General features: G+C 44.0%; 97 protein-coding genes (1 of these 97 only partly in view). 35 read left to right on the top strand and 62 right to left on the bottom strand.

The window, feature by feature from the left end; all coding sequences use genetic code 11:
• Positions 1 to 158: 158 nt before the first annotated feature.
• The 3 genes from mfd to glmU form a co-directional block, all read right to left on the bottom strand.
• Positions 159 to 3,614 carry a transcription-repair coupling factor gene (mfd, locus tag DW015_RS05380; protein ID WP_117904723.1) on the bottom strand — a complete coding sequence of 1,152 codons (3,456 nt, stop codon included), beginning with the start codon at positions 3,612 to 3,614 and terminating at the stop codon, positions 159 to 161.
• A 25-nt stretch (positions 3,615 to 3,639) separates the two neighbouring features.
• Positions 3,640 to 4,263 (bottom strand): aminoacyl-tRNA hydrolase, encoded by a 624-nt coding sequence (gene pth, locus DW015_RS05385; RefSeq protein WP_117865607.1) that lies wholly within the window; start codon positions 4,261 to 4,263, stop codon positions 3,640 to 3,642.
• A gap of 224 nt (positions 4,264 to 4,487) precedes the next feature.
• Positions 4,488 to 5,915 carry a bifunctional UDP-N-acetylglucosamine diphosphorylase/glucosamine-1-phosphate N-acetyltransferase GlmU gene (gene glmU / locus DW015_RS05390; RefSeq protein WP_117904725.1) on the bottom strand — a complete coding sequence of 476 codons (1,428 nt, stop codon included), beginning with the start codon at positions 5,913 to 5,915 and terminating at the stop codon, positions 4,488 to 4,490.
• A gap of 227 nt (positions 5,916 to 6,142) precedes the next feature.
• On the opposite strand from glmU, the gene DW015_RS05395 reads away from it, so the two are divergent.
• Complete coding sequence (locus tag DW015_RS05395; protein ID WP_181979847.1) at positions 6,143 to 6,961, top strand: AraC family transcriptional regulator; 819 nt, start codon at positions 6,143 to 6,145, stop codon at positions 6,959 to 6,961.
• A gap of 12 nt (positions 6,962 to 6,973) precedes the next feature.
• The gene (locus DW015_RS05400) at positions 6,974 to 7,468 is read left to right on the top strand and encodes a hypothetical protein (RefSeq protein ID WP_117904729.1); all 495 of its coding nucleotides are present in this window, start codon (positions 6,974 to 6,976) and stop codon (positions 7,466 to 7,468) included.
• 176 nt (positions 7,469 to 7,644) lie between these two features.
• On the opposite strand, the gene DW015_RS05405 is transcribed toward DW015_RS05400, so the two are convergent.
• Positions 7,645 to 8,643 carry a glycoside hydrolase family 130 protein gene (locus DW015_RS05405; RefSeq protein ID WP_046440570.1) on the bottom strand — a complete coding sequence of 333 codons (999 nt, stop codon included), beginning with the start codon at positions 8,641 to 8,643 and terminating at the stop codon, positions 7,645 to 7,647.
• Between the two features lie 585 nt (positions 8,644 to 9,228).
• Between DW015_RS05405 and DW015_RS05410 the strand changes: the two genes are divergently transcribed.
• On the top strand, positions 9,229 to 10,506 hold the full coding sequence (locus DW015_RS05410; protein ID WP_117877197.1) for an aminotransferase class I/II-fold pyridoxal phosphate-dependent enzyme: 1,278 nt from the start codon (positions 9,229 to 9,231) through the stop codon (positions 10,504 to 10,506).
• 335 nt (positions 10,507 to 10,841) lie between these two features.
• Here DW015_RS05410 and DW015_RS05415 read toward each other — a convergent pair whose 3' ends face one another.
• The 5 genes from DW015_RS05415 to DW015_RS05435 form a co-directional block, all read right to left on the bottom strand.
• Positions 10,842 to 11,705 (bottom strand): carbohydrate ABC transporter permease, encoded by an 864-nt coding sequence (locus tag DW015_RS05415; protein ID WP_117896558.1) that lies wholly within the window; start codon positions 11,703 to 11,705, stop codon positions 10,842 to 10,844.
• On the bottom strand, positions 11,705 to 12,673 hold the full coding sequence (locus tag DW015_RS05420; RefSeq protein ID WP_022288679.1) for a sugar ABC transporter permease: 969 nt from the start codon (positions 12,671 to 12,673) through the stop codon (positions 11,705 to 11,707). Before DW015_RS05420 ends, DW015_RS05415 begins: the two co-directional genes overlap by 1 nt.
• Before the next feature lie 73 nt (positions 12,674 to 12,746).
• Positions 12,747 to 14,114 carry an extracellular solute-binding protein gene (locus DW015_RS05425; RefSeq protein WP_117904731.1) on the bottom strand — a complete coding sequence of 456 codons (1,368 nt, stop codon included), beginning with the start codon at positions 14,112 to 14,114 and terminating at the stop codon, positions 12,747 to 12,749.
• Positions 14,115 to 14,514: 400 nt separating this feature from the next.
• Positions 14,515 to 15,510, bottom strand: a complete 996-nt coding sequence (locus DW015_RS05430; protein WP_117904733.1) for a LacI family DNA-binding transcriptional regulator — start codon at positions 15,508 to 15,510, stop codon at positions 14,515 to 14,517.
• A 138-nt stretch (positions 15,511 to 15,648) separates the two neighbouring features.
• Positions 15,649 to 16,287 (bottom strand): hypothetical protein, encoded by a 639-nt coding sequence (locus DW015_RS05435; RefSeq protein WP_022288682.1) that lies wholly within the window; start codon positions 16,285 to 16,287, stop codon positions 15,649 to 15,651.
• Between the two features lie 250 nt (positions 16,288 to 16,537).
• On the opposite strand from DW015_RS05435, the gene spoIVB reads away from it, so the two are divergent.
• Both spoIVB and spo0A read left to right on the top strand, forming a co-directional pair.
• On the top strand, positions 16,538 to 17,764 hold the full coding sequence (gene spoIVB, locus DW015_RS05440) for a SpoIVB peptidase (RefSeq protein ID WP_117904734.1): 1,227 nt from the start codon (positions 16,538 to 16,540) through the stop codon (positions 17,762 to 17,764).
• A 270-nt stretch (positions 17,765 to 18,034) separates the two neighbouring features.
• The gene (spo0A, locus tag DW015_RS05445) at positions 18,035 to 18,817 is read left to right on the top strand and encodes a sporulation transcription factor Spo0A (protein WP_117892584.1); all 783 of its coding nucleotides are present in this window, start codon (positions 18,035 to 18,037) and stop codon (positions 18,815 to 18,817) included.
• 249 nt (positions 18,818 to 19,066) lie between these two features.
• On the opposite strand, the gene DW015_RS05450 is transcribed toward spo0A, so the two are convergent.
• Positions 19,067 to 20,482, bottom strand: a complete 1,416-nt coding sequence (locus tag DW015_RS05450; RefSeq protein WP_117904857.1) for a sugar transferase — start codon at positions 20,480 to 20,482, stop codon at positions 19,067 to 19,069.
• 282 nt (positions 20,483 to 20,764) lie between these two features.
• Here DW015_RS05450 and metF point away from each other — a divergent pair, with 282 nt between their 5' ends.
• Positions 20,765 to 21,619 (top strand): methylenetetrahydrofolate reductase [NAD(P)H], encoded by an 855-nt coding sequence (metF, locus tag DW015_RS05455; RefSeq protein ID WP_022288686.1) that lies wholly within the window; start codon positions 20,765 to 20,767, stop codon positions 21,617 to 21,619.
• A gap of 271 nt (positions 21,620 to 21,890) precedes the next feature.
• Here the strand turns inward: metF and DW015_RS05460 are convergent, their stop codons facing one another.
• From DW015_RS05460 to DW015_RS05480, 5 genes are all read right to left on the bottom strand, one after another.
• Complete coding sequence (locus DW015_RS05460; RefSeq protein WP_117904736.1) at positions 21,891 to 23,165, bottom strand: ABC transporter permease; 1,275 nt, start codon at positions 23,163 to 23,165, stop codon at positions 21,891 to 21,893.
• 15 nt (positions 23,166 to 23,180) lie between these two features.
• Positions 23,181 to 25,031 (bottom strand): biotin/lipoyl-binding protein, encoded by a 1,851-nt coding sequence (locus tag DW015_RS05465; RefSeq protein WP_117904738.1) that lies wholly within the window; start codon positions 25,029 to 25,031, stop codon positions 23,181 to 23,183.
• Positions 25,028 to 25,714, bottom strand: a complete 687-nt coding sequence (locus DW015_RS05470; RefSeq protein WP_117904740.1) for an ABC transporter ATP-binding protein — start codon at positions 25,712 to 25,714, stop codon at positions 25,028 to 25,030. The genes DW015_RS05465 and DW015_RS05470 overlap by 4 nt, the downstream gene beginning before the upstream one ends.
• A gap of 12 nt (positions 25,715 to 25,726) precedes the next feature.
• Positions 25,727 to 27,166: an efflux RND transporter periplasmic adaptor subunit gene (locus DW015_RS05475; RefSeq protein ID WP_181979849.1), complete on the bottom strand. Its 1,440-nt coding sequence runs from the start codon at positions 27,164 to 27,166 to the stop codon at positions 25,727 to 25,729.
• Between the two features lie 468 nt (positions 27,167 to 27,634).
• Positions 27,635 to 27,910 carry a hypothetical protein gene (locus DW015_RS05480; protein WP_117896567.1) on the bottom strand — a complete coding sequence of 92 codons (276 nt, stop codon included), beginning with the start codon at positions 27,908 to 27,910 and terminating at the stop codon, positions 27,635 to 27,637.
• A 336-nt stretch (positions 27,911 to 28,246) separates the two neighbouring features.
• Here DW015_RS05480 and DW015_RS05485 point away from each other — a divergent pair, with 336 nt between their 5' ends.
• Positions 28,247 to 28,876 (top strand): orotate phosphoribosyltransferase, encoded by a 630-nt coding sequence (locus DW015_RS05485; protein ID WP_181979850.1) that lies wholly within the window; start codon positions 28,247 to 28,249, stop codon positions 28,874 to 28,876.
• A gap of 133 nt (positions 28,877 to 29,009) precedes the next feature.
• Here the strand turns inward: DW015_RS05485 and DW015_RS05490 are convergent, their stop codons facing one another.
• A complete protein-coding gene (locus DW015_RS05490) occupies positions 29,010 to 29,561 on the bottom strand; it encodes a TIGR04002 family protein (protein ID WP_051706220.1) in 552 nt (183 codons plus the stop codon).
• Between the two features lie 370 nt (positions 29,562 to 29,931).
• On the bottom strand, positions 29,932 to 30,366 hold the full coding sequence (locus DW015_RS05495; protein WP_117904743.1) for an Rrf2 family transcriptional regulator: 435 nt from the start codon (positions 30,364 to 30,366) through the stop codon (positions 29,932 to 29,934).
• 204 nt (positions 30,367 to 30,570) lie between these two features.
• On the opposite strand from DW015_RS05495, the gene zapA reads away from it, so the two are divergent.
• The 10 genes from zapA to DW015_RS05545 all read left to right on the top strand — a co-directional run bounded on the left by zapA (position 30,571) and on the right by DW015_RS05545 (position 41,191).
• Entirely contained in the window at positions 30,571 to 31,077 is a 507-nt protein-coding gene (gene zapA / locus DW015_RS05500) for a cell division protein ZapA (RefSeq protein ID WP_117904745.1), read from the top strand.
• A complete protein-coding gene (locus tag DW015_RS05505) occupies positions 31,077 to 33,149 on the top strand; it encodes a U32 family peptidase (protein WP_117904747.1) in 2,073 nt (690 codons plus the stop codon). The genes zapA and DW015_RS05505 overlap by 1 nt, the downstream gene beginning before the upstream one ends.
• Position 33,150: 1 nt before the next feature.
• Positions 33,151 to 33,591, top strand: coding sequence for a dUTP diphosphatase (dut, locus tag DW015_RS05510; protein ID WP_022288698.1), 441 nt, complete (start codon positions 33,151 to 33,153; stop codon positions 33,589 to 33,591).
• Positions 33,592 to 33,609: 18 nt separating this feature from the next.
• Positions 33,610 to 34,758, top strand: a complete 1,149-nt coding sequence (locus tag DW015_RS05515) for an amidohydrolase (RefSeq protein ID WP_117863622.1) — start codon at positions 33,610 to 33,612, stop codon at positions 34,756 to 34,758.
• Between the two features lie 740 nt (positions 34,759 to 35,498).
• Positions 35,499 to 37,562 carry a chemotaxis protein CheA gene (locus DW015_RS05520; RefSeq protein ID WP_117904748.1) on the top strand — a complete coding sequence of 688 codons (2,064 nt, stop codon included), beginning with the start codon at positions 35,499 to 35,501 and terminating at the stop codon, positions 37,560 to 37,562.
• 2 nt (positions 37,563 to 37,564) lie between these two features.
• Positions 37,565 to 38,008 carry a chemotaxis protein CheW gene (locus DW015_RS05525; RefSeq protein WP_117904750.1) on the top strand — a complete coding sequence of 148 codons (444 nt, stop codon included), beginning with the start codon at positions 37,565 to 37,567 and terminating at the stop codon, positions 38,006 to 38,008.
• 25 nt (positions 38,009 to 38,033) lie between these two features.
• Positions 38,034 to 38,870, top strand: a complete 837-nt coding sequence (locus tag DW015_RS05530) for a protein-glutamate O-methyltransferase CheR (RefSeq protein WP_117904751.1) — start codon at positions 38,034 to 38,036, stop codon at positions 38,868 to 38,870.
• The gene (locus DW015_RS05535) at positions 38,867 to 39,856 is read left to right on the top strand and encodes a CheB methylesterase domain-containing protein (RefSeq protein ID WP_117904753.1); all 990 of its coding nucleotides are present in this window, start codon (positions 38,867 to 38,869) and stop codon (positions 39,854 to 39,856) included. The genes DW015_RS05530 and DW015_RS05535 overlap by 4 nt, the downstream gene beginning before the upstream one ends.
• 25 nt (positions 39,857 to 39,881) lie before the next feature.
• The gene (locus DW015_RS05540; RefSeq protein WP_181979851.1) at positions 39,882 to 40,346 is read left to right on the top strand and encodes a chemotaxis protein CheW; all 465 of its coding nucleotides are present in this window, start codon (positions 39,882 to 39,884) and stop codon (positions 40,344 to 40,346) included.
• A gap of 2 nt (positions 40,347 to 40,348) precedes the next feature.
• Entirely contained in the window at positions 40,349 to 41,191 is an 843-nt protein-coding gene (locus DW015_RS05545) for a fumarate hydratase (protein WP_117904756.1), read from the top strand.
• 209 nt (positions 41,192 to 41,400) lie between these two features.
• On the opposite strand, the gene DW015_RS05550 is transcribed toward DW015_RS05545, so the two are convergent.
• Positions 41,401 to 42,693, bottom strand: a complete 1,293-nt coding sequence (locus DW015_RS05550; protein WP_117904758.1) for an amino acid carrier protein — start codon at positions 42,691 to 42,693, stop codon at positions 41,401 to 41,403.
• A gap of 142 nt (positions 42,694 to 42,835) precedes the next feature.
• On the opposite strand from DW015_RS05550, the gene DW015_RS05555 reads away from it, so the two are divergent.
• The 6 genes from DW015_RS05555 (at position 42,836) to DW015_RS05580 (ending at position 50,617) form a co-directional block, all read left to right on the top strand.
• Entirely contained in the window at positions 42,836 to 43,291 is a 456-nt protein-coding gene (locus DW015_RS05555) for a hypothetical protein (protein WP_046440618.1), read from the top strand.
• A gap of 24 nt (positions 43,292 to 43,315) precedes the next feature.
• Entirely contained in the window at positions 43,316 to 44,803 is a 1,488-nt protein-coding gene (locus tag DW015_RS05560) for a PH domain-containing protein (RefSeq protein WP_117904760.1), read from the top strand.
• Positions 44,804 to 45,365: 562 nt separating this feature from the next.
• Complete coding sequence (locus DW015_RS05565) at positions 45,366 to 45,899, top strand: RNA polymerase sigma factor (RefSeq protein ID WP_022288710.1); 534 nt, start codon at positions 45,366 to 45,368, stop codon at positions 45,897 to 45,899.
• Positions 45,899 to 48,364: a hypothetical protein gene (locus DW015_RS05570; RefSeq protein WP_117904761.1), complete on the top strand. Its 2,466-nt coding sequence runs from the start codon at positions 45,899 to 45,901 to the stop codon at positions 48,362 to 48,364. The genes DW015_RS05565 and DW015_RS05570 overlap by 1 nt, the downstream gene beginning before the upstream one ends.
• 217 nt (positions 48,365 to 48,581) lie before the next feature.
• Complete coding sequence (locus DW015_RS05575; protein ID WP_117904763.1) at positions 48,582 to 49,934, top strand: MATE family efflux transporter; 1,353 nt, start codon at positions 48,582 to 48,584, stop codon at positions 49,932 to 49,934.
• A 167-nt stretch (positions 49,935 to 50,101) separates the two neighbouring features.
• Positions 50,102 to 50,617: a hypothetical protein gene (locus DW015_RS05580; RefSeq protein WP_242993221.1), complete on the top strand. Its 516-nt coding sequence runs from the start codon at positions 50,102 to 50,104 to the stop codon at positions 50,615 to 50,617.
• A gap of 300 nt (positions 50,618 to 50,917) precedes the next feature.
• Here DW015_RS05580 and spoVAC read toward each other — a convergent pair whose 3' ends face one another.
• Positions 50,918 to 51,364, bottom strand: a complete 447-nt coding sequence (spoVAC, locus tag DW015_RS05585) for a stage V sporulation protein AC (RefSeq protein WP_022288714.1) — start codon at positions 51,362 to 51,364, stop codon at positions 50,918 to 50,920.
• A 287-nt stretch (positions 51,365 to 51,651) separates the two neighbouring features.
• Here spoVAC and DW015_RS05590 point away from each other — a divergent pair, with 287 nt between their 5' ends.
• Positions 51,652 to 52,470, top strand: a complete 819-nt coding sequence (locus DW015_RS05590) for a dockerin (protein WP_117904765.1) — start codon at positions 51,652 to 51,654, stop codon at positions 52,468 to 52,470.
• Between the two features lie 260 nt (positions 52,471 to 52,730).
• Here DW015_RS05590 and DW015_RS05595 read toward each other — a convergent pair whose 3' ends face one another.
• The 5 genes from DW015_RS05595 to DW015_RS05615 form a co-directional block, all read right to left on the bottom strand.
• A complete protein-coding gene (locus tag DW015_RS05595) occupies positions 52,731 to 54,041 on the bottom strand; it encodes a trypsin-like peptidase domain-containing protein (protein WP_117904767.1) in 1,311 nt (436 codons plus the stop codon).
• Positions 54,042 to 54,050: 9 nt separating this feature from the next.
• A complete protein-coding gene (locus DW015_RS05600; RefSeq protein ID WP_117904769.1) occupies positions 54,051 to 55,472 on the bottom strand; it encodes a HAMP domain-containing sensor histidine kinase in 1,422 nt (473 codons plus the stop codon).
• Positions 55,465 to 56,169 carry a response regulator transcription factor gene (locus DW015_RS05605; protein ID WP_022288718.1) on the bottom strand — a complete coding sequence of 235 codons (705 nt, stop codon included), beginning with the start codon at positions 56,167 to 56,169 and terminating at the stop codon, positions 55,465 to 55,467. Before DW015_RS05605 ends, DW015_RS05600 begins: the two co-directional genes overlap by 8 nt.
• Positions 56,170 to 56,550: 381 nt before the next feature.
• On the bottom strand, positions 56,551 to 58,194 hold the full coding sequence (gene groL / locus DW015_RS05610) for a chaperonin GroEL (RefSeq protein WP_117877148.1): 1,644 nt from the start codon (positions 58,192 to 58,194) through the stop codon (positions 56,551 to 56,553).
• 43 nt (positions 58,195 to 58,237) lie between these two features.
• Positions 58,238 to 58,510: a co-chaperone GroES gene (locus tag DW015_RS05615; RefSeq protein WP_022288719.1), complete on the bottom strand. Its 273-nt coding sequence runs from the start codon at positions 58,508 to 58,510 to the stop codon at positions 58,238 to 58,240.
• An 830-nt stretch (positions 58,511 to 59,340) separates the two neighbouring features.
• On the opposite strand from DW015_RS05615, the gene xylA reads away from it, so the two are divergent.
• Positions 59,341 to 60,666, top strand: a complete 1,326-nt coding sequence (gene xylA, locus DW015_RS05620; protein WP_022287212.1) for a xylose isomerase — start codon at positions 59,341 to 59,343, stop codon at positions 60,664 to 60,666.
• A 384-nt stretch (positions 60,667 to 61,050) separates the two neighbouring features.
• Here the strand turns inward: xylA and DW015_RS05625 are convergent, their stop codons facing one another.
• Positions 61,051 to 62,316, bottom strand: a complete 1,266-nt coding sequence (locus tag DW015_RS05625) for a cation:proton antiporter (protein WP_117904771.1) — start codon at positions 62,314 to 62,316, stop codon at positions 61,051 to 61,053.
• A 220-nt stretch (positions 62,317 to 62,536) separates the two neighbouring features.
• Complete coding sequence (locus tag DW015_RS05630; RefSeq protein WP_181979852.1) at positions 62,537 to 63,745, bottom strand: cellulase (glycosyl hydrolase family 5); 1,209 nt, start codon at positions 63,743 to 63,745, stop codon at positions 62,537 to 62,539.
• A 314-nt stretch (positions 63,746 to 64,059) separates the two neighbouring features.
• Between DW015_RS05630 and DW015_RS05635 the strand changes: the two genes are divergently transcribed.
• Positions 64,060 to 66,774 carry a cellulase family glycosylhydrolase gene (locus DW015_RS05635; protein WP_242993222.1) on the top strand — a complete coding sequence of 905 codons (2,715 nt, stop codon included), beginning with the start codon at positions 64,060 to 64,062 and terminating at the stop codon, positions 66,772 to 66,774.
• A 126-nt stretch (positions 66,775 to 66,900) separates the two neighbouring features.
• Here DW015_RS05635 and DW015_RS05640 read toward each other — a convergent pair whose 3' ends face one another.
• From DW015_RS05640 to DW015_RS05660, 5 genes are all read right to left on the bottom strand, one after another.
• On the bottom strand, positions 66,901 to 68,664 hold the full coding sequence (locus DW015_RS05640; RefSeq protein ID WP_117904774.1) for a glycosyltransferase family 39 protein: 1,764 nt from the start codon (positions 68,662 to 68,664) through the stop codon (positions 66,901 to 66,903).
• A gap of 1 nt (position 68,665) precedes the next feature.
• On the bottom strand, positions 68,666 to 70,228 hold the full coding sequence (locus tag DW015_RS05645; protein ID WP_117904776.1) for an NAD(P)/FAD-dependent oxidoreductase: 1,563 nt from the start codon (positions 70,226 to 70,228) through the stop codon (positions 68,666 to 68,668).
• A 17-nt stretch (positions 70,229 to 70,245) separates the two neighbouring features.
• Positions 70,246 to 70,707: a GtrA family protein gene (locus DW015_RS05650; RefSeq protein WP_117904778.1), complete on the bottom strand. Its 462-nt coding sequence runs from the start codon at positions 70,705 to 70,707 to the stop codon at positions 70,246 to 70,248.
• A 351-nt stretch (positions 70,708 to 71,058) separates the two neighbouring features.
• Entirely contained in the window at positions 71,059 to 72,930 is a 1,872-nt protein-coding gene (locus DW015_RS05655) for a GGDEF domain-containing protein (RefSeq protein ID WP_117904780.1), read from the bottom strand.
• Positions 72,931 to 73,078: 148 nt separating this feature from the next.
• Positions 73,079 to 73,777 (bottom strand): hypothetical protein, encoded by a 699-nt coding sequence (locus DW015_RS05660; protein WP_117904782.1) that lies wholly within the window; start codon positions 73,775 to 73,777, stop codon positions 73,079 to 73,081.
• Between the two features lie 825 nt (positions 73,778 to 74,602).
• Here DW015_RS05660 and DW015_RS05665 point away from each other — a divergent pair.
• Positions 74,603 to 75,913 (top strand): SGNH/GDSL hydrolase family protein, encoded by a 1,311-nt coding sequence (locus DW015_RS05665; protein ID WP_117904784.1) that lies wholly within the window; start codon positions 74,603 to 74,605, stop codon positions 75,911 to 75,913.
• 247 nt (positions 75,914 to 76,160) lie between these two features.
• Here DW015_RS05665 and DW015_RS05670 read toward each other — a convergent pair whose 3' ends face one another.
• A complete protein-coding gene (locus DW015_RS05670) occupies positions 76,161 to 76,685 on the bottom strand; it encodes a hypothetical protein (RefSeq protein WP_117904786.1) in 525 nt (174 codons plus the stop codon).
• Positions 76,686 to 77,021: 336 nt separating this feature from the next.
• Here DW015_RS05670 and DW015_RS05675 point away from each other — a divergent pair, with 336 nt between their 5' ends.
• The 4 genes from DW015_RS05675 to DW015_RS13405 are packed head-to-tail and all read left to right on the top strand — an operon-like array spanning position 77,022 to position 77,940.
• Positions 77,022 to 77,219 carry a hypothetical protein gene (locus DW015_RS05675; protein ID WP_117904788.1) on the top strand — a complete coding sequence of 66 codons (198 nt, stop codon included), beginning with the start codon at positions 77,022 to 77,024 and terminating at the stop codon, positions 77,217 to 77,219.
• 4 nt (positions 77,220 to 77,223) lie between these two features.
• A complete protein-coding gene (locus DW015_RS05680; RefSeq protein WP_117904790.1) occupies positions 77,224 to 77,529 on the top strand; it encodes a hypothetical protein in 306 nt (101 codons plus the stop codon).
• A gap of 12 nt (positions 77,530 to 77,541) precedes the next feature.
• Positions 77,542 to 77,745 carry a hypothetical protein gene (locus DW015_RS05685; RefSeq protein ID WP_117904792.1) on the top strand — a complete coding sequence of 68 codons (204 nt, stop codon included), beginning with the start codon at positions 77,542 to 77,544 and terminating at the stop codon, positions 77,743 to 77,745.
• A 33-nt stretch (positions 77,746 to 77,778) separates the two neighbouring features.
• Complete coding sequence (locus DW015_RS13405; protein WP_181979853.1) at positions 77,779 to 77,940, top strand: hypothetical protein; 162 nt, start codon at positions 77,779 to 77,781, stop codon at positions 77,938 to 77,940.
• 118 nt (positions 77,941 to 78,058) lie between these two features.
• On the opposite strand, the gene DW015_RS05690 is transcribed toward DW015_RS13405, so the two are convergent.
• Positions 78,059 to 80,467, bottom strand: coding sequence for a glycosyl hydrolase family 65 protein (locus tag DW015_RS05690; protein WP_117904793.1), 2,409 nt, complete (start codon positions 80,465 to 80,467; stop codon positions 78,059 to 78,061).
• A gap of 385 nt (positions 80,468 to 80,852) precedes the next feature.
• On the opposite strand from DW015_RS05690, the gene DW015_RS05695 reads away from it, so the two are divergent.
• Both DW015_RS05695 and DW015_RS05700 read left to right on the top strand, forming a co-directional pair.
• Positions 80,853 to 81,266, top strand: a complete 414-nt coding sequence (locus DW015_RS05695; RefSeq protein WP_117904795.1) for a hypothetical protein — start codon at positions 80,853 to 80,855, stop codon at positions 81,264 to 81,266.
• Positions 81,267 to 81,345: 79 nt separating this feature from the next.
• On the top strand, positions 81,346 to 82,185 hold the full coding sequence (locus tag DW015_RS05700) for a hypothetical protein (RefSeq protein WP_147338139.1): 840 nt from the start codon (positions 81,346 to 81,348) through the stop codon (positions 82,183 to 82,185).
• Positions 82,186 to 82,247: 62 nt separating this feature from the next.
• Here the strand turns inward: DW015_RS05700 and DW015_RS05705 are convergent, their stop codons facing one another.
• The 18 genes from DW015_RS05705 to DW015_RS05790 all read right to left on the bottom strand — a co-directional run bounded on the left by DW015_RS05705 (position 82,248) and on the right by DW015_RS05790 (position 99,832).
• Positions 82,248 to 82,529, bottom strand: coding sequence for a hypothetical protein (locus DW015_RS05705; RefSeq protein ID WP_038670225.1), 282 nt, complete (start codon positions 82,527 to 82,529; stop codon positions 82,248 to 82,250).
• Positions 82,530 to 82,762: 233 nt separating this feature from the next.
• Positions 82,763 to 84,268, bottom strand: a complete 1,506-nt coding sequence (locus tag DW015_RS05710) for a DUF4340 domain-containing protein (RefSeq protein ID WP_117904799.1) — start codon at positions 84,266 to 84,268, stop codon at positions 82,763 to 82,765.
• A 19-nt stretch (positions 84,269 to 84,287) separates the two neighbouring features.
• Positions 84,288 to 86,012, bottom strand: coding sequence for a GldG family protein (locus DW015_RS05715; RefSeq protein WP_117904800.1), 1,725 nt, complete (start codon positions 86,010 to 86,012; stop codon positions 84,288 to 84,290).
• Positions 86,013 to 86,027: 15 nt separating this feature from the next.
• Complete coding sequence (locus tag DW015_RS05720) at positions 86,028 to 86,732, bottom strand: ABC transporter permease subunit (protein ID WP_117904802.1); 705 nt, start codon at positions 86,730 to 86,732, stop codon at positions 86,028 to 86,030.
• Complete coding sequence (locus DW015_RS05725; protein ID WP_117904804.1) at positions 86,732 to 87,709, bottom strand: ATP-binding cassette domain-containing protein; 978 nt, start codon at positions 87,707 to 87,709, stop codon at positions 86,732 to 86,734. The genes DW015_RS05720 and DW015_RS05725 overlap by 1 nt, the downstream gene beginning before the upstream one ends.
• A 282-nt stretch (positions 87,710 to 87,991) precedes the next feature.
• A complete protein-coding gene (gene gltX, locus DW015_RS05730; RefSeq protein WP_117904806.1) occupies positions 87,992 to 89,440 on the bottom strand; it encodes a glutamate--tRNA ligase in 1,449 nt (482 codons plus the stop codon).
• Between the two features lie 25 nt (positions 89,441 to 89,465).
• On the bottom strand, positions 89,466 to 90,395 hold the full coding sequence (gene ribF / locus DW015_RS05735; RefSeq protein ID WP_117904808.1) for a riboflavin biosynthesis protein RibF: 930 nt from the start codon (positions 90,393 to 90,395) through the stop codon (positions 89,466 to 89,468).
• 26 nt (positions 90,396 to 90,421) lie between these two features.
• Positions 90,422 to 91,330: a tRNA pseudouridine(55) synthase TruB gene (gene truB / locus DW015_RS05740; protein WP_242993223.1), complete on the bottom strand. Its 909-nt coding sequence runs from the start codon at positions 91,328 to 91,330 to the stop codon at positions 90,422 to 90,424.
• A gap of 5 nt (positions 91,331 to 91,335) precedes the next feature.
• Positions 91,336 to 92,283, bottom strand: coding sequence for a bifunctional oligoribonuclease/PAP phosphatase NrnA (locus DW015_RS05745; RefSeq protein ID WP_117904812.1), 948 nt, complete (start codon positions 92,281 to 92,283; stop codon positions 91,336 to 91,338).
• Between the two features lie 15 nt (positions 92,284 to 92,298).
• Complete coding sequence (gene rbfA, locus DW015_RS05750) at positions 92,299 to 92,688, bottom strand: 30S ribosome-binding factor RbfA (RefSeq protein ID WP_117904813.1); 390 nt, start codon at positions 92,686 to 92,688, stop codon at positions 92,299 to 92,301.
• Between the two features lie 65 nt (positions 92,689 to 92,753).
• The gene (infB, locus tag DW015_RS05755) at positions 92,754 to 95,279 is read right to left on the bottom strand and encodes a translation initiation factor IF-2 (protein ID WP_117904863.1); all 2,526 of its coding nucleotides are present in this window, start codon (positions 95,277 to 95,279) and stop codon (positions 92,754 to 92,756) included.
• A 34-nt stretch (positions 95,280 to 95,313) separates the two neighbouring features.
• Positions 95,314 to 95,646, bottom strand: a complete 333-nt coding sequence (locus tag DW015_RS05760) for a 50S ribosomal protein L7 (protein ID WP_038670206.1) — start codon at positions 95,644 to 95,646, stop codon at positions 95,314 to 95,316.
• A complete protein-coding gene (locus DW015_RS05765) occupies positions 95,639 to 95,908 on the bottom strand; it encodes a YlxR family protein (RefSeq protein ID WP_117904865.1) in 270 nt (89 codons plus the stop codon). Before DW015_RS05765 ends, DW015_RS05760 begins: the two co-directional genes overlap by 8 nt.
• Positions 95,898 to 96,986, bottom strand: a complete 1,089-nt coding sequence (gene nusA, locus DW015_RS05770; RefSeq protein ID WP_022287254.1) for a transcription termination factor NusA — start codon at positions 96,984 to 96,986, stop codon at positions 95,898 to 95,900. Before nusA ends, DW015_RS05765 begins: the two co-directional genes overlap by 11 nt.
• 61 nt (positions 96,987 to 97,047) lie before the next feature.
• Positions 97,048 to 97,542: a ribosome maturation factor RimP gene (rimP, locus tag DW015_RS05775; RefSeq protein ID WP_022287253.1), complete on the bottom strand. Its 495-nt coding sequence runs from the start codon at positions 97,540 to 97,542 to the stop codon at positions 97,048 to 97,050.
• Positions 97,543 to 97,757: 215 nt separating this feature from the next.
• Positions 97,758 to 98,156 (bottom strand): hypothetical protein, encoded by a 399-nt coding sequence (locus DW015_RS05780; protein WP_242993224.1) that lies wholly within the window; start codon positions 98,154 to 98,156, stop codon positions 97,758 to 97,760.
• 39 nt (positions 98,157 to 98,195) lie between these two features.
• Positions 98,196 to 99,113 carry an LCP family protein gene (locus DW015_RS05785; RefSeq protein WP_022287251.1) on the bottom strand — a complete coding sequence of 306 codons (918 nt, stop codon included), beginning with the start codon at positions 99,111 to 99,113 and terminating at the stop codon, positions 98,196 to 98,198.
• A 122-nt stretch (positions 99,114 to 99,235) separates the two neighbouring features.
• On the bottom strand, positions 99,236 to 99,832 hold the full coding sequence (locus DW015_RS05790) for an SLOG family protein (protein WP_242993225.1): 597 nt from the start codon (positions 99,830 to 99,832) through the stop codon (positions 99,236 to 99,238).
• A gap of 140 nt (positions 99,833 to 99,972) precedes the next feature.
• On the opposite strand from DW015_RS05790, the gene alr reads away from it, so the two are divergent.
• The gene (gene alr / locus DW015_RS05795; RefSeq protein WP_117904815.1) at positions 99,973 to 101,136 is read left to right on the top strand and encodes an alanine racemase; all 1,164 of its coding nucleotides are present in this window, start codon (positions 99,973 to 99,975) and stop codon (positions 101,134 to 101,136) included.
• 16 nt (positions 101,137 to 101,152) lie between these two features.
• Positions 101,153 to 102,430, top strand: a complete 1,278-nt coding sequence (locus tag DW015_RS05800; protein ID WP_117904817.1) for an amidohydrolase — start codon at positions 101,153 to 101,155, stop codon at positions 102,428 to 102,430.
• A 99-nt stretch (positions 102,431 to 102,529) separates the two neighbouring features.
• Here the strand turns inward: DW015_RS05800 and DW015_RS05805 are convergent, their stop codons facing one another.
• The 11 genes from DW015_RS05805 to DW015_RS05855 all read right to left on the bottom strand — a co-directional run.
• On the bottom strand, positions 102,530 to 103,312 hold the full coding sequence (locus DW015_RS05805) for a zinc ribbon domain-containing protein (RefSeq protein WP_117904819.1): 783 nt from the start codon (positions 103,310 to 103,312) through the stop codon (positions 102,530 to 102,532).
• 38 nt (positions 103,313 to 103,350) lie between these two features.
• A complete protein-coding gene (locus DW015_RS05810; RefSeq protein WP_117904820.1) occupies positions 103,351 to 103,854 on the bottom strand; it encodes a hypothetical protein in 504 nt (167 codons plus the stop codon).
• Positions 103,855 to 103,921: 67 nt separating this feature from the next.
• Positions 103,922 to 104,683: a zinc ribbon domain-containing protein gene (locus DW015_RS05815; RefSeq protein WP_117904822.1), complete on the bottom strand. Its 762-nt coding sequence runs from the start codon at positions 104,681 to 104,683 to the stop codon at positions 103,922 to 103,924.
• Positions 104,684 to 104,862: 179 nt separating this feature from the next.
• Complete coding sequence (locus DW015_RS05820; RefSeq protein WP_117904824.1) at positions 104,863 to 105,693, bottom strand: purine-nucleoside phosphorylase; 831 nt, start codon at positions 105,691 to 105,693, stop codon at positions 104,863 to 104,865.
• A 14-nt stretch (positions 105,694 to 105,707) separates the two neighbouring features.
• Positions 105,708 to 108,683, bottom strand: a complete 2,976-nt coding sequence (locus DW015_RS05825; RefSeq protein ID WP_117904825.1) for an ABC transporter permease — start codon at positions 108,681 to 108,683, stop codon at positions 105,708 to 105,710.
• A gap of 18 nt (positions 108,684 to 108,701) precedes the next feature.
• Positions 108,702 to 109,754, bottom strand: coding sequence for an efflux RND transporter periplasmic adaptor subunit (locus DW015_RS05830; RefSeq protein ID WP_117904827.1), 1,053 nt, complete (start codon positions 109,752 to 109,754; stop codon positions 108,702 to 108,704).
• A 258-nt stretch (positions 109,755 to 110,012) separates the two neighbouring features.
• The gene (locus tag DW015_RS05835) at positions 110,013 to 111,062 is read right to left on the bottom strand and encodes a carbohydrate ABC transporter permease (protein WP_117863583.1); all 1,050 of its coding nucleotides are present in this window, start codon (positions 111,060 to 111,062) and stop codon (positions 110,013 to 110,015) included.
• A gap of 12 nt (positions 111,063 to 111,074) precedes the next feature.
• A complete protein-coding gene (locus tag DW015_RS05840; RefSeq protein WP_242988937.1) occupies positions 111,075 to 112,157 on the bottom strand; it encodes a sugar ABC transporter permease in 1,083 nt (360 codons plus the stop codon).
• Positions 112,157 to 114,634: a DUF5696 domain-containing protein gene (locus tag DW015_RS05845; protein WP_117904829.1), complete on the bottom strand. Its 2,478-nt coding sequence runs from the start codon at positions 114,632 to 114,634 to the stop codon at positions 112,157 to 112,159. Before DW015_RS05845 ends, DW015_RS05840 begins: the two co-directional genes overlap by 1 nt.
• A gap of 26 nt (positions 114,635 to 114,660) precedes the next feature.
• Positions 114,661 to 115,290, bottom strand: a complete 630-nt coding sequence (locus DW015_RS05850) for a Yip1 family protein (RefSeq protein ID WP_117856916.1) — start codon at positions 115,288 to 115,290, stop codon at positions 114,661 to 114,663.
• 1 nt (position 115,291) lies between these two features.
• On the bottom strand, positions 115,292 to 115,343 hold the end of the coding sequence (locus DW015_RS05855) for a tetratricopeptide repeat protein (protein WP_117856918.1). It continues 1,559 nt past the right edge of the window; the window shows 52 of its 1,611 coding nt (coding positions 1,560-1,611); the start codon falls outside the window, past its right edge — the gene reads right to left on this strand; it ends in the stop codon at positions 115,292 to 115,294.

Consider the following 115,343-nt stretch of genomic DNA (forward strand, 5'->3'; position numbering starts at 1 on the left):
ACTTTATTTCCCTTTTCTTATCTCTTTTTGTCCATTTTGCTTTGCTCCTTTGTTCCCTTGATACAAAAAGTGACAGCTGAGCGTCGCTCAGCTGTCACTTTGCTTGGAGTTTCCTCTATTTTGTGTTAATGATTTACTCGGTATGGCTCCGCCATTCCTCACTCCTCATTCCTCATTAATCTTACCGTTTCCGCCATTAATTCCGCCGCTTTCTGCTTTTTCTCCAACGTCACCGCAAAATACGGCTTATCTCCGTCAAAAAACCTGATCCTATTCTTATATGCTCCATACAACGCTTGTATCTGCTCCACCTCTGCGGTTTTCACAAAGAACAGCACCTTATCCCCTCTTTGTGTTATTTCTTTTATGCCAAGCTTTGAAGCAGTATTTCTCGTAAGTGCAACGTTTACAAGTCCCAGCACCGATTTCGGTGGGTCGCCGTATCTATCTATAAGCTCGTCGATAACGTCCCTGGAATCCTCCTCATTGCCTATGGAAGCTATCTTCCTATAACAATCTATCCTCTGTGACAAATTTTCTATATAATGGTCAGGTATAAATGCGTCTATGGATATATCCACCAAACAATCCTCAGGTGACGGTGGCAGAGCCTCTCCCTTTTGTTCAGCTATAGCCTCATTTAGAAGTCGCAGATACATATCATATCCCACCGCTTCCATATGTCCATGCTGTTTACCGCTGAGTATAGAGCCTGCACCTCTTATTTCAAGGTCACGCAACGCTATCCTGAAGCCTGAGCCGAACTGTGTGAACTCTCTTATTGCATCAAGCCTTTTTGCCGCTACCTCCGTGAGTACCTTGCCACGTCTGAAAGTGAAGTACGCAAAAGCACGGCGGTTTGATCTTCCCACACGTCCACGGAGCTGATAGAGCTGTGAAAGTCCTAATCTGTCAGCGTCCTCTATTATAAGTGTATTTACATTCGGCACGTCAACACCCGTTTCGATTATAGTGGTGCAGACAAGGATATCTATTTCTCTGTCGCAAAGCTGCCGCCATATTTCCGACAGTTCCTCCTCGGGCATTTGTCCGTGTGCGAACGCTATCCTCGCGTCAGGGAGCATTTCCTGAAGCTTATTTGCGGTCATCATGATAGTTTCCACCCTGTTGTGGATATAATACACCTGACCGCCACGTCGCAGCTCCTTGCTTATGGCCTGCGCTATAACGCCCATATTATGCTCTATAACATAGGTCTGAACAGGGTGTCTGTCCATAGGCGGTTCCTCTATGACCGACATATCTCTGATACCGCTCATTGCCATGTTAAGCGTTCTTGGTATCGGGGTAGCCGAAAGTGTAAGCACATCAACGCCCTTGAAAGTTTCCTTGAACTTTTCCTTATGGGCAACACCAAAACGCTGTTCCTCGTCTATGATAACAAGACCCAAATCCTTGAACTTAACGTCTTTCTGCACAAGCCTGTGCGTGCCTATGATAAGGTCGATAGTGCCACGGTTAAGCTCTCTTATTATCTGCTGTTGCTCCTTTGGTTTTCTAAATCTCGACAAAAGCTCCACCTTCACCGGAAAATGCTCAAATCTTTTTATCGCCGTCTGATAATGCTGCCATGCAAGAACAGTTGTTGGCACAAGTATAGCCACCTGCTTGTTATCGAGCATACACTTGAACGCCGCACGGAGTGCCACCTCCGTTTTGCCGAACCCAACATCTCCGCAGAGAAGTCTGTCCATTGGGGACGGCTTTTCCATATCTGACTTTATCTCCTGTATAGATCTTAACTGGTCGTCGGTTTCCTGATAATCAAAACGCTCCTCAAAATCCGCCTGCCAATCGTTGTCAGGGGAAAAAGCAAAACCCTTTGCCATTTGTCTTTGAGCATAAAGCTTTGTAAGCTCCTCCGCCATATCCTTTACGGCAGACTTTACCTTGTTTCGTGTCTTAGTCCACTCCATAGAGTTGAGCTTATTGAGCTTCACTGCCCCGTCATCTCTCGGACCTATATATCTTGACACAAGGTCAAGCTGAGTAACAGGCACATAAAGCACGTCCGTGCCTGCATATTTTATGGTGATATAATCCTTTGTTACGCCGTTCGTTTCTATATTTTTTATTCCTGAAAATCTGCCTATGCCGTACATAGCGTGAACAACAAGATCGCCTGTCTGTATATCCGAAAGGCTTTTTATCTCTTCTCCTGCCTTGTGACGGGATTTTCTCTTCTTTGCACTCATGGCTTTCATCTGAGTGATAGCCGCACAGCCTATATCAGGATAATCAAAGCCACCTGACAGACAGCCCGTGCGCAGGTATACTTTGCCCTTTATTATCTCGCTGTCCTCAGTGAGTATCTCCGCAGAGATGCCAGCATCATTAAGGTCTTTATTTATTATAGGAAGCGTCTTTTCCGAGCCTGCCAGCACAACAGTGCAATACCCCTGAGAGCAGAGATTTTTCAGTTCTTCTTCAAGATTGATGATATTACCGCCCCAAGCCGCCGTTTGTCGGCAGTCGGTATTGATAAGCTTTTTGAACTTCACGCCGTTGTTAGAGCGCATAAAGCTGTCAAGAAACACCGACTTCATTTGTGTTATTTTTAGTTCCGCTTGTGGTATATCAAGATAAAAGCCCTCCAGCTTTCTGAAAAGTATGCCGTCCTCATAAAGAAGCTTCATATCCTCTGAAAGCTGAGCAAGAGCCGCCTTGCCCTTTTCGATACAGTTCGTATACTCCGACACAAGGCAAACACCGCTTTGAAAATAGTCAAAAATAGTTGTGAGCTTGTCATAGCACACAGTATAATATTTATCAAGATTTGTGAGGGTGATACCGCTCTGAGCCGTTTCTATATCCCTTGAAATATTCGTTCTTATCTTGTCGGTGTGGTTTCCACGGACAGACTTTGACAAGGCTTCAAGCTTTGTCACAAGGTCATCAGTGTCAGGGAAAATAATCTCCAAGGCAGGGAAAACCGCTATATCGTCTATTGGGTCAGTACGTCTTTGGCTTTCGGGGTCAAAATATGATATAGAGTCAACCTCGTCGCCCCAAAGCTCTATTCTCACAGGGCGTGACTCCTGCACAGGAAAAATGTCTGCGATAGAGCCTCTCACAGAAAACTGCGCCTGACCCTCCACCTGATCTGTTCTTGTATAACCGCCTGCAAGAAGCTTGCTTGTAAGCTCCTCAAGGCTCAGTTCGCCCCCTGTTTTTATCTCAAAGGAAAACTCTTTCAGCTTATCCTGCGGAATAGTTCCCTGCAAGCAAGCTTCCATACTTGCGGCGATTATCTTGCATTTGCCCTGAGTGATGAGAGAAAGAGCCTCCAGTCTTTTGTGCTCATATTCTCTTGAAACGCCCTCCATGTATGCAAAGTTCAGGTCCTTTGCAGGAAAAACGCAGGCAAGCTGTTCTCCTGCCATTTCGTTTATATCCCCTGTCATTCTAATGGCTGACGCCTCGTCGTCGCATATAACAAGGCAAGGGGAAAGCCTGCTTAGAGCCATTGCGGTCTGAGCCTTGTGTATATTTGAAACGCCCGTGACCGCACAAGGGGTAAACCCTTTGAGCAGGCAGTTTTTCACATCTTTATAAAAGCCAAGACGGCTCGCCATTTCATAAAAAATATTCATCTTGCTGTTCTCCGAAAAAATATGCTTAATTGAACTTGTTCATAGCCTCGTTTATCTTGCCCTGCACCATAAGCTCCACAGCCTCGCAGGTGTTTTTATCCACATCAGAAAGCTTTTTCATTTCCTCGTCAGTGAATCTTGAAAGCACCCAGTCAGCCAAGTTGTAATCAGGGTGAGGCTTTTTGCCCACGCCTATTTTTACCCTTGGAAAGTCCTGACCGCCGCACAGTGCGATAATGCTTTTTATGCCGTTATGACCCCCTGCCGAGCCGTTTCTGCGTATCCTCATTTTGCCCACATCAAGTGAAATATCGTCATAGACCACGACAACATTTTCAAGCGGTATATCATAAAAGTCCATAGCGTCGCTGACAGCCTCACCGCTATTGTTCATGAAAGTTTCAGGCTTCATGACAAGACAGCTTTTTCCGCCTATAACGGCACGTCCCACAAGAGCCTTGAACTTATGGGTATTCACCGAAAAGCCGTATTTCTTTTCCATAGCCGCCACCGCAAGAAATCCTGCATTATGGCGAGTATTCTCATAAGCCACGCCGGGGTTTCCAAGACCCACGATAATATACTCAGGCTTGCCCATAGCCGTTTCCCTCTCGGCAGACAATTTCTTTAATTTCTCGAATATATCCATTGTAAATTCTCCTATCTTTTATAATATGTCAGCCCCGACAGCTTATTCTATCCACGCACAATAACCCCGTCTTTACGCAAGACGGGGTATAAACAAAAGCCGACATTTTACTGTCGGCTTTATTATAGCATATGAGATTTTGTTTGTCAAACGAAAAATGAATAAAATCAGCAGAAAGCAAAAGCATGTGGCTGTTCGTTCACACTCAAAGCTAATATCCGCTCTTACTTCTCCTCAGACTTGCCGTGGATAGCCTCGAACTTTTCTGTTCTCGCCTTGAGCTTCTTCTCAGCGTAGCCCTCTTTGATAGTCTCTCTGCCACGCTCGATAGCAAGTGCGTTGTCAGGGATATCAGTTGTGATAGTAGAGCCTGCCGCTGTGTATGCGCCCTTGCCAACTCTTACAGGTGCAACAAGGTTTGTGTTACAGCCGATGAAAGCATTGTCCTCGATAACAGTTCTGAACTTCTTGTCGCCGTTGTAGTTTACTGTTACAACGCCGCAGCCGAAGTTTACATTTGAGCCGACATCAGAATCGCCGATGTATGTAAGATGTGCCACCGCTGTGTATTCGCCGATAGTTGAGTTCTTTATCTCCACAAAGTCGCCTATCTTCGCACCCTTCTTGATGTGTGAATTAGGTCTGAGCTGTACATAAGGCCCTATCTTAACGTCGTCCTCGATAACAGACTCGTAAGCCTGAACATTGTTGAGGTTTACGCCGTTTCCTACAGTTGTGTTCTCTATTATGCAGTTGTTGCCGATATTGCAGTTCTCACCGATAGTGGTGTTTCCTCTAAGTATAACTCCGCTGTGTATCTTTGTTCCATGACCGATAGTAACATTGTTTCCTATAGAAACACCGTCTGTGCAGCAGAACTCGATACCCTCGTCAAGCCACTTTCCTATTATCTCATATCTTGCAATATCATTGAGTGCAAGCAGACCACGTCTGTCATTTGCACCAAGCGCAACATGAGGATTTGCAGAAATATATGCGTCAGCCTTTTTGCCCTTTGCAATAAGCAGTTCGATGCAGTCTGTAAGATAATACTCGCCCTGAGCGTTCTCAGGCTTGATGTCGAAAAGAACTTCCAACAGATCAGCCGTCTTGAACCAGTAACAGCCTGAGTTTATCTCAGTGATAGCAAGCTGCATAGGTGTGCAGTCCTTGTGCTCAACTATTCCAGAAATGCCATTCTCAGTGCGGATTATTCTGCCGTAGCCTGTAGGATTCTCAACTCTTGATGTAACAACAGTTACGCCGCAGTCCTTTTCCGTATGAAGCTCCAGCGCACCCTTGATAGTTTCTGCGTCAATAAAAGGAGCGTCGCCGCAAAGTATAAGTGTGTTTCCCTCAGCGTGAGCTTTAAGGAAATCAGCCGCCTGCATAACAGCATGACCTGTGCCAAGACGTTCTTCCTGCATAACAGTGCAGATATCAGCCTTTGACTTTCTCTGTGCAAGATAATCCTCTATCTGCTGACCCTCGTAGCCTTTTACAACGCAGATATCGTCAAGCTCTGCATTTTCGCAGGCTGTCAGCACCCACTCCAGCATAGGCTCACCGATAACATTGCACAAAGCTTTTGGCATATTGGTCTTCATTCTCTTGCCCTGTCCGCCGGCAAGAATAATAACATTGTTCTCCATAATACAAATTCCTTTCAGATACGTCCCACAAAATAAGACTTGGCACTTTCGCACCATTTCCTTATTATTATAATACGGTTGGGATAAAAAGTCAACAGTTGGTTCATATTTTATCGCAATTTATTCTTTTGCTTGACAACATATTGCGACACTGCTATAATAAAATGTGTAGTTATCATGTTAATATATTGCAGTTTTTTTCTGCTTCAGATATGGGGGAAAAATATATGCAGAAACAATTCTATCCTGTTATAGGAACTGAAAAAGCTCTGCCATTTTATATCATCGGCATAGGCGTGAGCTGCTGGCAGTTTCCTGTCAGCAGACCGGAGGGCTATGATTATCCTCAGCTTTTCGTCTGCCTTGAGGGCGAGGGTGAGGTAACGGTAGACGGCAAGACCGTAAAAATAATGCCTGACAGCATTTTCTATATACCACCGCACTGTCCCCACGAATATAGAGCCACGACTCATTCATGGTATCTTGACTGGGCGTGCTTTGACGGCAAACAGGCTCTCGAACTGCTGAAAGAATGGGATCTTAACAAATTTCATGTTTTCTTAAACTGCGGCGCAGAGCGTATGCACAAGCTTTTTGACAGCGCATACTACACCATAAAAAGCGACAAGGCATACGGCAACTATTATGCCTCCGCACAGCTTTACGATATGCTTCTTGAATACCGCAAGCTTTCAGACGATAAGTTCCCATACAAGAGCCGTGTAAATTCCGAAGCCATCGCAAAGGTCATGAAATACACCGAGGAGAATTATTCAAAGCCTATAAAGCTCGCCAACATGGCGGCTGTGGCAGGGGTATCAGAACAGCACCTTTGCAGACTTTTCAAGAAAAATTTCAGCATAAGACCAATGGAATATTTAAACACAGTGCGCATAAGCCACGCAAAGGAGCTTCTTACCTACTCCTCAAAGACAGTTGCGGAGATAGCTTCGGAAACAGGCTTCAGCGACAGCTCGTATTTTTATGTTGTATTCAAAAAGCACGAGAATATTTCGCCTGCTGAATACAGGAAGATAAAGGCGTAAGGGGGAACGAACATGGAAAATGATTATATCTATTCTTTTTCACAGATAGAGGACAAGGTCAAAGCGTTGCAGGCTGAGGATATCGAGGCTGCCACAGCTGTGGCATTGTCATGGCTTGGACTGAGCCGTGACGAGCTGAAAATACTCAGGATATTAGATTATAACAGCGCAATGAGAATGCTCCACACCGCAGGCAGAGTTATATACGTCCGTGAGGATACCATTGCGGATATGCTCAAAGGCATCTGCGAAAAAGCCCCTGAATACAGCATGGGATTTTTCATCACAGACGTGAACTCTGCATATGAAGCCGCAGAAAAGCAGGAGCTTTCCCCTATCAGCGTGCTTAAAATGAGATACTTCTACGAAAAGCACAGTGCAAAGCTTTCAGGAGAGCCTGAGGACAGAGTATTTCTCAAAGAGATACTGCGCTCAGTTGACGAAAGCGAAGCTGATATGGAAAAGCAATTCGCCGAATACGAAAAGAACGCACCTGAAAAAATATAGACCATTGCTACCGCACAAATACATCGTCTGTATGTAGTTCATTTGCCTACGCATCTATTTGTTATAATTCACAAGACGGCTTTCAAAGCCGTCTTTTTTATGTCCTAACAATAAAAAAGAGCAAAACCGAAGTTCTGCTCTTTTGTAAACTATTCTGTTAGTCTATCAAATCGAAATTAGATAGAAGAATGGCTCTTTACATAGTCAACAACAGCGTCAACAGTTGTGTAAGCAAGACCTACGCAAGTGTCAGCACAGCCGTAGTAAATAGCAATTCTGCCTGTGTCAGCGTCGCAAAGTGTTGCGCATGGGAATGTTACGTTCTGAACATCGCCTACGCACTCATAGATCTCTCTTGGGTTGATGAGATACTCGCCGCATCTGTACTTAACTTTCCATGGCTGCTCCTTGTCAAGGATGCAAGCTGAGAAGCTGTATACAAAGCCGTTGCAAGACTCAAGAACACCGTGATAGAAGCAGAGCCAGCCCTCGTCTGTCTCTATTGGAATAGGACCTGCACCGATCTTCTTGGACTCCCAGCCCTTGAGAGGTCCCATAACGTGTCTGTGCTCGCCCCAGTACTTCATGTCAGGTGACTGTGAAATGTACATATCACCGAATGGTGTGTGACCTGAGTCAGAAGGTCTTGAGAACATTACATACTTGCCGTCAATCTTTCTTGGGAAGAGTACGCCGTTTCTGTTGAATGGGAGGAATGCGTTCTCGCACTGATAGAATGTCTTGAAATCATATGTATAGCCTACGCCGATAGTTGGCTTCCAGCCGTATGCGTTACACCATGTTACCCAATATCTGTCTTCGATGAAGCATACTCTTGGGTCATAGCCGTAGCCCCACTGATTTACTTCCTCTGTAGACTTTTCAGCCTGCTCGAACATGATCCTTGTAGGGTTGATGTTCCAGTGAATACCGTCTTCAGAGAAACCAGCATGGAGAGCCATGTTTCTTTCCTTATCGTCAACACGGAATACGCCTGCGAACTTGCCCTCGAAAGGAACTACCGCACTGTTGAAGATAGAGTTTGATGTAGGAAGAAGATTTCTAGGAATGATAGGGTTTCTGTTATCTCTCCAGATCACTTCATTGCAGTCAGCCGGCTTATCCTGCCAAGGCATATTTGGGATAGCCTGTCCGTTGATTACTTTAACGCTCATGTTAAAATCCACCTTTCATAATATAAAAATTGATTACTTTTTATTTTTCCCCCGAATATATCTGCGAATAAATCCTCCGCTTATTCAAGGCGATGTCATTCGGCTTACCATTTTGGTAAAACGCCGTTGTTACTATTAAAGCATACTTTAAGAAAAATTTCAAGTCCCTATTTTTGCTGAAAACGTTTAAAATTTATATGTAAACGTATTCTTCTTAAATTTAACATTTTATTAACAGTTTGCATGGTTTCATATTTTTGCATCACAATAAAAAACTGCGACTTTATCCGCCTGCACGTCCGTTCTCCGCCCAGTCCATGATAAAAATGAAATATCAGGCAGTATTTTGAATGTAAATTATAAAAGTTGCCCATAATGGTCATATTAGCATAAGCATATTCGTGCAAGTTTCTGATTTTTTGCAGGAATGATAAAAAGCACTTGCAAAATTGGCAAAAAAGGTATACAATATTAAATAAGGATATCAGATACGTTCGGCAGAGTGCGACAGTGGTCGGGATTTGCCGAATTTGTTCTGTATAGTAGTGTACTATAATTTATAATTTACAAGTGGAGGACATTGATATGAAACTAACAGAAATGTCTGCAGAGGAACTGGCAGCATTCAAGGCGGAAGTCCAGAAAGAATATGACGATTTCAAGGCTCAGGGATTGTCGCTGAACATGGCAAGAGGAAAGCCGTCTGCCGAACAGCTCGACCTGACAGAGGGTCTGCTCACAGCAGTAAAGAGCAGCGAGGATTGTTTCGCTGAGGACGGCACAGATTGCAGAAACTACGGCGGTCTTGACGGTCTGCCTGAAGCAAAGGCGCTTTTCGCACCAATGCTTGGCGTAACGCCTGACGAACTTATCATTTGCGGAAACTCAAGCCTTAACATCATGTATGACACTATCGCAAAGTTCATGCTTTTTGGCACAGGCGACGGTGAAAAGCCTTGGAAGGATACAAAAGTCAAGTGGCTCTGCCCTGTTCCGGGATATGACAGACATTTTCTTATAACAGAAAAAATGGGCTTTGAGCTTGTAAACATTCCAATGGACAAAAACGGTCCTGACATGGATATGGTAGAAAAGCTCGTTGCCGAGGACGATACTATCAAGGGTATATGGTGTGTTCCAATGTATGCTAACCCTACAGGCACAACATACTCTGACGAAGTAGTAAAGCGTCTTGCAGCCATGAAGACAAAGGCTAAGGATTTCAAGATATTCTGGGATAACGCATATTGTATCCACCACCTTTCTGATACGCCTGACACACTTCTCAACATTCTTGACGAGTGCGAAAAGGCAGGCAACCCTGACAGAGTTTATATGCTCGCATCAACATCAAAGGTAACATTCCCTGGTGCAGGCGTTGCAATGATAGCGTCATCTGAAAAGAACATCAAGTACCTCAAATCCATGATGACAGTTCAGACTATCGGCTATGACAAGATAAATCAGCTCCGCCACGTTAAGTTCTTCGGCACATATGAAAACCTTATGGAGCATATGAAGAAGCACAGAGCTATAATCGAGCCTAAGTTCAAGATAGTTCTTGATACTCTCGAAAAGGAGATAGCACCTCTGGGAATCGGAAGCTGGGAGAAGCCAAACGGCGGTTACTTTATAAGCTTCAACGCTCTTAACGGCTGCGCAAAGAGAATTTGTCAGCTTTGCAAAGAGGCAGGCGTAGTCCTCACAGGTGCAGGTGCAACATACCCTTACGGAAAGGACCCTGACGATTCAAACATCAGAATTGCTCCTACATTCCCGCCTGAGAACGAGCTTAAAATTGCAGCCGACGTGTTCGCTACAGCAGTTAAGCTTGCAAGTGCAGAAAAGCTTCTTGCAGAATAATTCAACAAAGTCAAGATAACAATACTCTCTATATAAAAAAGCGATGACCTTGCAAAAGGCTCATCGCTTTTTTGTTTGCCTATAAAGCAAAAGCGGTATCGACCTCCTAAAAGGTCATACCGCCCGCTATGGTAAGGAAATTAAAGGCAACACCGCACAAGGCACGCCTGTCGGCTTTGCACGCAATCTGCTTGCAGATTTTCCGTCATATAGCACAGAAATTTCTTGACATACGTCAGTATGCCTGCAAAATTTCTGCACTATCTGACAAAAAATCTGACTGCGCATCTTACGCACAATCCTTGTGCGGTGCTGCCTTAAAATAGAAATAAAGCTTATTCTTTTACAGCTCCCGAAACAAGTCCGCTGTAAATGTACTTTTGCAGTAAGAGGAATATAATAAGAGTCGGAATGATACAAATTACGATTCCCGCAAAAACTACCTCCCACTGTACAGAAGTGGCATTCATAAGATTGTAAAGCACAGTTGAGATAACAACGTGGTCATCATCAGGCATATAAAGCTTTGGAGTGTAGAAATCGTTGTAGATACCAACGAACTTGATGATAAGCACTGTTGCTATTGCAGGCTTAAGGTTAGGGAGAATTATGCTGAAATATACCCTTGGATAAGAAGCACCGTCCATAATAGCACTTTCGTCCAGGGAATATGATATCTGTCCCAAAAACTGAATGAAAATATAGATAGAAATAATATCTGTACCTATATTCAAAATGATAGGTGCAAGCATAGATCTGTAAAGACCAAGCTTGTAAACTATCTGGAATACCGTTACCTGCATTGTGATATTAGGCAGAAGCGTTGCAATAAGGAACGCTGTCTTTACTACTCTTGAAAAATAGGTGTTGAAGCGCTGAACGACATAAGCCGTCATCGTACCTGTTATTATCGAACCAACGCAGGATACAACAATGATTATAGCCGTGTTTTTGAATGCAAGAAGAATGTTCTGTGTAAAGAACGCTGTCTTGAAGTTCTCCCACTGAGGCACTTCCGGAAGTGTGAACACCGTGGTGTTTGAAAGCTCTTTGTAGGTTTTCAGCGAGCCTATGAGCACAACAAGTATCGGTACTATTACTATAAGACAGCAGAGTATAAGAAAAGCATACTTGAAAATGTTCAGTACCCTTGAGCCGATATAAAGCGGCTTTGAATCTTTGTTTTCATTCTGTGCCATTATTTCACAGCCCCCTTTCTGCTCCTTTTGTTCTCCTTAGGGGTCTTGTCATCCTCACGGAAGAAGTATTTTTGTATAAACGTTACGATTATCGTTATGATAAGCAGCACGATACCCATTGCCGAAGCAAGACCCACTTTTTTCAACGAGAACGCTGTGTTGATAGTCTTGATAACGAATGTGGTAGTGCCCATCATGCCCTTTGTTGTGATATATGGTATCTCGAATACTGAGATAGCACCCTTTACAGCAAGGATAAGCTGCAATGAGATGATAGGCTTTATGCTTGGAAATACGATATATCTGAAATTCTGCCATGGGTTCGCACCGTCAAGGTCAGCCGCCTCGTAAAGGTCAGGGCTGATAGACTGGATAGCACCGATATACATGATGATATCAAAGCCTATGTATTTCCATATGGAAATGAACACCAAGCAGCAGTTTGCAAGAAACGGCCTGTCAACATCGAACCACAGTATCGGGTCAAGACCCAGTGTGGTAAGGATAGTGTTGAGCGTTCCGTCAGGGGTAAGACCCTTTTGACCTTTGAGGAAAAATCTTTGGAATATGATAGATACCGCAACGCCGTTCATAAGATAAGGGAAGAAAAGTATTCCCTTGAAAAGTCCCTTTGCTCTTATCTTTGAGCAGAGGATAGACGCCAGCAGCAAAGCCAGTGCCTGCTGAATGAATGAACCAACAAGATAATAAAGGCTGTTCTTGAAAGTTTCAAGATAGTCCTTGTCGGTGAATATCGTTACATAATTTGAAAAGCCTGCATATGTAGGGTTAGTGCCGTATGGATCTCTGTTCTGAAAACTGAATATGACCATATCCAGAGCAGGGATAAAGGTAAACGTTACAAGCAGGATTATCGGCAGTGCAAGAAACAGTATAGAAGTATAGAACTTTTTACCCGCATAAGTCTTTGACCACTGTGCAATGCCTTTTCTATTGCCGTTTTGCATTTGAGGTCCTCCTGAACACAATTATCAGGCACAGGAACAATGCCTGTACCTGATAAGTGATTTATCTTAAGTCTTAGCCGAGAACTTTATCTCTTGCAGCAGCCCACTTCTTGTTTACATCAGCGATGATCTCGTTGAAACCGTCGTCGCCCTTGCCTGCGAATGCTGCCTCAGCAAGCTTGATCTTGAAGTTGTCCTCGTCGCCCTGCCATACGCCAACGCCTGACTCCTTGTCGATCTCATCGAACTTACCAACGAGGTCGTCCGGAGCAACAGCCTTCTCGAAGAATACAGCGTCCTTGAATCCTGCCAGTGTGCTTGGGAGTTCCTTGTTCTGAACTGTTGAGATCATACCCTCCTGCTCAGAGAAACCTGAATCAGAAATGAACCACTCAACATATGCCTTTGCAAGATCCTGATTCTTGGAGTTTGCACTTACGCCGAGAGTATAGTCAGGGCCTTCCTCTGCGTATACCTTTCCGTCAGCCGCAGTGATAGGAACGGGCATATAACCGATATCGTCAGGGTTCTCAGCCTTTTCCATGAACTGTGAAACTGCCCATGAACCCATTACCATTGTAGCGATCTTGCCCTCACCGAACCATACCTTTGATGACTCCCACTCTGTGTTAGCGTGGTCTTCTTCAAGAAGGTCAGGCTTTGAGAACAGATCATACATCAGCTTGTATACTTCATAATAGCCGTTGCCCTCTACAAAAAGGTCGCTCTTGTTCTGAAGAAGATTATTCTCAGCGTCAGCACCGCCTGCTGCTGAAAGAACAAGGTTCTGCCACTGACCGATAGTCCAGCTTGCGTCCTTGAAGTTTGTGTAGTAAGGGATAGCGTCTGTGTTATCCTTGATGAGCTGAAGATCTGCAAGGAACTCGTCAGGAGTCTTAGGAGTTTCTGTTATACCAGCCTGCTCCCATATCTTCTTGTTGTAAAGAACGCCTGTAGCTGTTCCGCCTACCGCAAGTCCGTAAACATTGCCGTCAGCCGTCATCTTCTTGTCTGACCAGCGATATGTGTCCTTGAACTCGTCATAAGTTCCGAGAGATACGAAATATGTAGGAAGTTCCTCAAGCTTAAGGCTTGAAGGGATACAAAGAACATCGCCGTAATCATCTGTACCCATTCTTGTTGCTACATCTGTATCGTAGTCCTTGTATGCAGTGTATTCAACTGTGCAGTTGTAAGCTTCCTCAAACTTGTCTGTGAGAGCGTCGAGCTTGCCGTCCTCTTTTCTGTCAGTTCTGTTTGTAAGAACTTCCAGTTTTGCACCCTTTGCGTCGAATGCGTCTTTGATATCAGCCTGTGATACTTCAGGTGTAACAGCCTTGCTGCTTGAATCTGTAGAGCTTCCGCAGCCTGTGAACGCACTCATTGTTCCCATTGACAAAACCAGTGCCATTGCACCGGCACATATCTTCTTTGCTTTCATACTTGATAACCTCCGAATTAGCTTAATTTTATTAAGTAAATTAATTTGTCTTTAACGACAATATTAAGTATACAGCTTAAATAAAATTAAGTCAATATCTTTTCAGAAATTAATATCTTTTTAATCTTAATTTTGTGAACAAATATAAACTTAAAGGTCCGAATTTTAGCAATATGCACAAAAAAGTGGCGACAGTCTTAACAAAGACTGTCGCCAAGATCAAACGACCGACACAACCGACGGGGTCATGCCGCAAACAATAGAAAATCATAGATTAGAAAGGTGCACTTAATAAGTACAGTTATATTATAACTTAAAATTACTCATTTGTCAATAGCAAAATAAAAAAAGATCAGCAACCGCCATGCTGATCCTTTTGTTATATTCGCTAATAAAACACCTATATTCTCTTTACAGAGTCCTTTATAACAAGGTCGCCCTCGATAGTTCTTATCCTCGGCTTGCCGTCAGGTTCTTCCATTCTATCCATAAGTGTCATTACCGCAAGGTCTGCCATATAATCTGCATCAACGTTTATAGTCGTGATAGTCGGGTCTGAAACGTCGGAGATCAGATAGTTATCATATCCCACAATGGAAATATCCTCAGGCACGTTATATCCCATGCCACGGAGCTGTCTTATCGCACGGTAAGCCGCCTCGTCGCAGTTGCACACGAAAGCCGTTGGCATATCGTCCTCAGGGAAAGTCATAGTGATAAAATCACGCTTGTCACGATCGTCGATACGCCACTTTTCGTTGACCTCATAGCCATGCTCTATCATAGCCTTTACATAGCCCATATATCTGTCAAAAATACTCGTTGTGGCAAATTTATTTCCTATGTATCCTATCTTCCTGTGACCCATTTTTATAAGATATGAAGTAAGCTTGTAGCCGCCGCTGTAGCCATTTGTCACAACAGCGTCCAAGTCTAAGGACGGCACATAGTAATCAAGCAGTACAAGATCTTTCACATTGTCATTAAGAAGCTTTGCATAATCCTTGGAAAGCTGTCCCAGTGAAATAAGCGCTGAAACCTGCTTGTCCTCGATACAATGCGGGAGCATGAGCCTGTCCTCGTCCTCCTGATCCAGATTTTCCATTATGCAGTACATATTCTCTTTTTTGAGCCTTGTTACAAGAGCGTTATACAATGCCCAATAAAATGACCCGTTAGGATTGATGAATTTTGATGGGATAAGCACACCGATAGTATTGCCTCCCCTGTTCTGAGTGCTTTTCACGCCCACATAACCCATTTCGTCAGCGACCTGCTTTATCTTCTCTCTGAGAGCATCGCTAACTCCGCTTTTTCCTGCAAGGGCTTTTGACACAGTGACATTACTTGTGTCACAGGCTTTGGCTATATCTATAAGTGTAACTGCTTTCTTCAAAATTCTCACCGCTTTTTCTACTTAATGAACTTCTTAAAATAAACTCTGATAACATTCTCATTCAATTATATCATTTTATGACATAAAGTCAATAGAATATTGCAAAATCTCACATTTACACAAAAACGCAGACCAAAATCAGTTGATAATGCTCTCTACAGGAGCGTTATCCCTCTCTCTTTGCAGTCTTTTTCGCTCAATGAGTTTTCTTATTATAGTGCAGATGAGCAGAGCCGCTGATATGACAGCAACACCTATTATAGGATAAAATCTCCACATATATTCCTTATCCATATTCTGCAAAGACTGATCTACAGCCGAATTGCTCAGCTTATCCTGTATCCTTTTTATAAGATATCCGCCCGCTTTAAGAAACGATATCATGCCCCCAAGGCTAAGTATAAAGGAAACGATATATTTTTTGAAAAATGCAAACAATATTCCTGCAAACATAACAACAACGCCTGCCGCCATTGCCCACAGCACCCACTTTGGCGGAACGGGCTCTATATACTTGCCCATGATGCCCACGATAGTTACACCGCCGTAGAAAAACCCCGAATACGCAAACGGCACTATCATAAGAAGCTTCAAAATAAGATAATAAACAGGCTCACCGTTCGGTTTTGTGCGTTTCGCCTTTTTCATCATCTTTTTCGCCGAGCGGCTCTGCCTTTCTCTGGCTTCCTCACGCTCTCTCTGTTCTTCAAGCTCCTCTTCTTTTCTGAGCCTGTCCTGCTTTTCTTTCTGTGCTTTAAGTCTGTCTTTTTTTGACATAATGTACCTCTTTTATGTATTAAAATATTATCGTATCATAGTGTTCTCATCAGATATTTTATTATATCATAGTATGCCACGAAATTCAACACATACAAATGAAATTTTATTCCTTTGCACTGTTAAGAAGGCAGAATAAAATTGAAAAAGGCTTTCCAAGACAAATAATACTTATGCCGACGGCTGAATTAAATTTCTCAGCAGGTCAACAATAAAAGCGAAAAGAAAAACAGAAAGGAACGTGAAAAAAATGTCGTCATTTTTCAAAAAAGCAGCCTGCGTCACAGGGATAATACTGCTGGGGCTGTTTGGTCTTATAGGATTTTATTCCACAACGCTCCCCGATTTCTACCTTGTTTCAAAGGGCAGCGAGCTTAGCGTGAACTCCTTTTTCACCATATCCTCAAAGCCCTGCGAAAGCAAGGTGACAGTGGCGGTGTCAGGCGGTTCGTCAGGAGCGTCACGATACACAAAAAATATGCTCATGCTTTTTGGGGCAGTGCCAGTCAAGGAGGTTGAATCAAAGACAATGGAAAGACCAATGCTTTATCCTTGCGGACAGCCATTCGGCATAAAGCTTCTCACAGAGGGCGTAATGGTAGTCGATCTGCAAAAGGTGGATTCTTCAAGCCCTGCCAAAGATTGCGGTATCAGAGAAGGCGATGTTATAGTATCTATCGACGGAGAAAAAGTCAAAAGCAACGCAGACGTTGCAAAGATAATAAGAAGCTCAAACGGTGAAGCCTGCTCAGTGCGCATAAAGCGTGGAAGCAACGACCTGACCTTCAAACTCTGCCCACGCCTTGAGGACGGAAGCTACAGAGCAGGAATGTGGGTGCGTGACTCCTCCGCAGGCATAGGCACTCTCACATTCTATGACCCTGAAAACGGAACTTTCGGAGGTCTTGGTCACCCCGTATGCGACGCAGACACAAAAGAACCCCTCCCCCTCTCCGCAGGCACAGTTGGCGAAATAAACCTCACAGGCTTCAACAAGTCACGCTCAGGCTGTCCGGGACAGCTTTTAGGCGAGTTTGCAAACTCCGCCTCCACAGGTGATATCCTGAAAAACTGCGAGAGCGGTGTGTTCGGCACACTGAATGCAAACCCTTGCCCAAATGCAAAAGAGTTTCCTCTCGGCTTCCGTCAGGAGATACACCCCGGCAAAGCCAAAATACTCTCCTCTATTGACAATGACGGGCCAAAAGAGTACGAAATTTCTATCGAGCAGATAAATCTCTCAGATTCTGCCGAGCATGACCTTGTTATCAAAATAACTGACAAGACACTTCTTGAAAAAACAGGGGGCATTTTGCAGGGCATGAGTGGCTCGCCTATCATTCAGGACGGAAGACTCGTGGGCGCAGTGACCCATGTTTTTATCGAAGACACCGCCAAAGGCTACGGTATCTTCGCTGACGAAATGTATTCAAAGACCTCAGAGCTTGCCGAAAGCACCATAGAAAACGCAGGTTAGCGACCTTTGCCGACCGCTGTCGATTTATGAAAAGGCTTTGCATAGAGAAAAATATCATCTGCAGTCGAACAATGCTTAATTATCTTGTTTTGGCATATTCATGCACTAATATTTGTACACTTTGCATTAATAAGTCGATAATTTGTTGACGATTTTTCTAAAAAACTATTGCATTTAACAAATAAATGTGTTATCATTTATCTTGTGAAAGGGAGTTAAAACAAACGCTCTCAAACAAAAATGACAGATTATACGACGGAGGAAATGACAATGACAAACAAGATCAAAATTCTTATTGGCGACGATTCGGCACAGTACGGGGTAGCATGTGCTTCCTCACTGAGAGCAATGGGCTTTTTCGTGATAACACGTCCCAAGGACGGACTTACTATCTATGACGCTATCAAAAACGAACAGCCGGACGTTGTTATCGCAGACGCAGTGATGCCGAGCCTTGACGCAATCGAGCTTATCAGAAAGATACAGAACTCGTCCTATCAGAAACCGCTTTTTATAATTACAAGCGCCTATGAGAACTCATTTATAGAAACACAGGTCATGAACGCAGGAGCATCATATTTCATGCTCAAACCATTCGACATAAAGATACTTGGCGAGAGGATAAAGTCCATGCTGGATATCGACACCGATATATCCTCCGACTCAAGCTATATGAAAAACAAGCAAAGCATAAACCTTGAGATAATCGTCACAGACATAATCCATCAGATAGGCGTCCCTGCCCACATCAAGGGCTATCACTATCTCAGGGAAGCTATCATACAGTCCGTGAACGATAAGGAAATGCTTGAAAGCGTTACAAAGCTATTATATCCTGCAGTGGCAAAAAAATTCGCAACTACGCCCTCCAGAGTGGAAAGAGCCATACGCCATGCCATTGAGATAGCATGGGACAGAGGAGATATTGACACCCTCAACAGCTTCTTCGGCTACACAATAAACACAGGCAAGGGCAAGCCCACAAACAGCGAATTTATCGCACTTATCGCAGACAAAATAAGCCTTAAATTCAAGACCACCATGGCGGTCTAGGGGTCATAAGTCATATATGCAAAAAGAGCAGAACGCATTTTCACGTTCTGCTCTTTTGCCGTTTATTAATAAATGTAGGGGCGAACAGTGTTCGTCCGTCTTTGTTCGCCTGCTAAATTTGCAATAAGACAAACTTTTTCGCTTTGGGTGTGACGTTGCATTTCCGAACACAGGCGACCTCAGGTCGCCCCTACACACAAAATACAAAAAAGAGGGCGAAAATGATCCGCCCTCTGCATTTTCATATTATCACAGCTTTATCTCTTCGCTGTTCTTTTCGTCCTTGCTGTTGTCATGCTCTATCCTGTCACGGTGAGTTTCAAGAGGAGCCGAATCCTTTACGCCCTCAGTGGCTTCCGGTATAAAGCAGGTCTTTACCGTCATAAAGAATATTTTAAGATCAAGCATAAGCGACTGATGCTCTATGTACATAAGGTCAAGCTTCAGCTTGTCATAAGGTGTCGTGTTATACTTTCCCATTACCTGCGCATAGCCCGTAAGTCCAGCCTTGACTTTCAGCCTGTATTTGAACTCAGGCATTGTTTTTTCATACTTCTGCGCGATCTCAGGCCGCTCAGGTCTAGGCCCTACAAACGACATATCGCCCTTTAGTATGTTTATAAGCTGCGGAAGCTCGTCTATCCTTACTTTTCTTATAAACTTTCCTATAGGAGTGATACGGCTGTCATTTTTCTTTGCAAGGGTCGCACCGCTTTTCTTTTCAGCGTCAACTATCATGCTTCTGAACTTGTATACCTTGAACACCCTGCCCCCTGTTGTGAGCCTTTTCTGAGAATAAAGCACAGAACCGCCATCATAAGCCTTTATTGCAATAGCCGTCACCAGCATAAACGGTGACGCCACCACCAGTGCTGCTGCTGACAACAAAATATCGAGCGTTCTCTTTATCGCACGCTGTTCCCAACGCAAGCCGTCATTTCTCGCCAGCAAAAGGGGCGTATCAAAAAGGTGGAAATCCTCCGCACCCCTTACGATAATATCTGACAGCTTAGGGTTTATATAAGTCCTGATAGAATTTTCAAAAGTAAATTTCAAAAGCTTGTTTCTCAGGTCATTTGGAATATCCGAGATTATAACAGCCTCGTATTTTAATATCTCACGCTCGATATCCTCAAGGCTCTCCTCACAGCTTATAGAAGCGCATATCCTGTATTTGTCATTTCTCACGCTCATTTTTGAAACAAGGTACTTAGCGTTCTTGTTTCCATAAACGATTATCATTCGCCGTGGAGGGTATACCGCCTGATATATCCAAGTGAAAACATAGCTCCACGCAAAGGCTATGGCCACCTGAATTACCGTCATAACAAGTATGGGCGCTATGTTGAGCCTGCCTCGTCCGATAAGAGAAACGAGTATAAATTCTATAAAATTCGCACCCAGCACACCCAGCACCTGCGAGCCGAAAAGCCCCGTGAATTTATCATACCCAAGACGGAAGCCGTTAAAGGTCTTTGCCATGGATATATAGAGCACCGCATAGATAACCACCATAAGAATGTTACCATTATGCCAGAACGGGTCACGCATCGCCTTGTTGTAAAAGTTGTTCCAAACCGTGTCGAAGCACTTCATAAAGGCACAGATTATAACAAGTGCGCTGAGATAGTTAAGTATCTTTTTGAACTGATCTCTGTTATTCAACAAAAAACCGCCTTTCTCTGCTGTTTTTGTTATCTGCTCAATGAGTAAAGTATAGCATACTTTTCGCCAATAATCAAGCATTACACACAATTTTCACCGACTGCCACCTTTTTCAACCTGATTTTTCAAGATAATACCTGTATCTTCATTCGATATAGTTTTAAACTATGTCAGACCATAGAATAAAAATTATTGATTTACTAGGAATTTTGTGTTATAATATACTTTGCAGAAAAATAAAAAAATATATTTTTATATAGATAACAGAAAAGAGGAAAATAAATGAAGACCTGCGAGCTTTTCAAGAAAAAGACAACATTATCCTTTGAGGTATTCCCACCAAAGAGTTCAACGCCTGTTGAGAGCATATACAGCACCATATCACAGCTTCAGCCACTTAATCCTGATTTTATCAGCGTAACATACGGAGCAGGCGGAAGCACGAACAATGCGACTATCGACATATGCTCGGCTATAAAAAATCACCACAAGATAGAGTCAGTGGCACATCTTCCATGCCTTTATCAGACAAAGGAACGAGTATTAGAACAGCTTGAAGAGATGAAGTCTGCGAATATCGAGAACATACTTGCTTTGAGAGGTGACAGAAACCCTGATTTTGAGCCGGCAGGTGATTTTCACTACGCTTCCGACCTTGTATCTTTCATAAAAGAGCACAGCGACATGAACGTAATAGGCGCATGCTATCCTGAATGTCACCCGGAGTGCGACAGCATAGTAGATGATATAAAGCACCTGAAGGATAAAGTAGACGCAGGCTGTTCACAGCTTATCACCCAGCTTTTCTTTGACAACAGCACATTTTACGATTTCAGAGAAAAAACAGCCATAGCAGGGATAAACGTGCCTATCGAAGCAGGAATAATGCCTGTGACCAACAAAAAGCAGATACTTAGAATGACAACTCTTTGTCATGCGACCCTGCCGAAGAAGTTTCTAAAGATAATGGACAAATACGAGAACGACCCAATAGCAATGAGAGATGCAGGCATAGCCTATGCAGTATCGCAGATAGTAGATCTCATCGCCAATGATGTAGACGGCATACACCTTTACACCATGAACAATCCATATATAGCAGAGAAGATATGTGAAGCGGTGAAGTCGCTTTTCTGATTTACACAAACGCAAGCAGGCGGAGAATTGATCTCCGCCTGCTTTTTTGTTTTCCGAACAGACCAACTGTAGGGGCGAACAGTGTTCGCCCGTTTCATTTTTTCACGATCCTACTGATTATTACATTGTATAAACACTGCACCCAAATGTAGGGGACGGCGCCCCCGACGTCCCCACATCGAAGCGTTAAGGTTTGATTTATCATAAAGCTGTGTAGGCAAACAAAAGCGGGTCAGAGCTTTACACTCCGACACCGCTTTATTATAGCTTATTATTCATATCTCAAAGCGTCGATAGGATTGAGCTTCGCCGCCTTTATGGACGGAATAAGTCCAAATACTATTCCAACTACCATTGAAAATACCACCGACACTACTATTGACGCCGAGGATATCGCCACAGGCACTTCCGCTACCTTCGCTATTACCTGCGAAAGCCCTATACCCGTCAGCACACCGATTATTCCGCCTATGCTCGTAAGCACTGCCGCTTCTGTCAAAAACTGTGCAAGAATTCTCTTTTTCCTTGCTCCCAGTGCTTTTTTCAGTCCTATCTCTCTCGTTCTCTCTGTTACCGACACGAGCATAATGTTCATTACGCCTATACCGCCTACCAACAGTGAGATGCTAGCTATCCATATAAGCATCTTATTAGTGGATGAACTCAGATCCTGCAATGACTTCGCCTGCTCCAGCAGGCTATCGCTCTTGTATTCCACAGAAGCGCTGGTTTCCTCACTTCCGCCCTTTACAGCCGAAACGTTCTCGTTAAGAATATCCGCCGACTTTTTGCCCGCATTCGTCATTGAGTCCGTGTCCACAGCCTTTACGATACAGTTTTCAGGCTCGTCATAGCGAAAAACTATCCCCCAATCGTTTGTCGGAATAAAGACAAGTCCGCTTGATGTCTGATTGTATGTGTAGTAGTCCTCCACTGAGTTTATAACAGGCTCAAAGCTTGAATTTTTCACAGCCACGCCTATTACAGTGAAAGGCTCGCCGCTTATATCTACGACCTTTCCCACAGGGCTTTCACCCTGGAAAAGACCCTCTGCAAGCGTCTTGTCTACCACTGCCACCTTGTCGAATTTGGTGAAATTTCTCTTTACAAAACCCTTTCCCTCAACTATCTCATATCCAACAGTGTCAAAATAATCCTCGTCTACTCCGTATACAGTTGACGAATCCATTTTTTTGTTAAGATAAAACAGATTGTCAGGATTGTTTCTTGTGCGGTAAAAAGTGCTTGACTCCACCTCTTTAAGCTCGTTGATACGTTTTTTAGTGTCCGATGTGAACATTGCTACGTTAGACGGCGGTGCTTCATAGGAAAAGTCGCAAACCGTGTCGCCGTTTGAAAGCTGTATCTTCACAGTGTTGTTTCCTGCACCGATAAGATTGTTCTTTATCTGCTCATTTGTACCCTTGATAGTGGAAACTATAGCAATGATAGCCGCAATACCGATAATGATACCAAGCATGGTAAGAAACGAGCGTATCTTATGTGAAAGTATACCCTTGAATGAAAGTCTGATATTTTCTATCATATTATCCGCCCCCTTTTAATACTCAGGATAAAGGACTTTGTCGGTCTCCTTTGTCCTTACGCCCTCTTTGACGTCCTTGCCGTATGGGAAGCATATCTTATCTTTCATAGAAAGTCCGCCCTTGACCTCGATATTAGTGCCATACATTATCTTGCCTGTTTTTATGTAGCTTTTCACAAGTCTGCCGTCCTTGTCGGCTTTCATTATATAGTAGTTTCCGTTTTCCTGCCTTACATAATGTATAGGCAGATAAACGCTGTCACTGGTCGTGGTATCATTCACAAATGAAACGCCTACCCAGTCGCCCACGTTGAAATCCGTGCTGTCGCTGAGCTTAGCTTCTACAGTGTAGGTGGAGCTGTTAGGATTGTCACCCCAGTTGTTTGACGAGTATGACGTAGGCTCGCTGCTTATCTTTGTTATCTCAGCGTCAATGCTCATTCCCGTGTTGTATGAGTTCACCATAACAGTGTTTCCCACAGCCGCTCTGTCAAGATTAAGCTCGCCCACACTAAAAGTAACGGAAACTCCGCCCTCGCCCTCGATTATTGCGAAAGCGTCATCATCAGAGCTGTCACCACTGTAGTCCATGCTGCTGTCCATAATGTCCACATCGTCCTTGCCGTCAACATCGTCCGAATTATCGCCCCCTGCGGCAGCGTCGCCTACAGTGCCTATCTTTTTAACGACTCCGTCGATAGTAGCCACTACCTTGCCGTCTGTCTTTTTCTTCAAAGCGTTATTGTAATCAAGCTTTGCAGACTTTAGGTCAAGCTTCAGCTTCTTTATCTCGTCCTCTTTTTCCGATATCATCTTCTTTATCTCTGCACGGCTGTACATATAGTCCTCAGAGCCTGAACTTGTACCGCCCGTCTGTGACGGGTCAGCAGGAGTGACATCTGTGCCGGCGTCATTATCATCAAGATCACCGTCATCAGGTATATCCACATCACCGCCGTTGTCTATATCGTCAGTTTTGTCGCTGCCGTCAGCACTGTCATCACTGCTTTCTGCATCTGTAGAAATAACAATAGAGAACCTGCCGAACTGCTCCACAGAAGTGTCAAGAGAAAGTGTACCTTTTTCCTTGTCCTCAGTTATCCCCTGGGAAACCGTCCATTCTGCACTAGCCTTTTTGCCAATTGTTTCACGGTTGACTATCCACTTGTATATGAAGTTTGAGTTATCATCATAAACGCAAAGCTCCGCATAAGTCCCCGTTGTCCTTATCCTTTCAAGAAACCCTTTGGATACCTTGGTGTTCCTGTTGCAGTTTATAATATAAGGATCGTCCTTTGTGCCTGCATTTTCCGTACGGAAAGAAGCCTTTACAACGTCCACGGTTTCCACAGGCTTAGGCTCAGGTGTCGGCTTAGGCTCAGGCTCCGGTGTTGGCTCCGGCTCCGGTTCAGGTTCAGGCTCCGGCTCAGGGTCAGGCTCCTGCGGTGCGTCCTCAGAAGGCTTTAAAAGCTTGTATTTAGCAAGCTCCTTTTCAGCCATTTTGATGTTCTGCTCGCAGACCTTTACCTGATTTTCTTTCTGTGAAAGCTCCAGCTCAACCACCGTCATGTCATATTCAAGTATAGTGTCGCCCTTTTTAACAGTGTCGCCCTTTTTCACAAACACCTTTTTAACAAGCTTCTCGTTGTCAAGAGTAACTTTCTGAGAGTTGGGAGAAACTATCTGCCCGTCCATGTTCGTCGAGTTGTTCCACTCATACGCATCCGCACTTTCCGCCATAAGGTCAACAGGAACTACCGCCACAACAGTTTTCTTGTCCTGATTTTTCTTATATTTCATTGCTCCCGCATATCCGCCTCCGCCGAGGATAGCGATGCACAGGAGCGTTATTATTATCTTCTTCATTCCTGCTCACCTGCCTTTTCTCCATGAAGCTCGCCGTCACGGATATACATTATCCTCTTTGCACATCTTGCAATGTCAGGCTCGTGTGTTATCATAACGATAGTAACACCGTCGTCATTAAGCTCCTTGAAAAGCTCCATTACCTGATCGCCCGACTTTGTGTCAAGAGCGCCTGTGGGTTCGTCTGCAAGAAGAAGCTTTGGATTGTTGACTATCGCCCTTGCAATAGCCACCCTCTGCTTCTGACCGCCTGAAAGCTGAGTAGGCTTGAACATCATTCTCTGTGCAAGCCCCACCTTTTCAAGAGCCGCCTTTGCTCTCTGACGTCTTTCTCTTTTGCCTACCCCTGCATAAAGCAGCGGAAGCTCCACATTTTCAAGTGCTGATTGTCTTGGGAGCAGATTAAAGTTCTGAAATACAAAACCTATCTTCTTGTTTCTTATCTCCGAAAGCTTCCTATCCTTTGCCTGTATAATGTCACAGCCGTCAAAAACAAAGCTTCCCTTTGTCTGCTTGTCAAGACAGCCTATAATGTTCATGAGCGTAGACTTTCCCGAGCCTGACGGACCCATTATCGCCACATATTCCCCCTCTGAGACCTCAAGGGAAATATCCTTAAGCACAGGCACAGCTTCCTTGCCCTGCAAATAATCCTTGTAGATATTTTTCAGTTCAAATACCATTGCAAGCCCTCCTTATTCAGCGAAAGCTGCGTCAGCATCAGCAGCGTCGGCATTCTCACCGTCTGCATTTTCCTCTTCACCGTAAAGCTTGTTGAAGTATTCTTCTATCTCCTCGTCCGTCATGCTTGCAAGCATATCCTCGTCTATAGCCATGCCGTCCTCATCACTTCCGTCAAAAGCGATGTCCTCGTCACCGCCCTCGGTATCAGCGTCACTGTCCGTGTTGTCGTTCGGGTCAAGGTCATTAGGCGGAACAGACACGTCAGCCTCATTTGTGGTAGCCGTCATGCCCTCCTCGATAGACTTGTCAGGGTATGCGATATAATCGCCCTTTTCAATACCTGACTTTATCTCGCAGTCACCGTTCTCCTCGTCCTTCTGACCTATCTCAACATATCTCTTTTCTATCTTTCCGTCCTCGTTCTTAGCCCAAACGTAGTTCTTCTTGCCGTCCTTGCAGATAAAGTCGGAATAGAGCCAAATGCCCGTCTTGTTTATAGAGGTGTCCTGACCGTTGTCAATCTCGATAAGAACGTGCTGACCGAGCATAAGTCCGTCAAAGTTTTCAGGCGTTACATAGAAAGCATAGTTTGAAGACTGGCTCATCTCATCGCTTGAACCGTAGCTGTACATATACATATCTTCACCAGAATTTTTCTGCGGACTTGTGTCAACAGAAGTTATCTCGCCCTTCCAAGTGGAATCATCAAGCCTTGACTTTACGATAACAGAAGCTCCCTGCATGATATCTTTGCTGTTCTGCTCGTTGAATCTGCCCTTTATTCTGTAGTCGCCCTCTTCTGTTATCTGCATTATAACGTCGCCGCCGTCCTGCTGAAGCTTGTCCACCGTCTTGACGTTCTTTACAGTTCCGTCGATAGAAGCGGTGACGTATGCGTTCTTTGTGGAAGCCTCCAGCTTTTTGATCTCAACGTTTTTAGCCTTTATGTCATATTCGTTCTTGGCATTGTCGCTCTGCAGGGAAAGAATCTGGGTCGTGTATGACACAGCAGCGTCCTGATCGGCGTTTTTCTTTTCCTTTTCAAGCTCAGCTATCTGATTCTTGTTTGAAGTTATCTCGTTCTGAAGTCGCTCCACCTCGAGCTTAGCCTGCTCAAGCTGAAGATTTATAGCCTCAACGTCATATGTAAGAAGCTTGTCACCCTTTTTAACAGAGTCACCGTTCTTAACAAGTATCTCGTCCACCGTCTTTGAGCTGTCGTACTTTACGTCCACAGACTCCTGTGCCTCAACAACGCCCAAGAACGAGCAATTAGAAAGCTTGAAGTCCGACACAGTGTTAAGTGACGATACCTTCTGCACATATACCTTCTGTGAACTTTTCGAGCCTCCCTTGCCGGTCTTTTTCCATACGAGAAAACCTCCCACACACACTGCGCAAACGATAACAAGCACTATTATAACAGTGCATATCCTTTTTTTCGTGGTCATTGCAATACCTCCGTTTGTGATTTTTCCAAAACAGCATAAAAAATCCGCCTGACAGCAGACGGACGGATAAAACGCCTCACTTTTCCCATAAGGGTATAGCATGAGCGTATTATTCTTTGTTATCTTGCTGTCCTGTTGTCTTTTGTTCTTATCTTTTTTATGTATACATTATACCATAAAAAGAGCATAAGTCAATAAATAAAGCCGTTGTTTTAAGAAACTCATAAGAATTCCCCTTATCTATAAAGACGTGCATTATCAAATAAAGTTGCAAACAAAAAAAATCTCACACGCACACTATTCGCCCCCTACATACAAACAGCATATTTACATTGCTTGTAGGGGACGGCGCCCTCGACGTCACGCTTGTTTGACATTCTTGGCGAAACAGTGTTCGTCCGTTTCTGCTGTTTATTACATCTACCACCAACAACAAAAAAAGGGCAGCCCACGCCGCCCTAATATGTATTATTTTTTCTTAGCCATAAGCCCTATCATTATAAGCACTACCACCGCACCGCCGCCGATACAGCCGAAAAGCACCCAATCGGTCTCAGTGTTCTGGGTGGAGTTTTTCTGCGCCTTGATGACCCCCTGCTCCGCCATAGCCTCCGCCGCAGAGCTTTCCGTCACAATGGAGCTGTCCTCCACCTGAGGGCTGTCCGCATACACCGCCCACGGTATTATCATCATAAGCGACATCACAGCCGCCCCAAGCCCCGACAAAAGCTTTCTCGTCCTCATATAAAAAGACCTCCTCCGATACGCCATTTATCAACAGCAAAGCTTTATCACAGAGCTGCTTAAAGTTTTCCTCATTCAATTATACACATTTTCCAATAAAATTACAAGCAGAATTTTGTACAAATCATACATTAGTTTACACAACAATATACACAACACCTCAAGAATTACAAATAAATCGCTGTAAATTTTGATTTATCAGTTTATTAATTGTGTATTGTCACAAAAATATATAGCAAAATTCATCAAAAATAGCATTGAAAATCTTGCTCATATGTGATATAATAACGAATAGCAACATACTGTTCACACTTTACTTGTAAGGAGGTCTTTATTTTGGAAGAACGTATGCAAATTATACAGGCAGCAGGCAACAGCAAGATACAGATAGGCGTTATACCGGGTCACTATGCAACTAACCACTCGCATATCAATTATTATGTAGATATAACATCTCTTAAAACTGGTTATAAAATGGCAAAGGAAGCCGCAAAGGCATTGGCAGCCACCTATGTTTCAACACATATCGACACTATCATATGCCTTGAAGGCACAGAGATCATCGGTGCCTTTCTCGCTGAAAGCCTTGGCGAAAGCGGCATAAACAGCGGTGCAGACGTAAATGTAGTAACACCTGAGCTAAACGCTGTAAATCAGATGATATTCAGAGATAACACTCAGAAGAAGATATGGGGCAAACAGGTGCTTCTGCTTATCGCTTCCGTTTCAACCGGAAAGAGCATAAACAGAGCAATGGACTGTCTGAAATACTATAACGGCAACCTTGTAGGAATAGCTTCCATATTCTCCGCTATCAAAGAGAACAACGGCACTGCTATCCACGCCCTTTTCACAGAAAAGGATATTCCTGATTACATGACATATACATCATCAGAATGCCCAATGTGCAAATCAGGACAGAAGGTCGACGCTTTGGTAAACAGCTTCGGCTATTCAAAGATATAGCTTGTAACTTCATTCTCCATAAAAATAACGTTAAAGGGACGGAATTTGACTTCCGCCCCTTTTTCTTTTGCCAAAATGCGTAGGGACGACCTGATGTCGTCCACTTTGCTTATCACGCTTTTATGCCAATAAATTATCCAAACAAATGTGAAAACTTCTTTTTAAGCCCAGCCTTGTCAAAACCAAGACCAAGCACTATATAAAGTATCGAGCTTGCAAGCACCTGTATGCAGTAAGCAGGAGTCTGACCGAAAGCGGAGATTATAGCGCTCTTTGAAAAACCGCCTGCCATAAAAATTCCCTCATAAAGACTGTAGCATACCACACATATAACAAGTGCAGGGATAATGCCGAGAAGATTTCTCACGCAGATTATCTTCTCTGTCTTTCTTGAAAAGCAAAGAGCAGTTATCGCCTTTATAACGATAGTTCCAGGGAGCCATACCACAAATCCCGAAAGTCCGTCTGCAAGGCCTGCTCCGATAGCGCCTGCCGCCATTGCATAAGGCGTAGGAAGCATTGAAGCCGCAAGATAAATAAGTCCGTCGCCTGCGTGTGTGTAGCCTGCACCCGTAGGAATGTGAAGCCATGCCGTAAGAACATATATCATTGCCGCAAAAAGACCTGTCACACAAATAAGCTGAATATGCTTTGTTGAATTTTTTACCTGAACTGTTGTACTCATTATTATCACTCCAATTTAATTTCTATCCTTATTTTATACCTCCAGACTATGATTTGCAAATGCCTCAGTTTCGCACTTTTTTCACCGCAGATTGTATCTTTTGCACAATCCAAAAGTCCTATCCGAACATCACATTTGTGCATCAAAGCAATACCATATCCCACAATAATTTTACAAGAACATGACAAAATCAATTATGCACAAAACCAAGCTATCCTATAGGCTTTCTTTTGTGCTATAGGTAGAAGATAAAAAGGAGTAAAAAAAGAGCGGTCATAGGCAAGACCACTCCATTCTGCAAACAGACAGATTAAAATCGCACAAAAAAACGCATAAAAAACGGGCGAGCAAAGCCCGCCCCTACAAAATATCAAATAACGTAATCATCTATCCTTGCATTTTCCTGATTTACAAGGTCCTGCAAGGTAATGCCGTCAACAACATCATTTATAGCACCGTAAAGCTTTTTCCATACCATCAGCGTTGCACAGCTATCCTGACGTGGACAGGTATTTTCTTCCCCCTCCAGACAAGCCACAGGAGCAAGACTTCCCTCTGTGAGCCGAAGTATCATTCCTACGGTGTATTCCTCAGGCGACTTTGCCAGCTTGTATCCGCCCCCTGCACCACGAACGCTCTTTACAAAGCCCGCTCTTGCAAGAATGGATATTATCTGTTCAAGATACTTGTCGCTGATGTCTTGTCTTTCAGCGATCACTTTGATAGGCACATATCCGCTCTGCTCATGTAAAGCAAGGTCAAGCATAAGCCTCAGTGCATATCTTCCCTTTGTGGATATTTTCATCAGCGTCAGATCCTTTCATAAATCCTATAGAAAATCTATGATTAATTATATATCATATTTGTAAAAATGTCAAGCAAAAACCACCGCAAAGGGCGTATTTACAAAAAACTTCTTTTTACCCTCTTTATTTTTCTCAAAAAGTAGTGTATAATACAATTAAGTATACAAGTTCACAGCAAAGAAAATAAAGGGAGGTCAAAAGCTATGAAAAACAAGCTTAAAGTAAATATTTATAACCGTACATACAATCTGCTTTCCGAAGAGTCGCAGGAGTATACCAATAAACTTGCGTTGGTGATAAATGCAAAGATAAAAGGCATGATGAAAGCTATCCCGAGCCTTTCCGTTCAGGACGCCGCAGTGCTGACAGCACTTGATTGTCTTGACGAGCTTAGCAAGGCAAATCAGAATATCGAGAATATCCGCACCCAGATAAAGGACTATGTTGACGACGCAGGCAGAGCAAGAAGTCAGGCTGACGAAGCTCAGAAAGAAATAAGAGAGCTTCAGGCAAAAGTCCATGACCTTGAAGAACAGCTCGAAGCACGCACAGTTGTAAAAAGAGAGCCTGAGGACGAGGTTATAAACGCAAACGAGCTTCTTTCGCAGGAGATAAAGAACGCTATTGAAAGACCTGTCCACCCTAATCAGCCTAACAACGGCAATTTTGTCGGCACAGTGAATTACAGACCCGAGGGAGGAAGCCATTAATGGCTCACAAAGCTGAGATACTTGCCCCCTGCGGTTCTTTTGAAACTCTCGAAGCCGCCCTTAGAAGCGGCTGTGACGCAGTTTATCTCGGGGGAGAGAAATTTTCCGCCAGACAAAATGCCGCCAATTTCACAGATGAACAGCTAAAAGAAGCCGTAAGGCTCTGTCACCTGCGAGGTGTAAAGGTCTATCAGGCGATAAACACTGTTGTCTTTGACGAACAGCTCGAAGAGTGCAAAAAAGCCGTCAAATTTGCCGCAGAAATTGGCGTTGACGGACTTATCACCCAAGACCTGACCCTTGTGAAAATATGCCGTGAATGCTGCCCCGACCTTGAATATCACGCCTCCACCCAAATGACCATCCACAGCGAAAGCGGCGTGAAAATGGCTAAAAACCTTGGTTTTTCAAGAGCCGTCCTGTCAAGAGAGCTTCCCGAGCATACCATAAAAGACCTCACCGCCCTTGGCATCGAAACAGAGGTCTTTGTCCACGGCGCACTTTGTATGTCCGTGTCAGGTCAGTGCTATATGAGCGCTCTTATAGGCTCACGAAGCGCAAACCGCGGCCTTTGCGCACAAGCGTGCAGACTTCCCGCGCAAGGGGATAAGATAACAAAGGGGCAAGAGCGTTACGCCCTCTCTCTGAAAGATATGTCCTATGTTGATAAGCTCCAAAGGCTCGAAAAGGACGGAGTTTCCTCTCTTAAAATAGAGGGCAGAATGAAGCGCCCCGAATATGTTGCGGCGGCAGTGAACTGCTGTAAAAATTCTCTCGAAAACAAGCCTTATGACCTGAAAGCCCTTGAAGCGGTCTTTTCCCGCGGGGGCTTTACAGACGGCTATTACAATGGCAGATTAGGCAGAGAAATGTTCGGCACAAGGCAGAAAGAGGACGTTTCCGCCACCGCCAGAATTCTCCCCGAGCTTCATGAGCTTTACCGCAGATGTGAAAAGCGCACAAAAGCCTTTTTCACCATAAAGCTTCAGGAAAGTTCTCAGGCGGAGCTTTCTCTCCGTGACAGCGAGGGAAACACCGTGACCGTTTACGGCGATATACCACAAAAAGCCTTGAAAAAGGCCTGCGACAGCGACTATGTAAAAAAACAGCTCTCCAAGCTTGGGGACACCATATACGAGTTCGGAGGACTTGAAGCCGCCATAGGCAAAGACCTTGCCTATCCAGCTTCCGCACTTAATGACCTAAGACGGCAGGCGGTAGAAAAGCTTGACCAGAAGCGTATAGACTTTTTCACCCATACCGCCGATTTTACCGACAAATCACTTGCCGATCTTCCTACCTTGCCAAAAGCCTATGAACACAAAAAGATCCGCATAATGCTCTCAAAGCTCTCTCAGCTTGAGGGTGTTGACCTTGACAAAGCAGAGCTTGTGGGCGTGCCAATAGAGATAGCGTCAGAAGCGGTAAAGATCGTGTCAGACAAAAGCAAGCTTATGATAATAATGCCACGCTTCACATTCGACGAGAACGCCCTGTGTGAAAAGCTTTCAGCCGCAAAAGAAGCAGGCATAACAAAAATGCTCGCCATGAATATCGGCCACTGCCTTATTGCGAATGACCTTGGCTTTGAGCTTCACGCAGGCTATTCATTCAATCTCTGCAACTCAGCCGCATTGGACGAAGCAAAAAAACTTGGTGCAAAAGACTGCACAGTGTCCTTTGAGCTTAAAGCGTCGCAGATAGAAAAGTTAAAGAAGCCCATTGAGATAGGCTTTGTGGCATACGGCAGACTTCCCCTTATGCTCACCGCAAACTGTCCTATAAGAAACGATATGGGCTGTAAAAACTGCAAGGGCAAGCTTTTTGACCGCACAGGCAGAGAGTTTCCGGTGAGATGTCCAAAGGGCAGAGATTGCGCAGAGATACTAAATTCCGATATTTTGTATCTTGCAGACAAGCTGATAGATTTTGACAATACCGACTATATGGAGCTTCACTTCTATGAGGAGAACGCCCACAGGATAAACGAAATAATAAAAGCCTACAATGGCGAAAGGGGCGCAAAGCCCGAAAACGCCACCAATGGCCTATACTACAGAGGAGTTTTATAAAATGAGATTACTTATAAAAAAGCTTAAGGAAAATGCAGTTATCCCTGCAAGACAAACAGAATTCAGCGCAGGCTATGACCTTTGTGCCTGCACAGACGCACCTGTTACCATAAAAGCAGGTCAGACCGAGAAAATACACACAGGCATATCAGCCGAAGTTCAGGGGGAGAAAAACTGCGTTCTTCTTATCTATGCAAGAAGCTCACTCGCATCAAAGTTCGGCATCGCCCCTGCAAACTGCGTTGGCGTTGTTGATTGGGACTACAGAGGTGAGATAATCTGCGCTCTCCACAACAGTTCAGACAAGGACTACACCATAAACAGCGGCGACAGGATCGCACAGCTTGTGATAACCCCTGTTTTCACTCCCGAAGTAGAGGAAGTAACAGAGCTTTCCGATACAGAGCGTGGCGCAGGCGGCTTTGGCTCAACAGGCAAATAAGAATGGTGAAAACTGCATATGAAAATTTACAACGTTAAAATAAAGACCATGGACAGCGACAGGCGTGTTATTGAAAACGGCTGGGTGGAGATAACAGACGGCATTATTTCCGCTGTAGAAAGCGGCTCTCCCGAAGCTGTCACAGCCGAGGACATAGACGGCAACGGCAGAACAGTTTACCCTGGTTTTATCGACATTCACACACATCTTGGACTATCCACAAGCGGCGTAGGCATGGAGGGCGAGGATTTCAACGAGGAATCTGAACCATGCACAGCACATATCCGCATTGTTGACGGCATAAACCCGATCGACTATTCCTTTGAGCTTGCAAGAAAAGCAGGCGTAACCTGCTGTCTTGTATCCCCAGGCTCAGCAAACCCTGTCGCAGGCAGTATTGCGGCAGTAAAAACCTATGGCAAGCGAATAGATAAAATGCTTGTAGGCACAGTTGGAATGAAATTCTCAATGGGTGAAAACCCTAAACTCACCTATTCTGACAAAGAGGACGCCCCCTACACCCGAATGGCAGTGGCAGGCATAATAAGAGAAGCACTTATAAAGGCGCAGAAATACGGTGAAGCGGTCGAGCGTGCAATGGGAAGCGAGGAGGATATGCCTGAGTTTGACATGAAGTCGGAGGCTCTGCTCCCTGTTCTCAGAGGCGAAGTCAAGGCGCATTTTCACTGTCACAGGGCGGATGATATTTTCACCGCCATAAGGATAGCGAAAGAATTTGAGCTTGACTATGTGCTTATACACTGCACTGACGGTCATATCATAGCTGACGAGCTTGCAGAGGAAGAAGCAAGCTGTGTGATAGGTCCTGTAATATGCGACAGGTGCAAGCCTGAAATGGCAAATCTTACCCCAGCCAACGCCGGCATACTTTCTTCTCACGGCATAAAGGTAGCTATCTGCACCGACCACTCAGAAGTGCCGATAGAATATCTGCCCTTGTCAGCGGCTATTGCAGTAAAAAACGGTCTTGACTATGAAAAGGGCATTGAAGCTATCACCTGCACAGCGGCAGAGATAGCAGGCATATCCGACCGTGTAGGCTCTGTAAAGACAGGGCTTGACGCAGACCTCACCCTATTCAGCGGCGACCCCCTTGATGTAATGGTATCACCTGACATGGTGATATGCGGCGGAAAAATAATTTGATATGATACCAATGCGGAACGGTTTTCGTTTCGCATTTTTTATTTGTACTTGTGTTATCCGCACTTTGTTATGCACTTTGCAAACCATGTAGGGGCTGGCGCCCTCGACAGCCCGCACCTGTTTACCTGCTCAATCCTGCGATAACCCCACAAATGGCGGTAGGGGCGAACAGCGTTCGCCCGCCTTTATTCGCCTACATGGTTTGTACAAATTCAACCTCCCGCAACTCCTCGAAACGGGACGTCGTGTTTCTGCAAAGCAGAAATTGCGCTGCTCCCCTACAGGTATTCGTGCAAGTTTCTGCCGCCGCAAAATCGCTCCGCTCTTTGCGGATATACGTTTTGCTTTGGGATAGAATAGCGGTGCAGATTGTGTTACTCCGATATTTCTTTTGTCTGATATCTTATTTCTATATGCTTTTAATACTACAATCTGCACCTAGTCGGCTATCGCCGAATGAGGCTCTGCCTCATACTCCGCTAGGGGCTTTGCCCCTAGACCCCACAAGCCCTCCAGCGCCGAGCTTGAGCGTGCGCTTTATCTCTCGCTTCGCTCGGTGCTTGGGGGCAGCTTTGCTCATTCCTCATTCCTAATTCCTCACTCCTCACTTACTCCCCTCCTCACTTGATCGTTTCTTTTACTTAAAATGCACAAAAATGCTTGAAAAATATTAAAAAATTTGCTATAATATTATTGATTATATCCGTATGCTTCAACAGCACCGAAAGGGAGTGACTTTTTTGCCGAAATTTGAAAGCGGTATGGAAAATATGGCGGATATGTTCGTCTTTGAAACAGGCGACCTTCTGGAAAAGTTGGACGAGATCCTTATGCGCACCGAGCAGGAAGACTCTATCTCCTCCGACGATATCAACGAGATATTCCGTACCATGCACACTATTAAAGGCTCTGCCGCCATGATGAGTATGCACAATATGTCTACCCTTGCCCACTCAGTTGAGGATCTCTTCTACATTATCCGTGAAGACCCTACTGTGAAATATGACAAGCCTGCTCTCTATGAGCTTCTTTTCTCGGCTTCTGATAATCTTAAATCTGAGCTTGATTCACTCTATGACGACGCTCCGCTCACCGATTTTTCAGAGCTTGAAAATAAGATACACGCCTTTGCTGCCACCATGAAAGGTCAGCCTGCAGGCAACAGTTCCGATACTTCCTCAGCCGATACCGACACCTATGAGGGGCTTTTCCCTGATGATGAAAAAGAGGGCGTTCTCACCTATAAGGTCACATATTCCGAAAGCTGTGCAATGCCTGATATGCGTGCATTGGTGCTTTTGCGTGCCTTAGGTAAAATGTGCGAGGTAATAAAAACTTTCCCTGAGGATCTTGACGCCGACAATGCAGGGGACGAGATATCCAAAAAGGGACTTTACATAAAGCTTATCACCGATGACCCGAATGGCGTTCTTGACCTTATGAAAAACGCCGTGAACGTTGACAAAGCCGAGCAGGCGAAAAAGCCTGAGCAACCTGCTAACGCAGCCAAAAAACCTCAGCCTGCCCAAAAGTCTGCTCCGGAAAAGTCAGCCCCAAAGCCTGCTCAGCCTGCAAATACAGTCCCCAAAAAGCCTGCCGAAAAGCATGAGCAGTCCATGATATCCGTCAAGCTTGATAAGCTCAACAGGCTTCTTGACCTTGTGGCTGAGATCGTTATAACTGAAGGTTCTGTTATCTCCTCTCCCGACCTGAAAAAAGCCGAGATAAACCTTGACCGCTTCAATAAATCCTCCCGTGAGCTGAAAAAGCTTACCGATGAGCTTCAGGACGTTGTAATGTCCATACGAATGGTACCTGTTTCCACAGCGTTTCAGAAAATGAACCGTGTTGTCAGGGATATGAACCAAAAGCTCAAAAAAAACGTTACTCTTGTGTTTGAGGGTCAGGAAACGGAAGTGGATAAATCTATCGTAGATATCCTCAATGACCCCCTTATGCACATTGTGAGAAACGCAGTTGACCACGGCATAGAAGACCCCGAAGTCCGTGCAAAAGCAGACAAGACCGAGCCTGCCACAGTTACTCTGAGCGCAGGCTATGATTCCAACGAAGTGGTTATCTCCTGCCGTGACAATGGTGCAGGAATGGATACCGCAAAGCTTATGGCGAAAGCCAAGAAAAACGGTATGCTCACAAAGCCTGAGAATGAATATACCGACAAAGAGATATTCAATTTCGTTGTGGCGGCAGGCTTTTCCACCAACGATAAAATAACCGAATATTCAGGCAGAGGCGTGGGAATGGACGTTGTAAAGAAAAACCTTGAGAAAGTCGGCGGAAAGCTCTATGTTGACTCAAAGTTTGGCGAAGGCTCTGTCTTTACTATCAGGATACCACTTTCTCTGTCTATCCTTGACGTTTTAAGCGTTGACGTAGGGGGTGAGAATTTCTCTCTGCCTGTTTCCGCAGTTTCCGAAGCTTTCTCCTGCAAAGCCGAAAGCTTTATCACCGATCCCGAGGGCAACGAGTTTATCATGCTCCGTGAAAAATGTCTGCCTCTTATCAGAATGAGCGACCATTTTGATATACCAAATGCCGAAAAGGACGTAACAAAGGGCATAATGCTCTGTTGTAAAGACGGCGGCAAGGAAGCCGTCCTCATGGCAGACAGGATAACAGTTGACCAGCAGGTGGTAGTAAAACCGTTCTCACCTCTCCTTGACGCCTATCCCCTCAAGGAATCAGGCATGGCAGGCTGTTCGGTCCTCGGTGACGGCAGTATAACCATAATACTGGATATGAAAGAATTTCTCGGCAATTATGACTTCCGAAAGGGTGAATAAAGATGTCAGAACAGGATATAAACGAATTTTGTCAGAAGGGCGGAAAAATACTCTCCTTTGTTTCTGATGAAAAATATTACGCCTTTGAGGTAAAAGATGTCACCGATATAATAGGGCTTCTCCCCGTCACAAGGCTCCCGAAAACACCAAAGTTCATAAAAGGCGTTATAAATCTGCGAGGAAAAGCCGTTCCCGTGATAGATCTCCGCCTGCGCCTTGGACTGCCCGAAGGGGAGTATGACAACAGAAGCAGTACCATAGTGATAGAAGTCGGCTCAAATCAGGCTGGCATAATATGCGATAAGGTCTTGGACGTTGAGGATATCCTCCCCCAGCAGACCGCCGTGTCGCCCGTAAAAAACGGCCTTGTAAAATGCTTTATAAACGCAAACAACAAAAACATATCCCTGCTTGACCCTGATATTCTGGTCAGAACAAACAGGTAAAACATAATAACAAGGAGGAAGAGGAATGCTGTCACGTCTTGAGATCTCTCAGTCAGACTTTGACGAGCTTACTGCATTCATAAAAGAAAAATACGGTCTTGACCTTGCAAGGAAAAAGTCTATCGTTGAAAGCAGGCTGAGCAACTATGTATTGGACTGCGGCTTCAACAGCTTTTCAGAATATCTCAGCGCCGTCTACAGCGATGAAACGGGCAGAGAAACTGCCAACCTTATAAACCGCCTAACTACCAACCATACATATTTCATGCGTGAAACGGACCATTTCCAACACTTCATGGCGAAATTTCTCCCCTATGCCGAAAAAAACGTCCTCGATCATGATATGCGTATATGGAGTGCAGGCTGCTCATTCGGCAACGAGCCATATAATCTTGCCATGTGTATGGACGATTATTTCGGCTTTGACCGCCGTTTCTGGGACTTGAAAATACTTGCCACGGATATCTCCCTTAACGCACTGCGTTCTGCCAAAAACGGCATTTATACCAGTATGTCCATAAAGAATATCCCCGAAGATTGGCGTAAAAAGTATTTTCACCCATATTCAAACACAAAGGATCTCTGGCAGGTCAGCGATACAATAAGGCAGAATGTTGAGTTTCGCTACCACAATCTTATGGATGATTTCACTTTCAAAAAGAAATTCGACCTTATCGTCTGCCGTAACGTCATGATATATTTTGACGACGATACAAAAGCCGAGATATGCAGAAAATTCTATGACGCAATGGAGGAGGGCGGCTATTTCTATATCGGTCACGCAGAATCCGTGCCGAAGGATATGCCTTTTGTAAAAGTTGCCCCTGCAATATACCGCAAGCTGGGAGGGGATAAAAGATGACGCCTCTCTTTCTTGTGATAACCGAAAACAAAGCCTTTGCACAGCTTTGCAGAAAGGCCCTTACAAACGCAGGCTTCCAAAGCTCAAAGCTCGCCTCAGCGTGTCTTTGCAACGGCAGAAAAAGCGTCACTGCCATCTCCCCCGACTATGTTCTTCTCGACGGTGATTGCCAAAACAATATGGACGACTACATCATAAGCCTTGCCCCACGATATTCTGTGCCTATAATCTATCTTACCATTCAGCACAACAATAAATATCCCATGATGCAGGCAGGTGCCATAGACGTCGTATATAAACCTGACGGCACTCCGTCTGATAACGAGCGTTTTCAGAAACGCTTTACCGAAAGCATACAGCGCCTTGAAAAAGCAAGAGTTAATTCTGTTGTGCATATACCTGCCATAAATACCTCCGGAATAATAGCCATAGGCGGTTCAACAGGCTCAACGGAAGCCCTGAAAGCTATCCTTAAAGACCTCCGCCACGACCTGCCCCCTGTAGTGGCAGTCCTGCATATGCCTGCAGGCTATACAAGGATATATGCCGAACAGCTATGCACTGAAACCGGTCACAACGTTGTGGAAGCCAAAAGCGGTCTGTATCTCAGCCAAGGCATGGTGGTCATAGCACAGGGCGGTCAGCACCTTAGATTGTTCAAGGATAAAAAAGGCTATTTTGTCACCTCTGAAGCAGGCGTAAAGGTTTCAGGTCACTGTCCGTCAGTTGACGTGCTTTTTGACTCTGTGGCATACAGCGCAAAACGTAACGCTATAGGCGTTATCCTCACCGGCATGGGCTGTGACGGTGCAAAGGGTATGCTCAACATGAAGAAAATGGGAGCATATAATATCGGACAGAACGCAGAAAGCTCCATAGTCTATGGTATGCCCAAAGCCGCATATGAAAACGGCTCAGTGTCAAAGCAGTGTCCCCTTGACAAGATAGCACAGGAGATACATTATCGCATCGACAGCGGCTTATGATAAAATATAACAAGGAGGGATAGCTGTGGAAAACAGCAGATATCTCATTTTCACCTCAGCAGGGCGAAGCTTTTCACTGCCCTTTGAGGATATAAAAATAATCATAGCGGCGCAGACCCCAACTCCCGTGCCTGATTTTCCCGACTATGTGCCGGGAACAGTGTTGAACGAGGGCGAGGTAGTGCCTGTCATAGACCTGCGCAGACGTTTCCGCTATGAGCCAAAAGAGATCTCCGACAGAGATTGCATAATAATCACAATGGGCGAAGAAGTTTCCGTAGGGCTTTTGTGCGACAGCGTAACAGGCTTCACGGATATCCCCGAGGATAAGCTGTGTAAAGCCCCAAACGTCAACGAAGAAGCCTGCGCAGATTTTCTAAAAGGAGAATTTCTTCTGGAGGGCAAGCCATGCTATGTCCTTGACAGCGAAAAAGTAATAAAGCTCAGCGACCGTGAAAAGGTAGCAAATACAGAGCGAAAGGATAAATAAAAATGAGAGAGATAAACGTTTCAGAAGTAGAAGAACTTGTAAGAGATCTGTGCATAAAAGCCAATCTGTATCTTCCTGAGGATATGGAAAGCTGTATAGAGTGCAACGCCAGGAAAGAGCAGTCCCCGGTGGGAAAGAACGTCTTTGCTGATATCCTTGACAATATGAGAGTAGCAAGAGAAGAAACTATCCCTATCTGTCAGGACACAGGCATGGCAGTTATCTTCATGACCATAGGACAGGACGTGCATTTTGTAGGCGGTTCGCTGAATGAAGCCATAAACAAAGGCGTAGCAAGAGGCTATACAGAGGGCAGACTGCGCTGTTCCATAGTATCCGACCCATTGGAAAGAGTAAACACAGGGGATAATACACCGCCTGTTGTGCATCTTAAAATAGCAGATGGCGAAAAGGTAGAAATAATGGTGGCACCAAAGGGCTTTGGCAGCGAAAATATGTCACAGCTTAAAATGATGACCCCGTCAGTTACCGAGGACGAGATAGTGGATTGGGTAGTGTCAGTGTGTGCAAAAGCAGGTTCTAACCCATGTCCGCCAATAGTCATAGGCGTAGGCATAGGCGGCGACTTTGAGAAGTGCGCATACCTTGCAAAGAAAGCACTGTGCAGAAGCGTGTCGGAAAGAAACCCAAAGGAACGTTATGCAAAGCTTGAAGCGAAAATGCTGGAGAAGATAAACCTCCTTGGCATAGGACCGCAAGGCTTTGGCGGCACACAGACCTGCCTTGCAGTAAATATAGAAGAAGCACCGACCCATATCGCAGGCCTGCCGGTGTCAGTGAACGTAGGCTGTCATGTGACAAGACACGCAAGCGGAGAGATATAAGGGCATAATGTGGGGACGAACAGAGTTCGCCCGTCTTTGTTTGAATGACTTCACGAAAAAACAAAACTCACTACTTCGATAACGGGACGCCGAGGGCGTCGTCCCCTACAACTTCATCGTGCCGCAAATTCGCTTCGCTCGGTGCTAACTTTTACTTTGTGCTCGAGCACAACTCTGGTCAGCTTTGCCAATTCCTCACTCCTCACTCCTCATTCCTCACTCCTCATTCCTACCTCTTTTCTCCACAACACCAACACCCCGATAACATTCGGCACCGCCATAAGTCCATTGAAAATATCCGACACTCCCCACACAAGCTCCATGCTCCACATCGTTCCAATGCACCCACAAGCTATCGCCATGATCCTATAGATCATATCACTTCGAGGGAAAAGGTATCTCCAAGCCCTCTCCCCTATGAAAAACCACCCTGCCACTGTCGCTAATGCAAAAAGTATCAGCGAACCTGACATGAAATACTTCCCCGCTCCACCAAGAGCAGCATTGTAAGCCCTCACTGCCATATCATCCCCCGTGAGGTCAGTGCCGCTTATTATTATCACCACAGCCGTCAAAGTGCATATGACAAAGGTATCTATAAAAACCTCAGCCATTGCCCATGTTCCCTGCAATTCAGGCGACTTTATCCTGCACGAGCTGTGTACTGCCACCGTCGAGCCTAAGCCTGCTTCGTTTGAAAACGCTCCACGCTTTAACCCCTCCACCATGGAAAATATTATCGTCCCTGCCACTGAGCCTGTTATGCAGGCTGTGGGACAAAAGGCGTTTTTTACTATCATTGCTATCGCTCCTGCGGCTTTTAATGGGTGAAATATTATCACTCCCAAACTGCCGCCTATGAAAAGCACCGCCATTATGGGCACAAGCTTTTCGCAAAGACAAGCTGCTGAGTTTTTTCCCACAGCTACTAAAAATACGAAAATAAGCACCGCAAGTGCAAATATATATGAGGGTATCCCAAACCCCTCTCGGGCAGCCGCAGCCGCCGAACCCGTCTGCACCATGTTGCCCATTCCAAGGGACGCACCCACCGTAAAAACTGCAAACAAAACAGCCGTGAGCTTCGTTCTGCCTATCTTTTCGAGATAAGCCGCCGCACCGCAAAGCTTTCCGTCAGAGCATCTCACTCCCAGATAGTTTTCGCAGTAAGCAAGCCCCATTCCGAAAAATGCAGATACCCACATCCAGAATACCGAGCCTGCGCCCCCTATCCTGATACATTCCCCCACGCCCACCACCGAGCCTGTTCCTACAGTTGCCGCAAGCGCCGTGGAAAATGTCTGAAACTGCGAGAGAGAATCGCTTTCGGAGCTTTCTTTTTTAAACAGCGTAAAAACCGTTTTCTTCATTATTTTTAAAATGTGTATCTGTGGAAATCCAAGCTTTATGCTCAGATATATTCCGCCCCCAAGCAAAAGTATCAAAAGCGGAACGCCCCACAAAAACGAATTTATCTTGTTTATTATAGCCGTAAGTTCCATAGCTTTCCCCCGAAAACACTTTTTTCGTGCAAATAATTGCCTTATAAATGATATGATATAAAAGGGAGATTAATTCTTGAAAACTGAGATAACCATACATACAAATACGCAAAAAAACAAACAGCGAGGTGAACGTCCTCAAATGCACAGATATAAGCCCTCAAAAATACCGCTTTTTATCTTCTGGGCTATCCTTGCGGTAATATTGTTTCTTATCCGCTATGCGGTCAATCTCATAGAAAAACTTATCCCATTTTCCGTGAATTATATCCTTATGCCAATGTGGATAATCGCCGCACTTTTTTGCCTGCTGGTGCTTCCCTTTTATTTCATCAGATCTTATTTCACCGTCAGCTCAAAAGAAGTCACCGCCTTTACAGGACTTTTCTTTACCATGCGGCATTTTATGCCCACCTCGGCAATAAAATCCGTCACAACTATCATAACTCCCCTAGGCAGTATAACAGGACTGAATTTTGTCGTCTTAAACGCCTTGGGCGCAAGACTTCTTATACCTTTTATGAGCCGCCGTGATGCCATGGAAATATCCGCCATAGTAAACAGCTCCATACGAAACAGAGAACGCAAAGAAGACTAGATACCATAGACAGGAAAGGTTTAAATGAGCCGCAGAGAAACTATCAAAGAAAAAAGAAGCTGGCTGAAGAATTTCTTCGCCCACCGCCAGCACCCTATAATGATATTATCTTATACAACTAAATATATGTGGCTTCTTGCTATCCCTCTTGCCAAGTATCTCATAGCCGCAAAATTCAACTTTCAAAGCTGGTTTCAGGCACATTGGGTTGATATCCTCACTATCACATTTATCTTCGGCTACGCTTTCCTGCGCTGGATATTTGTCTACTATGAGCTTGAAGAAGATTGCATCATAGCCCACACAGGCTATTTCGGCATAACACGAACTAAGGTCTATTTTGCCGAGATAAGCTCATTGTCACTGTCGCAAGGATATATTTCCAGACTTATACATTCTTGTGCCGTGTACATAGACACCGACGCAAAATCCCTGCAAAAAGCAGATATAATGCTCACCCTTACAAAAAAACGAGCCTTTGAGCTTTATCATTTTGCCACTGCCAAATGCAAAAACAAACCTAAATATGTCTACAACTCAAAGAAAAGCCTGCTCGTTATATTCTCTCTTATCTTTTCATCAACTCTGTCAGGCATGATAATCGTGCTGTCGGTACTTTACGAAGCATATAGGATAGTAGGACGAGAGGCGGAAGAACAAATACTCCGCAGAGTGAATACGGAGATAGCAAAAGTTCCGGTGCTTGCAGAAGTGCCTGAATATATCCTTATCGCAGGCGGTGTTCTGGCAGGAGGCTGGCTCATATCATTTCTGTCGAATCTTATGCGCCACTGGAATTTTTCCTGCACACGCTGTGCCGACCTTTTCATAATCAGAAGCGGGATAGGCACAAGACGCAGACACGTCCTCTATAGAGATAGAGTAAACTATATCGACCTAAGACAATCATTGCTTATGAAGATATGCAAAATAACCTCTGTGTCTGCCCACTGTACAGGATACGGAAAAAGACGGCTTGAAATATCAGCACTTATACCGATAACGACAAACGGACAGGTTGACCGCTCCCTGAAGATGCTCATGCCGAAAATACCGCCGGTGAAAAGCGACATCTCCACAGGAAAAGCCGACCTTGGCAGATTTATAACGATACCGCTCATATGCACGTTTATACCCATCATATCAGGAAGAGGAGCGCTTTACTTTTTTCCTAACTGGAAAAGAGAAATCACCATACTTGTGATACTAACTACCATACCATTGCTGTGGCTCGTGATAGTTAAGGCGGCGGCAGCGTTCACAACGTCAATAGGCTTTGAAAACGGGTATTGTACATTGTCATATTGTAAATGGTATAGCTTTCATAAATCAATAGCCGCACTTGACAGAGTGTCAATGGTAACTGTCATGCAAAATCCGTTTCAGAAGATAAGCCATACTTGTGCCGTGAGAGTTTATACCAATTCGGAGAGTACAGACTATCATGCCGTAAAGGGACTTAATTATGAGAAGGTTATAAAATTGTTGAACAGGAATGGGTATACGGTGTGAAAAATGAGAAATGAGGAGTGAGGAATGAGGAATTAGCATAGCAGACCAAAGTTACCCCCTCAGCACCGAGCTAAGCGAGCAAAAGGTCCAGGGACACGTCCCTGGTCAGGGTCAAGGGGTGAAACCCCTTGTGAGTAAATTTCTTGTTCGACTTCGCTCACAAGAAATGGGCAAAGCCCTGTCGGAGTATGAGGCAGAGCCTCATTCGGTGCAAGCCGACCAAGCGGTGCAGAGTAAAGCAAAAAAAAGCATATAGAAGTAGTGCTTTATTATAAATGTATATCGAAGAAACAAAATCTGCACCGCTTTTCTATCCTCCTGCACAAAGTAAAATCCGCAAAGAGCAAAGCGATTTTGCGGCGGTAGAACTTGCGACCATAATGTAGGGTTTGACAGACGACCGACACGGGCGACCAGAGGTCGCCCCTACACAGTTTGATAAACAAATATCATCAGGGACGACCACCTCGTCCCCGATTTTTTATTCAAAAAATATTTTTCACTGCAACATTTCAGTGAAAAATATACACTTATATTATGACGGACGACAGGGGGGATCAGATTGGACAAAAAGGGAAGAAAAAAGCTCGCAGAACTTGCGGTGAACGGCGATACGGACGCCTTTTCTAAGCTCTATGGAGAGATATATAAGGAGCTTTATTATTACGCCCTCGCTAACCTGCAAAATGCCGAGGACGCCGCCGATGCAGTGCAGGACGCTGTGCTGGACGGCTATATGAGCATCTCCTCGCTGCGGAAAAGCGAAGCTTTCGATAGCTGGATGTTCAAAATTCTGGTCGCCAAGATCAAACAAAAACAAAAGGAATACGCCCAAAGACGCTCTAACCTCGATTATATTAATGAAAGCGACGCAATAATCAAGGACGAAAACGGATTTGAGCGGTGCGAGATCTTAGAAGAGTTTGCTGATCTCAGTGAAGCGGAAAGACTCTGTATATCACTTCACTGTATAGCAGGCTACAAAGGCAGGGAGATAATGGAGATAACAGGTATTAAAGATACGACAGTCCGTTCCCATATATCCAGAGGTAAAGCAAAAATACGCAGTAAGCTGTTTGGAAAGGAGGTGACATGATGAGAAATTTAAGAAAACGCAGAAAGCTTATCAGACAAATGGAACAGGCAAACAAAATTCCTGATAAGCTCATGCCCCAGGAAATAAAAGATATGCTGGACGTGGCAGGCTTCAGACCCGTTATCGAAAATACTCCAAATAGTGCAGAGATAAAAATAAACAGCGGCAGAAGCAACGCCCTGAGATGTCTGGCTGTGGTGGCGGCTTTCGTCCTTGTGGTAGGCGGATTTGCTGTGCTTAGGTTCAGCAATACCCAGTTCGTCAAAAAATACCCCAATTCCGCTTCTTCACAGTCCGCTGACGCCTCAGGTCTTGACGGCCTCCGTGGAACGACCTATAAGGGTCTTTACAACTATATAAATAGCAACAGCAAAAACATAGAGGACTTTATAGTTGACAATAGCTATATATTCAAAAATATCGACTCTTTGACTGTTGATGACGATGACTATGTGGCTTTGTATAAGCAGGCACTTAGAGATCACCAGCTCACACCTAACCCCGCTGATATACAGCTCACTCGCTCAGGCGTGGATATCACCCCCACAACCAGCATAGATGAGCTGGAAACAAACATAACCTACGGAAATGCCCATTTCATTACTGACAATGGCGGTATCGACGTTTATATTACACAAAACGGAAATATCACAAAGTCAGAACAGGATATCTTTGCGGAAACCTTCCTTAAAAAAGGTCTTGTCGACATTGCCGAATACGAACAGTACGGCTGTAAGTTCGCTCCAAGCGTTGTTGCAATGTATTTGGATAATAACAAGCTTTACGCTTTCTTCGACTTTATCTTACCCGTGAAGTCAGGAAAGAAAAACCTCGATATCGAATACTGCGGAATGTGCGGGTTTGACGTGAGCGACCCTGAGAATATCAAGCTCATAAACGAGTTTGAACAACCCGGCGTGCTGGAGGGCATAAGAAAAGTTGACGGAAAGTTTTTCATCGTGTCACGCTACACCCAAGCAGCTTCACTGCTATTAGATGACCAAAAGCCCGAGGATATCGCACCCGTGCGATACATCAATGGTGAAAAACAGCTTTTTGAAGAAAGTGAAATGTATATCACAGCCAGAGATAATACACCGTCCATGATCCTGCTTTCGTCCTTTGACGGAAAAAATCAAGGCTCATACATGGCTTCAAAGCTTATCGCCTGTGGTGAAAGCAGCATCTTAATGGGAACAGACAACATTTATATTTTAAGAGCATATTCTTTTGAAAAAACAGACGAATACAGCACAGTGCCAACAAGAGCGCTTATTACAAGAATAAACTACGGCGGCGGCGACATGGAGCTTAACAAAACCCAGACCGTCACAGGCGCAGACGCCGAGCATATAAGCCACGCCATATCAGGAGATGAGTATAACGGCAGATTGTCGCTGTTCTCAAACGACTCTGCAAACATTTACGATATCAGCACACACAATATCTGTTATAGCGGCATTAATATCTGCACGCTGTGGCTTTTTGACAATGACCTTGGTGGCCCTGTGAAAAAGACCCTCACATACGAGGATATCGACTTCGAGAGCGCAAGGTATAGCACATTCTATCATTCCATGCTGTATGTTTACAGAGAATATTCATTTGCATACAGCATGGATGACACTTATCAGGCAGCGAACAATATCCAGCTTGATGAAGTATATGATTTCTCAGACCCAAACAAGATAACTCAGGTGAAAACTGACGATCAAATTATAGCAGTGTCAGACTCAGCGTCAAGAGTATCTTTTCAATACAGCCTGACGAACTATAATGACGACATTGCAGTGCGCACCGACAGCACGTCATTTGACTCTTTCAGCGTAAAGATACTCGACAAGAGCAAAACAGAAAAGCAAGAAACGCTTTTATACGGCTCAAGCGGCAAGGGCATAGCGAATGCTAACGGCACAGTGGATCAGGTGCAGGTTTATGACACAAAGGTAGTAAAGAAATTCAACTTCTTCAAGACTATACAGGAATACAAATATCACGAGAAAGAAATGGGAACAACAGTTGACGGAAAGGATATGACACAAAGATCCGCCAGCACTATTTCTTCAAACTCCATAATAACAGACAACGAAAACGGATATATAGCCATACCATTCTATGACATAACCACAGTAGGCAAGACCGATGACGGCGACAATTGGGAATATACCTATTATGAAAAAACTATTGAAAAAATGCTGGTAATGAAATATGACATAGAAACAAAAACTTTCAGCGAGTGTGGAACTATAAAGCTTGACGAATATACAGATTATTATGACGATTATTTCGATCATGCTAGTGAAGACGAGATCACGGCTATGGTCAACGACAATGACCAGAAAGATCGTTACCGCAGTGCATTCGTTCAGGACGGATATATTTATATCTTCTCCGACAGACAGATACGCTCATACAGCTATGCCGATCTCTCAAAACCCACTGACAGTGTAGACATAGTTAAATAGCATTACACCAAACTTCCCCTTTAGCACCCGACGGATAAATTTCTGTCGGGTGTTTTTTTCGCTAAAACGTTTTCGATATTGCACACAAATAAAACCACCGCAAATTGTATAGTATGTACAATAAATGTTCACAGTAATATAACCAATTGAAATTCTGTTTGTGCTAAAATAATATGGTTTTAGGAATAAATATAAGACATAAATAGGAGAAAGAATTATGAAAGACCTAACGAAAGGAAATATCACAAAGCTTATTTTAATGTTCGCTCTGCCCCTTCTGCTTGGCAACGTTTTTCAGCTTTTTTATAATCTTGCCGACACCCGTATCGTGGGTCAGACCTTAGGCAAAAACGCCATAGCCGCCCTTGGCGCAACTTCATCAGTGAACACCGTCATAATAGGCTTTCTGAACGGTCTTACAAACGGCTTTGCCCTTGTGACGGCACGCTTTTTCGGTGCAAAAGAGTTTGACCGCCTGAAAAAGTCCGTTGCCCACGCCCTTACCCTAGGTATCGCAACGGCAATAGCCCTCACCGCCCTCAGCCTTGCCTTTATCGACCCACTGCTGAGAGCGTTGAACACGCCTGACAACATCTTTAAGCAGGCAAAAACCTACATAGTCATAATCCTTGCAGGAATGATAATATCAATGTTCTATAACATCTGCGCAGGTATCCTCCGTGCAGTCGGCGACACTGTTTCGCCACTTATCTTCCTTATAATATCAACCATCGCTAATATCGGGCTTGACCTTCTCTTTATCCTAGGCTTTAAAATGGGTGTTGAGGGTGCGGCATATGCCACCCTTATCGCACAGGGTATCTCAGTTGTGCTTTGTATAATATACATCATTAAAAAACACAAATTTCTTATCCCATCAAAAAGCGACTTCCGCTTTAACTTCAAGCTCGCAGGAGATATGTATGCAACAGGCGTTTCAATGGGACTTATGATATCACTTGTGGGTATCGGCACAGTTATAATGCAGGGCGCAATAAATATATTCGGCACTGACATAATAGTCGCCCACACCACCGCAAGAAAAATATCTGAGATCTTTATGCTCCCTATATCCGTTTTCGGTGCAGCTTCAGCAACCTTTTCAAGCCAGAACTACGGTGCAGGCAGAATAGACAGAGTAAAAGAGGGCGTGAAAAAAGCGACCCTTATAACATGGGGCTGGTCTGTTATCGTAATAGCCGCAACATGGCTTTTCACACCATTTTTCGCACACCTTATCACAGGTATCAGCGACCCTGAGATAGTGGGTACAGTGGAAAAATACATGAAAATAAACACAGCATTTTACTTTATCCTCGGCATAGTAATAGTTTTCAGAAACGCACTTCAGGGCGTAGGAGATAAGATAACACCTATAGCTTCAAGCATAATAGAGCTTTTGGGCAAGTTCGCAGTGGCAATGATACTCGCCCCACGCATGGGATATTTCGGCATCATGATAAGCGAACCCCTCGTGTGGGCAGGCATGGCAGTGATGCTCGGCATAGGCTTTGCCGCAAATAAGACCTTCCGTAAAGAGAATATCCCCAATACGGCTGAACAAATGTAAACGATCTATTAATTTAAATAAAACAGATAGCTCCCTATGTAGAAAAAAGTAAGCCACTATTGATTTTATCAAAGAAACGTGTTATAATTAGTAAAAACATACAATCCACAAGAGTATGGCTAACATACCATAGACGTGAAAGGGGGAAATGCCTGCAAACGGCAGGCATGACAGAAAAAATGCTTTCAAAAATATTGTCAAAAGAGGAATGTGCAAAGTGCAGGATATGCTGTTGCTTTGACAGCTATGATATATGGGAAACACCATATATCTCACAAACGCTTGCAAGCAAGATATTGCAGGAATATGCCCCTAAGCAGGAATTTATAAAGAAGGAAAACCATTTCTTGTTCAAAATGGATAAGGAACAGAATGCAGACCTGTATTATTGCCCAATGCTGGATAACGAGAAGGGCTGTATATTAGGCGATGACAAACCGTTCGACTGCAGGATATGGCCACTGAGAGTAATGGCACTGAATGAAACTAAAGTAATAACATTGTCGCCGGTCTGTCCTACTATGAATGAAAAGTCCATAAAGGAGCTGACGAAAACGGCTAACGAGCTGGCAGATCAGATATTTGAGTATGCAGACGAAAATCCGGAAGCCGTGAAACCGTATCTTGACGGCTATCCAATATTGGTGGCAGAGGGCAAGAAGTATAAGGATACCCTCGTGTAAAAAGTAAAAATCAAAAAACAAAGCGGTGTCGGAGTGAAAAACTCTGCACCGCTTTTTCTATCCCATAGCATAAAGTAAAATCCGCAAAGAACACCAGCGATTTTGCGACGAAAAAAATCGACACAAATGTGTAGGGGCTGGCGCCCCCGACAGCCCGCACCTGCTTGCCGCACAACCATGCAGTATATGCACAATGAACTGCACAACATTTTCCAACACGGGACGTCGTATTTTTGCAAAGCAGAAATTGCGCCGCTCCCCTACAGTGAGTTTATGCGGTTATCATGAATTGCAAGCAGCTTACCTCAAAAACAAATAATAAATAAGCCCATAAAGCACACTAGCCAAAGTGCCGTAAAGAATAACAGGTCCGCTGATAATGAAGATCTTCGCCCCAAGCCCAAGAATATATCCCTCCGTCTTGAACTCAAGAGCAGGTGCTGCCACAGAATTCGCAAAACCTGTTATGGGTACAAGCGTACCTGCACCTGCGTGCTTGGCTATGCGGTCATACCAGCCAAGACCTGTGAGAAGAGCCGATAAAAATATCAAAGTTATTGATACCGACATTGAGGCGTTATCTTTGGATAAACCTAAATATAAATACATATCCATAAGCGATTGACCAATAACGCATATAAGTCCGCCAAATAAAAACGCCTTTGGTATGGTCACCCACCACTTTGTCCCCTTTGACGCCTCTTTGTACATCTCGCTGTATTGTGCCTTGCTCAAATTTATATCCATTTCTTTCGCTCCTTTTTTTCTATCATGTTTGCACCTATTGTTCCTCAAAAATCAAAGCTTATTCATATTTTAAGTACACGATTTTCGCACAATTTGGTCAATATGTTGCTGTAAGGTTAATATTTTTATATAGTTTCAACAAGTTTTGTATAATGTAAACGATTTATTATAAGGAAATTTGTTTAAATAGTATCTTGAAAAAAATGCGAAAATTTTGTATCATATTCATTAGAGATATTCTATCTTAGGGGCAGTGTAACTGCCATTATTTTCAGGAGGTTATTATAATGAAAGCTAAAAAAATTCTTGCTGCTGTCACAGCTCTTTCTCTGACAACAGTAGTATTCGCATCATGCGGCGATTCAGCTGATTCTTCAAGCTCTACTGCTGCCGTAACAACAACTACAGCCGTTACTACAACTACAACTGCAGCAACAACAACTACAGCTGCTGCCGAGTCTGCTGCTGATTCAGCTGCAACAGACAGTTCTGCTGGCTCTACAAAAGGCAGCGACTCTGATTACACACCTGTAAAGACATTCAAGGGCTATGATGCATTCCTTATGTTCGGTGACGGAGAGTGGCTCTGGGGCAACTGGGAAGGTCAGGGCGAACCTGAAGCTACTAAAGCATTCGGCGTTGACGCTGACATAACAGGCGACGGTGAGTACACAGTTTCTATCACAAACGCTTCTATCTCTTATGACGATCCGGACGAGGGCATCAACCCACAGATCGCTCTTGATGGCGACTATGCTGTTGGCGCTCAGGGTTGCGTAGTAATGTGCGTTGATATCATCGGTCTTCTTAACGGCGAAAAACTCAAGGGCACAGGCGATCCTAAGACTGATAAGGAAACTCCAGGTAAGTACAACGCTGACGATCTCAAGGTAGAGCTTAAGTCTATCAAGGCTGACGGTCAGGAAGTTGCATTCGATAAAGCTAAGATCAAGTATGGCAACATCGAGGACAACAACAACTGCTACAGAATCGAGATCTACAACGATTACGGCGATACAGCTAAGGATTCTCCTATCGACAAGGACAATCTTGCATTTGAGGACAGCCTCGAGATTACATTCTCTATCGAGGGCCTTTCTGAATAATTTTTCATGAAAACTAAGAGCAGACCGCAATATGGTCTGCTCTTTTGTATTTTTATACATCTTTCCAGTGACAAAAAGTGTGACAGATTTTTTTAAAATAGCTGTCACACTTTTATGTTGACATGAAACTAAGGGGAATATATAATAATAGTATTATAGTAATTCTATAATATCATCACATATTTTATTAATCCCCTAAGAAAAAAGCCGTGGTACCCTTTCTTACCACAGCTTTTTTCTTTTTTATCCATTTTTGTTATCTATTCCGCCTTACTGTCTGCCACCAGACCGCCGTTATCCGCCATAAGCTTGAATTTTATCTCAAACTCTTTCTCATCACCGCTGTCCGTCTTGCGATATACCTTGCAGACGACTTCATCTCCTGCCTGCTTCCCTGAAAACAGCGACGCTATATCCACCTCTCCTGCGGTGGACTTTCCGTCTATTTCCGTGATGATATCGCCCTCCGCAAGGTCTGTATTGGCAACATCACAATCAGGGTTTATGGACACAATACAAATACCCGGCTTTATGCCGTATATCTCAGCAGTGGTGTCGCTGACAGCATAATAAGTCACACCTATCTTTACTCTGCCTGCCACATAGCCCTTTTCCATAAGCTCCTCGATAACAGGCTTCGCCTCGTCAATGGATACCGCAAAGCCTATGCCCTCATAGTCGCTTGAAGCAAGCTTCGATGAGGTTATCCCTATGACCTGCCCCCACATATTGAACAGCGCTCCACCTGAGTTACCGGGGTTTATGGCTGCGTCTATCTGTATGCAGTTCATTATTATTGACGAGTTTTCAAGCCTTATCCTGCGGTTCACACCTGATACGATACCCTTTGTCACAGTGCCGTAATAGCCCGCCGGTGAGCCGATAGCGACTACCTCTTCCCCTGCATTCACCTGAGTTGAATCGCCGAACTCAGCCACCTGCAAGCCCTGCGCCTGTATCTTTATCACCGCTATATCCGTGGCAGAGTCCTGCCCCACCACCTTGGCTTCATACTCCGAATTGTCGCTTAGAACAACTTTTATGCCCGACTCCGCCGCATTTACAACATGGGCATTTGTGACGATATATCCGTCAGCGGACATTATAACACCGCTGCCCTGACCTGCCGCAACATATCCACCCGAATTTTTGTAAACCTCTATAGACACCACAGCAGGAGAAAATCCCTTTGCGATACCCTCGGCAGTGTATCTTCCGTCAGCCTGGTAAAATTCATCGTCAAGCTTCGGCTTGTCAGCCACAGGAAGCGTAAAGCTTATCTTCTCGTCCCCTGTAACAAGATTTCTCACCCAGCCGCTTCCCCTTATGGAGGTTATTGATATGGCTATTCCGATGCCTACAAAAAGCACCATAAAGCACAGCCTTGCAGCTGCATGGCGCATACGCTCTCTGCGGCGGCTTCTTTTTCTCGCCGAATCAACAGCCGACCAAAAATCTTCGTCCACCTTGTGAGCGGCTACCGCTCCCTCAGGCAGCTTGTAATGCCCGGTTTCTTGGGCTGTATCTTCATTTTCATCATGCAGACAAGGCTGCTCTTCAAACTGCTCCATATGAGCCTCCTAGTCGCCCTCCGCCTTGTTAGGCAGTGTGAACACAAATTCCGTATACTCGTTCTTAACGCTTCGTACCATTATCTTGCCCCCGTGGAGCTTTATGATAGAACGCACGATATTAAGTCCCAATCCAACGCCCGTCTTGTCAAGTCCTCTTGACTTATCGGTCTTATAAAATCTGTCGAACACCAGCGGAAGCTCGTCCTCAGACAGACCCTCTCCGCTGTTTCTGATAGAAATGCTTGTCATATTGCCCTCAGGCTCAAAGTGAAACTCTATATAACCGCCCTTGTCAACGAACTTTATGGCGTTCTCTATCAAGTTATACATGACCTGATGCACAAGGTCGTTATCAGCATAAAGGGTCACTCTGTCAACGTCAAGACCCCTTATCTCTATCTGCTTTTCCTCAAGCCTTGGCTCAAAAGTCACAAGGGTATCGACTATCGGCTCAAGCACAGAGAAATACTGCAAATTAGGTTTAAGCTCGCCTGCCTCGATCTTTGCAAGATTGAGCATACTTCTTACGAGCCTTGCAAGTCTGTGTACCTCAGAGGAAATTATCTTAAGATAATATCTCTCCTGCTCCTTTGGTATGGTGCCGTCAAGCAGACCGTCCACAAAACCGCCTATAGACGTCATAGGCGTTCTAAGCTCATGAGAAACGTTCGCAAGGAAGCTGTTTCGCATGGTGTCATAGCTTTTCAGGCTGGCAGCCATATCGTTGAAAGCGTTGCTGAGCTGTTCAAGCTCCGAGGTAGAATAATCAGGCAGGGTGACGGAAAAATCTCCTGCTCCTATCTTCTTTGATACTTCCGCTATCTCTTTTATAGGCTCTGTAAGCTTCAGCGTCATGAAATATACCAGAAACATTACTATGACCAGAACTATTATAGCGGAAACTATAAATATTTCCATTATGTTGTAGGTATAGTCGTCCTGAGCCGCCTTTGAACTGAATGCAAGCACATAATATTCAGGTCCATTCGCTTTGAACGACTTACCTATCACATGATATATAGCATCGAAAGCTCCTCCGAGATCTGAATAAACATACTCGCAATTGTCGGAAAAAGCTTCAAGCTCATGGACAGATATATTATGAGGGCTGCACACAGGATCCTTACTGGAGTTCACAAGCACTGCTCCCGTAGAGTCGCACAAGATAAAATCAGCGTTGCACGCCATTGAATACTGCGTCATCTCATCTGCCACCGACTTTTTCCAGTCGGCAGGCTGAGCCAGCATTTCTTCCTGCGTATATAAAGCAAGAGCCTTGGTGTTTTTCTCCAACAGGCTCTTTTTTTCGTCAATAAAATACCTTGAAGAAACCAGCAGTAATACCGTTCCTAAGCACACAAAGCTTATAAGTATTACTGCTGAACAAATTACAAAGTATTTAAAGAATATGCTTTTACGATTACTCATGCGGTGTTTCAGCGACTTCAAACTTGTATCCTACGCCCCATACAGTTTTAAGTGCCCACTTGTCAGAAACGCCCTCAAGCTTCTCACGCAGACGCTTAACGTGAACGTCGATAGTTCTCGAATCGCCGTAATATTCAAAGCCCCATACCTCATCAAGGAGCTGATCTCTTGTATAAACTCTGTTCGGATTTGAAGCAAGGTGGAACAGAAGCTCAAGCTCCTTCGGCGGTGTATCAAGCACCTGACCGTTTACTCTCAGCTCATATCTTGTCATATTAACTGAAAGCTTGTCATACTTGACTTCCTTTATCTCAGCTTCGCCTGATGACTGACCTACTCTTCTGTATACAGCCTTTATTCTTGCGATAACTTCCTTTGTATCGAAAGGCTTTACGATATAGTCGTCAGCTCCAAGCTCCAGACCAAGCACCTTATCAAATGTTTCTACCTTTGCGGTTATCATGATGATAGGCACGTTGGACTTCTTTCTTATCTCACGGCATACCTGCCAGCCGTCTATACCGGGCAGCATAATGTCAAGCAGTATGATGTCAGGCTTAAGAGCGTTGAATTTTACCACTGCTTCCTCACCGTCATGTGCAAGTATTACTCCATAGCCCTCCTTTTCAAGGTAAAGCCTGAGCAGCTCGCAGATGTTCTTATCATCGTCTACTACCAATACTCGTCCAAGCGACATATTTCATCTTCCTTTCGTTTATTTACTTCTTTTCATGCCCATTATTTCAAATTTTCGCACTTCAGAAAATTTGAACAAAAGACAATAATTATTCAAATTGATATAAGTATTATAACAAATTCACAAACCCATTGTGTGAATATTTATTTAATTTTTTATTAAATATCATAATTTGCTTTAATTTTAAGCGGACGTCTGCAACAATATGTATATATTTAATTTAATTAATCAATACTTTTGGGTTTTACTTACAAATGAGGGAAGGATATTATTTGATTTTTGTAAACTATATCATAAAATATTACCCATTCCATACAAACAGCCTCCGCAGGATAACTACGGAGGCTGTAAATTATATCAGATATTAGTCATGGGAGCTTATTAGTACATACCGCCCATTCCGCCTGCACCTGCTGCTGCGGCTGCCATAGCAGCGTCAGCCTGTGGGTCCTTCTTGTCTGCAACAAGGCTCTCAGTTGTAAGCACCATTGAAGCAACAGAAGCTGCGTTCTGGAGAGCTGAACGTGTAACCTTAGTAGGGTCAACGATACCTGCAGGTATCATGTCAACATACTCAGAAGTATAAGCGTTGAAGCCATAGCCGACCTTTCTTGAACGGATTATCTTGTCTATGATAACGCTGCCCTCAAGACCTGCGTTCACTGCGATCTGTCTAACTGGTTCTTCAAGAGCCTTGTAAACTATCTGAGCGCCTGTCTTTTCGTCACCGCTGAGCTTGTCAACGAGCTTCTTAACTGCCGGCATAGCGTTGATAAGAGCTGTTCCGCCGCCTGCTACGATACCCTCTTCAACAGCTGCCTTTGTAGCTGCCAGAGCGTCCTCGATCCTCAACTTCTTTTCCTTCATCTCGACCTCAGTTGCAGCACCGACCTTGATAACAGCTACGCCGCCTGAAAGCTTAGCAAGTCTTTCCTGAAGCTTTTCTCTGTCGAAATCAGAAGTTGTGTTCTCGATCTGTGACTTGATCTGACCAACTCTTGCCTTGATATCGTCGCTGTTGCCTGCGCCGTCAACAATGATAGTGTTCTCTTTCTGAACGACTACCTGTCTTGCTCTGCCCAGCTGCTCCATAGTTGTTTCGCTGAGTTCAAGACCAAGTTCAGATGAAATTACCTGACCGCCTGTGAGGATAGCGATATCCTGAAGCATTTCCTTTCTTCTGTCGCCAAAGCCAGGAGCCTTTACAGCTACGCAAGTGAAAGTACCTCTCAGCTTGTTTACGATAAGAGTTGAAAGAGCCTCGCCCTCAACGTCCTCGGCGATGATAAGGAGCTTCTTGCCAGCCTTTACGATCTGCTCGAGAAGTGGAAGAATTTCCTGAATGTTAGAGATCTTCTTGTCTGTGATAAGAATGTAAGCGTCATCAAGAACAGCTTCCATTTTATCTGTATCTGTTACCATATAAGGTGCGATATATCCTCTGTCGAACTGCATACCTTCAACAACTTCGCTGTAAGTTTCAGCAGTCTTTGACTCTTCAAGAGTGATAACGCCGTCAGCAGTTACCTTTTCCATAGCCTCAGCGATAAGCTTACCGATATTCTCATCAGCGGCAGAAACAGCACCTACTCTAGCTATCTCATCAGAGCCTTCTATTTTCTTTGAGTTAGCAACGATAGTTTCAACAGCAGTATCTACAGCCTGATCCATACCTTTCTTAAGTACCATTGGATTAGCACCTGCTGCGATATTCTTCATACCCTCTCTAACAAGAGCCTGAGCAAGCAATGTAGCTGTTGTTGTACCGTCACCGGCAGCGTCGTTAGTCTTAGTAGCGACTTCCTTTACAAGCTGTGCGCCCATGTTCTCGAATGGGTCGTCAAGCTCGATCTCCTTAGCTATAGTAACACCGTCGTTTGTGATAAGAGGAGCACCGTACTTCTTATCGAGAACTACGTTTCTGCCCTTAGGTCCCAGTGTTATCTTAACAGTGTTTGCGAGCTTGTCGATACCGCTCTGCAAAGCTTTTCTTGCGTCTTCGCCAAAAATTATATCCTTAGCCATTGTAAATTACCTCCGTTTATATACTATTTAAAATGCAGTGAAATTAGTCAACAACTGCGAGAATGTCGTCCATTTTAACGATAATGAACTCTTCACCGTCCAGTTTAACATTAGTACCGCTGTACTTAGAGATAAGCACCTTGTCGCCCTTATTAACACCCATAGTAACATCCTTTTTACCAGGGCCTACAGCTATTACCTCTGCGACCTCAGGCTTTTCCTTAGCTGAGCCTGTGAGAATGATACCGCTCTTTGTGGTTTCCTCAGCCTCTGTCATCTTAACTACAACTCTGTCCTGCAATGGTTTGATCGCCATGATAAGTTCCTCCTTTTATAATACCTTTTAATATGCTAAATTAGGATCCTTCGTGGTCGCACCTATGTTTTCAGCACTCTCACGATCGGATTGTTAGCACTCAGTCTTTCTGAGTGCTAATTATATTTTAGCACCTTTTTCGCAAAATTCAAGTCATTTAAGGTCATTTATGTGATTTTTGTAGGGTTGCACAATATCTATTAAGTTGCAAAATGATTTTGAGAGCAAATTGTACAATTTATTGTGGGGGTATTGCAGGTCTGAAATCAGATTTTCGGGTGGGGATAAATGCGGGCGGTCGGAGGTCGCACCTACATGATTGATATGTTGCCGTAATTTTATACATTTTATCCGTTATATATTCAATTTTCAAGCTTCAAACAAGGTGCAGGAAGTGCTTTTCTGTGCGATCAGAACCTCTCATCGTGTTCACCTAACTCACGTTGACAGAATGTTTCCTCATACACTACTACCTTGCAGGATATTCGATTTGGGATAATACCCTTATACTTATCCCGAAAAAAGGGTGCTTTGTTGCATAAAAAATGCAACAATTGCAGAAATGTTGCCAAATTAAAAGATAAATCATTTGTTTGCACAAGTTTAGTTGTCAAAATTTGTGCAGTTATTACACAAAATTATTACAGAAATATTGATGAAAGTACGAGAAAAAATAGTGTGTCTATGCAGTTATCCCACAATTTTAATTTATATCAATATATGCGATTTTAATAAAAAACAGTTGACAAACGGGTGCGGTTTGGTGTATTATTATATTGTAATCGTTTAATCGTTAAGATCAAACAATAATATATTCGGAGGTCAAAATTATGGCAGAGTATTTTAAGGATATTCCAAAGATCAAGTATGAGGGCGTAAACTCAACTAATCCCCTCTCTTTTAAGTATTATAACCCAGATGAGGTTGTAATGGGCAAGACTATGAGAGAACAGCTCAAGTTCGCTCTTTCATGGTGGCACACAATGGGCGGCGACGGCACTGATATGTTCGGCTGCGGCACTACTGACAAGACTTGGGGCGAGGCTGCTCCTGAGGCAAGAGCTAAGAAGAAGGTCGATGTTGCTTTCGAGATAATGGACAAGCTTTCTATCGACTATTTCTGCTTCCATGACCGTGACCTTTCTCCTGAGTACGGCGATCTCGGCACCACTAACGCAAAGCTTGCTGAGGTAGTTGACTACATAGCTGAAAAAATGGCTGCTGACCCTACTAAGAAGCTTCTTTGGGGTACTGCTAAGTGCTTCGATCACCCAAGATATATGCACGGTGCAGGCACATCACCTTCTGCTGATGTTTTCGCATATGCTGCTGCTCAGATCAAGAACGCTGTTGACGCTACTATCAAGCTTGGCGGTAAGGGCTATGTTTTCTGGGGCGGAAGAGAAGGCTATGAAACTCTTCTGAACACAAACATGGGTCTGGAGCTTGACAACATGGCAAGACTTATGAAGCTGACTGTTGATTACGCTCGTTCAAAGGGCTACACAGGTGATTTCTACATTGAGCCAAAGCCAAAGGAGCCTACAAAGCATCAGTATGATTTCGATACAGCTACGGTTCTCGGTTTCCTGAGAAAATATGGTCTTGACAAGGACTTCAAAATGAACATCGAAGCTAACCACGCTACACTTGCCCAGCACACTTTCCAGCACGAGCTGAGAGTTGCAAGAGATAACGGCGTATTCGGTTCTATCGACGCTAACCAGGGCGACCCACTGCTCGGCTGGGATACAGACCAGTTCCCTACAAACGCTTATGACGCTACACTTTGTATGTACGAGGTTCTCAAGGCAGGCGGCTTCACTAACGGCGGTCTGAACTTTGACGCTAAGGCAAGAAGAGGTTCATACACAATGGAAGACATTTTCCTGAGCTACATTGCAGGTATGGACACATTTGCACTTGGTCTTAAGGCAGCTGCAAAGATCATTGAGGACGGCAGACTTGACAAGTTCGTTGATGACAGATATGCAAGCTGGACAACAGGCATTGGTGCAGACATCATTGCAGGTAAGGCTGACATGGAGAGCCTTGAGAAGTATGCAGTTGAGAAGGGCGAAGTTACTGACTCACTTTCAAGCGGCAGACAGGAATATCTGGAGAGCGTACTCAATCAGATCATGTTCAATCTTTAGGCAGGGGCGTGCCCCTGCACCCATATCCGCTATCATTCGTGGTAGCGGATTTTTTTATCGCCGCCCATATCATTTTTTACGCTGTGATAAAATACGAAAGCGTGCCCCTGCACCCATATCCGCTATCATTCGTGGCAGCGGATTTTTTTATCGCCGCCCATATCATTTTTTACGCTATGATAAAATATGAAAGCGTGCCCCTGCACCCGTATCCGCTATCATTCGTGGCAGCGGATTTTTTTATCGCCGCCCATATCATTTTTTACGCTATGATAAAATATGAAAGCGTGCCCCTGCACCCGTATCCGCTATCATTCGTGGCAGCGGATTTTTTTGTGCAAAAAAAGAGCGGAGTTTTTTTGCTCCGCTCTTTGCTTTTTTTCATTACTTTTCTTTTCTTGAGAGTTCCTGCAGCTCCTGTTCATACTGTGAGAAGCCCTCCACAGACTTCATAAGCTCGTCCTCAACGTGTTCTTCATGATTATCCTTAAACACAAACTTCAGGAATACCGGTGTGATTATCGTTGTTGCAACCACCATGATGATGATAGGTGCGAAAACCTCGTCGCCCATAAGTCCAAGCTTCTGTCCTTTAGCCGCTACTATAAGTGCGACCTCACCTCGTGAGATCATACCCATTGCTATCTGCAAGCTTTCCTGATTTGTATACTTACAAACCTTTGCGCCTAGTCCGCAGCCTATTATCTTTGTGACTATTGCCACAGCAAGGAGCAAAACTGTAAACAGCACCATTTTGCCGCCCATGTTGATACCGTTCATTGTAAGACCGATGCTTGCAAAGAACACCGGTGAAAGGAACATATACGAAAGTGTTTCAAATCTGTTTGAGATATACTTTACGTCCTTTTCGCTTGAAATTGCAAGACCTGCAACAAATGCGCCTGTGATATCTGCTACGCCGAAAAGCTCTGCTACATACGCCATGAGCAGGCAGAAAACGAAGGAAATGATAACGTGACGTCTAAGGTCTTTTTTATCTCTTTTTCTCCACTTTGTGAACACAACATGGTAAACGACTGTACAGCCGATAGCCACTGCAAAGAACGCTACTATCTTAATAAGAACTGTTGCAACGTGAACGCTTGTATCTGCAAGGCTTGTGATAAGGGTCAATGCGATGATACCAAGGATATCGTCTATGATAGCCGCACCGAGAATGGCATTACCTGCTCTTGTAGAGAGCTTGCCAAGCTCTTTCAGAGTTTCTACTGTGATAGAAACTGATGTTGCAGTAAGCACAACGCCTATGAAGAGGTGCTGCAGGAATGGTGAGCAGGCGAGCTTATCGCCCTTGCCTACGCCCATTGCAGCGGCAAGTCCAAGTCCGCCGAACAGTGGTACGATAACGCCAAGAAGAGCGATTATGAATGACGCTTTACCGGTCTTTTTAAGCTCCTTAACGTCTGTTGTAAGTCCTGCGGTGAACATCAGCACGATAACGCCAATTTCTGACAGTTCTGAGATGAACTCAGTTTCTTTTACAACATTAAGAACAGCAGGTCCGAGTATTACGCCCGCCAACAACGCACCGACTACCTGCGGCAGCTTCATTTTCTTTGTTACAAGTCCGAGAATTTTGGTCGAAAGCAGTATAAGTGCAATAAACAATATGTAGCTGTATTCTTCCATGATTTTACTTCCTTTCCACGCCGCCAAAGAATGACGTTAATGCGTAAAAATAACGATTCACAGCATTTTACTTTCTGCAAATCGTCATTGATTTTCCGTATCTTATTATAGCATTATGCCGCACTATAGTCAACAGACAGCACAATTTGTTCACAAAAAAGAGCAACAAAAAAGAGCCGCAAAAGCCGGCTCTTTTTGTGATTATTTTATCAAAGTCTTATCAAACTGTTTTTTTGCCGTTAGGGAATATCTTATCCTCACAGATACCTGCCATTTTCTCTATAGCAGGCTGTATATCCAGCCACAGACCACAGCCATCGTCCTGACCGCTTGTTTTCCATGCAAACACGCCGTTCCAGCCATTGTTATAAGCGTCCTCATAAGCTGAGGTGATGTCGAAATCGCTGTCGCTTGCAACTGCCGGACACTCGCCTATAACGCAAGGCTTTGTACCGTCAAGGCCAAAGTCTGTTGGAGATTCGCTGAAAGGATATCCCCACATTCCCTGCATCCAGGTGTACCAATGAGTTGAATAGAAGTCAACATAGGCAAGGCTCTTGTCATACTTATCACCGCTCAAAACGTTCTGAAGCTCGCTGTCGGATATTTTGTTGCCCTGCTGGCTGTCGGAGTTATACTTTATCATACCCAGACCCACGGTTACGAGAACGTCTGAATTTGCATGGATAGCTGCGGCTGCCTTTGCATAATACTGCTCCAGATAGAGCCAATCAAGCTTGCCGCACTCTTCATTTTCAACTATCCAGTCAGGCTCGTTACAAAGGTCCACAGACCAGAAATAGTCGCTCTTGCCATATCTTTGAACGAGAGGAACTATATAGTTATCTACAAACATATCTGTCTTGTCGCTGTCCTGAATGAGCGTTCTCCAAGCCTGATAATTCTGATTCTGATCCTTGAAGTTATCAAAGGACTGAACTGTTGCCATTATATAGATCTGATACTGCTCTGCAAGATAGAACAGATTGTCAAGATCCTCCCAATGAGCTGTTGTTGCACCGTCAAATGTACCGTCTGCTGAGATAGCCATACCAACGTCGCCGTTGCAGATTATCCATATTCTTGCGGCATTTACGCCTGAATTGTGAAGCTTCTGGAAATGATCCTGCCAGAACTCAAAATTGAAGCCTCCGCCAAAGTCGTTCCACTTATCCCATGGAGCGTTCACTCCATTGAACCAAAGCTCCTTGTCGCCCACCATGAATTTTGTTCCGTCGATCTTGACTTTCGCTGAGCCGTCGGTCGTTGTTGCATAATCCTTTTCAGGCATTGCAGTTTCCGAAACAACGGCAGAGCTGTTGTTTGATTTGCTTTCAGCCTTTGAGCTTGAGGAATTATCTCCGCAGCCCACGGTCGAAACAAGCATCAGCACTGCAAGTGATGATGCAAGCCACTGTTTAACTTTCATAAAATATACCTTCCTTTCTTTGGACTAAAGTTTTGAACACATTTGATTATAGCACAATACCGCTCCATTTTCAATAGCAAGATCTGATTTTTTTGCAGATAATATCCTCTAAAATTTTAACATTGTATAATTATATTAGCTCTAATAAATCGGCACTTTTTCATATAGTGATTAAAAATATGAACATTTGAGATTTATACACAAAAAGAAGGTATGTTATTTGTTTAATAAGCGTATTCTAATTTGAACAGAGATGTGGTATAATAAAAGATACTGATGAGGTTAATATTTTATATATGAAAGGACGGGAAAGAATGAAATCAGTATCAAAAAGATACCTGAGCTTTATTTTATCTCTTTTAATGGCAATGACTATATTTGTTGGTCTTGACCTTGGGGATATAAATGCGCAAGCATTGTCGGGAGATACTCTCAAAAACGCTGACACGGAAGCCATACTTGAGGATATGGGTCTGGGCTGGAATTTGGGCAACTCTCTTGACGCAACAGGCGGTTCAGGTCTTGACACGGAAACATCGTGGAGCAATCCTAAAACAACTCAGGCTCTTATAGACAAGGTAAAGTCTTTAGGCTTCAACACAGTGAGAGTGCCTGTTTCTTGGGGCAAGCACGTATCGGGTGACAACTACACTATCGACTCAGCATGGCTTGCAAGAGTAAAGGAAGTAGTTGACTACTGCTACAAAAACGATATGTATGTTATTTTGAATATTCATCATGACACAAAGTCTTCTGCAAGCGCTTCGGGAGCAGGATATTATCCAAGGTCTTCTGCATATTCAAGCTCTGAGAAATTTGTTACCAGCGTATGGTCACAGGCGGCAGAATATTTCAAGGATTATGACTATCATCTTATATTTGAAACCCTTAACGAGCCTCGGCTTATTGGCACAGGCTATGAGTGGTGGTTCAACAAGTGGAACATTCCGTCAGAGGTAAAGGACGCTATCGACTGCATTAACAAGCTCAATCAGAAGGCTGTTGACACCATAAGAAACACAGGCTCAAACAACAAGGGCAGACTTATCATGTGTCCTGGTTACGACGCTTCCATAGACGGGGCAACTGTTTCAGGCTTCAAGCTTCCTACAGATATCTCAGGCAACAAAAACCGCATCGCTGTATCAGTTCACGCTTACAGCCCTTACAACTTTGCAATGAATGTTGGTCCAGGCTCGACCTCTGCATATACATCTTCAATAAAGAGTGAGCTTCAGGACCTTTTCAACACGCTGAAAAGCAATTTCCGTGACAGGGGTATACCTGTTGTTATAGGTGAGTTCGGCTCAACAGACAAGAACAACACTGCAGAGCGTGTAAAGTGGGCGACAGACTACACTGCGCTTGCAAAGAAGAATAACATTCCATGCGTACTGTGGGACAACAATGCTTTTGCAAGATACAACGGAAGCAGCATTGTTCTCAACAGTGAATATCACGGCTACATAAACAGAAAAGACAATACTGTTACAAGTCCTGCAAAGGACGTTATCGAGGCTCTTATGAAGCCTTATGGCAACAAAGCAAATCTTAACTGCTCTTCAAGCGTTACGATAATTGCGGGACAGAGCAAGAACATTGGCGCAAGCTCATCGACAAGCGGTGCTGTTCTCACATACAAAAGCACGACTCCGTCAATATGCACTGTTGACAAGAACGGAAACGTGACCGCTCTCAAGACAGGCACAGGATATGTTACTGTTACGGCTTCTGCAAATGGTTATGACAGCGTTTCAAAGGACGTTAAGATAGTTGTTTCAAAGAAGAGCCTTAACAACGGACTTCTTACGCTTTCAGAAACAAGCTTTGTTTATGACGGCACATACAAAAAGCCTGCGGCTACAGTTACGCTTGACGGCAAGGTGCTTCAGGCAGGCAAGGATTACACTATCTCATACAGAAACAATCTGAACGTTGGCGTTGCAACTGTTATTGCGACAGGCATGGGCGACTACACAGGCTACACATCAAAGAACTTCACTATCACAAAGCGTGCAATGGCAGGCGGAACTGTTTCAGTGGCTTCAAGCGTTTCATTCACAGGAAGCAATATTACTCCGTCAGTTACAGTAAAGGTAGCAGGCAGGACGCTCACAAGCGGCACTGACTACACTGTTTCATACTCAAACAACAAGAACGTCGGCACGGCTAGCGTTTATGTATACGGCAAGGGCAACTATTCAGGCTCTCTGAGCGCTAAATTCGACATTGTTCCTGCAAAACAGCAGATACAGAAGCTTGAAACCAGATACAAGGGCTTCTATATTGATTGGGCGCAGAAAGGCTCTGCAACGGGATATGACGTTGAGTATTCTGTAAACTCAAACATGAGCGGTGCAGTTTCAAAGCATTTGACAGCAAACAAGCCTGACACGCTGACAATAAGCGGTCTGACAGGGGACAAGACATATTATGTTCGTGTTCGTTCTTACACAAACACAAACGGCAAGGTATACTACGGCGCATGGTCTGATGTAAAGAGCATAAAGACGGCTAACAACGACATCACAAGGGCTACTGTTTCGGGCATTTCCACAAAGGCGTTCACAGGAAAGGCTATCACGCAGAACGTAACTGTAAAGGTCGGAAACACTGTTCTTAAAAACGGCACTGACTACACAGTTTCATACTCCAACAACAAAAAAGTTGGCAAGGCTACTGTAAAGATAACAGGCAAGGGCAAGTATGGCGGAGTTATAACAAAGACTTTCACCATTAACCCTGCAAAGCAGGAGATACAGAAGCTTACGGCTAAGTCAAAAGCATTCTTTGTGGATTGGGCGCAGAAAGGCTCTGCTACCGGATATGAGATTCAGTACGCTACAAACTCAAAGTTCACAAGTGCAAAGAAAGTGACTATAACAAACAACAAGACAGACAAGACCACAATTTCAAAGCTTTCTGCCAACAAGAAATACTATGTTCGTGTTCGCTCTTACACAACTGTAGGCGGCACAAAGTATTACGGCGCTTGGTCGGCTGTTAAGAATGTGACTACTAAGAAATAAGGCTATATTGGCATAATGAAAATACCGACGGCTCGGGTTGAGCGGTCGGTATTTTTTTCGATATTTTTCAGTTTGTGTGGAAGCTAGGCGGGCAAACGCTGTTCGCCTCTGCATGGGGTCGGGGTTTTATCCGTTGGTGCTTGCCACAAAGAAGTATGTTATGTAGGACAGGACGATAAATGCAGAAGAAAGATAGCTCAGGGTGCTGACTATGGCTTTGCATGGGGCTTTTTCAGAGCGGTTGCAAAGTTCTGTGAAAAGTCCGATATTTATAAGTCCTATAAGCATACACGGTATTATGTATCTGAAATTCATTGTGCAGATAAAAGGATATTTGATGCAGAAGTTATAATAGTTGCCTAAGATAGTGGCATAGACCACTGTGAGCATGAGTTTTTCGGCAAATCTTGCGTTATCGGTCTTTACAAAAAGCACTATAAGCATTGCGATGAACGCTATGACCGCAAGAACCAAGGCTATCCAGAAAAGTGCATATGGCACGAGCATTGCGTTTTTGGGGAAGAAAGTTTCGTTTATGCCCTCGCCAAAAATGGAGTTTTTAAGCATTGCTATGGTAGGGTTATACTCTTTATAGCTTTCGCCGCCCCACTGCTCAAAGACTATTTTGATCTGTGAGAAGCTGAAGTCTGTAAGGCGGTGTTTGGCGGTGAGGTCGCCTATATACTGGCTGTCGGCAGTTGAAAGGCTTGGGATATAGTTTGGTTTTACGCCAAAGCGCAGGTAGTTTCTCACGCTCCACCAAAGTCCAAGAGGACAGCATATTACACCGAAAAGGCACATTTGACCTAGGCGGTTTGCCATATTCTTACGATTTTGCACAAGCGCCATAAAGAAAAGTATGGCTACGGCAGGGGCGATAAGCCCTACGGATATTTTTGTCATCATGCCAAGTCCGATACAGAGAGCGGCTTTGACGATATTCTTTGCGGTCTGTTCTCTATACCATTTCAGCACGCAATATATTGCTCCCACTGTAAAGCACAGCATGAGAGGGTCGTTATTTATTCCACCTGACATAAGGACAAGGTATGGATACATACAGCACATACCGAACGGTATGGTCAGGGCTTTGCCTTTAAGGTCAAAGAGCCGTAATATCTTATAGACTGTTATTGTAACGGCGCAGACATAGAAGAGGGTCAGAGCTTGTATAGCCTCGCACGCCATATAATACTCTATGCCTATGGAGGTGCAGAATTTCAGCCACACCGCACAGATTATATGGTGGAGAGGCGGGTGATAATACTGCCAAAGGGTGGTAGGGTCGAAATTCGGCAGGGCGTTGTTATTATAGATATACTCTATATAGCCTGCATGACCGCCCTCGCCGCCGAAATACCACACGTCATTCTGTCTTGTGTAAATATCAGACATGAAAACATAGGAATAGCGCAGGACAAAGCCTGCTCCTGCCAAGGCAAGGCAGGTGACACGGTCGTGGAACTTTTTATCGTTATTGAGCAGGACAACATATATAACAAGCACGACGCAAAGTCCTGCAAAGCAGATAAAAGCCGCTTTATATTGGGCATTTACGAAATAATTCACTGCCGCAAGGGTCAAAAGGGTCTTGCCTGCAAAGGTCAAAACTGAGCCTGCGGTATGCTTTCCGCTGTCATCGAGCTGTTTCAAAAACCGTCTGAGGCAGAAAAACTCTATTATCATGAAAACGCCATACACAATGACGCCGTTTAAAAACTTATAGCTATAGCTTCCAAAGCCTGTGAGTGCAAGGCATATGAACGCTGCAACTATATAAGGGTGACGGCTGAAGGTGCGGAAGATCGCCTCAAGCCGTCTGTCGCTTATGGCTCTTCTGTTCATGTCTTTCCGCAGGGACAGAAGAAGTCCGCCTTTCTTTTTATCCATATTAGTTTCCGGATTTTTCTTCGTGATATTCTTTTTCTGTATTCACGTTCCAAATATCTTTTCTGCTCTTTTTGCCTGTTTTTATGGCTTCGGCTGTTTCCATAGCAGTGAGCATTGAATGGTCCATATTATTATATCTATGCTGACCGTTTCTGCCCACGCAATAGAGGTTCGGGAAAGTATCGAGGAATTTTATCATTGTATCAAAGTGCTTATAGGTATCAAAATAAGCAGGATATGCTTTCTTGACCTTTTCTCTATGGGAGTCAAGGACTTCGCTTTCGGAGATAACTCCCATTTTAACAAGCTCTGCGGTGGCGAACTTCACGCAGTCCTCCTCGGACATATTCCAGAAATCGTCCCCCTCGGCGCAGAAATACTCAAGGCCTATCCAAACTGTATCCTCAGGCTTTTCCACCATATATGGCGACCAGTTGTTGAATATCTGTATTCTGCCCAGTTTCACGCCCTTATCCTGAACATATATCCAGCAGTCAGGGACGATATTGCCGAGAGTTGTTTTATTTGTTTCATTTTTAAGGTTGAGCTTATTAACAAGAAGTCCAACTGTGACGAAATCACGGTACGGCAGACCCTTGGCTATCTTTATGACGGTATCGCAAGGCTTTGTGCCGTCCATGCCGAGGATAAGGTCTTTGACAGGCATTGAGGAGATAAAGATATCACCTGTGAAGGTCTTTTCGCCCTCGCTTGTATCGCATATGACGGAGGTGACTTTTCTGCCCTCGCACATTATTTTCTTTACCTGACAGCCTGTGAGTATTTTTCCCCCAAGCTCTTTTACTTTCTCGGCGGCGGTTTCCCAAAGCTGACCTGGGCCGTATTTTGGATACCAGAACTGTTCGATAAGGGAGGTTTCCACCTCGCCCGTATTCTTTGTACCGAACACCTTTTTGAACATATCTTTCAAAAGGGCTGTGATAGAAAGGCCTTTTACACGCTGTGAGCCCCAATCTGCGGATATCTCGCTTGGGTGTCTGCCCCAAAGCTTTTCAGTATAGCCCTCGAAGAACATAGAATAGAGGACTTTTCCGAAACGGTTTATGTAGAAATTCTCAAGGTTTGTTTCAGGCTTTTTGAACACGCACGCCCAAAGGTAGCTAAAGCCTGCTTTCATGGTGGTGACAAAGCCCATGTTCTTTATAGTTTCAGGCTTCATGGAGATAGGGTAGTCGAAGAAGTGCTTATTGTAATAAATTCTCGACACTCTGTCACGGACGAGCATTACATTATCCTCGGTTTCAGGGTCGGGGCCGTTTTCGGCAAGCGGCTTTTCGTGGCCTAGCTTTTTATCGTCATAGGCAGGCTTGCCCTGCAAAGGCATAAGGTCTGCCCACCAATCCATGACCTGCTGATTTTTTGAGAAAAATCTGTGTCCGCCTATATCCATGCGGTTGCCGTTATATCTCACTGTCTGTGATATTCCGCCCATTGCCTGCGAGCCTTCAAGTATAGTCACGTCATAGTCACCGCCGTTTTTAAGAAGCTCTATTGCCGCAGTCAGACCCGCTGGGCCTGCGCCTATAATAATTACCTTTTCCATGTGTTATCCTCTCCTGTTCAGTCTTTATTTTTATCAAATATAATAAATTTTCTGCCTGCAAAGTTCCATATGAAAACTATCACTGTGGAAACGAGTTTGCCCACAAGATAATATTTATCCTGCGGGAGAAGCGTGCCGAATATAAGCTTTGAAGCAAGGATATCCTTGAAAAACCATATTATTGCGGCGTTTATGCCAAGTCCCACAACGCCCACGGCGGCAAATGCCGCAAACTCTGCAAGGCGGTTTTTTATCTTTGAATTTTTGAATATCCAAAACGTACTCAGGGAATAATTCACCAAAAGTCCTGCCACGAAAGAAATAGTCGCAGCGAGGACGGGGTCGAAGCGGCAAAGCTCCACAAGTGCGGTCATAATGCCGTAATCCACCACAAAGGCAAAGCCGCCCACAAAGACGTATCTGAAAAACTGTATGAATGTATTATCGGTATCACCCGAAAAGAGCTGTTTTATCTTCATTTTTTATGTTCCGTTCTGAAAAGTTTCTTGTGGGCAACACTGCAAAAAGTGAGCCTACTATATATAAGTACGTTTTAAAAAGGCAAAATGTCGCTATTTTTCACAAAATTCTATCTTTCGCACAAATATATGACACTGTTTTTGTACATGGTGCTTAAACACAAAGTTCACAAAGCATTAATTAATATTATACAACTTTTTCTTCATTTTGTCAAGTAAACTTGTGCAAAAACAAAAAAGGACGCTTTTATCCGTCATCTGAGGGTGTATGAAAATTTTTGCCGATCGGTCAATGACAAAAAGAGGGCGACCAAAGGTCGCCCATACAAGTTTTTCCAGAACCATTACAGATCATATTCTGTTATGAGGTTTTTGTCTTTTATCTTCATACATATATTTATCGGCTATGTGCATTACATCGTCAAACCAGAAGTTTTCCACCGAAGCTACTGCTGCACCCACGCTTACTGAGAGGACATAGGATCTGCCGCTTCGCCTGTTCAGCTCTGCCATTTTATCCTTTATCTCTTCCTTGACCTGATCGGCAAGGTCTGTATCAACTATAGCAAAAAGGGCAAGCTCATCTCCGCCAAATCTGCCGCAGACTTTATTCTCAATGCTCACGCTGTCGATAGCGTTTGCGGCGGCTCTTATTGCATAGTCGCCTGCCTCGTGGCCGAAATTATCGTTTATGTATTTAAGTCCGTCAACGTCCACTGAGACTACAAGTGCAAGCTGGTCGTTTCTTCGTGGGAGAGTTTCAAGGGCATTATAAAAGCCTGTGCGGTTATAAAGCCCTGTTAGCATATCATGACGGTACATTTCTTCGATATGCTTTGTCATATACTTCTGATAGGTGACGCTTCGGAAGCTGCCCAAGGCGGTATTCAGGGAATTTACATAGAGTGGTATTTTAAAATACTCGTTGAGCTGCACAGGAAAATAGAAGCAGGCATAGCCAAGTGGTATGCCGATATGGGCAAGTGCTGAAAATATGAGGGGGACTTTATAGTCCATTATATTCTCAATATCGGGAATGATGTTGGTGCGGTCAAAAGGCTGTGGGATATCTCTATCTTCCACGGCACGGCTCCGCAAAAGTATCATTTTATCGCTAAAAAGCGGTTCTCTATTGCTTACACGAGGGTCTTTACGTTCGTCAAAGAAATCACCATTCACCACAACAGCCATATCGCCAAAAGCATACTCTTTCAGCAGGGCGGCAAGAGTCTTAGGAGTCTCACAATTCATGATATTCACTGCAAGCTCATAGAGGACACGCTCCTCGTCCTGATAGCGGTTCATTCTGTCTCGGAGTATTCTGATATGCTCCCCGGTATTTATCTGCTCCACTGAGGGTTCACAGCCGCAGGAATTTTCAACGGACAGATCATAGTCAACTGTATATACCTTTTCGGGCTTTTCACCAGCCAGAGCTTTACTTATAGTATTGATGATGGTTTTAGCGGTATCATCATAGCTACAGCCGCTTGTTGTAAGCATAGGTGTACAGTACCTAGCCTCTTCAAGTCCGTCAAAGCCTGTTATGATAATATCTTCAGGTATTTTATAGCCACGTCTTTGAAACTCAGCCGCTGCGGCTATAGCCATCATATCGTTTGCACAGACGATCGCTCTTGGGACTTTATTTCCCTCTATCATATCGTCCACTGCTTTCAAAGTAGGTGCTGACCAATAGTCACCGTAATAAAAGACATCGTTTCTGAATGGGATATCATACTCCTCGAGTATCTTTCTGAAAACTGCTATACGCTCTTCTGAATTCTCTTCGTCTTTTCTGCCTGCGATAAAGCCTATATCTCTTACACCATGCTGTTCTATCACATGGCGAACCACTTGCTCAAAGCCTTTTGCATAGTCGAATTTGATGCTTATGCAATCGTCATGCTCTACACCGACTGATATGACAGGCTTACCATATTCGGCGGCGTCCATTCTGATTTTTGTCATTACATCTTCAGCATACACGCCCTCTTCAAAGGTCACGACGGCATCTGTTATATTATAATCAATAAGGTCAAACACAGACTGCTCGCCTTTTTCAGACAGAGTCTTCCAATAAAGGTCTGAGCAGGTGTGATATACAAAGAGTCTGTAATCGTTTTCAACAGCAAAATTATTAAGAGCCCGTATGATTCTATAGTTACGCTCATCATAGACTTTACACATACAGACAGCAATTATTTTGATGTTACCGATCATACAGCACAGCTCCTTTCCTATAAATTCAAATACAGTGTTATTATAACATGATTTAATGAATAAATCAAGAGAAATTTGGACAATTTTTAAGAAATTAAGACATAGTTTCGCACACTTGATTAAATAATTAAAGAAAAGGAGCAGGCTGTTAATCCAGTCTGCTCACATCGTTCCATGACCTTACACGCTGATAAGACATTTTATGCTGTTGGAGATACTCGTCGGTATTTTCGGGAGGGCTGGCGATATCCTGTGGTTTATCGCTTGTAAAGATATCCTCATAATCGTTAGTTATGACCTTATCGCCCTCTTGGTTATCCAGCAATTTTTGCAGGTTTTCGGTCATTTTATCACGAGTAAGTCCCTCGAAGTCTATACGCTCTTTTCTGCCGTCGAAGGGAAAGTTGGGGAGTTTACGCATGAAATTAAGGTCAGACACAGTTTTTGCGGTGATGACAGCAGCTACTACAAGGTAGGCGAGCATAACGAAAGTATCGCCTGACACGCTGTCGAAAAGGGCGAATTTCAGACCCATATATAATATCATCACGGCAGGGGAGGCGGCTATCAATTTAGTTGTATCCGCCATGAGCAAAGAACCGCAGGCGGCAAACGCCACATAGTTAAAAAAGGCATTTGAGCTTGCATCAAAAAATGCGAACATCGCACTTTCAGCCGCAAAATAATTCGCCCATCCTATCATTCCGTATATTATAACCGCAGGAATAAGCAACGCAAAGGTAAAAGCTGCAAATCGCCGCTGCCTTTTTATAAGCCTGCGGAAATGCCTGCGAAGAGTTTCGTCAGGCAGTGTTTTATAGTCGGCTCTCAGATCAAACATTTCCATGTTATGTCACCTCCTGAATTTATTATAGCATGGGGGGAGGGGATTGTCAAATGGTTTATGGGGGTGTTAGCACAAACCATGTAGGGGAGCGGCGCAATTTCTGCTTTGCAGAAATACGACGTCCCGATATTTCTTGCCCGTTAAATTATTGGAGAATTTCACAATAATGTCACCCCCCCGAATAATTCAACATCAAAGATACAAAAAATACAGCAGTATTCCTCCGAGTGGGCCGCCGAGGGCGTCGTCCCCTACAATCCTGAATTTACAGCAAACTCCAAGCACAGGCGAACAATGTTCACCCCTACATCTCATTCGGGCAAGTTCCTGCCGCCGCAAAATCGCTCCGCTCTTTGCGGATTTTACTCTGTGCTGGAGGATAGTAAAGCGGTGCAGAGTTCACCACTCCGACTCAACCTTTATATAAAAATAAAATTAGAAATTCTTCTTTCACCACTCTGCACCGCTTGGTAGGCTTGCGCCTATTGAGGCTCTGCCTCAAACTCCGACAGGGCTTTGCCCTGTACCCACAATGGGTTTCACCCCTTGACCCTGACCAGGGACGTGTCCCTGGACCTTTTGCTCGCTTCGCTCGGTGCTTTATTTTTACTTTATGCTTGTAATTTACTTTGGTCTGCTATGCTCATTCCTCATTCCTCATTCCTCACTCCTCATTTAACTCCGCTCCTCATTTAGCCTCGCCCCTGATTTATTCAAATGTAATCGTTTTATGCCTATTGCATTAATTTGCTTTTTGTTGTATAATATATCTGTTAATATATACAGCCATTTGGCAAAATCAAGATATGAAAGGACCTTATTATTATGAAGAAATTCCTTGCGGCGGCTCTTGCTCTTTGCATGACAAGCGCTGCTCTCACAAGCTGCGGTGATTCAAACAGCTCTTCTGCTGCTGACTCAAACTCCGCTGCGGCAAACTCTCAGGCTTCCGATTCAAGTGCGGCTGATACCGAAAGTGTTTCAGACAAGCTTCTTGCTGAATACCCTGCATCTACGGAAAAGATAGATGTTAAAAATGGTGCTACTGAGAACATGATCGCCAGAAGCGTTATCAACGAGGGCGACACTTCCCGTCTTGCGGCTAAGCTCGACTACGCTCTGCAAAATCCTAAGGAGACAACAAAGATCTGCTTCATCGGCGACTCTATCACGGCAGGTTCGGGTGCTAACTCCTCAACTAATCAGTATGTAAACCAGTTCAAGAGCTGGTGGGAGGAAAACATAAGCTTCTATGTTGATGTTACTAATGCCGGTATCGGTGCAACTGACTCATACATAGGTGTTCACAGGGCACAGCGTGACGCTTTGGAGGCTAAGCCTGACATTATCGTTATCGAGTTTATCAATGACGCTGATGATGAATTTTATGAGTCCTGTATGGACAGCCTTGTAAGAATGTGTCTTGAGCAGGACAACAATCCTGCAGTTATGATACTTGAGCCTTCAACTGAGGGGGGCACATCTCCACAGGCTGCACATCTCAAGGTAGCACAGGCTTACAACATTCCTATGATTTCTTATCATGACGCTGTTATGCCTGAGATAGAGGCCGGCAACTTCACATGGGCTGACATTTCACCTGACAACGTTCACCCTAATGATGACGGACACGTTATAATGGCTTCACTGCTCACAAAATTCGTTGGCAACATAAAGGACAATATTGACAGCGTTGACAAGGAAGCAAAGGCATTTGACACAAGCACTGTTGCACCGACGGGCGATGTATTCGCTGACGCTACTATCGGAAGCCGTCAGACAGAGGACATTGTAAAGACAACTGACGAGGGAACATTCACAGATGTTACAACGTTCCAGAAGTTCACAGACGGTTGGGGAACGACAACAGGCGGCACTATCAAGTTTGAGATAACTGCAAAGAACATTGGTATGATATACTACATGACAGTTGACGGCAAGTCCGGCGTGGCTGCTGTAAAGGTCGATGGCGAGGACGTTGCAACGATAAACGCTGACTTCACAAGCGGCTGGGGCAACTATGCTAAGGCACAGCAGATATACTCATCTGACGAGGTAGCTACTCACACTGTTGAGGTAACTATCGTTGATGACGCAAAGCCTAACTTCCAGATACTTAATTGGCTTATTTCATAAGGATCTATAATAATATTTTGGCGGATACGAGGGTACGTATCCGCCGATTTTTTGTTTTCATTTATGTTATATGAATTAAATAGGACATAAAATATTTAGTGAAAACTAAGCAGCTAGCTTAACAAAAACGAAAATAGATATGATATAATAAATATGCTGAAAGAAACAAACACAGCGATAACTTAATGATCCCCTTAATAAGACTTCTCCCGACAGGTTTTCCGACTGTCGGGAGTTTTTTTGCATATTAGTTTTCTTTTTGTTCTGTGATAATATCCGAAAGCTTATTTATCAGATCTTCAGGCACGTTGTAGTAACACTTATTTATCTTTACGTTATACGCATCTGCCGTCGTTTGTCTGACAATTATGCTATATTCTTTACCGTCTGATACTTTCCACTGAGCAGTACCAGCTGAAATCATTCCATTTTTTGCTGTATTTTCATCGACCGCATAGCTTAAACTTTCGTTGAGGAGCTGGCGAAATTCTGTTATAGCCGTTTCATCTGTTATATCCCAGTTTTTCCCCTTTGCATATGGGTCGCCATACTCGGCGGACACACCAAAGCCATTTATATTGCTGAAATCAAGTTCTATGATACTATCATTATCCACCGAAGCTTCACTTTGTTCAGTGCTTTCACCGAGCACAACAGAGCTGTTTGCAGGCGTTGAGGCGGCACTGCTTTCTGTGGTATTTCCGCAGGCTGTCATTACAGCTATTCCTGACAAGGTGAAAATAAATAATATTTTATATTTCGTTTTGTTCATAATATCGCCTCCTGTAATAATTATACTTGAATTGGATAATCATTTCAATTGACGAAACAGACAATTTTTAGGAATGTGCTTTGTGCAAATGACATATTATATCATGTGCTATATTACTAAACCCGACAGGTTTTCCGACTGTCGGGAGTTTTTTTCTATAATTTATTACGCATAGTGTCCCGTAATAATAATTTAGCTTAAAATTAACATTTAATTTACAAAATGTAATCGTTATCCTAAGCAGCCAGCTTAACAAATCATGAAAACAATGTGATATAATTGTTGTAAAGTAACAAGTAACAAATAACAAATATATGACACATAAGGAGGAACATTATGAAATATAACTCTTTTCTAGAAAAGATAGACAGCGCCCTGAGTATGACAAGTGCAGAAACGTGGGCTCGTGATAGTTTGCAAACCGCCAAAGATGACTTTTGGTCTACAATTCTCTTTGGTGTTATATTTCTGGTCGTGGTTTCAGGAATATGTTTTGGAATATTATGTTTAAGATTTTTGGTTTTTGGAGGTTAAAATTATGAGTTTCTTAGACGATCTTGATGATAGAATCAATAAAGCTTCAAATGCTCTCGATTCTGCTTATAATACTGCAAACAATACATTAAATACGACAAGTAAGGCATTGAATTGGAACAAAAATAACAAAAGTTTTAAAGATAGTCTAGAATATAAAATGATTGTCAAAAAGACAAATCGACTGCAAAAAGCAGCAAGCGTTTTAAAGATCATCTTTTTATTGCTGTGCATAGCAATAATCATTGCCACTATAGTCATGTGTGTAAAAGGAAATGATATTATACTAAGATTAGTAGGACTTGTGTAGGGAGTGAAAGATATGTCACTTTGTAATATAAACAATTCATCAGGAACTATATGCGCATTCTGCAAGAACTGGAATGACCGACAGGATACTCATATAAAGCACAAAACTTTCAACTTTTGGGAATATGATAATCAGGCAAAAGAATACTGTTCTGTAAGAAAAGTCAAAACTATAGCTTTTGATAGATGCCGCTATTTTAAGCCAAAACTTTATTAATAGTTGAAATAAATTTGAAAGGTGGTGTTTTCTATGCCAGGTGTACAGTGCCCATATTGTCACACTTTTGTCAATATTAGCCCAGGCAGCAATAAGTTCTGCCCTAACTGTCAATCTTTTATTCAAATTGACAAACAAGGCAATATAACAAAAACAAGACCAGGTCAAAAAGCAAAAAAAGATTATGGTGCTTAAAAAGCGACCACCCCGAACAAGCTTGTTCGGGGTGGCTTTTTTGCACAAAAAAATCGGCAGCAGGCACATGATAGTGTCTGCTGCCGATAGTTTTATATTGTTTTAAGCATTAAAGCAATTATCCAAGAACAACAACGATGTTTGTCTGCTCTGTCATCTTGCACTCGCATACGAAGTTGCCTTCAACTGCTTCGCCGTTGACTGTCATAGACTTTACGCCGCTCTGAACGTGGTCTGGGTTCTGAATGTCGATTGAAAGGTGCTTGCCACGGAAGTTCTTTTCGATCTTAAAGCCGTCCCATGTGTGTGGGATAGATGGGCTTATTACAAGTCCCTCTGCGTTTGGTCTCATACCGCAGATACCCTCTACGCAGCCTACCATTACTGTTGAGCCTGTACCTGTCAGCCAATGAACGTGTGAACGTCCTGCATATGGTGAACGTGTTGACTCTGTAAACTGACCGTGAACGTATGGCTCAAGTATTCTTACTTCTGCCTTATCGTTCATGTTAGCAGGTGAGGACTCGAGGAAGTACTCGAATGCTCTGTCACCGTGACCGAGAAGTGACTCTGCAAGGATAGCCCAGCCCTGTGTCTGTGAGAAGATACCACCGTTCTCCTTTGTATCAGGGTTGAAGATGTGCATGAGTGCGCCGTCAAAGTAATGATCTACATAAGGTGGCTCCATGATCTTTACGCCAAATGGAGTATTGAGTATCTCGTGTACCTTTTCCATAGCAGTTTCAGCCTGCTTCTCAGATGCGAAGCCTGAGATAACTGACCAAGACTGTGGGTTGAGCCACATTGAAGCCTCTGGATCCTTTTTAGCGCCAACGATCTCGCCGTTCTCTCTGTATCCTCTGATGAATCTATCCTCGTCCCAGCAAGCTTCAAGGCTCTTGCCGAGTTCAGGCTGTACCTTGTCGATATATGAAGCGTACTCATTATCGCCTCTGTCAAGTGCATAGCCCTTGATGATGCTCATTGCATAGTAGAGCTGGAATGCAACGAATGTTGACTCGCCCTTCTTGCCAAGTCTGAGGCAGTCGTTCCAGTCAGCATAAAGACCTGCCGGCATTGTATGAGCGCCAAGTCTTTCCATTGAGAAGTTGATAGCTCTCTTAAGATGCTCGTAAACTGTATCCTCGCCGCCGTTTGCGTATACGATAACCTCATCGAGGAACGCCTTGTTTCCGCTCTCACCGATATACTTATTAACTGTTGGGAAGAGCCAGAGAGCGTCGTCTGCTCTATAGCATGGGTGGCCTGTTTCCTTAGCGTAGATAGAGTTCTCATCGTTCTCATCCGGACAAGTTTCGTGGCCTGCCTTGTGGTCGAACTTAACAAGTGGAAGTCCGCCGCCGTTATCTACCTGTGCAGAGATCATAAATCTGATCTTTTCAGCAGCAAGCTCAGGATTGATATGGATAATACCCTGAATATCCTGAACTGTATCTCTATAGCCATAGCCGTTTCTCAGACCGCAATAGATGAATGATGCAGCTCTTGACCAGATAAATGTGATGAAGCACTGATAAGCGTTCCATACGTTTACCATGTTATTGAACTCGTCAGAAGGAGTTTCGATCTGGAAGTTATTGAGCTGACCATGCCAATAAGCGATAAGCTCCTTTACCTCAGCGTCTACCTTGCCAGACTCGTTATATGCGGCGAGTATCTCGTCTGCTACCTTAGGGTTCTTCTGACCAACAACATAGATGATCTCCTTTGTTTCGCCAGGAGCAAGGATAATGTCAGACTGAAGAGCGCCGCAAGCGTTTGAGTTATAGTTGAGCTTGTTATCGCAGAAACCTCTTTCAACTGCAACAGGGTTGCCGTATGTTCTGTAAGAGCCGATAAAGCTGTCCAGATTACCGTTATAAGCGGAAACAGGAGCGCCAACTACGCCGAAAAATCTTTCTCTCCAGTTAGAGCCGTTCTCGTCCTTACCGCTGTTCTCATTGATATGCTGAACGATCTTATTGCCCTCAAAGCTTGTTCTTGTGATGAACAGTGTATACTGGAGGTTTACCTGATCCTGCTCATAGTTGTTCTCGTTTGTGAACTCTACAAAGCCGAATGTTGAAAGGTTTCTGTATCTGTCAGAATTGTTTGTGATCTTAGTTCTCCATACCTCATATGTTTTGTTCAGAGGAACATAGTATGTAAGCTCGGAGTGGATATCTGCATAGTCAGACTTGATAGTTGTATAAGCTGTACCATGGTGGCACTCTGTCTTATACTGGTCGAGAGGCTTGCCTACAGGCTGCCATGTGCATGACCAATAATCCTTGGCGTCGTTATCTCTGATATAGATATATCTGCCAGGGAGACCGATATTTGAGTTGAAACGGTAACGGATAATTCTTCCGTTAGCACCGCTCTTTACAAAGCTGTATCCGCCGCCGTTGTTGGATACGATAGCACCGTACTCAGGTGAGCCGAGATAGTTAGCCCAAGGTGCAGGTGTGTCAGGTCTTGTGATGACGTATTCCTTGTGTTCAAGGTCAAAATAACCATACTGCATATTTTTTATACGCTCCTTTTCAATATTTTAAAGTTGTAAACGTTTCACCAAAATGGCGTAAACGTTTCCCTCATAGATCCCGTCATTATTCATAACGCTTATATTATTTTAGCATACTTCCGATAGCTTTACAAGGGGGTAAAGCCAAAAAAATGGGCGCATTTTCAAAAAACTTTTTCGGGATTGTTGACTTTTGAAACTTAAACGATTGAGTACAAAAGTTATCTATTCCTTTTAAAGACAAGCAACTCAAATCTAGCACAAAATCCATGCTATGGTTAATTTGTCCAAAATACAGCACATATTTTCGACATTTTGAAATATTGACATTTATAGGTGGTTGTGCTACAATATAGTTACAAAAACAAAAAGGAGGATTTCTTACATGGGAAGATTTAAAACATTAAAATCAGCAACTGCCATTTTGCTCGCATCTTGTATTGGGTACTTCACACCATTGTCAGCTTTTGCAAGTTTTGACATACGAAATGACAATTATAATGGAGTTTACGTCAACCCATCAAAATCACGTTCGTATATAAGTGCACAGAAATCTGGTTGTAATATCAGTATCGTATACTCCGAACTTGAAAAGCAGTATCTTACTGCAAGCAAAGGTGCAGGTTATATCTCAAACAAAAGATTCTACGCTGATTTTGGTTACTACATAATAACCAAAAGTGACGGAACGATCGTAAAAAAAGTAAACCAAGAAACTTATTTTAGCGGAACAGTTTCGTCAGAGTCAGGTAGAAAATATATTAAGACAGGAGGTAGGTATTATTACAAGGATAACTGACAGCAAGCCTGTTAAAATCGTGCTAATAGTTGCAATTATAATACTGGCTATAGTATTTGGCTTTGTCTTTTATCAAAAAATGTCTGATGAACAGCAAGAAAAGGAAGCTAACGCCGATGACGATGTTTCTTATGACGTGCCTGACGCTTCGGACATAAAAGTCAAAGAAGGTCGATACTACCTTAACGGTGACACAAACAGCTATTATTTCGAGATAACCGCAGGCAATCACATACAGCTCCACTGCGATGATATGTATGCTCTTTTTGAAAAGTGGAATCCCGGCAAGGATGACATTATCAAAGAGGACGTTGCTTATTGGACAGGCGAAAAGGAATATAACATAGTTATTACCGAAACAGGCACTGTAATACTGGCGGTAGAATGGGAATATGACGACAACAGCAATCTGACCGGACTTACAAGCGGTCCTTGCTGGCTTGATGAAAACACCCTTGGCAAGTGGGGTCAGGAGGGCGACTTCAAGTATGTAGACAGCAGTGAATATGCTGACAGTTCACCCGACAGCACAGAAATTTCGGCATATTATATTCATCACTGGTATGGAGAAGAACCATATGAGATAACAGACAAGGACACTATCCACAAGATAACTGCGTGGATAGAGAACGCTAAATCGGTATGCAAGGATTATCCTTACATTGACGGCTTAGAATACGGTGGCGCAGACGCTTATGGAATCTCTCTCGAAAAGGATGAATCAAGTGATGCGTATGAGAGCATTTGTGTTATCGATGTTTCACAGTATTCGTGGGACACCTCAGGCGGTATGCACTCTGAAAGTAAAATATGCAATTTTAGCATAAAAGATGATGCAGGCGAATTTCAGGATTACAATTTGCCAAAGGAAATGATAGATGAAATAATGTCACTTATAACAAGACCTAATGTTGAATAGCATACAACACATACAAAAACGGCGTGTATCTTCGTGATACACGCCGTTTGTTTTTTGATGTATTATGATACCTTGAGCCATGCGCAGGCAAAATCAAGAGCTTCATAGAGGCTTGATTTCTCTGCCACCTTAACTATCTGCTTATTCGGAGGCAGTGTGCTGTCTGTTGCAACTTTTCTTATTCTTACCTTATTTGCAACGTCGATACCGCCGACCTTTTCTGTAGAAAGTATTTCTATCATGACTACGAACTCGTCATACATATTTCCAAAATAGATATTATTCCCTTTTCTCACCAGAGGAACGCCCTTATAGGTGAAAAAAGCTTTCTTTTCTTCTGCCATTTATCTCTCCGCCTTTCTCATAATATATTTCTCTTTTTGTTTACTATTTTATTATACCATACTTTTCACATAATTAAAAGAGCTTTTGACAACTTTTTTGCGCAGGTTTTCAGCCTTGCTTTATGTGGGATACATATTGTATCACATATTCTTTGTGAAAGCTGTCGAAACATGACCGTAGGGGCGAACTCCGTTCGCCCGTCAGATCATATGCTCAGCATGGGATATGCGTTTTAATAGTTATCGTCCACAGCCTCGCCTTTAAGAAGTCTGTCCATATTTGCAACGAACGTATCTACCCAAGTTGACTGTATTCTGAATGAAGTTTCACCATTTAGCTTGACTACAGAACGTCTTGAAGAATCCTTATAAATCTCCATAACGTCCTTTTTGCCGTCCTTGCGGTCGAATGTTATAGTCAGATAGCTTTCGCCCTCAGGGTCTGTGAAGTATATCTCATTTGTCGGGCAACCCATAAGATACTGATAGAAGGTCTTAAAGTTGTCAACGTCAAGCTCCTTGCCGTCTGTTGTGACCTTTGTTACCTGTGCAGTAGTTTTGCCGTCAGAATCTGTATCAGCACTTGTGCCTGAGCTTTCCACCTCATAAACGGTCTTTTTACCATTATAGACTACCTCAACGTCTTTAAGGTCGACAAGGTAGTTTGAAGTCATAAGGCTTGTGATAACGTCCTCTGCTTTGATCGTTGCCCATGGGAGGTTATCGGCTGAAACGAGGTAGATAGCGTCAACGCCCTTTACACCCTCAAAGTAGCAATAATATGCAGACACTGTATCTGTTGTTTCACTGCTGTCGCCTGCGGTAGCATAGACAGGGTCGCCTATTTTAAGGGTATAGTCATAGCCGTCTCCCGAGAGTCTTACTGTTGCGAACGGGTCGGAAAGTCCATGCTCCTTCATTGCAGTTTCATCAGGTGCGATGACCTCACAGCTCTGTGCTGTAAGTCCCCACATACCATGGGTAGTTGCTGAAGAATTTGTGATGTTCAGGTATGAGAAGATAGGCTCTGTCATTACCTGACCTGAAAGTCCCTCTATCTCGTTCGGGTTATTTTCAAACGCCATTTCATAGTCCAGGTCTTTTCTTGTAACTGTTTCCTTGCCATAGTCAGGCCAATCGTCGTCAGACGGCTTTGTGAGCAAAGTGAGGTTCGCATATGCGGTCACCGGATCTGTATAGTATGAAAGCTTTGTTCCCATTACCATATAGACGGTCTTTTCATCGTCAAGGCTCACATAGCTGTATCTTTCGTTGCTTGGTGAAACAGAGCCTACATGAAGGGTAGTGGCAGTGCCGTCGCTGTATTCAACTGTGAGATCTGCTGTGGGCTTATCAAGACCGTATTTTGACATATCCTCAACGTTTTCTTCAACGAGCTTTTTCGCCTTGAAGCCGTCAAGATTCGATATCATGGAAGCTTCTGCGGTGGTATTGGCATTGAGAGTGCCAAGCTCAGGTATGCTCCATGTGGATTTGCCTGACTCGGACTTATTAACGGAATACTCGCCATGTTCGTTTGAAACCTTTACGCTTGTTATATCGTCGCTTGACTTTGTAAGGATAACAACGCTCTCGTCCTGACTTGAAACTGCCGCTGTTGACGATGAGCTGGAGTCTGCGTCTGATTTGCCTGAGGTGGAGTTGAGAAACGCCATTACTCCCACCAGACAAGCGGCTGTGACTCCGCAGATAATGATACCCTGCAATTTACCATTCATTTGTGATTACCTCTGTGTTTTACTTATTCTTTCTTCTTGCCCAGATAACGATACCCACTATAAGAACTACAACAGGTACGCCAAGGCAGAATGTCCATTTAAGAACTGTTTTCTGCTGCTGAGTGATGTCGAAAACATTGCCTGTGATAGTTTTTGGTGTAATAGTGATACCTGCGGTCTTTCCGGTAAGGCCGTTTATAACGCTTATGAAATACTCGCTGTTCTGATACTGTGAATACTGCAAGTAGGTATCAGACAGCATACCCTCTGAACCTACTGCGATAACATTGCTATAGAGAGTTTTGTTATCGTCTGTAAATTTTGCCTTTGAGCCGACAGCCATATAATTCTGCTGACCCTTTACCAGAGCATCGCCTATATTCACCTGACCTGTGGTCTGTGATATATCAACATTTGCGGTATAGGCAGAATCTGAAGACTTGAGGTAAGCGTCTGTGGACACCATATCCTGCTCGTCAAAGAGTGTGTTTACAGGACGGCAGAGTGCTGAAAGGATAGCCGGCTTCTCTGTAGAAACGTCCTGAGTGAAGTTATCAGACACATCTGACGCAACTGTTACGCAAGGTGAGTTATAATACTTGCCTGAATCGCTTTCGCAGATAACGCCCTTGCCGACAGAAAGTCCATACTCTGACAGGAACTCATCAAGATTCGGGGTGTCCTCCTGACCATAAGAAGCGATATAGAGGAGCTGTTTGCCAAGATTTCCGTCATTATTGAGGAAGTCGCTGACCTTTTTGATATCCTCCTCCAGATAGTCAGTCTTAGGAGCAGGGATAACCACAACGTCTGTATCGGCAGGGATATCCTCGGAGGTTATATCCACTGTGTTCACGTTATAGCCGTTAGCTGTAAGAAGCGTCTGGAAATATGTGAGCTGTGTAAGCTCGCTTCTGCCTGTGAGGATAGTAACATAGACAGGGTTAGGGTCTGTTACTGTCATAAGTGCAGAAGTGAAAGCCTGCTCTGCGTTTGAGGACTCAACATAGCTGCCGTAATAGGACAGGAATGAAAGGTCGCCGCCTGCCTTCTGGGCAAGGGTATCTATGCTGTAGCCTGATTGTGACAGCTTCTGCTCGAACTCGTCTGTGAATGTAAGAAGGTCGAGCATACCGAGCTTTCTTGTTCGGCTTATCTCTTTGCCGTCAACCTTTGTTTTTGTTTCAAATATCATATCGAACTGGCTGATAGTATCGGTATACTCCTTAACGATCTCAGGGTGTGAGTCTATATCAACGAAACGATATGTGATATGGTGATTGAGCTTACAATAGTTTTTCAAAAGCTCAACAGCCTGCTTATTATAAGAGCTGTAATTTGTATAAGTATTCTCGTCTGCGAAAATAGTTACCTGAACGTCAACGTTCACTTTCTTTACATAATCCTCTGTATCGTTTGAAACTGAATATATCTTATTGCTTGTCAGGTCGATAGTGATAGGATATCTGTCAAAAAGCATTGTTGTGACAACATTCACTAGGACAAGCAGAGCGACAAAAACGCAGGTGAACACTGTTGCCATTGTTCCATGCTTGAGCTTTTTGGCATTGAACTTTTTGCCGTCCTTTGTCTTTTTCTCTTTTTTATCTTTCTTTTTGTCTTTATCTTTTTTATCCTTTTCTGTATCCTTTGGAGCGGTCTTTGCTGCCTTTTCGTCTGCTACAACGTCTTTAAGCAGGTCTGCTCCTGATACAGAGATCTTTTCGTTATTATTCTCTTCCATTTAAACAGCCCTCCTTTAGCCCCAGCGGCGTTTTTCAAGCACTCTCACCGTGAGGAAAAGAAATGCCACTATTGCACTCAGAAAGAACACAACGTTAGAAAAATCAAAAAGTCCATAGGTGAATGAATAATATCTCTCGCCGAATGACACCTTTTCGCACACTGTTGTGAGCCATTCAAAAGGCAGAAGATTGCCTATAGTTGACAGGAACGACACGAAGATAAGTGCGATAAAGCTTATTACTGCGGCAACTATCTGGTTTTCTGTGAAAGATGAGCAGAAGATACCGATAGCGATATAAGCACCGCCAACAAGTGCCAGAGCGACGATATTGCCCACAACGACGTTCCAGTCAGGCGTACCGAAAGCGGATACGACAACTGCAAAAACGCCTGTGATAGCGATAGCTATGATATAGATAAGGAAAGCGGCAAGGAATTTACCTACAACTATGCTGCCAAGACCCACAGGGGCGGTGAGCAGACACTGGTCTGTTTTTGTTCGCTTTTCCTCGGATATGGTCCTCATGGTGAGGACAGGTATAAGCACTATTATGATTATAAGAAGCGCACTGAAAACGGAATCAAGTCTTGTATAGCCGCTTTCAAGGCTGTAGTTTGCAAACATTATGCCTGAATAGGCATAGAATGCCGCAAGGAAAATATAACCGATAGGTGAGGTAAAATAGCTTCTTACCTCTCGTCTGAATATTGCGCCCATTAGTTATTTCCCTCCTTATCGGAAGTATTTTCAAGGGCAGGCAAAGCCTCGCCCATTGTGAGCTTGAGGAATATATCTTCAAGTGAAAGCTCAGAGGTCTTAAGTTCAAGCATATACCAGCCGTTTTTAACAACTGTTTCAAAGACGTCACGTCTGATATCCACGCCCTCTTTTGCCTCTATTCTTATATCGTTCACGCCGTCTTTATGGCTTGCGTCGCAGATGACTTTTTCAACGCCCTTTATGCCCTGCATTGCTCTGACGATCTTATCCTTATCGCCCTGTATCTTTGCAGTGAGCTTATGCTCGCCTGAGAGCTTCTGTGAGAGGTGTTCCTCTGTATCGTTTGCGACGACCTTGCCCTCGTTGATAACTATTATCTTATCGCAGACAGCCTGCACCTCAGAGAGGATATGGGAAGAAAGTATGACAGTATGATTTTTGCCGAGCTTTCTTATAAGAGTTCTTATCTCGATTATCTGCTTAGGGTCAAGACCTACTGTAGGCTCGTCCAGAATAAGCACTTTCGGGTTGCCGATAAGAGCCTGAGCAAGACCTACTCTCTGTCTATAACCTTTTGACAGGTTCTTGATTATTCTGTTATAAACATGGTCTATCTTTACAAGTCCGCATATATCTTTAAGATGTGACACCTTTGGAAGCTTACACTTTTTAAGGTCATAGACAAAATAGAGATATTCTTTTACAGTCATATCCATATAAAGTGGCGGAAGCTCAGGGAGATAGCCTATCTGCTTTTTAGCCTTGATAGGGTCTTCAAGGATATCTACGCCGTCTATAAGGGCTTTGCCGTCTGTGCAGGATATGTAGCCTGTAAGGATATTCATGGTGGTGGATTTTCCCGCTCCGTTAGGACCAAGGAAGCCAAGGACTTCGCCGTCCTCCGCTTTGAAAGAGATATTATCGACAGCTTTTTTGTCGCCGTATCTCTTGGTAAGGTTTATAACCTCTATCATTTTATTTCCTCCTCTTAGGAAAAGCATTCATAAGTCTTTACAATTCTATAATACTTATGTGACAGGGGAGTGATAGCTGTACGAAATACAGAGCATTTTAAGTAAATTTAAAGTAGCAAATACTCAAAATGCTCCGCTGTTGAATTATTTATCTGTCTAAAAGCGATGTTTCTATGTAATTTGTAGGGGAGCGGTGCAATTTCTGCTTTGCAGAGATCCGACTTCCCACTTGTTTGGAAATTATTTCGCCCCTACACTTGTTCAACATTTTCGTAGTTTTTATTATGACAGCTTCTCAATGCCCTTTCTTATTCTTGCAAGAGTATCCTCCTTGCCGATGAGATATGATATCTCAACACCGCCGCCCGGAGTGAACGCCTTACCTGAAACTGCAACTCTAAGAGGCCACAGAACGATACCATTCTTTACGCCAAGCTTGCCGATAAGGTCAAAGAGTGCGTCATGGATATTTTCCTCTGTCCAATCCTCAACGCCCTCGAGTACAGGGAGAACTGCTTTGAGAGATTCAAGAGAATTTTCAGGGTTCGTTTTCATCTTCTTATGTGTATAGAGAGCTATATCATACTCAGGGAGAGCGTCGATAAAGTCTACCATTTCAGGTATCTCTGTGAAAAGCTCTGTTCTTGCCTGCAAGAGCTTTGCGATCTCGTTAAGGTCAACGTCCTCTCTATGAACGGACTGCTTGATATAAGGGATAGCATACTCAGCAAACTTCTCAGGAGTCATAGCCTTTATATACTTGCCGTTGATAGCTTTAAGCTTAGCAGGGTCAAAGATAGCAGGGGACTTTGAAAGTCCGTGGATATCGAATTCCTTAACAAGCTCTTCAAGTGAGAATATCTCGTTCTCGCCCTTTGGTGCCCAGCCAAGCAGAGCGATATAGTTTATAACGGCTTCTTTAAGATAGCCCTTTTTCATAAGATCCTCGTAAGATGCGTCACCGTCTCTCTTTGAGAGCTTATGCTGTTTATCTTTCATGATATGCTCAACATGGATATAGGTTGGTATCTCCCAGCCGAAAGCCTTATAGAGCAGGTTATACTTAGGTGCAGAAGCAAGGTACTCGTTACCTCTTACAACGTGGGTGATACCCATAAGGTGGTCGTCAACGACGTTTGCAAAGTTATAGGTAGGCATACCGTCTGTCTTTATAAGTATCTGGTCGTCAAGGGTAGAGCAGTCAACAGTGATATCGCCGTAAAGCTCGTCATGGAAAGTAACTTCGCCCTCTGTAGGTATTTTCTGTCTGATAACATAAGGAACACCTGCGTCAAGCTTTTCCTTTATCTCTTCAGGCGAGAGGTTACGGCAATGTCTGTCATACATTGGAGCGATACCGCTTGCTTCCTGAATGGCTCTTACTTCCTCAAGTCTTTCCTTGTCGCAGAAGCAATAATAAGCTTCACCCTTTTCAACAAGCTCCTCGGCATATTTCTTGAACATACCCATTCTCTGTGACTGGATATAAGGACCTACAGGTCCGCCGATATCAGGGCCTTCGTCCCAATTAAGACCAACGTCTTTAAGTGTTTTATAGATGACCTCAACAGCACCGTCAACATAACGCTCCTGGTCTGTATCCTCGATACGGAGAATAAAATCTCCTCCGTTCTGCTTTGCAATAAGATAGGTAAAGAGTGCTGTTCTCAGGTTACCTATGTGCATATAACCTGTTGGTGAAGGTGCAAATCTTGTTCTTACCTTGTTCATTTATATCTTCCTTTCAAAATTAATATCAAATGCCGTTTTCCTCAAAATATCTGACCGCCTGCTCTTTGTTTTTTGCTATCTCCTCACGGAGGCTGTCGAAGCTGTCAAACATTTTTTCGGGGCGGAGAAATTCATGCAGTTCAAGTTTTAGCTTTCTGCCGTAAAGATCCCCATGATAATCCATGATGAAAGTTTCCGCAAGGGGAGCTGTTTCAACATGGACGGTAGGCTTTACGCCTATATTTGTCACGCCTGCATACTTTTTTCCGTCTATTTCAACAGTGGAGCAATAAACGCCGAATTTCGGCATTACCCTGCCCTTTGGTATATGCTGATTTATCGTGGGGAAATCCCACGTTCTGCCACGTTGAAAGCCGTGTTCCACTTCAAGGCAGAATCCAAAATGATAACCCAGCATTTCATTTGCTTTGGCTATCTCGCCCTCACGGACGCATCGTCTTATCTCAGTGGAACTTATGACCTCGCCGCCCATGAGCAACGGACTTACTATTTCCACATCTATATCATATTTTTCACCGAGCCTTTTAAGGTCAACAGCCTTGCCCTGTGCGCCTTTGCCGAATGTAAAATCATTTCCGCACACTGCGCCGCTGCAATTGAGCCTTTCTTTCAGCACCTTTTTCACAAAATCCTCCGGTGACATTCCTTTGAACTCTGCAAAATCAGGTGAGAAAAGCACCTCGACCCCAAGCTCTGCCATTTTTTTATGCTTTTCCTCGTCGCTCATAAGCATTTCTATCCTGCCGTCATGACCTTTTGAGGTCACGGTGTCGGTCTTGAAACAGAAAACTGCCGAATGTCCGTCAAGGCTCTGAGCCTTTTTCACAGCCGTTGTTATTATGAGCTGATGTCCTCTGTGGACTCCGTCAAAAAGTCCAAGAGCGCAAACTGTCCTTTTTTCGGGGATAAACCCGCTGTTTGTTATATCCGTCAAAATATCCCTCCGAATAAAACAAATTATCAGAAATTTTTGAAGCTTCTGAAGCTGCCCTCATGAAAAGTGCCGATACCGAGGAAGCTGTTATCACTGCCGTAGACACGGTAGAGCTTGTCCTCTGACAGATCTTTTATCCCTGTCTGCTCAGGTCTGAGCTTTACTCCGTTTCTATAAAGCTTTGTTTCCCACTGCCCAAGGGTGGTTTTTTCATAGCTTACAAAGGCTCTGTCAAGTGGGATAAGCATTTGTGACAGCTTATCCTGCTCACAAATTTCGGCTATCTCCTCTATGGTATAACAATCTTTTATATCAACGCCCCCTGAATAGGAACGTTCAAGAGAAGTCATCATTCCGCCACAGCCAAGCTTTTCACCTATGTCGCTGATAACGGAGCGTATATAAGTACCTTTTTCGCAATCAACTTTCATTACGCCCCTGCGTGAAGCTTCGTCATATTCTATTATATCAATGCTGTCGATATGGACAGCTCTCGGCTCACGCTCTATTTCTTTGCCTGCTCTTGCAAGCTCATAGAGCTTTTTGCCGTTCACTTTTATTGCAGAATACATAGGCGGCACCTGCATGATATCGCCTACAAAACTGCTTTTTGCACATTTAAGGTCGGCTCTGGTAACTGCCTTGTCGCTTGTCATTAGCGTCTTTCCTGTGCTGTCTAAGGTATCGGTGCTTACCCCAAGCTGAAAGCCTGCGGTATAGACCTTTCGTCTGTCGGGGATAATATCGCAGGCTTTTGTGGCTCTGCCCACGAAAACAGGCAGAACGCCTGTTGCCATAGGGTCAAGGGTCCCTGAATGGCCCAATCTTTTTATCCTTAGGACTCCTCTGAGCTTTGCGATAACGTCAAAAGAAGTCCAGCCCTCAGGCTTTTTTACAGGCAAAATGCCGCTGATATTATCCTTGCTGTTATCCAAGCTCATCAGCCCAAGACCTTTTCCGCTTGCTTGAGAAGCTTAGCCTTGACTTCTTCAAGGCTTCCTGTTATCTCACAGCCTGCGGCTCTTATGTGTCCTCCTCCGCCAAACTCACGGCAGAATGCAGAAGCGTCTATCTCATCGTCGCTTCTTACTGATATTTTAAAGACGTTCTCGTGTCTTTGCTTAACTGTTATGCCTATTTTCACGCCCTCAACGGACAATGGTATAGAAGCAAGTCCCTCGAACTCGGCAGCGTCAACGCCGCTTTTCTCCATAAGCTCTTTTGTAAGCACTATCATAGAGCATTTGCCACCGCAGTAATACTCCATATTCGCTGTAACGGACTGCTCCACCATAAGTCTGCCCTTGCTTTTTACATCAAACATTTTTCTGTTGATATAAGCAAAATCTATGCCATATGACATAAGCTCTGCACAGGCGATGTGAGCCTGCGGAGTTGTGTTTTCATACTTGAAGCAGCCTGTATCCGTTGCAATGCCTGTATAAAGGCATCTCGCTATCTGACGTGATATCTTTCTGCCTGAAGCTTTGAATATCTTATACATTATAAGTGCTGCAGCAGAAGCGTCTGCTTCTACATATGACTGCTTTGCAAAATACTTGTTTGAGATGTGGTGGTCGATGCAAAGGTCGATCGCACCCTCCTCGGCATACTTTGAAAGGTTGCTGCCAAGAAGATTTGTGTCTGCGATATCCACTGCGATAACGTACTTCACATCAAATCCCTGAGGGTAATAGCCCTCATAGATAAGATCATATCTTTCGGGAAAGCTATCAGAATTTACAACGTCAGCCTTTTTCCCCATATCTCTCAGAAAAGCGCACAGGGCAAAGCCTGAACCAAGCGTATCACCGTCGGGACTTTTATGAGTTAAAATAAGAAAATTGTCATTTTCTTCAAATATTTTAAGAATATCCTGAAATGTCATAATATCCTTTCTCCTCTATTGTTCTTCGCCGTCTTTCTCTTCTTTCTCTTCTTTTTCTTCGGGCAAAACTTCTTTAAGAAGCTTGTTTATCTTTGCTGAATGCTCGATAGAATTATCTGCGATAAATTTAAGCTCAGGGCATTTTTTCAGCTTCAGCACGTTTGATATCTCTCTTTTGAGAAATCCTGTTGCCGACTCAAAGCCTTTAACGGCTTCCTTTGCCTTTTCATAGCCCTCAAAGCTTGAAACATACACTTTACAGAATGAGCCGTCGCCTGCCACGTCGCAGCGGACGATAGTGAGCATATCTCCTCCGTGTATCCTTGGGTCTTTAAGGTCTCTCATTTTGCCCGATATTATTCTTCTTATATCTTCGGACATACGTCCTGCTCTGTAACCTGCCATAATATCTTTATCTCCTGCTTAAATATGCTCTTACGGGGCGGCTGTCCGTCCCGTAAGCATGCTTATCAATCTCTGTATTCTTCCATATAGAACGCCTCGAAAATGTCGCCCTCCTTGATATCGGTGAACTTTTCAAGAGTGATACCGCACTCAAAGCCTGCGGCAACTTCCTTGGCGTCGTCCTTAAATCTCTTAAGGCTTGACATCTTATCTTCGGCGATAACGATACCGTCTCTTACGACTCTTATCTCGTTATTTCTGCCTACCTTACCGTCAAGAACATACGAGCCTGCTACAGTACCGACATTGGATATCTTGTAGACCTGTCTTACCTCGATACGAGCTGTTTCCACCTCTCTGTACTTAGGAGCGAGCATACCCTTCATAGCGTCTGTTATTTCTTCTATTGCATCATAGATTATTCTGTAAAGTCTGATATCAACGCCACTCTGCTCTGCGTTCTGCTTTGCAACAGGGTTAGGACGAACGTTAAATCCAACGATGATAGCGTTTGAAGCGTTTGCGAGCATAACGTCGCTTTCAGATACAGCGCCTACGCCGCCGTGGATGACCTTAACTCTGACCTCGTCATTTGAAAGCTTTTCAAGTGACTGCTTAACGGCTTCAACTGAGCCTTGAACGTCAGCCTTGACGATGATAGGAAGCTCTTTCATTTCTCCCTCAGCTATCTGGCTGAACAGGTTGTCGAGAGTTACCTTCTGATGCTGCTGGAACAGTTCTTCCTTAGCTTCTTGCTTTCTCTGCTCAACAAGCTCTCTTGCAAGCTTTTCGTCTGCAACTGCGTTGAAAACGTCGCCTGCACTTGGAACTTCGCCCAGACCTGTTATCTCAACAGGTGTTGACGGGCCGGCTTCCTTAATGCTTCTGCCCTTATCGTTTGTCATCGTTCTTATACGTCCGACAGAAGTGCCTGCGATTATAACGTCGCCTGACTTCAAAGTACCGTTCTGAACGAGGAGTGTAGCAACAGGGCCTTTACCCTTATCAAGTCTGGCCTCGACAACAGTACCTCTTGCAAGTCTGTCAGGGTTAGCTTTAAGCTCCTTGACCTCTGCAACGAGGAGAATGTTTTCAAGAAGCTCGTCGATACCCATACCGGTCTTTGCGGAAACAGGAACTGCGATAACGTCGCCGCCCCATTCCTCAACAACGAGGGACTGCTCTGTGAGCTGCTGCTTAACTCTGTCAGGGTCTGCGCCTTCTTTATCCATTTTATTGATAGCAACGATTATAGAAACGCCTGCTGCCTTTGCGTGGTTGATAGACTCGATAGTCTGCGGCATGATACCGTCATCAGCTGCAACAACGAGGATAGCGATATCTGTAACGTTCGCACCTCTTGCTCTCATGGCTGTGAAAGCTTCATGACCAGGAGTATCCAGGAACGTTATCTTCTTTCCCTCATACTCTACCTGATAAGCACCGATATGCTGTGTGATACCGCCTGCCTCAGTGTCAGTAACGTGAGCGTTTCTTATTCTGTCGAGGATAGATGTCTTACCGTGGTCAACGTGACCCATAACGACAACCACAGGGCATCTTTCCTGCAGGCTCTCCTCCGGATCTTCGTCAGTTTCGATAAGTCTTTCTTCTATTGTAACGTGTACTTCCTTTTCAACCTTTGCGCCAAGCTCTTCTGCAACAAGTGCGGCGGTATCAAAGTCGACCACCTCATTGATAGAAGCCATTACGCCAAGACCCATAAGCTTTTTGATGACCTCGGTAGCTGTTACTTTAAGTCTGCTTGCAAGCTCTGAAACAACGATCTCGTCAGGTATCATGACCTTGAGCTGCTGCTTTCTTGCTCTTTCAAGCTCCAGTCTGCGAAGCTTTTCGCTCTCAGTTTCCTTCTTATGTGAGAACTGCTGTTTCTTTCTCTGCTGAGATTTCTGGGTGAGCTTCTGCTTCTTTGTGAAGTTATCCTTGCTCTTGTTCTGCTTTGAGTTTGCAAGGTTATCATACTTCTCGTTATACTTATCAAGCTCTATATAGCTTCCTCTTGTGTCGATGGTTCTCTGTGTGCCGAACGAATCGTTATCCTCAGAGATAGTATATCCGCCTGAAGCTTCTTTCTTATCAGAAAAACCGCCAAGCTGCTGACGAACGCCATGCTCTTTCTTCTTTGCAGGCTTCTGTGGAGCTGGCTGCTTTTTCTTCTGCTCAGGTGCAGGCTGTTTTGTTTCGACCTTGACCTCCGGCTTCTTTTCCACCTTTGGCTCTGCCTTAGGCTCAGGCTTTGCTTCCGCCTTTGGAGCCGGCTTAGGCTCAGGCTTCTTTTCAGCCTTTTTCTCCTCAGCCTTTTTCTCCTTTTTCTCAGCCTTTACAGGCTTCTTATCTGCCTTCTTTTCTTCCTTGGCAGGCTTTACGTTATTTGCATAGAAAGCATCAAAGCTGTCCACCTGATTGTTCTGTGTATAATACTCCAGAACATAAGAGATCTCCTCAGGGATAAGCACTGACTGTGTTTTCTTTGGCTCTCCGCCGAGCTTGCCAAGACACTCGATAAGGTCGTTATTTGTAACTTTCAGATCCTTAGCCATATCGCTAAGCTTATATTTAGTTGTTTTCATACTCATAGGCTGTAAAATACCTCCTCAATAAATGCTAAATGCTATAAAACTCATTTTCGTCTATAGGGATCTCCTCAAGCCCTTTGGCGCAAGCCTTTGCGAAGCCTCCCTCGCAAATAGCGATAACGCCTGTTCTTTTGCCAAGGCCAAAATGGATATCGTCCATTGTCATGCCAAGGCTGTAAAGCTTTATCCCGTTTTTGTAGCAGTTGAACTTTATCTCTTTAAGAGATTTAGGTGAAAAATCCGTTGCCGCAAACACTGCGCAGGCTTTGCCTGTATTGCAGGCGTCCTTCACCATATCCATACCCATTACAAGCTTTCCTGCTTTTCTGCACATTGTAACAAGCCCTATTTTATTATTCATTTTCCCTAAGCTCGCCCTCCATGCTGTTATATATATCCTCGCTTATCATGCAGGAAAAGCTTCTTTCAAACTTTCTTGCTTTTCTTGCTTTTTCAAAGCATTCGACGCTTTTGCATATATAAGCGCCTCTGCCTGATTTTTTGCCTGTGAGGTCAAGGGAGATATCCCCCTCTTTTGACTTCACCACTCTGATAAGCTCTCTCTTGGGTCTCATTTCACCGCACCCAAGACACATTCTCATTGGTATCTTCTTAGTTTTCATCATCGGCAGCCTCAGCCTTTGCAGAGCTTTCGGATACGATATCTATTTTATAGCCTGTCAGACCTGCGGCAAGCTTTGCGTTCTGACCCTTATTACCGATAGCAAGTGAGAGCTGGTTATCAGGAACAGTAACCCGACACTCTCTTACGCCCTCCTCTTCGCTGAGAACAACGTTTATTACCTCAGCCGGAGCAAGAGCCTTTGCGATAAACTGAGCAGGATCTTCGCACCAATTGATAACGTCTATCTTCTCGCCCTTGAGCTCGTTCACAACAGAAGTTATTCTTGACTTTCTAGGACCGATACAAGCGCCTACGGCGTCAACGTTAGGGTCCTTTGAATAAACCGCTATCTTGCTTCTTGCTCCTGCAACTCTTGAAATAGCCTTTACTTCAACAGTACCGTCTGCTATCTCAGGAACTTCAAGCTCAAAAAGTCTTTTAACAAGCTCTCTGTGAGTTCTTGATATCTTGATAGAAGGCTTTCTGTCAGGATTTGCGATACCCACAACATATACCTTGATGATATCTCCTGCCTTGAGTGTTTCGCCCGGTATCTGCTCGTTTCTTACAAGATAAACTTCGTTCTTGTCGATAGTAAGTATAGCGTTCTGAGTAGCAGGCTCAACCTTCTGGACTGTGGCAGAAACGCACTCATGCTCCTTATCGTGATACTGTTCGATAAGTCTTGCTCTTTCAAAATCCTTGATATCGTGCTTGATAGACTGCTTTGCATTCTGAGCGGCAACTCTGCCGAACTTTGCAGGGTCGAGAGGTATCTCCACCATATCGCCCACCTTGATGTTAGGGTCGTAGACCTTTGCTTCGTCAAGGAAGATCTCGTTGTCAGGGTCGTCAACATACATAACGTCCATAACTTCCTTGAGTATCCTTATATCGAGCTTTCCTGTAACAGGGTCGATATCCACTCTGATATTCTCGCAGTAAGGATAATCCTTCTTGATAGCCTTTTCGATACCTGATTTTATTTTCTCGATAAGTATATCGCTGCCAATATTATTTTCCTTTTCCAAATCTGTCAGAGCTTCAAAAAATTTGCTGGTCATTTCCTTATTCATTTTCTGATCAATCCTTTCACACTTGATTCGGGCTTTGCCCATATTTATTAAATTTCTTCATTCAGAACAGGTCTGCGTCATCATTGAGCTTTACATAAGCACAATCTGCAAGCTTGAACTCTACATTCTCCACGCCGTTCATATCCTCGTCCAGCTTCTGACAAAGTATCTTATCCTTGTCATATCCCACAAGACCCACAACGAACTCTTTTTCACCGTTTTCGTCAGGTCTTATGAGCCTTACTCTTATAACGTCGCCTATGCAGACTTCAAAATGCTCGGGTCTTCTAAGCTCTCTGCCAAGTCCGGGACTTCCGCACTCCAGCACATAGCTCTGAGCTATAGGGTCTGCCTCGTCAAGCACCTTGTTCATCGGTCTTGTGAAAGCCTCGCAATCGTCCATATCTATGCCGCCGTCTTTGTCGATAAGCACCCTGAGGTACCACGTTGCTCCCTCCTTTTCAAACCTTACGTCCCAAAGGAAAAAGCCAAGCTCGTCTGCGATAGGCTGTGCAAGCTCTCTTACTTTTTCTACCGTAGTTTTCTTTACTTCCATACAGCACCTCCGTTAATGCTTCCCAAAGCAAAGCCATCAGGCTTTGCCATGAAAAAAAGCCCCATACAAAACCAAAAGACCGGAAGTCAAGTTCCAGTCTTTCATTAAAAGCCTATTGTGATTATTATACCACACAAAACAGTTTTTTGCAAGGACATTCAAAAGTTTTTAATGAAAAGAATTAAATATTATGTTAATAGTCTGTAAACATTTCGTCAACTGACGTTCTTTTCATTCTCCTCAGGGATATCCTTAGGTTTTGCTTTTTCTTTATTCACGGGTTTCTTCACTGTTCCCTCGACGAAATCCAGCGGAACGGTGAACATTATTCCCGTATTGGGCTGAGATAGATCGCCCACGGTATTATAAACTATCTTTCGTGCGGTATCGAGCTGATTATTTTTTATTACTGAGAGGATAGTTCTGTTATCCTCGTCACCGCTGAAAAGTCCTCGGATAGAGGCGCTGAGAAAGCTGCTGTCAAGTCTTGAAAGGGTCATTGCCATACCTGACGACTCGATTATAGTCGCACCCTTTATGCCTGCTGCTGAAAGTCCCTCCAGCAGATAGTCAAGCACGTCTGTTTTATTAAGGATTATGACCAGAAGTTTCACGTTATATCGCCCCCTGTTAAAATTTCAGCCTTTACGTTTTTACTTCTCCGCTGCTGACGGTGCAGTATCTTTGAGCATTGTCTGAACGCTCTCCTTGAACTTATCAGACACCTTAAAGTGAGAATCGTCCGTCCACTCGCCCTCCGGCACAAGAGCTTCTGCAGGAGTAAGGTTCTGATCCAGCATATCCTTGAGATATGACTTTTCTTCCTTATACTGCGCACTTGTCCAATCGGTATCGCTGTTTGCGGTGAATATATTATAGAAGTTATCAAGATTATCCTTAGTGATATTCGTCTGCTGGAAAGCGTTGTTTATAAGCATTGTCACCGCAGTTCCAAGAAACTTCATATTACCGTTCCTGCCCTCTTTGAAAACAGGATACTGACAGATAAGTCTTATCTGATGACCGCTGAGGTTAGTCAGATCGCCGCTTGGGATAGCGATATCGTTCTCGTCATTATCCTGAGAGAGATAGTAAAGCTCCTCATCAGGAGTATATGTAATTCCGCCCACAATATCCGCCGCATTCTCGAATGCGTCATTTGTGAGAGAAACGTAATTGTCTATAGTGATACCGAAAGTGTCTGCAACGGCTGCTTCAAGCTTCACCATGCCGCCCTCTTCGTGTATCTCACGCATTGTCTGGCTTCCGCTCACTGTGAACGCTGAAACAGGCATTATGATTATCTTCTTTGCGTCCGGTGCAACTCTTATGACTGTTGCGTCTGCAAGAACGCCCTTGCTGTTCACTCTTGCAAAAAGGGTATTATAAACCGGGCTTTTTATGCCTGCGTCGCTGTCGCTGTCATCATTGCCGATAACACCAAACTCTCTGAGGGCATACAGTGCAAGCATGCCGATAACAAAGAGGAATATTATCATCGTTATGAAGTAGACCAGAGCGATAGGAGCCTGAGATCTTCTTTTTTTCTTGTGAGCTTTCGTCTGAGCCATGTTATTGATCTCCTTACTTTCAAATATATACAGGCAGGCATACTGTCCGCCTTATTTTCATATATAAACTTTTTCGGAAAAATTCTCGAAAACTATTGAACAATTTGCAATTTAGGTGTAAACTAAATAGGACGGCTGTCTGAGTCTGAGTCGATATAAAAAACAGGATTATCGTCAAGGCATATGATGTTCAGCGTAAGGCCTGCACGCTTTGCCATGTTTATGGTCTGCAAAGTGCCTGAGCCTTTGGCTTTCTCTTTTATGACCCCGATCAGACGAGAGGAATGTTCAACCATAAAGCTGTTTCGCTTTTTATAACAGCCGCTTTCATACTTGGGGCTTGTTATCACGACTGCACTGCAAGAGTTCAGAATAAGCGAATATGTATAGCTGTCCAAGGGTGTTTTCATCTCTGTACGCTGACCTGCATAGGGCAGAACGCACACGAGCTTCATATCCTTATATTCGGGCTGAGCCGAAAGGCTGTGGACTATCTCAGCACAGCGCAGGTCGATACCTTTTGACATACCTGATATAAAAGTACGGCAGCCTTCGCTATATGCTTCCTTTATCATAAGGACGAGCATACTCAGGAGATTTTTCATACCCTGCTTATGGACATCGCCGCCGAAAGGCAGATCCCTGTCCCTATGACCTGTAAAGCAGCAAGAGGTATCTCGGTTGCAGAAAAATTCTTCTGCGGGGACGATATTACTCACATCAAAGCCTCCTGAAAGATTTGGCGACACAATGCCCATGATAAGAACATTATAACACATTGATTTATCTTTTTCAATAGAAAATGACAAATATTTTGTGCAAAGGCACAATTATAAAACCGAAAGGGAAGAAAAATAAAATGGATTTTTTGAAGAGAGCATGGGCTGAGGTAGATCTTGACAGCATTGAATACAATCTGAAAGAATACCGCAGGCTCATAGGGGAAAAAACAGAGATAATGTGCGTTGTAAAGGCGAGCTGCTACGGACATTTTGACAACGGAGTAGTTCCGTTTCTTGAAAACGAGATGGACATTCGCTGGTTTGCGGTATCGAACATACACGAAGCCCACAGGCTCAGGGATATGGGCATAAAGGGCGAGATACTCATTTTGGGCTACACACCTCCTGAGAATGCGAAGTGGCTCACAAGGCTTGACATAATTCAGGCTTGCACAGAGCTTTCATATGCTAAAGCGCTTTCAGAAAACTCTGACGGCAAGGTACGCATACACGCCGCTATCGACACGGGCATGACGAGGATAGGTCTTTACGGGGAAACCGACAAGATATACGGTGAGCTTAAAGAGATATCGAAGCTTGAAAACATTGCGCTGGAGGGCATTTTCACCCACTATGCGGTGGCTGACAGCCTGAGAGAGCAGGACGAGAAATACACAAAGGCGCAGACGGAGAAGATACTTGCCGTTGCTGACAAGTGCGAAGCAGAGGGGCTTCACCTTGAAAAAGTGCATTTTCTCAACTCAGCCGGCGGAGTATACTATTATAATGAGAGAAGCTCTCTTGCAAGGCTTGGAATAATACTTTACGGACTTTATCCTGACCCTGCAAAGGCTCTGCCTTTTGAGCCAAAGCCAGCTATGGAATTTAAGGCGGCTGTTGCGCAGGTAAAATACATAGACAATGGCACTGACGTAAGCTACGGCAGGACTTACACTGCAAATGGCAAAGTGAAGCTCGCAACTGTTACGGCAGGCTATGCAGACGGATATCCCAGGGCGCTTTCAAACAAGGGATATGTGCTTATCAACGGAAAGAAATGCCCTATCACAGGCAGGATATGTATGGATCAGTTCATGTGTGATGTAACTGAGGTAGAGGACGTAAAGGCAGGGGACGAGGCTGTCCTCATAGGCGCACAGGGAAATGAAAGGATAACCGCCGACGATATCGGCAAAATGACTGGAACGATAGGCTACGAGATAGTTTGCGGAATATCTGCAAGAGTGCCGAGAGTTATCTCACGCCATGGAGAGCAGACGGCTGTTCTTGAAATAGAGTAAGGGAGGATAAAGAGCCATGATAAGATTTTTCGGTGGCAGGGTAATGACCCTTGCCAACGGCATAGAAACGCAGGATATTGAGGTCTGGACGGAAGGCTCAAAGATAGTTTTCGTTGGCAAGCCTACGGCTGAGGAGCTTGACGGAAAGGTTTTTGAACGTGAATATGACCTCAAGGGAAATCTCCTTATGCCGTCATTCAAAAATGCGCACACTCACTCGGCAATGACTTTTCTGCGATCATATGCTGACGATATGCCTTTGCAGGACTGGCTTTTTAAGCAGATCTTCCCAATGGAAGCAAAGCTTGACGGAGAGAAAGTTTACTGGCTCACGAAGCTTGCTATACTTGAATATCTCACAACAGGCTGTACGGCGGCATTTGATATGTACTTTGAGCTTGACGATTATGTAAAAGCCTGCGTAGAAAGCAGCTTCCGCTCTGTGCTTTGCGGTGCGGTGAGCGGTGACAAGTCTAATCTTGAAAGGCTTGAAAACAACTATCTGAAATACAACAATGTTGACCCTCTTATAAGCTTTATGCTTGGCTTCCATGCAGAATACACCTGCGAAAAGGAGCTTATGGAGGGCGTTGGCAAGCTTGCGGCAAAATACAAAGCGCCTGTTGCAATGCACAACTCGGAAACTGCAAAAGAAGTCAGAGAGTGCATAGAGAAATACGGCATGACGCCAACTGAGCTTTTTGACAGCTTCGGAATTTTCGACTTTGGCGGTGCAGGCTTCCACTGCGTTCACATGAGCGACAAGGATCTTGAAATATTCAAAAACAAGGGCGTATGGGCTGTTCACTGTGCAGGCTCTAACGTAAAGCTTGCAAGCGGCATTGCACCTATCGTAAAAATGCAGGATATGGGAATAAATATTGCTATAGGTACTGACGGCCCTGCAAGCAACAACTGTCTTGATATGTTCAGAGAAATGTTCCTTATGACAGGCTTACAGAAGATAGCTTGCGATGATGCTTCTGCCTGCCCTGCTGACTCGGTGCTGAAAGCGGCAACCGTAGGCTCTGCAAGGGCAATGGGGCTTTCTGACTGCGACATTATTGCAGAGGGCAAGCAGGCTGACCTTATCGTTATCGACCTTTTTCAGCCTAATATGCAGCCTCTTAACAACATAGGCAAAAACCTTGTTTACAGCGGTTCAAAGCAGAACGTCAAGCTCACGATGTGTGCAGGTAAAGTGCTTTACGAGGACGGCGAGTTCAAGATAGGCGAAGAGCCTGCTGTTATTTACAAGAAAGCTAACGAGATAATAGAGAGCATGAAAGATTAAATGTAGGGGCGGCCTTAGGTCGCCTTTATCTTTTACGCAAACACTGTGTTGACACACAAAAAAAGGGACGCTTTGAAACGTCCCTTTTTACATTATATTCTATTCTTCAAAGAAAAATGCTTCGTTTGCAGGATAGTCTGTTTCGTCCGTGAGAGTTACCACTGCACAGCCATTTGAGCTTTCGTCCTTTTTGCCGAATATCTGATCTCTGAAAAGCCAGAAAACGTCAACGCAGATAACAGCAAGTATAAGAATGATAAGTATTATCGGCACAAGTGCGCCTGCACCCTTTCCGGGTGTCACGCCGTTCATTTGATTCATCTGATTTGCCTGATTCATCTGCATCTGTGGCATTGCATTGTTCACAGGCTGAGCAGGCTGCTGATAGCCCTCTGGTGTAAGAACTCTTTCAGGCTGCTGAGGCTGTGGTGCAACGTTCGGTGTTTCCGCAACTGTTGGCGTCTGAGGTATTTCCACAGTTCTTGAAGCCATTGCAACTTCCTCGGCTGTCGGCTGTGCAGGCTGAACAGGCTTTGCAGGCTCTTGTCCAGGCAGATAAACGCTGTCCATAGTCGGCATATCAGGAGTCGTTGGCGGAATAGTCTGATTTTGCACAGGAGTGTCGTCAAAATGCAGCTCAGGCACTTCGATAGACTCCATTTCAGGATTTCTCTCGTCCACTACAGGCTCGTCGGCAGGCGTTTCGTCCTGCGGCACGGCTGTTCCGCAGACGTTGCAGAACTTAGCCCCCGCATTAAGTGTATTTCCGCACACTGAGCAGACCTTGCTCTTTATAAGCTTCTGCGGCATTCTTGTTCCGCAGGCAGCGCAGAACTTTGCACCGTCGGCAACAGGCAGACCGCATTTTGGACAATTTTCCATATTAATACCCTCTTTTCATATTATTATTATTGATCCCCTCAGCCCTTCTGGCTGAGATCAAATTTTTCGATAACTTTTCCGAAAATATACCAGTTGTTTTCTATTTTGACCACTGTTATCTCACGGCTGGCAGACAGCTCGCCGCTGTCAGTAGTCTCTGTGAGCTTTGCTGTCATTGTAACAGCTTTTTTTATAGTCACATTTTTGTGATAGCTTTCCTTATAGCTTTTTTCAAGGTCTTTCAAGCCGTCGCTGTCAAGCTCTTTTTTATCGCTGAGCTTATAAGAAAGCTCCGTTTTTTCCTCGCCCCTTGTGAGAAGCGTTTCCGCAAGGGCTTCGTTATAGCGGTCGCTGTTTTTATACTCCGCCTCCGCTTCCGGGGTAAAGCAGGAAAGATATGACTGCGTATCGCTATACTGCGCCGCTGTGACAAGTGTCGCCACGGGCTGTTCATATCCCAGAACCGCTCTTTCTTCCTCTCCGCAGGAGCAAAAGAGCATTGCCACACACAAAAGCATACACAGCACTGATAATTTTTTCATTGTGCAAACACCGCATTTTCAAAAACGGGCGGAAATTTCTCCGCCCGTTACTGATAGTTTATAAATCTTAGAAACCTGTGCTTATTGGAAGGTCGCCCTCGTCCAGAAGCACCCATGTGCCATCCATCTTGCCAACAACAACAGTTGTCTTGTCGGTCTTATCAGCATCTTCGCCTTCGATAGTGTACTTGATCTTTACCTTGTAAGCCTTTGTTACCTTATACTTCTTAGCCTTTTTGCTGCTGAGTATTGACGCAACGTCTGAAGCTTCATTGTAGCTGTCAAGAATATCAGAATCGACCGCTGTCTTTTTAACGACCTCATAGCTTATCTCAGCGTCATCGCCGTATTTCTTTGTAAGCCTATCTCTCTGATTTTCAGCTTCTTCTTCAAAATCCTCGTCGCTTATCTCAATAATACCGTCCAGAGCGTCTGCCATATCTTTATAATAAGGAGGCATAAGCTCTTCATAAGCCTTACCGTCACCGTCATTGAGAACGTCCATAACGTTATTGATAGGAGTTTTCCAGCTTCCGCCGCCGAATATCATACAAAGGATAACAACTACCAGAATAACAAGCACGAGCAGAACTGCCAGAACTGCGATAGTGAGCTTATTAGGCTTGTTTTTCAGATTTTTGATGTTTTCAACAGAAACAGCGTCCTTTATAGCGTTCATGTCGATATTCTTGGCTGCCTGCTGAAGATTTGCCATTGGTGAAGCGGTCTGCTGTGCAGGCTGCTGAGGTGCTATTGTTGCACCGCACTGAGTGCAGAAAGTCGCATTGTCATTAAGCTGAGCTCCGCACTGTCCACAAAATTTTGCCATATGATTCTCTCTCCATATTCTTTATAAATTTTTTTGAAGATACTTACTTCATAATAATATATTAAACTAAAGCGTTAGATTTGTCAATAGTTTTTCACAAAGTTTAGCAAAAAAGTACACATCATCAGCCCTTTTCGCACATTTGTTACATATTATTTTGAAAAAGCTGTTACAAAACCTTAAAGCTGTTTACCTATTCTTATGATGCTTTCAGTGATAAGCTTTTTGAAAAGGGGAGCAGCCTTGTCTGCACATTCCTGAACTTCAGCATGAGTGAGAGGATTATCCGTCATGCCTGCTGCAAGGTTTGCAACGCAGGATATTCCGCAGACTTTCATGCCTGCATGATTTGCGGCGATAGCCTCGCAGGCTGTTGACATTCCCACTGCGTCAGCACCGATAGTTCTTGCCATTCTTATTTCCGCAGGGGACTCGAAAGACGGTCCGGTGAGCTGGAGATAAACGCCATGGCGGAGGGTTATGTCAAGATCTTCTGCCGCACCTGAGATGATATCCCTGAGCTTTTTGTTATATATCTCGCTCATATCAGGAAATCTTGTTCCAAGCTCGTCGATATTCTTGCCGATAAGAGGATTAGGAACAAAGCTTGAGATATGGTCGGTTATAAGCATGAAGTCGCCTGCCTTGAAGCCTGCGTTCACTCCGCCCGATGCGTTTGTAAGGAAAAGCACCTGTGCGCCCAACATTCTCATAAGTCTTGCAGGAAGCACAACGTCCTCCATTGCATATCCCTCGTAATAATGCACTCTGCCCTGCATTATAACAACAGGCACTTCGCCAACATATCCGAAAACGAACTGACCCTTATGACCCTCTACCGTTGATGTAGGGAAGCCCTCTATATCCTTATAGCTAAGGGTATATTTCACGTCTATGGAATTTGCATAATCGCCAAGACCTGAGCCAAGCACAAGGGCTACCTTTGGCTCAAAGTCTATTTTACTTTTTACGCACTCATAACATTTTGTAAGCTTTTCATAAGCTGTCATAAAATTTCCTCCTATCAATCCTCACCAAGCTTCAACGCCTGACTTATCTTTATCTTCTTTATAAGTCTGCCAAGCACCACAAAGGCTGTGAGCAGCATAACTCCTATAACTGCATAAAGCTTCAGATAGTCGCTGCGTTCAGGTATCACTGCAAACGGCGGCACTGACTGGCTTGCGTCAAAGATGCTCTGGAACAGCGGTACGAAAAGGTCGCTTGTTACGCCGCCGATAAAGATAGCGGCGAATATTGCAACTCCTGACACCAAAAGCTGTTCATAGACTATCATCATTATTATCTCTCTGAACTTCATTCCCATTGCTCTTAGGATACCAAACTGCAAAGTCCTGCTCTTTATGGAGAGTATCCAATAGATAAGGAAACCTATTATGCACATCACCATGATGATGATAAAGCCGAGAGTGAGAGCGCCGTTCATGCCCTGGAGCATAGGGTCGTTTTTCTTTTCTATGGTCTGCTGGCTTGCAGATTCAAGGGTGAGGGGTTTAATGCCTGCTTTGTCTATTGAGTCATAAAACTCCTGAACGGAAGCTCCGTCTTTGAGCTTGAACCATACCTCATAAGGCTCCATGCTTGTCTGAACGTTCACATAATCGTAGTTCATAACGGCAAAGTCCATATAACCGCCGTTTTTCGCCTCTTTATAAGGGCTTAGTCCCGGCCAGTAGTCAACAAAGGCAAGGACGGTCACTTCAAAGGGCTCGTTTCCGCCCCACTTACACTCTACAGTATCACCAAGCTCCAGACCATAGCTTTTGAAGCTTGAAGAGAGGATAACTCCCGGAGTATACTCTGCGAGGGCATTCAGGTAGTTATTTAACTGAACCGGCAGAAGTCTGTCCTCAAATTTGCAGACCTTTGAGAAATCGCTTGGCACTATGGTCATAAGCTGGACATTGCTTGTTGAGCTTTTGCCTGAGCTTGTGTCAACGCTTTGGTCAAGGAAATCGTCACGGGTCTTTTCCTCATCGTCAGACTTTGTCTGCTGTCTTGGAACGTTCATTTTGTTTGAAGATATGGTCACGCCGTCTTTTCTGAAAACCTTTGTGACATTTTCCACTCCTGCGAGCTTTTCAAATCGCTCAAAAACAGGCTCTACATACTGTATGGTAGTTTCTGTATCTTCTTCGTCGCTTTCCTCGGAAGTCTGCTTTGTGCCTGATTGAGCTGTCTGAGATGCGCTTTGAGGAGTGGTCTGCTGTGCAGATTCTATTTTACTGCTATACCACTGTTCTGTAAGAACAGCGTCGCAGCCAACCCCATAGGCAACGCTTTCCTCGGCATTTCTGTTCAAGGCTCTTGCGGTATTTGCAAAGAACACGCCCAATGATACAGTAAGAACAAGGAACAGCATCAAAAATCTTTCCCTGCCCGTTGAGGAGCGACCGATATTAGTCAGTGAAACATACTGTGCAGGCGACCACACTCTTCTGCCTATTCTTGCGAGAAGCCTTATTATATAAGGATATATCCTTATAAGAAACAGACCAAGGCCAAGTATAAAGGCAGTGGAAGCCACGAACATTATAGGGTTTACTGTTGCGGTGGTGTCTGTTACACCCTCTGCAACAAGCTTTTCCTGAGTTTTGTTGTAATAATAAAGCCAGCCAACTGAACCGCCCACAAGGATAAAATCAAGGCAGACCTTTTCCCACAGAGCGTGCTTTTTCTTTTTGGCTTTTGACTGCTTATGCTCAACAATAGTTGTTTTTGTGGCAGGAAAGATCGGTATCATAGTTGTGACAAAGAACACTGCCACGGCTATTGCCGCATAGACGACAGCTTCTATTGTCATATGAACAGGGAGCGAACGCCTGTTGACAAACTCCAAGAATCCGTTTGACGCACCAAGTACCTTGCAAAGTCCAAGACCTGCGAATGGTCCTATTATAACGGTCAGAACACCCAGTACGAGAGATTCCAGAGCATAAATGCCCATTATCTGCAAGCGGCTTGCTCCACGGCTTTTGAACACCGCTATCTCGTTACGCTCCTGCTCAACGTTGAGCTGCGACACCATAAAGAGATAGAATATTATCATAAGTATGACAGGTATCTGCAAAAGCCACAAAACAAGCTGGAGCTGTGATGAACGGCTCTCATAGTCCTTGAGGATATCTGAGGCAGGCATCGAAAAGCCTATGGAATTTTCACCAAAATAGGTCTTTTGCTTTGCTATCATCTCATTTGTGCTTGCAAGATCAGTCATATTCATGGAAGCATAATCCACCGCATAGTTATGGACAGCCTTTGTGATATTCACAACGCCAGTATCAACGCAATCCCCGAGCATTGTGTCATAATCTGTAAAGACAACGGCTGTATACTGAGAATCAAGACCCTCTGCCCAATATGCGTCATTTTCGTCCTTAACGTCAAAAACGCCCACTATCTCTATTTTTATTGACTTGTTATCATCAAACACGTCGGCTATCTCATAGACTGTGTCTATAGCAAGCTCTGTGCTTTTCAGGGCTTTTTCTGTGGCAACGCACTCGTAAACGCCGTCTGAACGCTTGCCTGCAGTGAACATTCTGCCCTGCTTTATGCTGATATGGTCGGAAATATCCGTCATACCGCCGAGAGTGAACCTTGCCTGCGAATTGCCATCTGAAACGGCAAGTGAACGCACATAGAGATACTCGTCACTTATATACTTCTTATCAAGCTTTTCAGGCAGACCAAGCTCCTTGAACTTAGCCTCCACTTTGTTATTATAATTCTCAACAGCTTTCTGCTGCTCACTGCCTGAGATATCCATTTTCAATCCATAGCTGGTATTATACGCACCCGGATAGATCTCATATTCTGTCTGGAACGACTCAAGATCCTTTACAAGCATTCTTTGCAGAGAAGCGTTCATATAAATAGGGATAGTGCTCATCATGGCAGACGCCATAACAAAGCCTATCAGCAGGCAAAGCACCATCCATTTGGTGTTTCGCATTTTACGGAACAATAAGGTGAACATAAGCTTATCCTTTCAAACCTATCTGATAACAATTTCGTCGCCCTCTTTAAGACCAGATTTTATCTCGGTCTGAGAGCCTGTAGAAAGTCCTGTTTCCACTTCAACGGCAGTTTTTTCACCGTTTTTCAGCACATAAACTACCTTTGTGCCGTCAACCTTTTTTATCAGATTATTTGAGATAACGATAGCGTCCTTTACGCTGTCAAGGACAAGTATCGTATCTGCAAGCTGACCCACTGCTTCCGCAGGGGCGGTATCCTTGAAACGAACATAAATAGTATCCGCCTGATAATCTATACCTGTATCGTCAACATTATTGTGATCCTCATTCTGCTCAGCCTGATAATCAGCAAGCTTTTTAGGAGTCATAAAAACAACACCGTCATAATAATCCTCGCCTATCCTTATCTGCACTTCTGTGTCGATATCATACTGGGTGAGGTCGTCAGGCTGTATTGCGATATAAAGAGCCGAAGTATCTATAACAGTTGCGATAGTCTGACCAGGATTTACGTTGTCGCCTGCTCTTACGTCAGAGAGTGACGAAACAACGCCGTCTATAGGTGATTTCAGGCTTGAATCCTCCTTCTGAGCCTGCAATTTTTCAAGTTCTTTTTCAAGGAGCTGCACGTCAACATAAGCAGAGTCTATCTCTGCCTGAGAGCCACCGCCTTCATAAATTATATCAACTTTAAGCTTTGCTTTTTCGAGATAAAGCTGTTTTTCTTCTATCTGATAGTCAAGGTCATATGTATCAAGGTCACAGATAACATCACCCTTTTTGACCTTATCGCCTGCTTTTACATAAAATTTTGACACTGTGCCGCTCTGCTTTTCATAAGAGAGAGTATACTGATTTTCCGCTGTGACAGTGCCCGTTGCGACTATCTTCTTTTCAAGGTCTTTTTTCTTTGCCGTCACTGTGGAATATGTAACATCGCTTGCCTTCACGGTCGGTGCATCAAGGACTTCCTCCTCGTCAGGAAGCAGATAGCAACCCCCTGCGGAGAGGCACATTATCGCTGATACTGCGGCAGCAAAAAGCTTTTTTAAATCAACTTTTATATTCATGTTCAGACTCCTAACTGAATATTTTTATAAACAACTTACCATGGGCAATAATACCCAAAGTAATTATATCAAAAAAAAGGTGTTTTTTCTATACACGATTGTACTAAATTAACCTGACATTTCAAAGCAATATGCACAATTGCGTTGCTTTATATATGTACAAATTTAATAAGTCTTAAATATATGAACATAAAAAGGGCTTCACGCAAAAAAAGTCCCGCACCGAAGTGCAGGACTTTTGATAAGCATATTTGCAAATTAGTTTGCAAGACCTGATCTTTCAACACCCTCGATAAAGTATCTCTGGAGAAATACATACATAACAAGGATAGGTGTGATAGAAAGCAGACAACCTGCTTCAAGCCATACGATTATCTGTCTTACAGATACCGCCTGACCGTCGAAGAGCTGCTGAGTCAGGTTTGTATTCAGGTTCTTCAGCATAAGAGCGACAGTGTCGTTCTGTGTGAAGAATGATGATGATACATAGTAGTCGTTCCAATACCAAACGATAGAGAACAGGAATACTGTCAGGAACGATGACTTTGCGTTAGGACACATGATAACAAGGAATGTTTTCAGTGGGCTGCAGCCGTCGAGGTATGCAGCATCTTCAAGCTCCTTAGGAAGTCCTCTGAAGAACTGACGGAAGATGAAGATAAACAGACCTGCACGGAGTCCGTTTGCAAACAATGCAGGAAGATACATTGTCCAACCGCTGTTGATAAGCGATGTTGATTTGCCAAGTGTGAATACCTTAGCGAGCCACTCCGGCTTGAAGTAAGCATACTGGAGGTAAAGTGGAATAGTTGTGATCTGTGGAGGTACGATGATCATAAGAACAACGATACCGAACAGGATTCCCTTACCTTTGAACTTAAATCTAGCGAAGCCGTAGCCTGTGATAGAGCAGGTGATAACCTGAAGGACAGAGGCCACGAGGTTAAGGATAACTGTGTTTACAACAGTATCTTCAAACTTCATTACTCCCCAAACGTCCTTGATGTTATCGAGTGTGAAGCTCTTAGGGATCCAAACTACTGATGGGTCGTTCATCTGCTCATTTGGTCTGAACGCAGTTGAAAGCATGAATATCAGTGGATAGAGGATTACGAAACACAGACCAAACAGGATAAGAAACCTGAAGAACGGCCAAACCATTCCGATCGCTCTTCTTCTTCTGTTATAGCTGATCTGCTCAGGGGTGAGATATTTCTCAAGACCCTCCTCTTTCATCTTCTTATAACGGGCTTTAATAGCAGCCTTTCGTTCTTTTTCGAACTCTTTTTCTTCTTTTTTAGTTGCCACTTAAATCCCCCCTTATTCTACTTCATAGTAAACGAACTTATTAACAAGTGCTACGACAAGTGCAAGGAATACTGCTACGATAAGGAAGTATGCCCAAGCCATTGCCGCTGAGTAGCCATGCTCCCAGTTGCTTGCCTTGTTAAGAACGATCGTCATAACTTCGTTCTGTGGATCGACGAATGAGTCAACGATTGTATAAACCACGCTTGAAAGTATCATTGGGCTGATATAAGGAATTGTGACTTTCCAGAAGAACTCCCATGAAGTTGCACCCTCGATCTGGGCTGCTTCCTTGGCTGAGAGCGGGATACCCTGAAGTGCTGAAAGCACCAGAAGTATCTGGATACCTGAGTTCCATACAAGGTTCAGGATGTCGGTGGTCAGCGAGTTTATCATCATAGTGAGCTTATCACTGATGTTGTAGATACCGAGGAAGTTCAGCAACTGGTCAACGAGGTCAGCCTCGAACATTGAGCTAAACTGCTCAGATCCGCCTGCGTATCCGCCTGTGCTCATGTTACCGTTGATGATGTCGATAACAGGACCTGTAGCGATGATAACAGGGAGGAAGAATACTGATCTTGCGAATGTTCTTCCCTTGAATTTCTGATTAAGGATAACTGCGATAAAGATAGAGAATATGAGGATAAGAGGAGTTCTCAAAACCGTATTCTCGATCATTGCTACCAGAGCCTTGGAATAATCCTGATCCTTACGGAAAGCGTTTACATAGTTTTTCCAACCGATAAAGGACATTTTCATTCCGCCCTGAGTTACCTCAGTTTTGTTGAATGAGTAAATGAGAGATTCTATAAGAGGCAGGATAAAGAAGTAGATAGTACCCAGCGCCCAGATCGCTATAAATCCGTAGCCGTAAAGTCCTTTTCTTTTTTCATAAGAAAGTCTGTGCTTCTTTTCCTTCATCACAGGTGCAGGAGCGACTGCCTCAGCGGCAGGCTCTTCTGCGATTATCTCCTCTGTTGAAATTTCTTCTATAACAGCCTCAGCGTCATTTTCCTTTTCGACTGTATCTTCAAGATCCTCAGCCTTAACAGCCTCGATCTCTTCAGGAGTGTTTTTGATCTCTTCGCTCATTATTTTGTCAAACCTCCTTCTATACAATCTGCAAGGTCATAGACCTCTGTGCCTACGGTAGCTGTTGCGTTCTTCTTATCAACACTGATAACAACGTCTGAAGCTCCGTCCTTTGAATAAGTTGTGGTAAGAACGTTCTTGTCGTCGCTCAGCTCATACTTTGTGATCGTATAATCTGAAACGCCTGAAAGTATGCTGCTTACCTTTTTGTACTGATTAGCCGCAAGATCTGTCCAGCCTGCATAGTTTGAATAATACAGGTCGTCATATTCTGTATCCTGAAGCGTATCAGCGTCAGCGTATGTCATATCATAGTGTATCTGCGAGCCTGAAGCCAGTGAAAGCAGGAATGTTTCATCTGAATTTGAGCTCTTATTGATAGGTGTTGAAGCGTAGTCAACATATCCGTGAATGACCATCTGATAGAACGGGATATCGAAATCTGTTACGTTGAATCCACTGGAGTAAACAGGAACGTTTGAAACGTTTGTTACATATGGGAGAACGTAAGAGTTCGCACCGTCTGCGAATACTGTACTGATCTTCTCGCTCGCACTCTTATAGCCGTCAACGACAGTATTCATGGTCTTGCTTCTGCTTGAAGGATCCTTCTTTGAATAGTCAGAAACAAGCTTTGTTGAATAATCACCGAAGCCGATAGAAGTGAGCTTTTCATCAGTATAGCTCTCGAGCATTTCTGTGAACACATTCGAGTACTTGTTTGGTGTGAGCAGGGCAGGTGAAACTCCCTTTTCTGCAACACCGAAGGCCGGGCTGTATGATGACTGTCTTGAATAAGCATTTGAAACTCTGATAGCTGTGCTTGTAAGAGTCATATATCCCCATGAACCACTGTCCATCTTGAAGTTGTTCATTGAAGGAACGATCTTCATATTATCGTCCTTTGAGATAAGCTTATCGAATGCGCTTGAACCGCCAAGCTTGCCGGACGGAGATACCTCTGTGGATATCTTGTTCTTGATAGAGTCATTTGTCCAGTCGTTATAGTTGACAGTTATGTTGTCAACTCCACCGTCCTTGAGGATATCAAGTATGTCGGAAGCCTGATCGAAGCCGGTGATCTCTGTTTTAAGATTGAATGGGATACCGAGAATAGAAGTATCCTTCATAACGCCGCCATAAAGGTCAACGTAAAGATCGCTCTTATTTGCCTGAGCCTTAGCTGTAAGACCCTTATTATTGATAAGGTAGTTTCTGTAGACCTCAGCGCAGTCTGCGTAGTTAAGATCCTCGCCGTTGTCTGAATCAACAGGATAATAACGAACTCCAAATCTCTCGGTCTTTATTCCGTTCTTCTCGAACACTGTGATCTTGTTTGAGTTATCACCGCTCATGAAGAATGAGTCTGAGCTTCTTGTTTCAAACTCGAAGTAACAAGTGTTGTAAGCCTGCTTTTCCTGTCCGCATACCTGAGCGTGAGCATAAACGTTTGACTCACCGTCAGAAGCAACGCAAACAAGTCCGGATGAACCGCTTACTGTTGCAAGGACCGGCATATAAGCCTGCTGAGTGGTTCTTGGAGCTGTTATTGGAACAGCTGTATAATCTCTGCCGAATACCTGCTGATTATAGTCAGCGTACTCGGTCTTGCCGTTGTTGTAGTTTATTACAGCACCACTTCCGTCAGGAACTATCATATAGCCTGTTGCAGTTGAATCAGCAGCGCCGAAGTTAGGACAAAACTCGATCTTTGTAAGCACCTTTCCGTCTACCTGAGAAGTGTTTTTCTCCTCGATCTCATCTGAATCGCAGTAAACATAGAGGTTATCGTCCTCAAGAACATAGTGTATCTTGAGCTTTACACCATCAGAAACGTAGTTATATGTAGCAACAACGCCGTCTGAATTTTTCACCCATTTTACTTTTGCCTTGTTGGAGTAAACCGGAGCAGGGGACTCTGTTCTCTTTTCCTGTCTAAGGTCACCGACTTTGATAGCTGCACTTGAAGCGATCTGCTTTCTCTGGGCATTTTTCATTGCTGTGCCCTTTACAGTGTCGATAATGGTCTGGTCAGCCTCAACATTTATAGGCGAAGTCCACCAATACTTACCTGAAGCCTTTACATAAAGACAAAGTCTTTCGTTTTCTTCGTCAAGATAAAGAGCTATCTTGTCGTTCTCTGTTATCTTTTCGCACATTGCAAGAGCTTCTTCGTCAGTTATAGGCTGAACCTCGTCGTCCTTGCTTGCTGTAGTAGTTGTTTTCTCATCGGCTGCTGAATCTTCAGCAGCTTCATCGCTGCTTTCATCGGCAGTAGCTGCTGCGTCGGAAGCGTCAGCTGAGCTTGTATCATCAGCCGCTGAATCGACACTGCTGTCAGTATCCTTTACTGCGGCGCTTGAATCAGCCTGGCTTGAACTCTCGTCAGTGGAAGAAACCACCATTGACCCCAGAGGCATCAGCATTGTAAGGCAGATAGCAAAGACAACTGCTTTCTTGTAACTTTTGTTATGCATTTATTATTTACACCACCGTTTCTGTTTTAGCCTCTGATCCTGTACATGATCTCAGTATAAACTGAGTAACCGAATACATATACCTGCTGGAACAATGAAAGGAGAAGTATCGCAAGGAACAATATAAGAAGCATTGCGACGATCGTACCAATAATTGAAGCAAGTGTTTTTCCGAATGAATACTGGTGAACGGCTCTCATTGCCTGCACCATAAGGATAACAGACCAGCCGATGCCAAGATACTGGATTGCTGTGATCCAGATCGACTCGTCCTGTACCAGAACGTTTGAAAAGATCACTGCGATAAATGTGCAAACGATGTAAGGAACGAGAGAATATGCAGAATAGATGCAGATCTTTTTAAGTGTACCTTCACCGTCGAGAAGTGTGCATATTGCCCAGTTGCCGAGTACCCAAGTGAAGAAGTAAACTACAGACTGAACGATAAGCGGAACAACGTTGAATACTTTAACGTAACTGTAATTGAACTGAAAGCCTGTGAGCTGTCTGTCAACGACCATTGCAATAAAGAGGAAGAGAACTATGAGCATCGATATTTTCATTGAGCCTTGTTTCTTCCATCTCAGGTCTTCAAAACCTTCAACAGGGTGGAAAACACAATGCTTGAGCCAACCTACCGGAGTAAATTCATACATATCAGTTTCCCTCCTTCTTCTTGCGTTTGATGAGCTTTATGCCCTTTTTCTTG

This window comes from Ruminococcus sp. AF37-20 (assembly GCF_003460465.1).
Classification (GTDB): domain Bacteria; phylum Bacillota; class Clostridia; order Oscillospirales; family Ruminococcaceae; genus Hominimerdicola; species Hominimerdicola aceti.

Bases quoted from the DNA above. Each gene is read 5' to 3' on its own strand.
- DW015_RS05420 (WP_022288679.1), bottom strand. From the start codon at position 12,673: ATGCAAAACGGCAATAGAAAAGGCATTGCACAGTGGTCAAAGACTTAT.
- dut (WP_022288698.1), top strand. From the start codon at position 33,151: ATGAGATTACTTATAAAAAAGCTTAAGGAAAATGCAGTTATCCCTGCA.
- DW015_RS05725 (WP_117904804.1), bottom strand. From the start codon at position 87,709: ATGATAGAGGTTATAAACCTTACCAAGAGATACGGCGACAAAAAAGCT.
- DW015_RS13405 (WP_181979853.1), top strand. From the start codon at position 77,779: ATGCCAGGTGTACAGTGCCCATATTGTCACACTTTTGTCAATATTAGC.
- DW015_RS05825 (WP_117904825.1), bottom strand. From the start codon at position 108,683: ATGTTCACCTTATTGTTCCGTAAAATGCGAAACACCAAATGGATGGTG.
- DW015_RS05595 (WP_117904767.1), bottom strand. From the start codon at position 54,041: ATGGAGCAGTTTGAAGAGCAGCCTTGTCTGCATGATGAAAATGAAGAT.
- glmU (WP_117904725.1), bottom strand. From the start codon at position 5,915: ATGGAGAACAATGTTATTATTCTTGCCGGCGGACAGGGCAAGAGAATG.
- DW015_RS05670 (WP_117904786.1), bottom strand. From the start codon at position 76,685: ATGAACAAAACGAAATATAAAATATTATTTATTTTCACCTTGTCAGGA.
- DW015_RS05675 (WP_117904788.1), top strand. From the start codon at position 77,022: ATGAAATATAACTCTTTTCTAGAAAAGATAGACAGCGCCCTGAGTATG.
- DW015_RS05810 (WP_117904820.1), bottom strand. From the start codon at position 103,854: ATGAAAAAATTATCAGTGCTGTGTATGCTTTTGTGTGTGGCAATGCTC.
- DW015_RS05495 (WP_117904743.1), bottom strand. From the start codon at position 30,366: ATGAAAATATCCACAAAGGGAAGATATGCACTGAGGCTTATGCTTGAC.
- DW015_RS05550 (WP_117904758.1), bottom strand. From the start codon at position 42,693: ATGGAACTTACGGCTATAATAAACAAGATAAATTCGTTTTTGTGGGGC.
- spo0A (WP_117892584.1), top strand. From the start codon at position 18,035: ATGACAAACAAGATCAAAATTCTTATTGGCGACGATTCGGCACAGTAC.
- DW015_RS05605 (WP_022288718.1), bottom strand. From the start codon at position 56,169: ATGTCGCTTGGACGAGTATTGGTAGTAGACGATGATAAGAACATCTGC.
- DW015_RS05435 (WP_022288682.1), bottom strand. From the start codon at position 16,287: ATGTCAAAAAAAGACAGACTTAAAGCACAGAAAGAAAAGCAGGACAGG.
- DW015_RS05410 (WP_117877197.1), top strand. From the start codon at position 9,229: ATGAAACTAACAGAAATGTCTGCAGAGGAACTGGCAGCATTCAAGGCG.
- DW015_RS05515 (WP_117863622.1), top strand. From the start codon at position 33,610: ATGAAAATTTACAACGTTAAAATAAAGACCATGGACAGCGACAGGCGT.
- DW015_RS05760 (WP_038670206.1), bottom strand. From the start codon at position 95,646: ATGAATAATAAAATAGGGCTTGTTACAATGTGCAGAAAAGCAGGAAAG.
- DW015_RS05590 (WP_117904765.1), top strand. From the start codon at position 51,652: ATGAAAGCTAAAAAAATTCTTGCTGCTGTCACAGCTCTTTCTCTGACA.
- DW015_RS05575 (WP_117904763.1), top strand. From the start codon at position 48,582: ATGAAAGACCTAACGAAAGGAAATATCACAAAGCTTATTTTAATGTTC.
- DW015_RS05690 (WP_117904793.1), bottom strand. From the start codon at position 80,467: ATGCAGTATGGTTATTTTGACCTTGAACACAAGGAATACGTCATCACA.
- DW015_RS05665 (WP_117904784.1), top strand. From the start codon at position 74,603: ATGAAGAAATTCCTTGCGGCGGCTCTTGCTCTTTGCATGACAAGCGCT.
- DW015_RS05615 (WP_022288719.1), bottom strand. From the start codon at position 58,510: ATGGCGATCAAACCATTGCAGGACAGAGTTGTAGTTAAGATGACAGAG.
- DW015_RS05705 (WP_038670225.1), bottom strand. From the start codon at position 82,529: ATGGCAGAAGAAAAGAAAGCTTTTTTCACCTATAAGGGCGTTCCTCTG.
- DW015_RS05400 (WP_117904729.1), top strand. From the start codon at position 6,974: ATGGAAAATGATTATATCTATTCTTTTTCACAGATAGAGGACAAGGTC.
- DW015_RS05850 (WP_117856916.1), bottom strand. From the start codon at position 115,290: ATGTATGAATTTACTCCGGTAGGTTGGCTCAAGCATTGTGTTTTCCAC.
- DW015_RS05560 (WP_117904760.1), top strand. From the start codon at position 43,316: ATGAGCCGCAGAGAAACTATCAAAGAAAAAAGAAGCTGGCTGAAGAAT.
- DW015_RS05580 (WP_242993221.1), top strand. From the start codon at position 50,102: ATGACAGAAAAAATGCTTTCAAAAATATTGTCAAAAGAGGAATGTGCA.
- DW015_RS05545 (WP_117904756.1), top strand. From the start codon at position 40,349: ATGAGAGAGATAAACGTTTCAGAAGTAGAAGAACTTGTAAGAGATCTG.
- rimP (WP_022287253.1), bottom strand. From the start codon at position 97,542: ATGGAAGTAAAGAAAACTACGGTAGAAAAAGTAAGAGAGCTTGCACAG.
- DW015_RS05650 (WP_117904778.1), bottom strand. From the start codon at position 70,707: ATGAAGATAAAACAGCTCTTTTCGGGTGATACCGATAATACATTCATA.
- spoVAC (WP_022288714.1), bottom strand. From the start codon at position 51,364: ATGGATATAAATTTGAGCAAGGCACAATACAGCGAGATGTACAAAGAG.
- groL (WP_117877148.1), bottom strand. From the start codon at position 58,194: ATGGCTAAGGATATAATTTTTGGCGAAGACGCAAGAAAAGCTTTGCAG.
- DW015_RS05465 (WP_117904738.1), bottom strand. From the start codon at position 25,031: ATGAAGAAGATAATAATAACGCTCCTGTGCATCGCTATCCTCGGCGGA.
- mfd (WP_117904723.1), bottom strand. From the start codon at position 3,614: ATGAATATTTTTTATGAAATGGCGAGCCGTCTTGGCTTTTATAAAGAT.
- DW015_RS05720 (WP_117904802.1), bottom strand. From the start codon at position 86,732: ATGGGCGCAATATTCAGACGAGAGGTAAGAAGCTATTTTACCTCACCT.
- DW015_RS05685 (WP_117904792.1), top strand. From the start codon at position 77,542: ATGTCACTTTGTAATATAAACAATTCATCAGGAACTATATGCGCATTC.
- DW015_RS05470 (WP_117904740.1), bottom strand. From the start codon at position 25,714: ATGGTATTTGAACTGAAAAATATCTACAAGGATTATTTGCAGGGCAAG.
- DW015_RS05425 (WP_117904731.1), bottom strand. From the start codon at position 14,114: ATGAAAGCAAAGAAGATATGTGCCGGTGCAATGGCACTGGTTTTGTCA.
- infB (WP_117904863.1), bottom strand. From the start codon at position 95,279: ATGAAAACAACTAAATATAAGCTTAGCGATATGGCTAAGGATCTGAAA.
- DW015_RS05830 (WP_117904827.1), bottom strand. From the start codon at position 109,754: ATGAATATAAAAGTTGATTTAAAAAAGCTTTTTGCTGCCGCAGTATCA.
- DW015_RS05415 (WP_117896558.1), bottom strand. From the start codon at position 11,705: ATGGCACAGAATGAAAACAAAGATTCAAAGCCGCTTTATATCGGCTCA.
- DW015_RS05700 (WP_147338139.1), top strand. From the start codon at position 81,346: ATGTCTGATGAACAGCAAGAAAAGGAAGCTAACGCCGATGACGATGTT.
- DW015_RS05805 (WP_117904819.1), bottom strand. From the start codon at position 103,312: ATGGAAAATTGTCCAAAATGCGGTCTGCCTGTTGCCGACGGTGCAAAG.
- DW015_RS05715 (WP_117904800.1), bottom strand. From the start codon at position 86,012: ATGGAAGAGAATAATAACGAAAAGATCTCTGTATCAGGAGCAGACCTG.
- rbfA (WP_117904813.1), bottom strand. From the start codon at position 92,688: ATGGCAGGTTACAGAGCAGGACGTATGTCCGAAGATATAAGAAGAATA.
- DW015_RS05480 (WP_117896567.1), bottom strand. From the start codon at position 27,910: ATGAGGACGAGAAAGCTTTTGTCGGGGCTTGGGGCGGCTGTGATGTCG.
- DW015_RS05570 (WP_117904761.1), top strand. From the start codon at position 45,899: ATGAGAAATTTAAGAAAACGCAGAAAGCTTATCAGACAAATGGAACAG.
- DW015_RS05845 (WP_117904829.1), bottom strand. From the start codon at position 114,634: ATGCATAACAAAAGTTACAAGAAAGCAGTTGTCTTTGCTATCTGCCTT.
- DW015_RS05555 (WP_046440618.1), top strand. From the start codon at position 42,836: ATGCACAGATATAAGCCCTCAAAAATACCGCTTTTTATCTTCTGGGCT.
- DW015_RS05765 (WP_117904865.1), bottom strand. From the start codon at position 95,908: ATGAAAACTAAGAAGATACCAATGAGAATGTGTCTTGGGTGCGGTGAA.
- DW015_RS05490 (WP_051706220.1), bottom strand. From the start codon at position 29,561: ATGAGTACAACAGTTCAGGTAAAAAATTCAACAAAGCATATTCAGCTT.
- DW015_RS05815 (WP_117904822.1), bottom strand. From the start codon at position 104,683: ATGGCAAAATTTTGTGGACAGTGCGGAGCTCAGCTTAATGACAATGCG.
- DW015_RS05525 (WP_117904750.1), top strand. From the start codon at position 37,565: ATGTCAGAACAGGATATAAACGAATTTTGTCAGAAGGGCGGAAAAATA.
- DW015_RS05630 (WP_181979852.1), bottom strand. From the start codon at position 63,745: ATGAAAGTTAAACAGTGGCTTGCATCATCACTTGCAGTGCTGATGCTT.
- DW015_RS05395 (WP_181979847.1), top strand. From the start codon at position 6,143: ATGCAGAAACAATTCTATCCTGTTATAGGAACTGAAAAAGCTCTGCCA.
- gltX (WP_117904806.1), bottom strand. From the start codon at position 89,440: ATGAACAAGGTAAGAACAAGATTTGCACCTTCACCAACAGGTTATATG.
- DW015_RS05635 (WP_242993222.1), top strand. From the start codon at position 64,060: ATGAAATCAGTATCAAAAAGATACCTGAGCTTTATTTTATCTCTTTTA.
- DW015_RS05460 (WP_117904736.1), bottom strand. From the start codon at position 23,165: ATGATAGAAAATATCAGACTTTCATTCAAGGGTATACTTTCACATAAG.
- DW015_RS05640 (WP_117904774.1), bottom strand. From the start codon at position 68,664: ATGGATAAAAAGAAAGGCGGACTTCTTCTGTCCCTGCGGAAAGACATG.
- DW015_RS05645 (WP_117904776.1), bottom strand. From the start codon at position 70,228: ATGGAAAAGGTAATTATTATAGGCGCAGGCCCAGCGGGTCTGACTGCG.
- DW015_RS05710 (WP_117904799.1), bottom strand. From the start codon at position 84,268: ATGAATGGTAAATTGCAGGGTATCATTATCTGCGGAGTCACAGCCGCT.
- DW015_RS05535 (WP_117904753.1), top strand. From the start codon at position 38,867: ATGACGCCTCTCTTTCTTGTGATAACCGAAAACAAAGCCTTTGCACAG.
- DW015_RS05600 (WP_117904769.1), bottom strand. From the start codon at position 55,472: ATGAGTAATCGTAAAAGCATATTCTTTAAATACTTTGTAATTTGTTCA.
- DW015_RS05530 (WP_117904751.1), top strand. From the start codon at position 38,034: ATGCTGTCACGTCTTGAGATCTCTCAGTCAGACTTTGACGAGCTTACT.
- DW015_RS05660 (WP_117904782.1), bottom strand. From the start codon at position 73,777: ATGGAAATGTTTGATCTGAGAGCCGACTATAAAACACTGCCTGACGAA.
- spoIVB (WP_117904734.1), top strand. From the start codon at position 16,538: ATGTCGTCATTTTTCAAAAAAGCAGCCTGCGTCACAGGGATAATACTG.
- alr (WP_117904815.1), top strand. From the start codon at position 99,973: ATGGATTTTTTGAAGAGAGCATGGGCTGAGGTAGATCTTGACAGCATT.
- DW015_RS05655 (WP_117904780.1), bottom strand. From the start codon at position 72,930: ATGATCGGTAACATCAAAATAATTGCTGTCTGTATGTGTAAAGTCTAT.
- DW015_RS05785 (WP_022287251.1), bottom strand. From the start codon at position 99,113: ATGGCTCAGACGAAAGCTCACAAGAAAAAAAGAAGATCTCAGGCTCCT.
- metF (WP_022288686.1), top strand. From the start codon at position 20,765: ATGAAGACCTGCGAGCTTTTCAAGAAAAAGACAACATTATCCTTTGAG.
- DW015_RS05840 (WP_242988937.1), bottom strand. From the start codon at position 112,157: ATGAGCGAAGAGATCAAAAACACTCCTGAAGAGATCGAGGCTGTTAAG.
- DW015_RS05820 (WP_117904824.1), bottom strand. From the start codon at position 105,693: ATGACAGCTTATGAAAAGCTTACAAAATGTTATGAGTGCGTAAAAAGT.
- DW015_RS05745 (WP_117904812.1), bottom strand. From the start codon at position 92,283: ATGACATTTCAGGATATTCTTAAAATATTTGAAGAAAATGACAATTTT.
- DW015_RS05800 (WP_117904817.1), top strand. From the start codon at position 101,153: ATGATAAGATTTTTCGGTGGCAGGGTAATGACCCTTGCCAACGGCATA.
- DW015_RS05625 (WP_117904771.1), bottom strand. From the start codon at position 62,316: ATGGAAGAATACAGCTACATATTGTTTATTGCACTTATACTGCTTTCG.
- DW015_RS05680 (WP_117904790.1), top strand. From the start codon at position 77,224: ATGAGTTTCTTAGACGATCTTGATGATAGAATCAATAAAGCTTCAAAT.
- DW015_RS05405 (WP_046440570.1), bottom strand. From the start codon at position 8,643: ATGAGCGTTAAAGTAATCAACGGACAGGCTATCCCAAATATGCCTTGG.
- DW015_RS05505 (WP_117904747.1), top strand. From the start codon at position 31,077: ATGGCTCACAAAGCTGAGATACTTGCCCCCTGCGGTTCTTTTGAAACT.
- DW015_RS05475 (WP_181979849.1), bottom strand. From the start codon at position 27,166: ATGACCACGAAAAAAAGGATATGCACTGTTATAATAGTGCTTGTTATC.
- nusA (WP_022287254.1), bottom strand. From the start codon at position 96,986: ATGAATAAGGAAATGACCAGCAAATTTTTTGAAGCTCTGACAGATTTG.
- xylA (WP_022287212.1), top strand. From the start codon at position 59,341: ATGGCAGAGTATTTTAAGGATATTCCAAAGATCAAGTATGAGGGCGTA.
- zapA (WP_117904745.1), top strand. From the start codon at position 30,571: ATGAAAAACAAGCTTAAAGTAAATATTTATAACCGTACATACAATCTG.
- pth (WP_117865607.1), bottom strand. From the start codon at position 4,263: ATGGATATATTCGAGAAATTAAAGAAATTGTCTGCCGAGAGGGAAACG.
- DW015_RS05695 (WP_117904795.1), top strand. From the start codon at position 80,853: ATGGGAAGATTTAAAACATTAAAATCAGCAACTGCCATTTTGCTCGCA.